This window comes from Martelella limonii (assembly GCF_013344475.1).
Lineage (GTDB): Bacteria > Pseudomonadota > Alphaproteobacteria > Rhizobiales > Rhizobiaceae > Martelella > Martelella limonii.
In genome coordinates this window covers 398,518-512,016 of sequence record NZ_JABUOU010000001.1, presented here as the reverse complement: position 1 = coordinate 512,016, position 113,499 = coordinate 398,518, and the positions used below count along the sequence as shown (strand labels likewise).

The window sequence follows — 113,499 nt, the reverse complement described above, 5'->3', positions numbered from 1 at the left end:
GCCCATTGGGTGCGCGATGGCGGATGGTTCTGCGGCCCCGTGATGCTGACGAACTCCCATTCCGTCGGGATCGTTCACCATGCCACCGTGCGCTGGATGATCGAGACCTATGGCGCGCATTGGGAAAACGCGCATCTGTGGGCCATGCCTGTTGTCGCCGAGACCTATGATGGCGTGCTGAACGACATCAACGGCCTGCACATCCGCGAGGAGCACGCGCGCGCCGCCATCGACGCCGCAAAACCGGGACCGGTCGCAGAAGGCAATACCGGCGGTGGCGCGGGCATGATCTGCTATGAGTTCAAGGGCGGCACGGGAACGGCTTCCCGCATCGTCGAGATCGACGGAAAGTCCTTCACGGTCGGCACGCTCGTTCAGGCCAATCATGGGCTCAGGCCCTGGCTCACGGTCGCGGGAAAGCGCGTCGGGCAAAGCATGAATGAAGACCGGATCCCCGACATGCAGACCGAGCGCGGCTCGATCATCGTCGTGCTCGCGACCGATCTGCCGCTCTCGCCCGGTCAACTGGAACGGTTGTCGCGCCGCGCCTCGATCGGCATCAGCAGGTCCGGCACACCGGGCGGCAACAATTCCGGCGATATCTTTCTGGCATTTTCAACCGCCAACGCCATGGCGCTGCCGCAGCTTTCGGGCCCATGGCGGACGATGACAATGCTGAACGACGAGCTTCTCGATCCGGTCTATCTCGCCGCGGTCGAAGCCGTGGACGAAGCGATCCTGAACGCACTCTGCGCCGCGACCGATGTGCCGCTCGCCCGCCCCGCCGTCGGCACCTGCCGCGCGATCGACACAGAACGGCTGATGGGACTTCTCGACGCGCCTCGCGCAAACGCCGGCGACCGACAGGCCGTCGACAAGGCAAAGGCGCATTCCTGAGAAGCGGCCTGATCGCGCTCTAATCTCGCCGCCCCGCCACGCCGCAAGCCATGCGATCGAGGCGACGGAACGTCTTGCTGATGCCCCAAGAACGCGCGCATGGAAGAAGCAGCGGGCTTGAAAAGAAAGACCGCCCCGCCTTGAAAGGGGGGCGGTCTGAAACCGGCTCGTGGGTTCCGATACAGATGGACACGGCGCATTCGCCTTTGCGCGTCACGGAAACGCCAAGACGATCTGCCTCATCGTTTCGAAGCATTTTCAAGCAGTCAGGTGTTTCCACCTGGCTGCATTGTGCTTTTTGTCGCCCCTGCCCTCGCGGCTGAACCGGTCGATCAGCCTCAGGCCGAGCGCGCCTGCCGTTCCACACGCGCCCATTCCGGGATCCAGTCATGATGGGCTGCCAGCAGGTCATCGACGAGCGACCAGATCTGGTCGAGATCGAGCTCGGCGGCCGTATGCGGATCCATCATCGCGGCATGGTAGAGATGTTCCCGATTTTCGTTGACGAGGGCCGAAACCGTCAACTCCTGGACATTGATGTTGGTGCGGATCAGCGCCGTCAACTGCGGGGGCAGATCGCCGACAAAGGTCGGCTGGATGCCCGATGCATCCACAAGGCAGGGCACTTCGGCAGCGCAGTTCTCCGGCAGCGACGTGATGCAGCCATTGTTGCGGACATTGCCGTAGATCACGGAGGGCTCTCCGGTCCAGACGGAATTCATGATCGAAGAAGCGTATTCCTTGCTCTGCTCGACCTTGATTTCATCCGCCTTCCTGTATTCCTCGGCCTGATCCTTCCATTTCGCGATCTGCTCCACGCAGCGCACCGGATATTCATCCAGCGGAATGCCGAACTTCTCGATCAGGTCCTCGCGGCCTTCCTTGATGAAATAGGGCGTATACTCGGCAAAATGCTCCGAGCTTTCGGTCACGAAATAGCCAAGCCGCGTCAGCATCTCATAGCGCACCTTGTTGGGGCAGCGCGGGTTCCAGCTGGACGGTTTCGGGAACCGACCTTCACGGTAGCCGCGCAGCAGATCGGGATAGAGATCGCGGTAGCTGCCGTCTTTCTGACGATGCTCGAATTTCAGGAAGAACGCCATGTGGTTGATGCCGGCGGAGCGGTAACGGATTTCCTCGTAAGGGATATCGAGATCGCGCGCCAGTTCGCCGGCCGTGCCCTGCACCGAATGGCAGAGACCGACCTGTTTGATCTTCGGATATTTTTCCGCAATCGCCCAGGTGTTGATCGCCATCGGGTTCACATATTGCAGCAGGATGGCATTCGGGCAAACCTGCATCATGTCCTCACAGATCGACCAGAGATGCGGCACGGTTCTAAGACCGCGCATGATGCCGCCAACGCCCAGCGTATCGGCAATGGTCTGCCGGAGGCCATATTTCTTCGGCACTTCGAAATCGGTGACGGTGCAGGGTTCGTAACCGCCGATCTGGAAGGCGACAACGACGAAATCGGCGCCGTCGAGTGCTGCGCGCTGATTGGTGTGGGTCGTGATCTTGGCCTTCGACCCGAGCGTCTTCGCAAGCTTGCCGGCGACGATTTCGCTTTCCGCCAGACGCTCTTGATTGAGGTCCATCAGTGCGATGGATGCGTCCTTCAGAGCCGGACGCTGCAACGCATCGCCGATGATATTCTTCATGAAGACGGTGGAACCGGCGCCGATGAAGGTGATTTTTGGTTGTCTTGTCATGTTTGAATTCCTCAAATTCAGGCGGCAACTTCGAAAGCGGCCTTGACCAGCCGCTTCGTATATTCTGTCTGCGGGTTTTCCAGCACATCGCGCACCGGGCCCTGTTCGACGATTTGGCCGTGCTGCATCACGCAGACACGGTGGCATAGCGCTCGCACGACCTTCAGGTCATGCGAGATGAAGAGATAGCTCAGGCCCCGTTCCCGCTGGAGCTTGCGCAGAAGCTCGATGATCTGGGCCTGGACGGAAAGATCGAGCGCCGAGGTCGGCTCATCGAGCAGGATGAATTCCGGCTCCAGCGCCACCGCGCGTGCAATGGCGATGCGCTGGCGCTGACCGCCGGAAAACTCGTGCGGAAACCGGTGGGTGATCGAGCCCGGCAGGCCGGCATCGACAAGTGCATCGCGCACCCGCTCGTTGCGGTCCTTGCCGGACGACCCGATGCCGTTGACGATCAGCCCTTCCTCGATGATCTGGCCGATCGTCATGCGCGGATTGAGCGATGAGAACGGGTCCTGGAACACCACCTGCATACGGGAACGCAGCGGCCGCATCTGGTCACGCGAATGCCCTTCGATATGCTCGCCGTCGAACAGGACCGCGCCGCCATCGGAATGGATCAGCCGCATCAGCGCCTGGCCGAACGTGGTCTTGCCGGACCCGCTTTCGCCCACCAGCCCGAGGGTCTCGTGCTTGCGCAGGGCGATCGACAGATCGTTGACGGCCAGGAGCTCGCTGTAGCTCGACTTGAAGAATGTGCCGGTCTTCAGCGTGAATGCGACGCGCACATCCCTGCCCTCCAGTATCATCGGCGATCCCTCGGGAAGCGCGTTCGCCTCGCCGGATGGCTCGGAGCCCAGAAGCTTCTGCGTGTAAGGATGGCGCGGATCGGCAAACAGCGCCTTCGTTGTATTGTGCTCGCGCACCACGCCCTTGCTCATCACATAGACATAGTCCGAGAAGTGCTTGACCACCGTCAGGTCGTGGGTGATGAGGATGACGGCCATGCCGAGCTCCAGCTGCAGCTCCCGGATGAGCCCGAGGATCTGCGCCTGAACGGTGACGTCGAGCGCGGTCGTCGGTTCATCGGCAATCAGCACGTCCGGCTTGTTGGCCAGCGCCATCGCGATCATGACGCGCTGGCGCTGGCCGCCGGAAAGCTGGTGCGGGTACTGCTTCAGCCGGGCTTCAGGTTCGGGGATCTGCACCTGCCTCAGAAGTTCCAGCGTCTCGGCCTCCGCATCCTTGCGGCTGACGCGGCGATGGGTCTGGATGGCCTCGACGATCTGCGCACCGATCGTGTAGATCGGGTTCAGCGAACTCATCGGCTCCTGGAAGATCATCGATATCCGCGCGCCGCGCATCTGGCGGCGCTGCTTCTCGGAAAACTTCAGCACATCCGCGCCGTCATAGGTGATTGTTGCGCCCTTGCCGACGCGTGCCCGCTTTGGCAACAGCCCCATGATGGTGCGGGCGGTGACGGATTTTCCGGAGCCGGATTCGCCGACGATCGCGATGGTCTCCCCGCGATAGAGCTGAAAGGAGACATCGCGCACGGCATTGACCGTGCCGTCCTCGACTTCGATATCGACGGCGACATGGCGCGCATCGATAATCGGCGCGCCCTGCTGTTCGCCATGGTCGCGCCGTGTGGCAGGCGCCGTGTCATGTCCGATTTCATCAGTCATCGCAAGCGTCTCCTTCTCAGTAGGGGTCGATGGCATCGCGCAGGCCATCGCCGAAGGCGTTGAAGGCGAAGACCGTCAGAAGTACGAAGGCGACCGGCGACAGCAGCCAGGGATAGGCGCCGATGACGGCGTAGTTGGACGTGTCGCGCAGCATCAGCCCCCAGGAAATCATCGGCGGTTTGACGGCGAAGCCGAGGAAGCCGAGAAAAGCCTCGAGCAGGACGACCGTCGGGATGGCAAGCGTGACGGCCACGATCACATGGCTCATCACATTGGGCAGGATATGGCGGAAGATGATGCGCTTGTCGGTCGCACCAACCGCGATTGCAGCCCGCACATAATCCATGCGCACCAACCCCATGGTCTTGCCGCGCACCTCCCGTGACATCTGCGCCCAGCCAAGTGCAGACATCACCGCGATGACGAAACCCAGGAACACCTTGGTGGGCGCCGTCACCGGTATGAGCGAGGCCAGCGCCAGATAGAAGGGAAGCTGCGGAAAGGCAAGCACCAGTTCCACGAACCGCTGTATCCACGCATCCACCGGCCCGCCGAAATAGCCCGACGTCATCCCGACCGATGTTCCGACGATGGTCACGACGCTGACCACTGTCAATGCGATCAGGAGCGAGATGCGCGAACCGTAGAGAATGCGCGACAACACGTCCCGGCCGAGCTTGTCAGTGCCCAAGAAGTGGATCACCGAGCCATCGGTGGCGCCGATGAAATGCCGGTTCGCCGGGATGACGCCGAAAAGCTTGTAGGGCGCCCCTTTCACGAACAGGCCGACGATCTGCGGATTGTCGTAATCCTTGCCGACGAGCGGCTGGAAGGTGATCGGATCGAGCTCGCCGGTGTCGCCCAGGGGATAGGCGCGCGGCGGGAACACGAATTCTCCGTCCTTGCCGAACACGGTCACCATCTGCGGCGGCTGGTAGGCTACGCCGGTGGCCCGCGGATCGGCAGGCGACAGGAAGTCGGCAAAGACAGCGATGACGAGCAGGAAGACCACCAGGACCAGCCCCATCATGCCGGAAAACGAGCGCTTCAGACGCCGCCAGACCAGTGCCAGATAGGTTTCGTTCTTGTTGGCGTCCGGTTCCTTGACCGCGTCGATGGTGTGAAGAATGTTATCGCTCATGCCTGCGCCCTCCCGGTCTGTCTGACACGCGGATCCAGCGCCACGAGCAGAAGGTCGGCGATGATGTTGCCGATCAGCAGCATGGCCGAGAGCAGCAGCATGAAGGTGGCCGTGACATAGACGTCACCGACCTGCATGGAACCGACAATTGCAGGGCCGACGGTCGGCAGCGCGAAGATGATGGCGACCTCGATCTCGCCGGTCAGCATGTAGGGCAGCACCACGCCCTGATACATCACCAGCGGATGCAGCGCATTGGGCACCGCATGGCGCATGATCACCTTGCGCTCCGAAAGCCCCTTGGCGCGCGCCGTCTCGACATATTGCATGTTGAGCGTGTCGAGCAGATTGCCGCGCATGACCCGCATGTTGTAGGCGAGCCCGCCAAAGGTGGCGATGGCGATCACCGGCCATATGTGTTGCAGAAGATTTGTGAACTTGCCCCAGGACCAGGGCGCACCGCCATATTGCGGCGAGAAGAAACTGCCCACTTCGCTGACATCGAAATGGAAGACAAGGACATAGACGATGATGAGGGCCATCAGGAACCGCGGCACCGTCATGCCGAGAAAGGCGACCCCCGACAGAGCGGTATCGATCCAGCTATATTGGCGGGTCGCCGCGACGATGCCGAAACCGATGCCGAGAATGGACGCGAGGATGTGGCAGGTCAGAGCCAGTGCCAGCGTGCGCGGCAGCCGTTCGGCGACGACATCAGACACCGGCTTGTTATAGTAGAGGCTCTGTCCGAAATCACCGTGGAAGATGATGCCCGTGATCCAGTTGACATACTGGACCGGCATCGGTGCATCCATGCCATGGGCTTTTCGATAGGCCTGTGCCTGAGCATCTGCCTGCTCGAAAGAGGCTCCGCCCTGGTTGATCGCCTGCGAGCGGATGTAATCGCTGTAATCGCCGGGCGGCGCCTGGATGATGGCGAAGGTGACGATGCTGAGCACGAAGAGCAGCATCAGCCCCGACACGATCCTGTTGAAGAGAAATCGAACCATTTTGTCCTTGCGTCCCTTGTCTATCCGGACCGGCAACCCGAGGAGAGAAGGTCACCGGCCCGGGAAGTTGGCGGCGGCACCCTTGCGGGAGCAGCCGCGACGCTTCCGATCGTCAGCCCTTGACCGGGCCGTCGCCGCCCAGTTCACCCGGCAGGGTTTTCGGGAACAGCTCGTAATCCTGCTGGTCGGCTGCAGGAACGAACATGCGTTCGCGGATGATTGCATCCTCAGCCCAGTTGAACATGAAGATCGGTGCACCGGCGGCAACATTGTCGAGGCGCTTGTTCACGATCAGTGCGCCTGGATATTCCGTCAGTCCGACCATATCGACATTCTGGGTGACCACGGACTGATACTGTTTCATCAGCTCGGCGCGCTCGTCGTCATCGTCAGTCGCAATGAACTTTTCGACGATATCGACCATCTCCTGTTCGTAAGGCATCAGGTCGAGCGTTCCGTCAGGGCCGGCGCGATGATGCCAGCTGGTGCGCGGACCTACGGGAGCAAGCTCGCTTGTACCTTGAACCACTGAGGCCAGCGACGTGGGGTTGCGCAGAATTTGCCAGTCAAATTCGCCGGCGGAACGCATTGCGTCATATTGATTGTTTTCGAGTGCGTTCTGAATGACCCTGAGGCCGACCTGCTGGAGCTGGCCGATCACGGCCTCCGAAAGGTTGACGTCGGTGGTGTAGTTCGACCCGACCAGCAGCACGATGCTGACGTCCTCACCATTGAGGGTGTCTGCAGGCCAGTTGACGAAACCGTTGCCGTCCGTGTCCTTGAGGCCGAGAGAAGCGAGCAGGTCCTTCGCCCCTTCCGGATCATAGGGGTAGTAATAGGTCGACTCCCGGTCATAGAAGCTGGTTCCGGAGTTGAGGCCGCCCGGGTAGATCGCCGTGAACGGACCGCGCACCAGTGAATCCCCGATCGCCTGACGGTCGAGCGCCATGGTCACGGCCTTGCGGAAATCCGGATTGCGGTTGAGTTCACGAATTGCCTGGGCGCGCTCGTCAGGATCGCCCCAGCCATTGCCGGAAAGGTTCATGCGGATGTTGTAGCCGATCAGGCGCGGACCGAAGGCAAGACGGGCGGGAGCAGTTTCTTCGGCGGCGCGACGCAGTGCGACCACGAAGTTCTCCGGCTGCTCCAGGTTGGAAAGATCGGCGGAACCGGCAATCGTCTGCACGTCGCGGTCAGCCCAGGTGGAGAGCTTGTATTGCAGCTCGTCGATATAGGGCAGCTGGCGGCCATCCTCGTCGACCTTCCAGTAATAGGGATTGCGGCGCAGAACGATGATGTCGTCGGAGCGGTATTCGACCGGCGCCCATGCGCCCATGACCGGCCAGTTCAGCATTTCGGGCGGAAACGCATTCTTGTACTGGTCATAGGTCGTATCGGCATAGCGCGGATGCTTGGTTTTCAGGATATGCGCCGGGCCGGGGCAGAAATTGCCATAGGCCATGTTGAAGAGATACTGACGCGGGAAGGCTTCGGCGAAGGTCCATTCGACGGTGTAGTCATCGATTGCCTTCAGCGCGGTATCCGATCCGAAGCTTTCCTTGCTTGCGCCGTTGAGAGGGCTGACATTCGGGTCGACAATATTGTCTTCCCACATGAAGATCACGTCTTCAGAGGTGAAAGGAGCGCCATCAGACCATTTCGCGCCTTCTATCAGGTGCATGGTCAGCGTATGGCCGTCTTCCGACCACTCCCAGCTCTTAGCAAGGTTGGGCAAGGGTTCCATGTCGCTGGCTTCGACCTGATAAAGCGGCGCGGTGCGGGTGAGGCATTCAAACATGCCGATGTCGATCCCGCCCCACCCCTGGACCTGGCCGGCCTGGTAGTTCCAGCCTTCCGGACGGCCGCCGATGACATGGCGCAACGTACCGCCGTAGTCGCCGACGCCATCGGGCATGTTCCCGGTCTTGAACACGAGCGGTTCCTTCGGCAGGCGCTCTGCGACAGGCGGCAGCTTTCCGGTCTCGACAAATTGCTCCGTCACCCATTCTGGCTCGGAGTAAGACGGTAGCGCTTTGAATTCCTCGATCGCGTCGCGCGGCACATAGGTGACCTTGGACTGGGCCGGAAAGTCCGGTTGCACCGGCACCACCGTCATGTCCGATGCAACCGCACCGGCTGCAAGTGCCATGGTCGATATGCCGGCTGCCAAGATTCCCGCCAATCGACGGGTCAAAATGCGAGATGTCATCGATTTTCCTCCCTTTTCTGATGCGTTGGTCTGAAGGCCTTCCGCCTCCCAGATGCTGTTTCGAAAGCCCGGCTCCTACCCACAGGTCTCCAAGCACAGCGATGCTACAGTCCGGCTATGCGCCGGACCGATGGATATGGACGTGATCAGGCGTTGGCCGCCGCGCGCTCGGCTTCCTTTTCCGCGCGCATCTCCTCTACCGAGCGGACCCGGCGGCGGGCGGCCCCGTCCCATTCGCGTGTCTTGACGGTCGCCTTCGAAAGACGCTCGCGCGCGCCTTCAATGGCACCGGCATATTGCGGCAGCCACGCGGCCTGGGCGACGACCATCTCATCGACCATCTGCCAGACCTCTTCGGGCGTGCAGACGGCGCCGACCAGCGGATCGTGCAGAACCGCAAGCTTCAGCAGGTCGAGATCACCGGTAACCGCGGCATGAACCGACATGCGCTGCACATTGATCGAGGACATGCAGGTTGCCGCGCATGCCTCGGGCAGCGTGATGCCAGCCACCATGTTGAGCCCGAACCGGTCCACGAAACCGGGCGATTCAATGATGCAGTCGTCCGGAAGATTGGTAATCACACCATTGTTCTTGCGGTTGAAATGACCGCGATATACCCGGCCGGTCTCCAGCCCTTCCAGAATATAGCTGGCATGTTCGTTCGAGCGCTTCTTCGGGTCGATCGGCTGTGCTGCATCCGCAAGGAAGCCGTCATACTCGGTCTCGAACCAGTTGCGGTTTTCCGCCGTGTAACGCAGATAGCCGCCGGTCTCGCCATGGATCCAATCGGACATGTCGATCCAGCGGGTGATCTCCTCAGGACGCTTGCGATACCAGGGGAGATATTCGGAAAGATGGCCGTTGCTTTCGGTCGAATAGACGCCGAAACGCTTCAGAACATCGATGCGAACCTTCTCCTGCTTGGAGAACACCGGATGGGCCTCGAAGGCGGAGATCAGCTCGTCCTTCCCGATCTTGCGGCCGTCGACGCGCAGGTCGGTGAACCAGGTCTGATGATTGATGCCGGAGCAGATATAATCGAGCGTACCGGGCTCTGCGCCGAGCACTTCGGCAATCTGCTCCGCCCCGTGCTGGACGCCGTGGCAAAGACCGATCGTGTCCACCTTGCCGTATTCCGTCGCAGCCCAGGTGTTCATCACCATGGGATTGGCATAGTTGAGCAGACGGGCCCCCGGCTCGGCGACCTCGCGGATATCCTTGCAGAAGTCCAGGATCACCGGAATGTTGCGTTGGCCGTAAAGGATGCCGCCCGCGCAGATCGTGTCGCCGACGCACTGGTCGACGCCATATTTCAAGGGAATGCGGATATCGTCCGCATAGGCTTCAAGCCCGCCGACCCGCACGCACGAGATCACATAGCGCGCACCTTCAAGCGCCTTGCGGCGGTCCGTGGTCGCGGTGACCCTCGTCGGCAGGCCGTTCGCCTCAACGATTTTCTCAAGGATGGTTTTGACCATCGTGAGATTTTTTTCGCTGATATCGGTCAGTGCGACCTCGATGCCCGCGAACTCGGGCACGCACAGGATATCCTTGAAGAGCGTCTTGGTGAAACCGACGCTGCCGGCGCCGATAATGGCTATTTTGAAAGCGCTCATGTCCGCCTCCCCGAAACAAGAACCAACATACAGGGTAAAATCCAGTGCAACAGACAATCGAAAGCCGCTGCGAAATCCCCATGAAGGGATCCCGGTCAAACGGATGGGTACTGCCTGTAGCGCTTGTGTTTCAAACTCCCGAGCTGCATTATGCAGCACTCGGCAGGACATCACAGAGAGGGATTGTGCTTTCATGGGTAATTCTGTGCTGCAGGAATTGCGCGACAGGGCGCCAATCGGGCGGCTGATTTCCTTGCCCCGCGGCCACCAGGACCTGCACGCAATGCCGGTCAGTACGGGCTACGAGATCCGCACCCAGCCGGACTACAAATGGGATGGGAGGCGACGGGGCCAGAGCCCTTTCTCGGTGATTCAACACACGATCGCGGGCGCCGGAAATCTCAGGTTCGAGAACCAGACCTTCCGCGTCAGGCCCGGTGAGACCATGCTCACGCTGGTGCCGCACAACCATTGCTACTGGCTGGAGGAAGACGGCTATTGGGAGTTCTTCTGGATCTCTCTCAATGGCGAGGAGGCCATGCGAATCCAGCGAGCGGTGCTGGCAACGACAGGGCCGGTGCTCAAGCTGAAGGAGACGACCGTCAACCAGCTTGCCGATTGTCTCCGGCGACTGATCTCGTCGGAAACCGACACCCCTGCCCGGGCCTCCGCCGTTGCCTATGAAGTCACCATGCTGCTTTATGATGACGTCTTTGGCGCCCACACCATGCCGCCGGTGGAGAGCCGCGCAATGCAGCGGGTGCTGCACCATATCGACGCCAATCTGGAGAAGCCGCTTCCGGTCGAAAGCCTTGCGGAAATATCGGGCTTCAGCCGCTCCCATTTCTCGCGGCTGTTTGCCCAGTCGGAAGGCATGCCGCCGGCCGAATATGTGCTGCTGCGCCGACTGAAACAATCGACAAGGCTTCTGGCCAGCGGCGATCACACGATCAAGGAAGTCGCCGGCATGGCCGGATTTTCAGACCCGAACTATTTCGCAAAGGCCTTTCGCCGCTACTTCCGCGTCAGTCCCACGGAATTCAGGAAGATCGGGCTCGCCGCCAGCATCATGACGATGAATACGGAGGCGGTCGCGCCCGTGCTGCAAAAGGAGCCGGTCGAATATCCCGGCAGCGATCAGCAGACGGACTAGCGTGCCGGCGGGACAAGGCCGAAGGTCTGCGGAGCAAGCCTTTTGGAGTAGCACCCGTTCGGGCGGGGGCATCTGAGTGCGGCCGCCGTGAACCGGCCGCACTCTGCTTCATTTTGGGAGTAAACCCTCATTCTCAGCCCGCCGGTCCGCACCGGCGTTCGGCGATGCGGCCTTAGAGGCGGATCATGCCGGCGTCGACGTTGACGCACTGGCCGGTCATCCAGCCAGCGTCGTCGGAGACGAGGAAGGCGACGACCTTGGCGATGTCGGCGGGCTGGCCCTTGCCGGGCATGGCCTGGAGCATCTCGACGAAGCCGAAGCTTTCGGCGTGCGGGCTGACCTTGACGCCGTCGGATTCGATCAGGCCCGGCGTCACCGCATTGACGCGGATGCCGTATTTGCCGACTTCGGTCGCCAGAGCCCGGGTGAAGCCAACCACGCCGCCCTTCGCCGCCACATAGGCGGACATGTTCGGGGTGCCGGCATAGAAGGCGTTCGAAGCGATGTTGAGCACCGTGCCCTTGCGGCCGGCGGCGCGCATCATGTCGGTCGCCTTGCGGCTGGCGATGAAGACGCTGGTCAGATTGGTGTCGATGATCTTCTGCCAGTGCGCCAGATCCACGTCGTCCCAAGCAATATAGGGGACGATGGAGGCGTTGTTGACAAGGATATCGATGGCGCCGTTCTCGGCGGCATCTTCCAGCATTTTGTTGACCTCGTCCACCTTGGTGGAATCGCAGGTGACGCCCACAGCGCCGTGGCCGATTTCGGCAGCCGCCGCCCTTGCGCCCTCGCCGTTGATGTCGGAGATCACCACTTTTGCGCCGGCTTCGGCGAGCGCCAGGGCAATCGCCTTGCCGATGCCCTGTGCTGCGCCCGTGACCACGGCCTTGCGGCCTTCAAGACTGGTACTCATTCCCTCTTTCCTTTCTTTTGTCGCCGTTTCCGGCCTTATGCGTCGATTGCTGCGTCCCAGGCGGCCTGCGCTGCGGCGAGCCCTGCCGCCACATCCACCTTTGCGCCCGATGCCTTGAGCGCGCCGCCGATCGCGGCGACCGCCAGAAGCGCGTAGGCCGGTTGCGCCGTCGGCCCCATGTGTCCGATGCGGATCAGCCTGCCGAGCGTTTCCGCCCGCCCCGCCGACATGGAGATGCCATAGCGCGCGCGGGCCTCCGCCAGCACAGGACCGGCATCAATGCCGTCGGGCATCTTCACCGCCGTCGCGGTCGGGGACGCAATGTCCTCGGATACGGGCCAGAGCTCGACGCCCATGGCCTTGATGCCTTCACGGCAGACCTTTGCTGTCACCGCATGGCGCTGCCAGACGGCTTCCGGCCCCTCATCGAGATAGCGGTCGAGCGCGGCGCTGAGGCCGTTGAGCTCGGCAACCGACGGGGTGAAGGGGAAGGGCTCGGTCTTCTTCCAGGCGTTCTTCCAGTCGGTGAAGCTCAGCATCGAGGCGAACGGCGCGTCCGGATTGGCCTCGATCTTGGCCCAAGCCGCCTCGGATACGGCGACCAGCGACAGCGCCGGCGGGCAACCGAGGCACTTGTTCGGGCCGGTGACGTAGATCGCGGCCTGGCTCGATGTCGGGCTCGTGGGCATGCCGCCCCAGGACGAGACCGCATCGACCAGCAGCAGCGCGCCGGCGTCGGCGACAACGGCGCCGATGGCATCGATGTCGTTCAGCGTGCCAGACGGCGTGTCGTGATTACAGACGCAGACGATCCTGACCTCGGGATGTTCCTCGAGAAAGGCGCGAACGTCTTCAGGATCGATCGCGGTGTTGTAGGGCACCTCGATCTCCTCGACCTTCTTGGCGTAGCGCGCGGCCCAGTAGCCGAAGCCCTTGCCGTATACGCCGGAGGCGAGGTTGAGGACCACGTCGTCCTTCGCAATCAGCGATGCGGCGGCGCCCTCGAGCGCCAGCACCGGCTCGCCCTGCAGGATCAGCGGCGGCAGGTCGCAGCCGAGCGCTTCCTGCGCCTTGAGGGTGAGATCCTCGAAGAAGGCCTGGAAGGCCGGATCATAATCGTAGAGCACCGTGGTGCCGAGCGCGCGCAGCACTTCCGGGTAGGCGTCCACGGGCCCGGCCGTCAGCGTGAACACAGGTGGTTTGGTCTCAGGATATTTCATCTGGCCCTCCTCAGCCGTAGAAATTGACGCCGGTCTTGTAGTCCTTGAAGCTCTCCGGATCGTGGCTGAACAGAACCTCGGCATCCTTCGCGGTCTCGATCTCCTTCAGGCGGCGCATGGAGTTCACGCCCGCCACGGGGTCGATGTGGAAGCCGGCATTGATGTCGTGTTCGTAGTTCTTGCGGGTATAGGCGGCATCGAGGGTCAGCAGCAGCGGGCGACGGGTGTCGAATTCGACCAGCAGCGAATAGTGGCCGATGGTATGGCCCGGCGTGTAGATCAGCGTCACGCCCGGCGCGAGCTCGACATCGCCCTCGATCAGTTCGAACTTGGTGTTGCCGGCCGTCTGTCCGGCGCCGAGCTGGTCGGTCATGCCGCGCGCTTCCGCCACCTCGGTGGAGAACGCCAGGTCGGAATAACCCAGCACCTCGAAGGGCTGGCACTTTGCGGCCTGCGGCAGTTCCTGTTTGTGGCAGATCTTCTTGGCGTCGGGGAAAAACTTGTTGCCGCCGACATGGTCGAAGTGGAAATGCGAGTTGAACACGACGTCGATGTCCTTGGGCTCGAGCCCCAGAAGCTTCAGCGCGCCGGGAATGGTCTGATCCTTCGTCTGCTGCGGCTTTTCGAACGGCAGGACCTTCTGCACGTGGTCGAAATCGTAGCCGGTATCGATCAGGAACTTGCCCTTGGGGTGATCGACGAGCACGGAATAGACCGGAAAGCGCACTTCGCCGCCCGGGCCCTTGTTCCACCAGATGTGAAAACCGTCGAGCACCAGCGAGCCGCCGTCGAGGAGGAATACTTTGGTATCTGCCATTTCACGTCTCCTATGTGTCTGTCGGGCCGCTTCGGCCCGGATGGGTGATGGCGCCGCTCAGCGGGCGCCGCGTTCGTAAGCCGCGCCGAGCGCCGCCGGCAGTTTGGCCCGGCGTCCGAACAGCACGAGAACCAGCATCACCGCCGCGAAGGGCAGCATCTGGATGACGTCGGTCGGAATGTTGGAGCCCGCGACCTGCAGGGCGGTGGTCAGCGACAGGGCCGCGCCGAAGATCAGCGAGCCGATCAGCACCCAGAGCGGCCGTCCCCGCGCCAGCATGGCCAGCACGATGCCGATGAAGCCGGCGCCGCCGGTCATGAAGGGGAGAAACAGGCCGGCGCCGATATTGGCGAGATAGGCACCGCCGAGGCCTGCCATGGCGCCGGTGAACAGGACCGCGAAAACGCGAATGCCGAGCACGTTGCCGCCGGCGACGTCGAGGGCCGCAGGTCGTTCGCCGGCCGCGCGAAGCGTCATACCGAGATTGGTGCGCCGGTAAAGGTACGCCAGCACCGCGACCGCCAGCAGCGCGAAATAGACGATCAGATGACGGCCGAAGAGCGATGGCCCGATCACCGGCAGGTCGGTCAGTCCGGGAATGTTCACCCGCTCAGGCGCGGGCAGCCGCGGATAGGTTCGCGAGAACTGGAAATGATGGAGCAGCGCCGTCAGTCCCTCCACGCCGAGCGTCAGGCCGATGCCGATCACGATCTGGTTGAGGCCGAGACGCACGCAGAGCACGGCCATGACGATGGCGACAAGCACGCCGCCGAGCATGCCGCCGAGAAAGCCGAGCCAGAGGGACTCGGTTTTGAAGGCAATGAGAAAGCCCAGATAGGCGCCCATCAGCATCATGCCTTCGATGCCGATATTGAGCACGCCCGCCTTTTCCGACATCTGCTCGCCGAGACCGGCGAGAAGCATCGGGATGGCGGCGACGATCGCGCCCGTGAACAGAGACGACAGAAACGCCTCGGTCAGCAATCCGCTCATCTCAACGCTCCTTCTTGCGTTTGTGCTGGTCGATATATTCGCCGAGCCCGAGGCAGATCAGCAGGCTCGCGACCAGGACGAGGGTGAAGTTCTGGGGCACGCCGAGACGGCGCGCGGCGCTCTCGCTGCCGATCATCAGAGCCGAGTAGAAGAACACGAGCACGATCGCGCCGATGCCGTTGAAGCGGGCGAGAAACACCAGCGGGATGACCATCAGCCCGTAGGCCGGGTTCCAGTTGGCGGGCACGTTGCCGGCAACGCCGAGAATTTCCGAGGCGCCCGCAAGCCCGGCAAGGCCCGCCGAAAGTGCGAAGGTGGCCATGGTCAGGAGCGGCACGGAGAGGCCCGCATGGGTGGCGGCGACGGGGTTCGCGCCGACCATCCGCAACCGCAGCCCGAAGGCCGTGCGGGTCATCATCAGATGGACGGCGAGCACGGCGATCAGGCCCCAGATCAGCCCGCTCGAAATCGAGGTGTCGAACAGGCGCGGCAGCCGGTCGTCGACCGGAAGCGTGCGGGTCTGCGGCACAGTGGTTGCCGGGTCCCGGAACACCAGCTTGACCAGGGTGGAGGCCAGAAGCACGCCCAGAAAGGACATCATCAGCGTGGTGATGATCTCGTTCACGCCCTGATAGGCCTTCAGCAACGCCGGGACGATCGACCACAGGGCACCGACGATGCCGGCCAGCAGGAAGCCGACCAGAAGCACGGCCCAGCCGGGCAGAACGCCGACCAGAAGCGGCGCGGTCGCAGCGGAGGCGACAGCGCCAAGCAGGAACTGCCCGTCGGTTCCCAGATTCCAGATCCCCGCGCGGAAGGCGACGATGAGGCTCGCGCAGAGAAACAGCAGCGGTGCCATGCGGGTCGCCGTCTGCTGCAGGCCGAGGCCTGAAAACAGCGAACGCTCGAGGATGTAGCCGTAATAGGTCAGCGGATTGACGCCGACCATCGTCAGGATGATCGCCGACAGCAGGAAGGCCGCGATGATCGGCCCGACCGTCAAGGTCAGGATGCGCTGGACCGCGCTGCGCTCGTTCACCGGCCGCGCCCCGGCGGGGGCGGCGGTCTCCGTGTCCGCAGATGCGATTTTGATGTCGTCTTGCATGGTCATGCCGTCGCCTGTTTGTGTTCTTCCTCGCCGGCCATCATCCGGCCGATGCGCAGGCGCAGGGCCTCGCCGCTGCCGTCGTTTTCGACGATGCCGCGGATCCGGCCGCCTTCCATCACCGCGATCCGGTCCGACAGGGCCATCAGCTCGTCGAGGTCGGTGGAGATGAGCAGCACGCCAAGGCCGCGTCCGGCGATGTCGGCGATGCGCTGGCGCGAGGCGTCGATGTTCTGGAGGTCGAGCCCATAGGTCGGCTTGTTGAACACCACCACGCGCGCCTCGCCGAAGAGTTCGCGCCCGAGCAGCACCTTCTGGATATTGCCGCCCGAAAGCCGCCCGATCGGGGTCGTCTCGCTCGGCGTGCGCACCGAGAATTTCGCGATCAGATCGCGCGCATGTTCGGCGATCCGGTTCGGACGCTCCACGCCGTTCACCCAGAAGGGCGGCTGGCCGATATCCTTCAGCACGGTGTTTTCGGCGACAGGGAAGGCGGCGACCGAACCTTCGGACAGACGGTCGTCGGTCAGGTAGCGCAGCCCCTTGCGGCGGCGTTGCGCGATCGAGACGCGGGTGATGTCCTCGCCGTCGAGCGCGACGCGACCGGACTTCAACGGCCGCTGGCCCGCGAGCGCCTCGGCGAGCTGCTTTTGCCCGTTACCGTCAATGCCGGCGACGCCGACGATCTCGCCGGCCCGCAGGCTCAATGAAATATCATGAAGGCCCATGACGTCGGCATCGCCCTCGGTCGACAGGTTCTCGACCTTGAGAGCGACATCGCCGCGGGCCGTGCTCTGCCTGTGCTCGGTGGAGGTGGCGCCGGCCTCGCGGCCGAACATCAGGCGCACGATCTCGTCGACAGCCTCGTCCTCCGACATGGATTGCAACTGTTCCGGACCCATTTCACCGGCAAGCGCGCCCTGTTTCAGCACGGAGATGCGGTTGCCATACCGATAGGCCTCGGCAAGCTTGTGGGTGATGAAGATCACCGCGAGCCCGCTCCTGACGAGTTGCTGCATCCGTTCGCCAAGCTCCTGCGCGCCCTGCGGGGTGAGCATGGACGTCGCCTCGTCGAGGATCAGCACCTTGCTGTCGCGCAGAAGCGCACGGGCGATCTCGATTTGTTGCTGCTGGCCGAGCGAAAGCTCGCCGGTAATGGCGTCAAGAGGAAGGGACAGCGCGAATTGCCGCTTCAGTTCCTCCATGCGCGCCGCGATCCGCGCACGGGGCGGACGCTCATACCACGGCGCACCCAGCGTCAGGTTTTCCAGAACCGTCAGCGTCGGCACCAGCATGGAATGCTGGAAGACCGTACTAATACCGGCACTGAGACTGGCCGAGGGACTGGTCAGCCGGGTCTTCTCGCCATTGAGCGACAAATAGCCCTCGTCCGGCTGCTGCAAACCGGAGAGAATGCCGACCAGCGTCGATTTACCGGCGCCATTCTCCCCCAGAAGGACGTGCACCTCGCCGGGATGAATTGTGAGCGAAACATTGTTGACCGCAATCACGCCGGGGAAGCGCTTGGTTACGCCGTGTACGCCGATGACGCCTGCCCCCGTTTCCGGGGACAGGTTCGTCGTGTTTGCCACTGCATTTGCCACGGACACGCTCACTCAGTCACGGTGACCAGAGCGCGGACATCAGCCGCATCGAATTTCGGCTCGACCGTTATTTCGCCCGCGATGATCTGGTCGCGCAGCGCCATCACCTCGGTCCAGGCGGCCTCATCGACCTGCGGCGTCTTGATCAGCTTGACGGAATCGTCCGCGAGGCTGATAGAGTAGCCGTGGGTGCCGAACTCGTCGGCGCGGAGATCCTCGATCATCGCGGTATAGACCGGGGTCATGTCCCACACGACCGAGGTCAACAGGTGACCCTTGTCCAGCTCGGACTTGTCGCCGATGACGTCGATGAACAGCACGTCCGATCCGTCTGTGGCCTTGTTGGATTCGACGGCCTGGATCATGCCGAAGCTCGAACCATTGCCCTGACCGAAGATGATATCGGCGCCGGCCGCGATGACCGATGTCGTCACGCGGTTGCCGCCGGCAGCGTCGGAATAGGCCGCCGGGCCGATCACCGAATAGAGGATCTTCACATCCGGATTTTCGGCATGAACGCCCTCGGCGAAGCCTGCCGACTGCGAGTTCCAGGATGGCGGTTCACCGGAGACGACGATGCCGACGGTTCCCGTGGACGTCATCTTGGCGGCCAGACGACCGGCAAGATAGGCGCCCTCATGACCTGAAAGCGTGTAGTCGGCCACAAGTCCCTTCTCCAGCGCGTCGGGGCTGTCGACGATTGCGACCGGCACGCCGGTTTCCCTGGCGATTTCCGGACCGGCGGTGTTGTAGCCGCTTGCATGGGCGATCATGAGATCGGCGCCATCTGCCGCCAGTTCACGCATCGGCGCACGAACATCGCCATATCCCAGGCCTTCGGCGACAATGAGCTCGACACCGGTTGCCGCGGCAGCGGCCTTGGCCGCTTCGACGCCCTGCTGGTTCCAGCCGTAGTCACTCCCCTGTTCCGGAGTGAGGATGGCTATGGTATCTACCTCCGCAGCAAATACGGCCGGGGCTCCTAGCACCACGCTAAGCGCAACAGATACAAGTAGGTTTTTCATCATGCTGTTCCCTGATTGGTTGTCGGTTTCCCGTCACAAGACGGAAGCGATTGGCAGACTTGTTGTTGTTCTTGCCCTGTCTGCTGGGCTTTTCTCATCTCCGGCCAGGGCCGAAAGTGGAGCCTATGTGCCCTATTCGGGCATCATTCATGGAACCGAAGGCGCCGAGCCGGTTCATATCTCAGTTGCCAATGAGACCGGGTCCTCCCTCGATTGCCGGGCGGCTCTTGCCCACTGGTATTCCGACGAACTGGGCCAGATCGAACCCGGCGACCGTTTGACGCTCACGCTTTGGCATGACCGGAAGACGGGCGTTCTCAACCTGATGAACGCCACCGACGACCGCATGCCGGTCGAGGCGATCTGGTGCGCCGGCGAAAAGGACCGCGCCCGCCTCGACCTGCCGATGACGGCGGGCGAGAAAGCATCGACGCTCCATTTCGCCTGCCAGACGGAAGACGGCTCGGGGCTGAGCTGCGTTTCGACGGACGGATAGGCCCGACCCGATTTTCCGAAGAGACACGGCGCGCTGCGTTGACGCATGAGATCCGCAGCAGCCGTCCGGTACGCCGCGAGGACTGCTCCCGCTTGGGCCTGACACCGTCACACCGTTGCCAGCGCGGGCTAACTGTGGTGCCGGGAGGGCCCATCCTGCGGTGACGCCCTGAGAGGCGGGGAGCAGGCCGTCCACGCTGTCACGGACGCCCGAAGCAGTGCGACCCGCCTCGACACGACCCCTGTGCATATCTTCGCTGGAGGCGACTGCCGCCATGTTTTCCAAGCCCTGCCCCGGTTTCAATCATCGGGGGAAGGATGACATAAACCTGAAACACGTCAAGCAGATTGTCTGTCATTCTTTCATTCTTATGAGTTGACAAGAAGGCATTCACACGATCAAATTTGCCTGTCATTGCCCAATTCGCTTCCGGTAATTCCCGGTTTCACGAGGTATCCAGAAATGCCGCCAGACCTGGATTTACGAGTCTTGCCGCGCACGGTGCAGCAGGAGACGGTCGAGAAGCTCCGGCTTGCAATTTTCTCCGGCGTTTTCGAACCGGGAAGCCGTCTGATCGAGAGCCAGCTGTGCGTGCAGCTCGGCATCAGCCGCCCTTCCCTGCGGGAAGCCTTGCGCAGCCTGGCGGCCGAACGCCTGATCGATATCGTGCCGAACCGGGGCCCTTCGGTGCCCGCCCTGACATGGGAAGAGGTTACAGCCATCTACGAGGTCCGCGAATTGCTGGAAGTCGAGGCGGCGGGACGCTGTTCGCAGAGGATTTCCGAGGCGCAATTGCAGGCGCTCAGGAACGCGCTTCATGCCTTCGAAAAGGCTGCTTCGAGCAAGGACAGCCTGGCGCGGGTCACCACAGCCGCGGACTTCTATTCAGTCATTCTCGCAAATTGCGGAAATCCGATCCTGGAGGAAATCCACCGGGGTCTGGTCGCCAGAATCAGCCTTTTCCGCTCGCGCTCGATGTCGCTGGAAGGGCGCGCTGAAAAGAGCCTCGCAGAGATGAAGGAAATCTACGAAGCCATCGTCGCAGGCGATGAAAAAGCTGCCAGGAAAGCCTCGAAAAAGCACATCCTGGAGGCGATGGCAGCGACGAAGAGATCCATGGATGGCGGGAGCTGAGGCATTTCAAGGGAAAGTGCCAACACGGTTTTCCGTCCTGAATTGCTTGAAGGCCTTCGGGGACAAGGGATGGAGGACGAAGTCTCTCCAGTCCGACGCAGGCAATAACACATAGCCAGGGCAGCTTCGGTCATCCGGTTGCGACCGGAACTGTTCGCGCCTCCGGCACCATCGCCCTGGCCCAATCAAGAGGGGATCGCCATGACATTCGAAACCAGACAGTGCGTGGGCCGCATGCCAGCGCCATCCGTCACTGGTGCGCCGCGCGCGCGCAACGACGGCTCCAGCGCAGCCAGCGCCGAAAGGGCGTGGCAATGACCGGCGATCATGCGATGGAACGGGCGTCTGCCGACGTGATCATCATCGGCGGCGGTTCCGCCGGCAGTCTGCTCGCTGCCCGGTTGAGCGAAAATCCCGCGCGCAGCGTACTGCTGGTCGAGGCCGGCGAGGAAGCCTCCGACCCCGATATCTGGGTGCCCTCGGCCTGGCCTGCGCTTCAGGGCCGCGCCTATGACTGGGACTACCTCACGGAACCGCAATCCGGAACGCATGGCAGGGTGCACCATTGGGCGCGAGGGCGTCTGATCGGCGGATCGAGCTGCCTGCATGCCATGGGCTACATGCGCGGGCATCCTGAAGACTATCAGGCATGGGTCGATGCGACCGGCGACAGCCGCTGGAGCTGGAACGCGCTTCAACCGGTCTTCGAGGCGATCGAAGACCGGCCTGACAGCGAGGATGGCGGCCCCCTCCCCATCTACATGCCGGACGAAGAGGTAAGCCCACTCACCCGCGCATTCATCGAGACCGGCGTTTCGCTCGGCCTGCCGCGGCTTCCGGACCACAATGATGGCCGGATGGTCGGTGTCACGCCCAACTCCCTGAACATCCGCGACGGACGCCGCGTCACGGTCGCGGAAGCCTGGCTGACGCCGGAGGTGCGCCAACGCGACAACCTCAGGATCATCACCGGATTGCGGGCTCGTCGGCTGGTCATGGACGGCAGCCGTGTTCACCTGATCGAATGCGCCGGACCGCAAGGCTCGGTCGCCTTATCTGCCGATCAGGTCATCCTGTGCGCTGGCGCTCTGGAAAGCCCTGCCCTGCTGATGCGCTCCGGCATCGGACCGAAGGACGTGCTCGATGCCGCGTCCGTCGATTGCCTGATCGACATGCCGGGGATCGGCCGCAACCTGCAGGATCATCTTTTGGGCGCCGGCAATCTTTATGCGACCCGTAAACACCTGCCCGCATCGCGCCTTCAACACTCCGAATCGATGGCTTATATGCGGGCCGATGACTTTGCCGCCACGGGACGGCCCGAAATCGTGGTCGGCTGCGGGGTCGCGCCGATCCTGTCCGAATGCTTTCAGGCACCCGCCCCGGGAACCGCCTATTCGTTGCTGTTCGGCGTCACCCACCCGACCAGCCGTGGCAGCCTCAGCATCAGCGGACCGGACCTCAGCGACCGGCTGATCATCGACCCGGCCTATCTGCAGACCGGCCATGACCGCGACATGTTCCGCAAGGCTCTCGCGGCGGCCCGGGCGATCGGACAATCGGACGGGCTTGCCGAATGGCGCGATCACGAATTGCTCCCCGGCCCGCTCGGAAGCAGGGAAGAGATCGACGCTTTCATTGCGAAGGCAGCCATTACCCATCACCACCCCTGCGGCACCTGCAGGATGGGCAGCGGCGACGATGCCGTCGTCGATCCGGATCTTCGGCTTAAGGCGCTCGACAACCTTCATGTGGTCGACGCCTCCGTCATACCCAGCCTGACGGCCGGTCCGATCCACGCCGCCGTCCTTGCAATTGCCGAGAGCTTTGCCCGCGCGATAACCTCAGCCGACTGAGAGAAGAAGAAGGGACAATCAGATGAGCGTTTTTGACGAAGACCTGTTCTTGAAGGGCCTTGAGCAGCGCAAAGCCACGCTCGGCGCCGATTATGTCGAGAAGAACCTTGCGGCTGCCGACGATTTCACCCGGCCATTCCAGGAGGCGATGACGGCATGGTGCTGGGGATTTGGCTGGGCGGACGATGTGATCCCCCCAAAGACACGCTCGATGATGAACCTCGCCATGATCGGCGCGCTCGGCAAGATGCATGAATGGGAGCTGCACTGCCAGGGCGCAATCAACAACGGCGTATCCAAGGAAGAAATCCGCGCCATCATTCATGTGGTCGCGATCTATTGCGGGGTGCCTCAGGCGCTTGAGTGCTTCCGTGCGGCGCGCAAGGTTCTGGAGGACCAGTGAGCAGCACTATTTTCGCCCGAAACAGGGCAAGGCGAGGCTGAAAATCAGGCAAGGCGCACGTTTTTGCGCCATGATCGGGCCGCTTCAGAAGGCCGGAAAAGTCAGGCCTCGTCCTCCATCGCATGTTTGGCGGCCGCCTTGGCGCGGTGCAGATGGTGCTTTGCCGCCTCCCGCGCACCCGCTTCGTCACCCGCCGCGATCGCCCTGTAGATGTCGCGCATCTCGTGGAGGCTGTCCAGCGCGCGACCATTGAGCGACATGGAACGACCGCGAAAAAAGCTGATCCGCGCCACAAGCCCGCGATGGACTTCCTCGAGGATCGCGTTGCCGCAATTGGCCAGAATGATCGCGTAGAATTCAGCCGCCGTGGTCACCAGTTCGAGGCTGTCACCGCTTTTCTGGGCGCGTTCGAATGCTTTCAGCGCCCTTTCCAGCTCCTTGACCTGATCGGGTTTGATCCGTTCGGCGCAACGCCCCACCGCCACGACTTCCAGCATTTCGCGCACATCGTAGATCTCGGTTGCTTCCTCCCAGGAAAGCTTGGGAACGAAGGGACCGCGGTTCGGAATGATCTCGATCAGACGCTCCGCCTGTAGGCTCCGCAACGCCTCGCGCAAGGAAGGACGGCTGATCCCGAGCTGGGCGCAGAGCTGGCTTTCAACCAGGCGGCTCCCTGGCGGGAACACCCCTGCAATGATGGCCAGCCTGAGCTTTTCAATCGTCTGCTGCTGTACGGTTCTTGGCGTGATCCGGAGATTCAGACCAGAGTTCATCGCGTTTCCTTAAGGCTCTTCAAATTCAAATCCCTTGGCTTTTTCTACACGAACGGGCGCGCAGAGGATAGCACGGGCCATGTTCCTGTCTGTAATAATTAACGGCTGAATGTCTTACAATCTTATTGACAGCTAATAACGGGCATGGTTCCCTGACGCCATACAAACAAATAAAAACGTCAAGGGAACCTCTAAATGGCGGAAAGCCCCACCCTCAGTCGCTATGAAGTGCGCCGCATCGACACAGGCCGCCTCACCCTGAACGTGCGCATCGGAGGCAGCGGCCCGCTCATGCTGTTCTTCCACGGGATCACCGCGAACTCGGCCGTTTTCGGTCCGCTGATGGCAGCCTTTTCTGACCGGTTCACGACGGTGGCGGTGGACCAGCGCGGCCATGGGCATTCGGACAAGCCGCAAACCGGCTATGACGCCGCTGACTATGCAGACGACATCGCATCGCTGATCGAGACGCTCGACATCGGCCGCGCCATCCTGGTCGGACACTCGCTCGGATCGCGCAACGCCGTCACCGCCGCCGCACGCCGTCCCGAACTGGTGCGCTCGGTCGTCGCCATCGACTTTACGCCCTTTATCGAGGATGAGGTCTTCGCCTCGCTCTCCGCACGGGTGAACGCGGGCGACCAGGCCTTCGCCGATACCGATGCCGTCGCCGCCTATCTCGCCAATCGCTATCCGAACATTCCGGCTCCCGCCATTCGCGTTCGCGCCGAAAGCGGCTACGCCCAAGCGGCAGACGGCCTGCGCCCCCTCGCCTCGCCATCCGCCATGGCGCAGACGGCCGAGGGCCTGCGCGCAGACCTCGCCCCGGCTTACCGCGATGTGGCCCGCCCGGTCCTGATCATGCGCGGCGCGAACAGCAAGCTTGTCTCCGCTGACGCGCTTAAGAAGACCCATGCCTTGCGCCCGGACCTGCCGATCGTCGTCGTGCCTGGCGCCGATCACTACGTGAACGAGACCAATGCCGAGGTCACGATTGGCGCGATCCGCAATTTCATCGACGGCTGAGCTGTCGCCGTACCGAATAAGAACCAACAGGAACAGTGAAATGGTCAGCATCAACAAAACCACCGGCAAGACACGGGTCGCGCAGGTTGCGGGCGGCGGTTTTTCCGGCCTCACGGCCGCCATCGCCCTGCGCCAGAACGGCTGGGACGTGGTCCTTCATGAACGAAGCCCGGAACTGCGCGCATTTGGCGCGGGCATCTATCTCTGGCACAATGGCCTGAGGGTTCTGGAAGGCATCGGCTGCCTGAATGAGGTTCTCGAAGACTCCTTCACGCCCCCGGCCTATGAGACCTGGATGCACAACAAGACCGTGTCGAAGGAGACGTTCAACGGTCTGCCGTGGCGCATCATGACCCGCGCCCATCTGCACGATGCGCTCGCAAACCGCGCCCGCGAGGTCGGCGTCGATATCCGCACGAATTCCGAGGCGGTCGGCGCGGAGGCTTCCGGCACGCTGAAACTCGCCTCGGGTGAGGTGCTTGAAGGCGATCTGATCGTGGGCGCCGACGGCGTCGGCTCCAAGGTCCGCGATTCCCTCGGCTTCGAGCAGGAACGCTGGGGTGCGACCGACGGCATCATCCGCCTGATCGTGCCGCGCCACAAGGACAAGCTCGGCCATGGCGAATGGGACAACACCATCGACATGTGGAACCACTGGCCGCGGGTGCAGCGCATCCTCTACTCCCCCTGCAACGACCGGGAGCTCTATCTCGGCCTGATGGCGCCTTCCGCAGATCCGCGCGGTTCGCGCGTGCCGCTCGATCTTGAGGTCTGGATGGAAATGTTCCCCTTCCTCGAACCCTGCCTGGTCGACGCCGCCAAGATCAAGGACGCGCGCTACGATACCTACCAGACCACCAAGCTCGAGACCTGGTCGCGCGGCAAGGTCGCCCTCGTCGGCGATGCCGCCCACGCCATGTGCCCGGCGCTGGCGCAGGGTGCCGGCTGCGGCATGGTCAATGCCTTCACCCTCGCGCAGGACGTCGAGAAGGGTCACACGCTCGAAGATGCGATTGTCGATTGGGAAAAATCGGTGCGTTCGATCACCGACCTCACGCAGAAGCTGTCTGCGGGTCATGCTGCCAACCGCACCATGTCCTATGGCAACGGCTTTACCCCGGAAGCCCTGACCGCCGCCCGCTTCGACCCGATCAACCGCGTCTACTCGTGGCCCCAATAAAAGCAACAGCCCCCATCATCTCTACAGGAGACATTCATGAATTACTCTAGCCAGGTCGAAAATGACTACGAGGTCCGCGGCTGGTACGGTGCGACCCAGGAAGTGCTGCACGATGGCGGCGATGCAACGGCGCCTCTGGTCAAGGCCGTGGCGGCTGTCATCATCAAGAACCCCTATGCAGGCAAGTTCGTGACAGACCTTTCCGCGTTGACCGGTCCCTCCGCATCCATCGGCTATGCGCTTGGCGAACGCGCTGTCGCCCTGCTCGGCGGTCGTCCTGTCGAAAGCTATGGCAAGGGCGGCATCGCAGGCGTTGCCGGCGAGCAGGAACATGTCGTGGCCTGTGTCACCACCGTTTTTGGCGATCCGCTGCGCGAGGCCGTCGGCGGTGGCGCTGCCTGGATATCGTCCGCCAGCAAGGTCGCCTCGGCAGGCACCGCCATCGATATTCCGCTCGCCCACAAGGACGAGCTCTATATCCGCTCCCACTATGACGCCTTCACCTTCGTCGCGCCGGACGGCCCGCGTCCTGACGAAATCCTGATATGCGTCGCAGTGGCGACCGGCGGCCGCGTGCACCAGCGCGTCGGCGGAAAAACCACTGCAGACCTCAAGGCCACAGCCTGACGCCACCAAAGTTTGAAGGAAACAACATGCCCCTGAAAATCAAAGACCTGAAGATCACCTCCTCCGATTTCGCTCCGCTTGCGCGCCTTGCCGACAAACACGCCGGCGACAAGGGCAATGTGCTGCCGAAGCTTTCGGTAAGCGGCGTGCCGGACGGCGCGAAGGAGCTGGCTGTGATCTGCCATGATCCGGATGCCCCTCTCGCACATGGTTTCACCCACTGGACGGTCTATGGCATCGATCCCGGAACCACCGACCTTTCGGATGCGCAGGAGAAATTCCGCGTGGGACCCAATGGCGCCGGAGACATGCAGTATTATGGACCGCAACCGCCGGCCGGCCACGGCGACCATCACTACTACTTCTGGGTCTATGCGCTGGATACAAATGTCGAGGGCACGCCCACGCGCGAAGAATTTCTCAACACCTATGCGGACAATATCATTGAGCAGAACCGGATCGTCGGTCTCTATTCCAACTAAACGGCGCATTCGCCGGCGTGGTCCCGCCCAGGGTCACGCGGCGACCGCTCTTCCACAGGAGACCTGAACAATGTCTGAAACAGCAACAGCGCGTGATACCGCGATCCAGGAACTGGTGATGGCCACACGGATTCTGGTGAACGAGGGCATCATGGATGTCTTTGGACATATCAGCGCCCGCGACCCGGAAAACCCGAACCAGTTCCTGCTGCCGCAAAAGCTTGCACCCAACACGATCACGACCTCCGACATCCAGACCCTGACGCTCGATGGCGAGACAACGGACAATCGGCCCTCCTATCTGGAGCGCTATATCCATAGCGAGATCTACAAGGCCCGCCCGGATGTCATGTGCGTCCTTCACACGCATTCGCCGGCCGTCCTGCCCTTCAGCTTCATCGACACGCCGCTGCGTCCGGTCACCCATATGGGCGCCTTCCTCGGAGAATCCGTGCCGGTCTACGAGATCCGCGACAAGCAGGGCGATGACACCGACCTCTTCGGCGGCAGCCCGGATGTCTGCGCCGACATCGCCGAAAGTCTCGGCAGCGCGCCCGCCGTCATCATGGCCCGTCACGGGGTCGTGAATGTCGGGACCTCGATCCGGCAGACCGTCTTCCGCGCCTTCTATCTGGAGCAGGAAGCCAAGGCCTACACGATCGGCCTTCAGATCGGAAACATCAAGCACATGACGAAGGGCGAACTCGAAGCCGCAGGCAACCTGGTCGGCGCGCAGATAAACCGCGGCTGGGACCACTGGTCCTCTGCCGTGCGCCATCTCGGCCTGGCCCAGGACCTCGCCTGAAAAATACCGGCGGAAGGCGCAGCCAAGGGCCTGATGGCCCAGCGCCTTCCGCCGACCAGCACTCGTAAAATGGATCGGGCCGGACGCTCTGGTTGCAAGGAAGATCGCCATGTCGCACGCTGAAACCTATGACTACGTCATCGTCGGAGCCGGCTCCGCGGGCTGCGTGCTGGCCAACCGCCTGAGCGAGGATCCGTCCGTGAGCGTGCTTCTGCTCGAGGCCGGCGGCTGGGACCGCGATCCGATGATCCATATCCCTCTCGGCTGGGGCAAGATATTGACCGAGCGCCGCCACGACTGGATGTATTTCTGCGAGCCGGAGGAAAATGTCGGCGGCCGCGCCGTCGAATGCGCCCGCGGCAAGGTGATCGGTGGCTCGTCCTCCACCAATGCCATGGCCTATGTCCGCGGCAACCGTGGTGACTACGATCGCTGGGCGGCATCTGGTCTCTCGGAATGGTCCTATGAGAAAACCCTGCCCTATTTCAAGAAAACCGAAAGCTGGGAAGGCGGCGAAACCGCCTATCGCGGCGGCTCGGGCCCGGTATCGACCCAGCGCTGCCGCTACCAGGATCCGCTGACGGAAGCCGTGGCCGAGGCGAGCCGGGAGGCGGGCTACCCCCAGACCGAGGATTACAATGGCGAAACCCAGGAAGGTTTCAGCCGTCTGCAGATGACCATCGGCAACGGCCGGCGCGCCTCCACCGCCAATGCCTATTTGCGTCCCGCCATGAAGCGACCGAACCTCACTGTTCTGACCCACGCCATGGCTAGGAGCATTACCTTCGAGGGCACGCGCGCCACCGGTCTCACCTTCGATCACAAGGGCAGCGAGCGCCGCGTCACAGCAAAACGCGAGGTGCTGCTTTCGGGCGGCGTCATCAACACGCCGCAGCTCATGATGCTCTCGGGCCTTGGCGCCGCCGACGAGTTGCAGGCGCAGGGGATAGAGACCCGCGTCAATCTTCCGGCCGTCGGCAAGAACCTTCAGGATCACGTCTCGGTGCTGATCATGCACCACCGCAAGACGCCCGGCCCCTTCCTCCACAAGATGCGCGCCGACAGGATCATGATCGATTTCGCGAGAACCTATCTGACCGGCAAGGGCTTTTCCGGCGATGTGCCGGGCGGCGTCGTGGCGTTTCTGAAGAGCGATGAAAACCGCCCGCTGCCCGATATACAGCTACTGTTCACCGCCGCGCCGCTTGCCGCATGGCCATGGTTCAAGCCGTTCAAGCAGCCCTTCCGCGACGGCTTTGCCACCCGCATCGTCGCGGTCCAGCCCGAAAGCCGGGGCGCGGTCAAGCTCGCCTCCGCCGATCCTCTCGCCGCACCGCTCATTCACCAGAATTTCCTTGCCGCCGAGAACGATTGGAAGTCGCTGCGCGCCGGCTTCCGGGTCGGGCGCACGCTCGCTGCCCAGCCAGCCATGGCCAACTATATCGAAACCGAGTTCTTTCCCGGCGCCAGATGCCAGAGCGACGAGGAGATCGACGAGCATATCCGCAAGACCTCGATCACCGTCCACCACCCCGCAGGCACCTGCCGGATGGGCGTGGACGAGGCGTCGGTCGTCGATCCCGAACTCAAGGTGCGCGGCATCACGGGGCTGCGCGTCGTTGACGCCTCGGTGATGCCCGACCTGCCCTGCGGCAACATCAATGCCGCCGTCATCATGATCGCCGAGAAGGCGGCAGACCTCATCAAGGCCGATCAAACATGACCCACTGAAAATAAGGACCACAGGACAAGAAGCGAAAACGCCGGTCTGGTCAAAACGCATAGAGGTGAACAAAAATGAAATTCCGGACTTCAGCAGTCATTTTGCTGCCCGAGGCGCGCTATGCGGGCTCGGCAGCGACCGCCCGCGACCTGCGCAGCCGCCCGTCCTCCACATCGATGTGATGTCGATGCTGACGCCTGCGGTGGCGCTTGCCTGGCTGAACGCAGCCAGTGCCGGCGGGAGCGATCTTTGGTGCGGCCGCGCCGAAGCGACCACGCGCGCCCCGGCCGCCGCTCCGGTCCGCTTCACCATTTCTCCGAACCGCCGCCCCGGCGGCTTAGCCGCGAAATGTTCACGCGCGCCCGGCACCGTACGCGGTCATCTGACACCGCCGGTGTTCGTTGATGAGACCGGCATACCATCCATCATCGACGCTGCCCCGCCGAGCGCCCTCGTCGCGAACGCTCCGTTTCTGAGGCGCGCCGCCAATAGCAGACAACCAGACCGGCGCTGCCGGTCCTGATCCCTCAACCAGGAAAGAGAAAACCATGAAGAAGATCGCAATCATCGGGTTGGGAACCATGGGACCGGGCATGGCGGCGCGGCTGGCGCGCGGCGGCTTGAAGGTCACCGCATATGACATCGCGCCTTCGGCGCTCGAGCGCGCCTCCGCCATGATCGCGACCGCCAACGCCGTCCTCGACACGCTCGGCATCGCCGCGACGGAGGATAACCCCGTGACGCTGACGAGCGATCTTGCCGAGGCCGTCGCCGGCGCCGACCTCGTGATCGAGAACGTGCCCGAAAAGCCCGAGATCAAGGCGAGCGTCTACCGCCAGATCGACGCCCTGATCGGCCCCGACGTCATCGTCGCCTCCGATACGTCCGGCATTCCGATCACCAGCCTTCAGGCGCACATCTCCAATCCCGCCCGCATGGTCGGCATGCACTGGTCGAACCCGCCGCACATTATTCCGATGATCGAGGTGATCGCCGGCGCCCACACCGCGCCCGAAACCAGCGCGGCGATCAAGGACCTGATCCGCTCGCTCGGCCTCCTGCCTGTGACAGTCAAGAAGGACGTGCCGGGTTTCGTCGAAAACCGCGTGCTCTACGCCCTGCTCAGGGAGGTGATCGATCTCGTCGAACAGGGCGTGGTCGATCCCGAGGACATCGACACCTGCGTTTCCTGGGGGATCGGCTACAAGCTCGCGGTGATCGGCCCGATGGCGCTGCTGGATATGGCCGGGCTCGACATCTACCATTCCGTCTCGAGCTTCCTCAACGCCGATCTTTCCAACCGCAAGGACGTGCCGGAGATGGTGAGCAACAAGATCGAGGCTGGCACGCTGGGCCTGAAATCGGGCAGCGGGATCTATGACTATACGCCCGAAAAGATCGCCGAGCTCCAGAAAAGCCGTGCTGCAAAGCTTGTCGCGATCCGCCGCATCCTGGAGGACAGGGCATGAGCGGGGAAGACCAGTCCGCCCCGGAAACGGCAAGTGCGGGCAACGGCCTTACCCGTGCGCTCCAAACCGGTCTCGGCATCATTCTTCTGGTCGTGGTCGCCATCAATGTGCTCAACGCCGGCAGCCGTTACCTGTTCGGCATCTCGCCCGTTGGCGCCGACGAATTGATGATCTACCTGATCATCTGGATCACGATGATCGCTGCGGTCCTGTCATTTTTCACCCGCACCCATATCAGCGTCGATCTGGTGCCGCTCTACACGCCGAAACATGCCCGCCATGTCTGGTACATCCTCCACGATCTGATCGCGATCTTCGCCTGCGCCTTCGCAACCCATGCATCCTGGCTCTTCATCGCCAAGATCAACCGGATCGGTGTGACCAGCATGGGGCTTGGCATTCCCATGACGATACCGCACGCAGCCCTGCTCTTCGGCTTTGCCGGATTGACCATTGCAGGTGCCGTCATGCTCGTCGTCGACCTCATGGCACTGATCCGAAAGGCCCCGGAGACCCGCCCATGATCTTCGCCTATCTCGTCCTGCCCGTCCTGATGGTCGCCATCGGCACGCCGATCTTCCTCGTCTTCCTGACGGTGGTCGCCGTCGCCATGCTGTTCTTTCTGAAAATACCGCCGGCGGCACTTCAGCAGGTCATGTTTGGCGGGCTGGACAATTTCGCCCTGCTGGCGATCCCGTTCTTCGTCTTCGCAGGGCAGCTGATGAGTTCGAGCGGCATCGCCAACCGGCTGATCGCCTGGGCGATGGCGATGGTCGGAGGGGTTCCGGGCAGTCTCGGCGTCTCCACCGTCGCCGCCTCCACTGCGCTCGGCGCAATCTCCGGCTCCTCGGTCGCGGCCGTCGCCGCGCTCGGCAAGACGCTTTATCCAAAGCTGATCGCCGCGGGCTACGGACAACGCCGGGCCGGCGGTCTCCTCGCATCCGCCGGCGCCATCGATATCGTCATCCCGCCGAGCATCGCCATGATCCTCTACGGCATGGCCGCCGAGCAATCCATTCCGCGGCTCTTTCTCGCAGGCGTGCTGCCGGCCATCCTCATGGCAGTTCTTCTGGCGCTGTTCGTGATCGCGGATGCCATCCGCCGTGACATTCCCTCCGAAACCGCGTTCTCCTTCAGCGCCGCCGCCAAGGCGACCCGGGATGCGTTCTGGGCGATCCTGATGCCGGTCTTCGTGCTCGGCGGCATCTATCTCGGCGTGTTCTCCCCCTCGGAGGCGGGCGGTTTTGCCTGCTTCTATGCCATCATCATCGGCGTCTTCGTCTACCGCACGATGACGCTGCGCGACGTCGTCAATGCAGCCGGCACGGCGGCGGTGCTTTCGGGCCAGATCCTGATCCTCGTTGCCGCCGCAAGCGTCATCACCTGGATCTTGACCACGCAGGGTGTGCCGCAGGCGATCATCGGCTGGATCACGGCCATGGAGTTGTCCCCCGTGACCTTCCTGCTGGCGGTGAACCTGCTGCTGCTCGTCATCGGCGCGTTTCTTGACCCGACCTCCGCGATCCTCGTGCTCGCGCCGCTTCTCGCACCGATCGCGATTTCGCTCGGCATCGACCCGATCCATTTCGGGATCATCATGACCGTCAATCTCGCCATCGGCATGTTCACCCCGCCCTTTGGCCTGAACATCTTCGTGGCGCAGCAGGTGACCGGCCTGCCCGCGCATACGCTCTATCGCGGGGTCGCGCCGTTCGTGGTCGTCCTCGTCATCGCGCTCCTCATCATCACCTATGCTCCCGCCCTCTCCCTGACCCTTGCCCAACCTCGCTGAAAAAGGACACAGACATGATACCGAAACGCCTCAAGACCGCAGCCTTAGCCACCGCGCTGACGCTGAGCTCACTTCTGACCGCTCAGGCCCAAAGCACGATGAAGCTCGCGACCGCGACCATCAACGATGTCCAGCATGAATGGATCAAGGTCTTCGCCGACGAGCTCGCAGAGCGCGCGCCCGGCGCGGTGACGACCGAGATCTACCCGGCCTCGCAGCTCGGCGCGATCCCGCGAATGTCCGAGGGCGTGCTTCTGGGCACGATCGAAGCCTTCACGACCCCGACCTCGTTCATGTCGAACGTCGATCCGCGCTTCCAGGCGTTCGACGTGCCGGGCCTGTTCACCTCGCCGGAAGATGTCCATGCGGTGCTTTCGAACCCGGAATACCGCGAGCATCTCGAAACCATGTTCCTCGACAAGGGGCTGCGCGTCATCGGCGCTTTCTACAACTCGCCGACCGTTCTCTTCACCATGGAGGACGTCAAGACGCTTGAAGACGTCAAGGGCCTCAAGATCCGCACCTTCGCATCGCCGCTCCAGATCAAGCCGATGGAACAGCTCGGCGCCATTCCCCTGCCGCTCGCCCTTTCCGAAGTCATCCCGCAGCTCCAGTCCGGCGGGCTCGACGGCATGCTGGTCGGCGTGCCGATCCTGACCGCATTCAAGTATTATGACGTCGGCAAATATATCCTAGACCTGCATTTTGCCGAGGTGGTCTCCTTCACCGTGGTGAACGAGGACTGGTTCCAGATGCAGAGCGAAGACACCAAGGCGGCGATCATCGCGGCCGGCCGCGCCGCCGAGGAAGCGGTCTATCCGTGGGGCGTCGAGAATGTCGGCCGCTCCTATGCCGTCTGGACCGAAAATGGCGGCGTGATTACCCAGCTTCCGCCCGAAGAACAGAAACAGATGGAAGAAGGCTTCGCGCAACTGGCGTCCGAACTGCTGGAAAGCCAGCCGGAGGTGAAGGCCGAGTATGAGACGCTTCACGGCCTGGTCGAGGCCTCCAAAGCCAACTGAACGCCTGATTGTTCGGAAAGGCCTGGACCCGCCCCGATCATGCAAGCCTTGATCGGGGCATTTTTCTGCCCCGATGGCGATCCGGACGCCCAGCCCCATCGCGCACGGGGCCGCCGAGAAAGAGATCCAGATAGGAAAAGGGGCCGCGCGATCTCTCGCACGGCCCCATGTGACGGTTGCATCAGAGGTTCAGGAGGCAGCCTGCTTGTTGACGCCGCCCTTGGTCGCGATCTCCGTCATGCGGCGGTCACCGTCATAGGTACGATCGAGGCACTTGTTCAAGATCGCCGCGTCGCTGTCCAGGCCAAGGCGGTTGGCGAAGGCGGCCAGCGTGCCGTAACCGGCCAGTGCGTAATGCACCATGCGCTGGTATTGCGGGATGATGGCGGCGTCGCGGACGTCGGCGTCCGTGATCTCATCGGACAAGCCATGCGCGCGCGCTTCCTTCACCAGGCCTTCCATACCCTTGCAATGCTCGGCATTGGGCTTGATGCCATGTTCGTTGCACAGCCTTTCTATCTCGGCGATCCCGTCGGCAATACCGTTGGAGCCGTCGATCAGCGCCTCGGACAGTTCCTTGTCCTCTGCCGCGCGGCCCAGATCGTTGACGACGGGCAGGCACTGGGTGTTGGCGCTCCAGATATCCTGCAGCTGGTCGAGGTAAATGTCTTTGAGCGAGTTCATGGCCATGTGGGTCTCCTCTGTTCTGGTTATACCCCCAACGGCCAGCGCACTGGAAAGTTCCTCTGACCGGCACGGCTCGCCCGTATCGCCCGCTTTCGCGATCCGGTCTGGATAAGGGAAAACCACCCTCCCGTTTCCTGAACACCGCGCAGGCCTTCGACACTCTGATCTTCAAAACCGGACCCCGCCACTATACAGGGCCGATGCGGCAATGAATGCGAAACTGCGCGCATTCACCATGTACGGGAAAATCGAATGCTGATGCCTTGCGACCGGCTCACCGTCCCAGCCGTGTTCGAGCCTCACTCCGGTTTCCGGTTGCGGGCAGCAGTTGCGAAGCCTTGCCCAGGCCGAAAGGCGGCATACCCGAATAAACAGTCTCGTATTGCCCAGCCTTCACCAGATAGGTTTCATGCCAGATCCCAACGTCGCCTCTGCTGGCTTTCATACGCTTGTTGAAGGCCACCCATGCCGGAAAATGCGCATGATCATTTGAGCGGGCATACCGCTCAAGATGGTCGAAACTCCGCCAATACTGGAGGGTTACGCCGAAACCGACACTGGTTGCGCCCAGAAAACCAGTCTCCGTTGCGGGCAATGCGTCGAGCTCCTTCAACATCTTCGGCATCGCCATGGCAGCGGGCACCCACTTGTGGAGCTTGAGCGGCTTGTTGATTTTCATGCCAATGAGGAAGACGATAAAATCACCCTCCAAATGGGCCGTCATTCGCTTGTCGTTCACGTCGGACATGTTCTGGCTCCAGCTGTTTCGCTGCATGTCTGCAACACTAGGCTTATCTGTGTTGGCGGGCAAACAAACCGATTGAGCGACAGCGATCAAGGACAAGCCCGACCTTTACGCAGCCGTTCGATCGTTTCAGTCCCAGATAGCATGTCTGCGCTCATCCCGCCTGCCGATGCGCTGTCGATCGGGACGACCACGCGCAGCAAGCTCAGGCGAGAAAACGCTCCGCCTTTAGGTGCCGCAGAAGGTCCGGTAGGCCGCCTCGGGCACCGGCGGAAGGCCGGCATAATCGGCGAACTCCGCCCGATCCTCGAAGGGCGCGGCGAGCGCTTCGTTCAGGCGTTCGAAGGGTGCCAGGTCGCCGGCCATCGCGGCGGCAAGCGCTTCCTCGACGAGATGATTGCGCGGAATGATCGCGGGGTTCACCGCATCCATCGCAGCGCGCCGTTCACCCGGCTCTCTCGGTTCGGCCGCGAGGCGCTGGCGCCAGCGCGCCGCCCAGCCGTCGTAGGCTGCTGGATCGGCAAAGAGACCGCGGATCGGCCCATCGGCCTGCGCGCTCTCCGCCGCTTTGCCGAGATTGCGAAAGGTCAAGGTAAAGTCCGCATTGTGCTGCGCCATGCGCAGAAGAAGATCCTCGATCAACGCGGCATCTTCCGTCTGCGGTGTCTGCAAGCCGATCTTCGCGCGAAAGCCGTCGACATAGGCCGCGTTGAACGTCTCCGCAAATCCGGAGAGGACCTCCTGTGCGGCTTCAATGGCCTTGTTTTCCTCCGGATCGAGATGGGGAAGCAGACATTCTGCCAGACGTGCGAGGTTCCAGTTCGCGATGCGGGCCTGGTTGGCATAGGCGTACCGCCCGTTGCGATCGATCGAGGAGAAGACGGTCGCGGGATCGTAGGCGTCGAGGAAGGCGCACGGGCCGTAGTCGATCGTTTCCCCGGAAACCGACATATTGTCGGTGTTCATGACGCCGTGCACGAAGCCGATCTGCATCCAGCGCGCGACAAGCTCCGCCTGGCGCGCGCAGACGCCTTCGAGAAAAGCGCGGTAGGGATTGGAAGCGCCCGCGGCCTCGGGATAATGCCTGTCAATCACATGGTCGGCGAGTTTTCGAACCGCGGCGTCGTCGCCCCGTGCCGCGAAGAACTGGAACGTGCCGACGCGTATATGGCTGGAGGCGACACGGGTCAGGACCGCGCCCGGCAGGGCCGTTTCCCGGTAGACCGGTTCTCCCGTCGCGACCGCGGCCAGCGCCCGCGTGGTCGGAATTTTGAGCGCGGCCATGGCCTCGCTTACGAGATACTCGCGCAGGACCGGGCCGAGCGCTGCCCGCCCGTCGCCATTGCGCGAGAATAGGGTCGGGCCCGCCCCCTTCAGCTGGACGTCGCGACGCAGGCCCTCTCGGTCGACGACCTCACCGAGAAGGATGGCGCGCCCATCGCCGAGTTGCGGCACGAAGTTTCCGAATTGATGTCCGGCGTAAGCGGCCGCGATCGGCTCTGCCCCTGCCGGAAGCCGGTTGCCGGCCAGGATGCCAACCCCTTCAGCAGTGCCCAACGCATCCGCGTCGAGCCCGAGCGCATCGGCCAGTCTCCGGTTCACCTTCAGGAGATGCGGCGCGGCGACGGGCGATGGCACGGTCGGCCGGTGGAAGGCGGTACCGAGACGGGCGTAGCTGTTGTCGAAGTCGAAATGTACCGTCATGTTTTCCGTATCGCTTCCTTCGTATCGCTCGGCCGCAGGCGCTCGACCATTCTCCACCTAAGTGGCGTTGCCGATGCCGGATTTCCAGAGCAGCGCCCGACCAGAGACGCCTCCACATGACAGGCTCCATGGGCACGGAGGAGCAGATCCATCCGTCCAGGACAGACTATGCCCGCCGAAAATCAGGACCGAGCCCTCTTGCAACCAGAACGAACGAGATCCCCTCGACGACCGGCAGAACATCGGCAGTTGCACGGTCAAGCGACAAGCGCGGTTTCCGCTCGCGGTATAGCCCAAAATGCATGCCGCTTGATCACCAACCCCGACGGGCAGTCAAGAACTAACCCAAATACCCGCCAACCCTTCCCGTGATAGACACTGTAGCAACCTGCAAGGATCGGCAGTTTTCAGGGAGAAGGCGCTTGAATTGGCAAAAATGGAACGCTGGCAGGCGGAATTGGGGCCGTATGCAGAATGGCAGGTCTGGTCTCACCAATTAGCGAAGCGGACGTTCGGGCTTGAGAGGCGTATAGTCGATTTCGGCCCTGAGCCGACCTTCGTGCCAGGCGCAGAGGATAACCGGACAGAGGCCTTCCGGGACAACTTGCGCAAGACGCCGGATGACACCAACTGCAGAAAGCCGTTCTTCGCTGCGCTCGACCAAATTGTCGTCGTCACTCCTCCCTTAGAGAGAGGCGTTGACACCAATTTTAGGAATCCCCTACCGTTTCAGATATGGCTTGCAGAGGTATCGCAAAACTATGGAAACGAGGAAGTCTGCAAATGAAGTCCGAAGATCAAGAGCCGCTAGAGCTAACTGCGGAAAACATCCGAAAAAGCCTGCTTCAGTTCAACTACTTCCCGTTCACACATGAAAAAAGAGAGGAGCTACCGCCAATATTCGGTAGTGAGATGTTGACGCCCGAAGTGGGAGCGAAGCTGAACGAATTTGGGTTAAGCAAGTTCAGAAGAGAATCCGGGTTTGATGCGGTTCATTTCAAGAGAACACGACACCCTGGAATCCCGAGGTCTCTAAGTATTCCGCACCCCAAGGCACACGTCGACTTGGTTGAAGAGATAGTAAAGAACTGGGATGGAAAAATATCCAAAAGATGTCAAAGCCCAAACTCAATACTTAATTTTGAGATTCAAAGCGACTATAGAATTATAGTTCACTCGTATGGATCAATCTACATAAACAACGACGCGGAAAGCACTGATCCAAGCGTAGATTTTGGTTCCATGTACAGAGTTAAAACAGACATTACAAATTTCTTTAAAAGCATTTATACGCATTCTCTCTCGTGGGCTCTTGTTGGCGCTGAGGAGTCAAAGAGAAATAGAGGATCTGACCGCTGGTACAATAATTTGGACCGTGCAGCGCGTATAAGTCAGAGAAACGAGACAAAGGGTATTTCAATTGGACCTGCCACATCGAGTATCCTGAGCGAATTAGTTCTCTTTCCCATCGACGAGCATCTCCGCAACAAGGGGTACAATTTCTATAGATATATAGACGATTACACATGCTTCGCAAAGGACCGAGACCAAGCCGATAGCTTCTTGTTTGAGTTATCAAGGAAGCTGGAGGACTACTCCCTTCACCTCAATGCCAGGAAAACTGACGTACGAGAAATGCCCGTGCCGACCTCCCAGAGATGGGTTGTTGAAATGAATCAGGTTCTCGCACTTGCTGACCGTCACAAAGATGTGAAAAAAGATGGGCTTAGCTACAAGGATGTGAGGCTAATTATTGAAAAGGCCATCATTCTGAGCGATGAGAACCCCGACGGAAGTGTTGCGAAATATGCCTTCTCATCTATTCTAGAAATGGGCTTTAGTGAGCTTGACGCTGAAAAGTACGTCGAAGACTCTTTGCTTAGATATTCATTCTATTACCCATCCCTAGTTCCGCTTATATACCGATGGATTGAGAGATACTCCGTCAAGATAGAGGCAAAAGATAGAATACTATCAATTCTTGACAGGTCATTCAAGTCCGGACATAGCGACAATGTGACATGGTGCATTTTCCTCCTAATTCGAACGGACCCCGCCTTTAGAAAAGATATTATAGAGAAGTCTCTAGCTGAGAATTCTCCATTGGTTATACTAATGTCCTACGTTTACACGAAGACTCATGGCGCTGACACTCGGGCCTTCAAAGAGTGGGCAAACAGATTGAAGGAAAAACTTACCGCCAGACAGATCGTTGAGTACGACTTAGATCAGTACTGGGTTGTTCTGTACCAAATGTTTTTGGATGGCGAGATTGATAACCCCTATGCAGCGCAGGAGGACATAAAAGTTTTCAACTGTTTGAAGAAAGAGAAGGTTTCTTTCGTGGATTATGGTCACAAAGGGTTAGATCTGATATTTAAAGATATTAGATTTTAATATAGGATTTAAATTGCGGTTGATGCAGGAAGAGTGATCCTTCTCGAGAAGGAAGTCGGGGGGGGGGGCATTTGGCGACCATGAGCGAATTGTGGACTTATTCGATGTTCGCGTTTCGTGAGACTTCACGCGGCGGCTATTTCCGATCCGTCCCGGATGTATTGTGTGCTACTTCTACACATGCCTGAAGAGCTATTGCGCATCGCTGCCGTTCGTCCGGACGCAGCGAGCGGCGGATCTCTGCCCTCTATAGACCTTCGCATACGGCTTGCTTTCAGGCCAAGACAGAGAACCGGGGAACGACCGAAATGGGACGCAAAGCTTCCGGTCCGCTATCGGGTCAAGTTGGCCGTCGGGTAACGATTGGCAATCGCAGCGGCCTTTTCCAAAGACGATTGGGAAATGGGAACGATACCCGAAGATCAGCGCAAAGCACTGATCCTTGGTTGATCCCTGCTGGTGAAATCAGGGTCCACGTAAATCCGAACCGCCTGAATAAGCTCACCGTCGAACTCGAAGACGTTGCAAAATAGGCCCTGAGAAATTTCGCCGTCAGGAAACGGCGTGCCATCCGCCATTTCGCCCCACTCCCGACCCTCGACGACAATCGTATTGCCGGTCTCTACAAAGGCCAATCCCTCGATGTCATGTTCCAGTCTCCACAGCATTGCCGACATGCGCGCACCAAAGGTGCGCATCGCATCCTTGCCGCGTTTTCGACCAAACTTCGGGAACAGCAACTCCACATCGTCCGTGTAAAGGTCAAGGATACGAGCGTCTCCGGTATCGACGTAGCGGAAGTATTGACGGATGATCTCGCGCCGTCGCGCACTCAAGTCGGTGTCTGTCATGACACCAGCCTATGTGTTGACCGGTCTAAAGAAAAGCCCGGGCCGCGCTGTCATCAGCCTTTCCAGAGCTTCTTTTATTCGAAACCTTCCCGATCGCCCCCTCAAGGGTTCGGAAGAGGGCGTGACTATTTCTACCGAGCAAGGCAGCTTCGGAGCCGCTCTGCGACGGTTGTCTTGGCGACGGGAAAGTTGAGAGGGAAGCTAATGCCTGCGCATACGGCCTTGCGCAATCCCGATATGTGGGCTGCGAGCGGGACGAAAGAACGCAAGCAAAACAAAACCTGCAAACCAGTTTTCAAACTGGTCCAGCATGCAGCAAACACATGAAGTCAAGTCATTGAAAATAATGGCGACCCCTGCAGGATTCGAACCTGCGACCGTCGGCTTAGAAGGCCGGTGCTCTATCCAGCTGAGCTAAGGGGCCGAAACGGGTTCCTTGTGGAAGAACCGGCGCATCCATGAAGCATGCGGGGCGGTAATACAAGGTATGGCCGGGCGCGAACCAGGCTTTTCCGAATCAATGGGTCCAGGGCTGGGTGCGGTTGGGGCTGAAATTCTCGGAGTAGGATACGACCTTGACCGTCTTTTCCTTCGGCTGGATGACACGGTAGGCGATGCCGTTGCGACGGGCATATTCCTCGGCATCCTGCTGCGTCTCGAAGCGCAGCTTGACCTGCTGGAGCGTATCTGAGGACGAGGTGTATCCGAACAGCGGGTCGATCGTCCGCGGCGCCTGCTGATCGAATTCCAGCACCCAGTGATGGGTCTTGGCATTGCCCTGCTGCATCGCCGATCGGGCGGGGCGGTAAATCTTCGCCGACATCGTTTTGCTCCGCTTTGCGTGTCTTCCCGGCTCTGCCGCCGGCTTTTGCTCTTCTTAACCGATTTTTGCGTGTCGGCAATAAAAATCAAGCCCCAATCCGCGCAGGAAGCGCCACCGCCCTCCGACAAACGCGGCCCGCATGTCCCATTCTGGCATTATGCCTCTCTTGCGCGCGGGTTTGGGTTGATGTGAAAGCTCTATCTCGCTATTGCTGGGGTGAGGCAGCCTTCATCCGCAGCAAAACATGCGAGAGATGGCAGCTGCCCCGCGTAAGTGAAGGCATTGCCCATCCATTTCGGGACAGAACCCTGTCGGTTTGCACCAGTATACAGGATCGATCGCACAACCCTTTCGTATTTTTCAGGTGTGCGGTTTCTGGTTGCTGCATGGTTGCGCTTGCATTCTGCCGGATTGCGCGCTGGAAATGGATTTTTGCACCGGCCTCTCAGGCGGTGACTATCTAGGAAAACGAGCGAAACATTGAACGACAGCTCCTTCGAACAGATGTTTGAACTTGCGCCCATAGCAATGTGGGTCGAAGACTTCAGCGGCGTGCAGAGCATCTTTCAGCGATGGCGTTCCGCCGGCGTCAGCGACATCGAGGCATTCCTCAGGGCCGACCGTTCCCGCGTCGCCGCTTGCACGAAGGCGATCAAGGTGGTGAAGGTCAACGCCCGGACGCTGGAGCTTTTCGAGGCGAGCGATCTGGACCATCTCGTCGCCAATATCGGCTCGGTGTTTCGCGATGACATGCTTGAAAACCACATCGACGAGCTGGTCCAGCTGTTCGAGGGCAAGCGCGCCTATTCCAGCAACACCGTCAATTACACCCTGTCCGGCCGGCGGCTCGATATCCAGCTGAGCGGCAAGGTTCTGCCGGGCTATGAGGACACGCTCGAGCGCGTCCTGCTGACGACCGAAGACGTATCGGCCCGCGAATCGGCACGCCGGCGCGAGCGGCAGCAGGCGCTCTACGCCCACGGCCTGTTCGAGCATTCCCCGGTATCCCTGTGGGTGGAGGACTTTTCACGCATCCGCAAGCTTCTGGAAGACCTGAGATCACGGCATATCGTGAACCTCAAGGTGTTCATGGATGTGCATCCCGAATTCGTGCGCCAGTGCCTGAACGAGATCAAGGTCATCGACGTCAACCAGGCGACGCTCGACATGTTTCGCGCCGCAGACCGGCAGGCGCTGCTTCAGAACCAGCACGCCATCTTCCGCGATGATGTCGAGGAACATTTCCGCCAGCAGCTCCTAGACCTCTGGGAGGGACGGCTGTTCCACACCCATGAGGTGTTGAATTACGCGCTCGACGGATCGGAGCGCTACGTGCTCTTGCAGTTTTCGGTCCTGCCCGGGCGCGAGCACGACTGGTCGCTCGTCCTCGTCTCGCTGACGGATATCACCGCACGCAAAAAGGCCGAAGCCTACCTCGAATATCTCGGCCGTCACGACGTTCTGACCAAGCTCTACAATCGCTCCTATTACACCGAGGAAATCAACCGCCTGGAGCGCAAGTCTTTCCGGCCCATCGGGATCATGATCATCGATCTGAACGGCCTGAAGGAGACCAATGATGCGCTTGGCCACGATGCGGGCGACTCTCTGCTGCGCCGGCTTGGCGAAGTGCTGAACGAGGCGATCCGTCCACCCCATTGCGCCGCCCGCATCGGCGGTGACGAGTTTGCCGTCATCATGCCCGGCGCGCGCGCGGCGGAAACAAAAGTCGCGCTCGAGGAAATCAACAAGCTGCTCGCCATCAACAATCAGTTCTATGCGGACGCACCCATCAGCATTTCCACCGGCGTGGCAATCTGCGAGCACGGCGAGGCGCTTGAATCGGCCGCGCGGCGGGCCGACGCAGAAATGTACCGGAAGAAGCGTGAATATTACGCCTCCCTCCCCGCCTCGAACCGCGTCAGCCGGGGTGATTGACGGCGGGAGAAGAGCGCAGTTCCTCCCGCGCATTCGGCGCGACGCCCGACGCCATCGTCGCCGATCGCATTCCGTTCGACGGTCGGCCGAGCCCGGGAATTGAGGCCCTTGAGGGGAAACAGGTTTGCAAAAACATGAAGGCCGGGGCAATGCCCCGGCCTTCAGTCTTTATCAGGTGTCGGCAGCGGACTTGCGCGCGGCCTTTGCGGCCTTGCCCTTGGGTCCGTCCGATTTCAGCTCGCTGGGCTTGATCGGCGTTGTCTCGGGAATCGCCTCCAGCGTCAGTTCCGGCTTGCCATCCTTCTCGGCCACATCGACGCGGACGACGCCGCCCTTCTTGAGCTTGCCGAACAGGATCTCGTTCGCCAGCGGCTTCTTGATGTATTCCTGGATGACGCGCGACAGCGGCCGGGCGCCCATCTTCTCGTCGTAACCGCGTTCGGCGAGCCATTCGACGGCCCGGTCCTCCAGCTCGAAGGTGACATTGCGTTCCGAAAGCTGGCTTTCGAGCTGCATGACGAACTTCTGGACGACCTGGTGAATGACTTCGGTCGGGAGCGGCGCGAACGGAATGATCGCGTCGAGACGGTTGCGGAACTCCGGCGTGAAGATGCGGTTGAGCGCCTCCTCGTCCTCGCCGGTCCGCTTCGAAGACCCGAAGCCGATTGCCGACTTTGACATTTCCGACGCGCCCGCATTGGTGGTCATGATCAGGATCACGTTGCGGAAGTCGATCTTCTTGCCGTTGTGGTCGGTCAGCGAGCCATGGTCCATCACCTGCAACAGGATGTTGTAGATGTCCGGATGCGCCTTCTCGATCTCGTCCAGCAGCACGACGCAATGCGGGTGCTGGTCGACGCCGTCGGTCAGAAGCCCGCCCTGATCAAAGCCGACATAGCCGGGAGGCGCACCGAGCAGACGCGAAACCGTATGCCGCTCCATGTATTCCGACATGTCGAAGCGGAGAAGCTCGACGCCAAGCGAAGAAGCAAGCTGCTTCGAGACCTCGGTCTTGCCGACGCCTGTCGGGCCGGAGAAGATGTAGGAGCCGATCGGCTTGTTCGGTTCGCGCAGGCCCGCACGGGCAAGCTTGATCGAGGTCGCAAGCGCATCGATCGCCTTGTCCTGGCCATACACCACCGAGCGAAGCTCCTGCTCCAGATTGGCAAGCACCTGCTCGTCATCCTTGGAGACGGTCTTCGGCGGGATGCGGGCCATGGTCGCGATCGTGGCCTCGATCTCCCTTTCGGTAATCATCTTGCGGCGGCGCGAGGCCGGCACCAGCATCTGCGCCGCGCCGCTCTCGTCGATCACGTCGATCGCCTTGTCGGGCAACTTCCGGTCGGTGATGTAGCGCGCGGAGAGTTCCACCGCCGCCTTGATGGCCTCGTTGGTGTAGCGGAGGTTGTGGTATTCCTCGAAATAGGGCTTCAGCCCCTTCATGATCTCGATGGCATCGTCCACGGACGGTTCGTTGACATCGATCTTCTGGAACCGGCGCACCAGCGCACGGTCCTTTTCGAAGAACTGGCGGTATTCCTTGTATGTGGTCGAACCGATGCAGCGGATCGCGCCGGAAGAGAGCGCCGGCTTGAGCAGATTCGAGGCATCCATGGCGCCACCCGACGTCGCACCCGCACCGATGACGGTGTGGATCTCGTCGATGAACAGCACGGCGCCCTCATATTCCTCGAGCTCCTTGACAACCTGCTTCAGCCGTTCCTCGAAATCGCCACGATAGCGCGTGCCCGCAAGCAGCGTGCCCATGTCGAGCGAGAAGATGGTGGCATCGATCAGCGCCTCGGGAACCTTGCCTTCGACGATCCGCTTGGCGAGACCTTCGGCGATCGCCGTCTTGCCGACACCGGGATCACCCACATAAAGCGGGTTGTTCTTGGAGCGGCGGCACAGCACCTGAATGGTGCGGTTGACCTCGGAATCGCGACCGATCAGCGGATCGATCTTGCCGTTCATCGCCTTTTCATTGAGGTTGACGCAGTAGGCCTTGAGCGCATCCGGCTGCTTGCGGTTGCCGTCCTCGCTCTCGCGCTGTGCGCTCGCATCATTGTCCTGGCTGTCGTTGACGCCACGCGGGGTGCGCGTTTCCGAAGACCCCGGCCGCTTGCCGATGCCGTGGGAGATGTAGTTCACGGCGTCATAGCGCGTCATCTCCTGCTGCTGCAGGAAATAGGCGGCATGGCTCTCGCGCTCGGCGAAAATGGCGACGAGCACGTTGGCGCCGGTGACCTCCTCGCGGCCCGAGGACTGGACGTGGATCACGGCGCGCTGGATGACGCGCTGGAAGCCGGAGGTCGGCTTGGAATCCTCGTCATAGCCCGTGATCAGGTTTGCGAGTTCGGTATCGACATATTCGGTTACGATCTTGCGCAGGGCGTCGAGATCGACATTACAGGCACCCATGACGGCGGCTGCATCGCCATCATCAATCAACGCCAGCAGGAGGTGTTCCAGCGTTGCGTATTCGTGGTGCCGGTCATTGGCATAGGTCAGAGCTTGATGCAGCGCCTTTTCAAGACTGGGAGAGAATGTTGGCACGATCAGATCCTCACTTCTTTTCCATGACACATTGCAATGGATGTTGGTGCTGGCGCGCGAAATCCATCACCTGGCTGACCTTGGTTTCGGCCACTTCAAAGGTAAAGACCCCGCATTCACCGACGCCATTGTTGTGGACGTTGAGCATGATGCGGGTCGCCGCTTCGCGATCCTTCTGGAAGAAACGCTCCAGAATGTGGATGACAAATTCCATTGGTGTGTAGTCATCATTCAACAGGAGAACCCGGTATAGGCTGGGTTTCTTTGTTTTCGGCTTGGTACGCGCGATGACCGCCGTTCCGCGGCTCGGATTGTCCCCGTTCTTGGAGGGATCGTTCTGCATCCGGATCGACATCGCGATCATTCTCACTAACTCCGTAAGTCTTTCAGGCGTGTTCACCAAGCCTCTCGTTGGTGTTCATATCTGTATCTACCGAGTCCGTTTCAAGCTCCCTTCGACTGAGCTGATCTTAAGCCCGATGTTCCGGGCTTGTCATTAACAAAATACCGTGATTTTCAACGGGGGCTGATGGCGGACGCAACCCGGCAGGCGCGCATGATTGCGCCCGCATCGGCCGAAAGGCCTGCGGTCCCTGGAGAGCAGCTTTTCAGAAGACCGGATGCTTCGCCCCTACCGGGCTACTTGCAGTAGCTTCGGCCGGAGGAGCGCTGCGAAAGATCGAAATGCAGATGGTCGTCGTGCTTGGGATAGCCCGGACCGAGCACCGTGTTGAACTTCTGGCAGCCGCTGGCGCGGACTGATTTGAGCAGGCCCTTTTCCCGGAAGGCGAAGAAGCCCTTCGCCGAGACATCGATGGTCTTTCCTGTGTTCAGCGTGAAACCGCCGACGTCGATGGCATTGCCCTTGGAGTGTTCCGACCAGGGCGTGCTCCGCTTGCCATTGTTCATGCGCCGGCAGGAATAGCCGCCCATTGTGTTGACCGATTTCAGCCCGGTAAGGTAGCGCATCCGCACCGAAGGCGCGACATCGTCCTTGACCCATTCGGAAAAGGCGAGCGCCGTCTGGCAATTGACCGTGACGCTCGGCGAGACGGCGATATTGCCGGAGAGCGACTGGAGCTTGACCGGATAGGCGATGCCGCAATTGGCGCCATTGGCGATTTCGGCGACATCGGAGAACCGGACGCCCAGTTCGGTCAGAGCGCTCCGGCACTGCCGCTCGGCAAGCGGCATCAGGCCGGGTAGCCTTCCGTTTTTCGGAGCGCTCCCCTCGCCCGGATTGCTGAGCGGCAGGAGCGAGGCGGTCTGGATCGGATCGATCCCCGGATCGTCGATATCGGAGGGCATGTCCGCGCGGATTTCCGCAGGCGTTACCGGCGGCGCAGGCATGGCTGCGTTGGCAGCGACGACGGCGTCGCTCTCGCCTGCGGTCACGCCGAGATAGCTGTCGATCGGCACGCCGGCACCGCTTTCGGTGCTGGCAATCAGTTGCTCGATCGACGCCGGGGGTTCGGGCGCGGCAACCGGCGCTGGAGCGGGAACCGCTGCGGCGATCTGGGCCGGCTTTTGGGCCTCCTCGTCCGAGCGGGTCACAACCTGTGTGCTCTTGTCGGTGGTATCGATCGAAAAGGACGTCATCAACCCGCCGATGGAACAACCTGTGAGCGTGGCCGCAAGGGCTAGCGAAGAGACGGCGCGTCGAAGGTGAAACGTCATGTCGTACCGGATCTGGGTTGAAACTCCTGCGCCCAAGTAGACCAGACAAGTGTAAACAAATGCTTTTGCCAACGCGCCTGTGTCCGGAAATCGGGTATTTGCTGCAGCGCAGCAAGCTCCGGCATTGCAAACGGCAGAAGGTGAAATATGCTGCGCCTGCACCCTAACCCGTTACCGTGCAGGAGAATGCGATGCGCGAAGCTACAACCCCCAAGGGCACTCTGACGATGCGAACGGTCGCCATGCCGGCAAATGCCAACCCTTCCGGCGATATCTTCGGCGGCTGGGTCATGTCGCAGATGGACCTTGCGGCCTATGTCGCCTCGTCGGAGCGGGCGGGCAACAGAACGGTCACGGCGGCCGTGAACTCGATGGCGTTCGAACAGCCGGTCAAGATCGGCGATACGCTGTGCGTCTACACATCGTTCGAGAGGGTCGGCCGCACCTCAATGACGATTCATGTCGAGGCCTGGGTGCACCGCCACCAGATGCCCGATCGCCAGCAGGTCACGGAAGCGCAATTCGTAATGGTCGCGATGGATGAGACCGGAAAGCCGGCAATCGTCCCCCAGCAGGTCGGCGAGGCATGACGCAGGCTGCAACGCCCGCGCGCCATCCTCGATTGTTCTGGCGGCGGTTTGCGGCATTGATCGTGGACGGGTTTCTCTTCCTGTTGCTCGCCAGTCTGGTGACGGCAGCCGTGACCCTTGCCGTTCCGTCTTTGCGCCCTGCCCTCAGCGCACCCGTTTTCTCGCTGAAAAGCTGCGAACCGGCTGAAACGGATATCGCCGTCTTCCGAGAGCTTGAGTCCGTCTGGACATCGTCCGTCGACGACCCTCCTGCGCTCGTTCTCTGCACGATAGACGGACTTTTCATGCAGCAGAAGAGAGTAGCGTTGATTGCGGGAGAAGATACGATGGCGAGCGGACAGCCATACATAAAGTCGATCGCTGTTCAGCTTGACGCTGACGGGAACCCCATTTTCCCGTCGCCGCTCATCGAGAAAGTCGTCTCGGCTGCAGAAATGCTGCTGTTTCCTCTCGCCCTCGCGCTTGCCGGCATCCTGTTCGGCGCGACACCTGGCAAGAGACTGATGCGGATCCTGGTCGCAGAAGGCCCCCTTCGCACGGCATCGTCAGCACCATCGGAAAAGACCGCAATCATGCGGGAATACCTGAAATTCTGGCCAGTCTGCATATTCGCCATCCTGAGCGTCGTGCTGGCCGCTCAGATGCCAAATCCCACCTCTATCGCCGAAGCCGCCAGCATGCTTGAGAGCTTTGACCCGGATCTGCGCATTCTCACCCACACCTTCGTGCTTGGCGGCACGACCTTGCTGCTGCTGTTCGGTTGGTGGATATGGCCATTCATGATCTGGCGGAGCCGTACGTGGTACGATGCCTTCTTGGGCACCGCCGTGATAATGCGCGACTGACGCCGCGCATGAGGCTCAGGCGCGCACAAAAACGGAGGACGGGGAAAAATCGAGGCCCGGGAAAACGCTTGTCGTGAGCGCCGCGGAACCGATACCGAACTGCCGATAGAGCATCGCGGCGGCCACTTCGCGGATATCGCCGGTCGGCATCAGGTCGCGGTTCTCGTAAAGATCGCCATCCTTGAGCCCCGGCCAGTTGCCCATCACCCTGCCGCCCGCAAAGGCGCCGCCAGCCAGGATCGCGCAGCCGCCGGTTCCGTGATCGGTGCCACCCGTACCGTTCTGCCGTGCGGTCCGTCCGAATTCGGTCATTGCCAGAACCACCGTCTTGCTCCATGCCGCAGGGCCCATTTCCGATTTCAACGTCAGGATCGCAGTGGTCAGATTGTCGGCGGATTTCGCAAACAGCGATTTCTGTTCCGCATGGGTGTCCCAGCCATTGATGGAAAAGGCGGCGACCCGGTAGTCATTCTTCAGAAAGCCGCCTGCAAGCCGCGCCACGCCTTCGGTTGAAGCGCCAAGCTGCTGCCCGTTGAAGATCATCTCGGCACTGACGTCCGCGCTGCGGGCCTCTTCGAAGGCACGCGCGAAGTCGGGGCTATCCTTGTAGAGCTTCTCGAAAAACAGCATTTCGTCTGCTGAGATCGGAATATCATCGCGCGGCGACCAGATTTCGGCCGCATTCGGCCCCTGCAGGATCAGGTCGGAATCGGACGTGACGTCGATGGCGCGCAAGGGACCATCGCCCGCAAGCCCGACCGCACGGTTCAGCCAGCCATCGCGACCGGCGCTGCCGTTGCCGCCCGTCTCCAGAATGTCTTGGCCATCGAAATGACTGCGGGCATCGCGATAGGGCGTCGAAACGGCATGGACGAAACTCAGCTCTCCGGCCTTCCAGAGCGGATAGAGGCCGCCCGCTGCCGGATGCAGCCCGAACCGGCCGTCGAGATCGTAGAGCCCGGTATCGGACGTCAGCGACAGACCAGGACGCAGGAGCCGGTAGGCCGGGTCGCCATAGGGCTGGACCAGATCGAGCCCGTCCATCGCACCTCTGAGGATGATGGCGACGAAGCGGTTGTCGCCCGCGGCTCTGGCGAGCGCGAAACTGGTCATCAGCGGCATCGCCGCCAGGCTGCAGGCACCGCCGAGAAACAGGCGCCGCGTGGGATTGAAAGCAAGCGTCATGTCATCACCTATCGCAGATTGAATTCGGGTGAAGCGAGCACAAGGGTCAGCGCCGCCATGCGGTTGGGCGCCCGCCTGACGAGCGTCTGGGTGTTCTCCGACAGAAAAGGCCCCAGCGCCTCAACGGCGAAGGCGGCAGGTTCGAGGGTCTTCCCGAACCGGCTGATGAGACGGCGTGCGATCACGATCCGCCCGGCAAGCTGGTGGCCGTTGATCCAGCTGGCAGCCCCGGTCTCGAAACCTTCGGGGCTCGGCGGATCCCAGACCGGCTGGCCGAGATTGCGCAACATCCCGTTTACCGACTGGCCAAGCTTTTCATCGGACATCAGCAGGCCTCCCTCCACGCCCATCGCCCGCATGCAGGAGACAATGTAGTCGAAAGGCTGCTTGACGTTCTGCGGCGGCAGCGTCAGCGCTTCGGGCCAGGACAGCATGGTCAGGTAAACGGCTGACAGATCGCCATCGGTTGCCGCCCAGCTTGCCGTCATCGCCTCTACCAGATCCTGCGGCGGCTCTGGTCTCATGAAATAGGCCGCAAGCTTTGTGCTGATGTAACGGGCCGTCTCCGGCCGCACCGACAGGTCATCGAGAAAAGCATCGACATCCGCCATCTGGCGCTGATCGCCGCCATAGGATTTCCCGAGAACCGAGAATGAACCGGGCTCGGCACGCTTGTCATCAAACCGGGTCGCGGCGCGCGGTCCGTCCAGCGTCAGACCGGTCAGAATGTAAGAGGCCTGGCGAACATCGGCCTGGGTATAGCCGGACCCCGCCCCGACGGTGTGCAGCTCCAGCAGCTCGCGTCCGTGATTTTCGTTGAGGCCGTTGTTCTTTCCGGCACGCGCAGAGTGCGGGCCGACAGAGCGCCACTGATCGAGGTAGATGATCATGGCCGGATGCAGTGTCGCAGCCCTTAGCAGCACGCTGTAGCGCGCCGACATATTGGGCCGGATTGCCTCGGCCTCGTAGAGCGGCGTAAACAGCTTCATGTCGTCATTCTTGCGGAACGACACCGAAAAATGGTCCGTCCAGAACGAGGCAAGCCGTTCGGCAAAACCGAAGGGAGAGTCCACGGCCTGCGCGATGCGCGCGACCGAATCCTGCACGAGACGCGCCTGCGCATCCTGGCGCAGCGTCCTCATCGCCGACTGTAGCTCGGCACCCTCGTAGGAGGCGCGGATGGACTTCCGGTCCTTGAAATAGGTAACGGCGCTCTGCCTGCGTGACGGAATGCCCTCGGCGGGAAACGCCGGGAGGACATCCATCGCTGCGGTCAGTTCATTCTCGATCCCGATCGGATCAGCCGGTGCGGTCTGGCCGGGGCGAAGGCCATAGCCGAAGCGCACCGCCGACAAGGCGGATTGCTCTGTAATCATCGTGCTCTACACTCGTTTTCTATGAAAAACCAATGGAGCGGGACGAGGACACCGGCCGCTTGGGTCGCGTTTCTCTCTGTCAGTCCGACAACTCGCAGTTACAACATAAACGCGAATTGTGGACAGATTGTCGCAGGATTTCGTCGGCGCGGTGGCAGAAGCAACAATCCGGCCTCAGCCCCGGAAGATGAAGGACGCACCCACTGCGATCAGGGCGAAGCCGATCGCGTGGTTGATGGTGAGCGCTTCCTTCAGCCAGAACACCGAAAAGCCGGAAAAGACCAGGAGCGTGATCACCTCCTGGATGGTCTTCAGCTGCGCCGTCGAATACACCGAAGCGCCCATCCTGTTGGCCGGTACCGCCAGGCAGTATTCGAAGAAGGCGATGCCCCAGGCGGTGATGATCACCAAGGTCAATGGCGCGCTCTTGAACTTGAGGTGGCCGTACCACGCAAATGTCATGAACACATTCGAGCAGACCAGCAACACAACCGGCCAGATGGCCGAGGGCGAAAGCGAAAATGGCATGAATTTTCTCCTGAAGACGGCTGATCGTTAGGCCGGCGAAGGCTCATAGCGCAGAACACGATACCGTGCATCTGCATTTTCAGCACCGCAACTTGACCGAATCATGGACGCCGTTCTACTTTTGTTCTGTTTCGTCGCCCTTTTCTTTTGCAGGCTTGCGCCCCATATTCGCCCCATGGCCAGATCACCCAAGAAGACCTCCGACAAATCCGGTTTCGAAGAAGCGCCCCAGGCGCCGTTCGAGGGCGGTGCCTATGAAGGCTCGATGACCGATTGGCTCGCGAACCTGGAGCAGGAAGCTGAAGCCGAGACAGTCGATTCCCAGCGCAAACTCGCTTCAAAGGCGGGCAAGCATCGCCGCAAGGCCGCCGAAGGCGGAAATGCAACGGCGGTGCGCACATCGCGCGGCGTCTCGATCGGCGCGTCCTCAGACCCGAAGACCCGCGCCGCGGCCGGCCTGAACCCGGTATCAGGCGTTGATGTTTCGTTGGAGGAAGCCCAGAACCTTGCCACCGGAGGCGTGACCGCCACGGTCGATGCCCTTTCCAAGCTGATCGAAAGCGGCAATCCGCTGTTCAAGAACGGCAAGATCTGGACGCCCCACCGGCCGGAACGCCCCGAAAAATCGGAGGGCGGCATCCCGATCCGCATGGTCACGGAATACAAGCCCTCCGGCGACCAGCCGACGGCCATCGCAGACCTCGTCGAAGGCCTCAAATCGGGTGACCGCAGCCAGGTTCTTCTCGGCGTCACCGGCTCGGGCAAGACCTTCACCATGGCGAAGGTGATCGCGGAAACGCAGCGCCCCGCGGTGATTCTCGCGCCCAACAAGACGCTGGCCGCGCAGCTCTATTCCGAATTCAAGAACTTCTTTCCGGAAAACGCGGTCGAGTATTTCGTTTCCTACTACGACTATTACCAGCCCGAGGCCTATGTGCCGCGCTCCGATACCTATATCGAGAAGGAGAGCTCGATCAACGAACAGATCGACCGGATGCGCCACGCCGCCACCCGCGCGATCCTGGAGCGGGACGACTGCATCATCGTAGCGTCGGTCTCCTGCATCTACGGTATCGGCTCGGTCGAGACCTATACCGCCATGACCTTCCAGATGTCGGTGGGGGATCAGCTCGACCAGCGTCAGCTTCTCGCCGACCTCGTTGCCCAGCAATACAAGCGCCGCGACATGGATTTCCAGCGCGGCTCGTTCCGGGTACGCGGCGACACCATCGAGATCTTCCCCGCCCACCTTGAGGATGCCGCCTGGCGTATCTCTATGTTCGGCGACGAGATCGACGCGATCACCGAATTCGATCCGCTCACCGGCCAGAAGACCGGCGACCTGAAATCGGTCAAGATCTACGCCAATTCGCACTACGTTACGCCGCGACCAACGCTGAACGCAGCGATCAAGTCGATCAAGGAAGAGTTGAAGGGACGTCTGCAAGAGCTTGAAAAGGCTGGCCGTCTTCTGGAAGCGCAACGCCTTGAGCAACGCACCCGCTTCGACATCGAGATGATGGAGGCAACCGGCTCCTGCCCCGGGATCGAGAACTATTCGCGCTACCTCACGGGGCGCCAGCCCGGCGAGCCGCCGCCGACCCTGTTCGAATATATTCCGGACAATGCGCTGATCTTCATCGATGAAAGTCATGTGACCGTGCCCCAGATCGGCGGCATGTATCGCGGCGACTTCCGGCGCAAGGCGACGCTTGCGGAGTATGGCTTCCGCCTGCCCTCCTGCATGGACAACCGTCCGCTGCGCTTCGAGGAATGGGATGCGATGCGTCCTGACACGATCGCGGTCTCGGCAACGCCCGGCAACTGGGAAATGGAAGAAGCCGGCGGCGTGTTCGCCGAACAGGTAATCCGCCCCACCGGACTGATCGATCCGCCGGTGGAAATCCGCTCCGCCAAGACCCAGGTCGACGACGTGCTGTCCGAGATCCGCGACGTGTCGCTGAAGGGATACAGGACGCTGGTGACGGTGCTGACCAAGCGCATGGCCGAGGACCTGACCGAATATCTGCACGAGCAGGGCATAAGAGTGCGCTACATGCACTCCGACATCGATACGCTGGAGCGGATCGAGATCATCCGCGACCTCCGTCTCGGCGCCTTCGATGTGCTGGTGGGCATCAACCTTCTGCGTGAAGGCCTCGATATCCCGGAATGCGGCTTCGTCGCCATCCTCGATGCCGACAAGGAAGGCTTTCTGCGCTCGGAAACGTCCCTTATCCAGACCATCGGGCGCGCGGCGCGAAACGTCGATGGCAAGGTCGTGCTCTATGCCGACCGGGTGACCGGTTCGATGCAGCGGGCCATGGAAGAGACCAGCCGCCGCCGCGAAAAGCAGATCGCCTACAACGAAGAGCACGGCATTACGCCGGAATCGGTCAAGGCGAGGATTTCCGACATTCTCGACTCGGTCTACGAGCGCGACCACGTCCGCGCCGATATCGGCACCAAGGGCGGCAAGGGTTTTGCCGCAGACGGCCATCTCGTCGGCAACAACCTGCAGGCCCATCTCGATGCGCTCGAAAAGCAGATGCGCGATGCCGCCGCCGATCTCGACTTCGAGACCGCCGCCCGCGTTCGCGACGAGATCAAGCGTCTGAAGGCAGCCGAGCTGCAGGGCATGGATGACAAGCTGGAGCGGCAGGAATCGCGTCAGGCCGAGCAGGCGCCGAAATCAGCTGACGGCCAGAGCTCCTACTTTGCCAAGCCCTCGCTCGACGACATGGGACCCGGCACGGACACGGCACGGCCGCTGTTCCGCAAGAACGATCTTGACGAAATGACCGTTGGGCGCACCGAGAAGCCGCTTGGCAGCGACGTCAAACCGGTCAAGCGCGGCAATATCGGCGTCGGCTCCTACGAGGATCCCGGCGAGCAGAAGCGCCGGGGCCGGCGCACCGGCAAGACCGGCAAGCCGGGCAAATGACCGCACATCGGCGGCATTCGGTTGTGCGGGCCTTCCGTTGGCGCTACGGTGAAACCGATCAATCAATTATGTGGTTTTGAAATGACAGATTACGGCAACGTTCAGGAACATGTGAAGTCGGCCTTCAAGGGCGCCAAGTCCAATCCCGAACCCTATCGGCATTGGCTCCTGTCGGACATGTTCCCGGCAGCTCTGCTGAAGGACATCCAGGCGCTGGACTTTCCGAAGCCCGATCTCGGCGGCGTTTCCGGGACGCGCGAGGTCCACAACAAGAGCCGGCATTATTTCGACCAGCCCAACATCCAGAAACATGCCTGCTGCGCGGCCGTTGCCGAAGCCTTTCAGTCGCCCGAAGTGGCGGCTGTGATTCAGGACACGTTCGGCACCAATATCGAAGGATCGAGCCTGCGCATCGAATTCGCGCAGGACATGGACGGCTTCTGGCTGGAACCGCACACCGATATCGGCGTGAAGATGTTCACCCTGCTGATCTATCTCTCGGATGGCCCCGGTCACGACAAGCTCGGAACCGACATCTACGCCTCCAAGGAAGAGCATGTCGGCCGCTCGCCGTTCGCGCCCAACCACGCGATGATCTTCGTTCCGGCCGACAATACCTGGCACGGCTTCGAAAAGCGTCCGATCGAGGGTGTACGCAAGTCGCTGATCATCAACTACGTCACGCCGGAATGGCGCGCGCGCGAACAGCTCGCCTATCCGGATCAGACGATAGAGGTCGCCTGAGGGCGAGGCGTTTCAGCCCTCAATCTCCCCCCTTGAGGGGGAGATTGTTTTTGCCACCTTCGCCAAGAAACAGAACGTTCCGTGCCCGGTTGCAGGCGCAGCCCTCACCGCCCGCGCTTGGCAAGCCCCTGGCGTATCGCTTCCGCAATCTCTTCCGTCGCATCCACCGGCACATAGTCGTAGGGCTGCAACACCCCCTGAAAGGGCCGCGTCTGACCGGCCTCCTCAAGCCGGTCGATGAAGCCCTCAAGCTTCGGATTCAACCGGTAGGGACGCATCGGAAAGACCGGCTTACCGGTGGAGAGCGCTTCGCTGACCATGTTGTGCGAATCGGCCGTCACCGCCAGCAGGTCGGAGAAGCCCAGCAGCGCGCGGTAGGGGTTCTCTTCAGCCGGTGACCAGATCCAGTGCGGAAAGCCCGCGAGACGCGCCCTGAGCGCCGCCATGACCGGCTCCGGCGTGCGGCGGGACTGGGTGACGATGATGCTGCCGACTTCGGCCTTGGCGTGGTCGATCTGGGCCATGAAATGGCCGACCGCAGCGTCCACATCACGCGTTGCTGAAACAGGGTTGCCGATCAGAAGACCGAGTCGCGGGCCCGGCAGGCTGTTCCATGCCTCAGGCCGCGTGGCCGTCGCTGCGGCGATAGCCTCGGGCGTCAGCGGATGCGGGCCCGTATCGGTCACCAGCACATTGTCGGCGCGGAAACGGTCATGGCGCGGCATCCAGATCAGATCGGCGGCCGCGCTGCCGATTCGCGGATCCTTGAGGAACACGGTAAAGGTCTTGCCGCCGGAAGCGGTCTTGATCGCCTTGAGGTAAGGCACCATCCGCCGCCCGCTCGCAATCGCGACATCGGGAAACGGCGGCGCGATCGGGCTATCCGGGCGGTCCGGGCGATGCTTGGGCGGCACCGGGCCCCGCGGCATCAGCCACTCCCACGGCTTTCCGGGTGCAATCACCTTTTCTTCGGCTTCGCCGCCGAGATGCGCAACAACGCCGAGGCATTGCACCCGATCCCCGATCTTGCCGTCGGTCAATATCCAGATATGCACGCAAACCGCCCTTTGTGCCTGAAAAAGACCAGCCCGTTCTGGTCCCTTGGAGCCAGCGCGTCAACCGGTTGCGCCTGAATAGCTTGCGCCACCGGGCAGCTTGGTTCTTGCGACCTCCAACGGTCAGCGAAAAGCAAAAAAGCCGTCGCGCACGAAGCGAACGGCTTTGACATCATCCGTCAAAAATCGGAAAGCTCGAACCTCGGTTCGAGAAGATGGTGCGGTCGAGAAGACTCGAACTTCCACGGGTTGCCCCACAGCGACCTCAACGCTGCGCGTCTACCAATTCCGCCACGACCGCATCGTGGTAGAGGCCGGTTTGTGCCGGCGCCGCAGCATTTAGCAAAAGCAAACTCGCCACACAAGCGCCCATGATCGTTTTTTTTCATTTCTTTGTCATAAGCTTCAAACCGTCCCTGGCGAAAGCGGCGGCAGGCCTTGCGGCGCTTGCCGTATGACCCCAAATCTGCAAGGACGAAGCCGAAGGACGGCCGATATGCAGAGAAGCGAAATCGAAACACTGATGCACCCCGAGCCCGGCGCACCGCCGGTGCGCTGGCGGGTGTCGGACAGGCTCACCCCCTACCCCGAAGCGCTTGCCGAAATGGAGCGCGAGGTCGACCGCATCGCAGCCGGCGAGGCCGATGAACTGGTCTGGCTTGTCGAACATCCACCGCTCTATACCGCCGGCACCAGCGCAAATCAGAGCGATCTGCTGATGGCGGACCGATTCCCGGTTTATGAGACAGGACGCGGTGGCGAATATACCTATCATGGACCCGGACAGCGCGTCGCCTATCTGATGCTCGATCTGAAGCGCCGGCGGCGCGATGTGCGCGCCTTCGTGGCGGCGATCGAGGAAACCATCATCCTGACGCTTGATTCGATGAATGTGCGCGGCGAGCGGCGCGAGGACCGGGTGGGCGTCTGGGTGCGCCGGCCGGAGCGCCCGCCCCTGCCCGACGGGTCTATGGCCGAAGACAAGATCGCGGCGATCGGCATCAGGCTCAGACGCTGGGTGAGCTTTCACGGCCTGTCGATCAATGTCGAGCCGGAACTCGACCATTTCGGCGGGATCGTGCCCTGCGGGATATCCGGCTACGGCGTGACGAGCCTCGTGGATCTCGGTCTGCCGGTCACGATGGGCGATGTCGATGTGGCGCTGCGGCGCGCATTCGAGGACGTGTTCGGAGAGACCGAGACGGAAGCGTGATTCGCTATTGCAGCGTCCGGTTCGAGGCCACGATGTCGGAAAGCCGGTCAGCGGACGACCTTTCGCCACCGTCGCGCTGGCGCGACCTGCCGACCCTGTTGATCGCCATCACCCGGTCGGTGGCGTTGCGTTCGCTTTCGGCGCAATCGCCCTCCGTGTCACCGGTAATCAGCCAGAACGGTCGCACGTTGAGAATTGCCGCAAGCCGGACAAGCCGATCGATGCTTGGCTCCGAACGATCGCATTCCCAGTTTCGAAGTGATGAGGGATCGACGCCGAGCTGCTCTGCGACCGTGACCAGACTGAGACCAGCACCTTCGCGTGCGCTCAGCAGACGACCGCCAAGCGTGTCGTCAGCGTAGATTTCCGCATCCATCAAGTGTCCTTCCCGAACGTCGCCGGTTTTCCCGGTCTTCCTCGTTCATAGCCAATTGCTCGTTGTTTCGCCAGACAAACCGATCTCTCCCCTGAAATCCGCCTGATTCGGCCGCTTCGATACTTGCCGATGCCGGAGCGCTCATGCGACAGTCGGCCGGAAAACAATGCAATGCGGGAGTATCACCGATGGATGTACGCGCGGCCGTGGCTGTTGAAGCCGGCAAGCCCCTGGAAGTCATGACGGTTCAGCTGGAAGGCCCGAAGGCGGGCGAAGTCCTGATTGAGGTCAAGGCCACGGGCATCTGCCACACCGACGATTTCACGCTCTCAGGCGCCGATCCGGAAGGCATTTTCCCGGCGATCCTCGGCCATGAGGGTGCAGGCGTCGTGGTGGATGTCGGCCCGGGCGTCACCTCGGTGAAGAAGGGCGATCACGTGATTCCGCTCTACACGCCAGAATGCCGCGAGTGCCCCTCCTGCCTGTCGCGCAAGACCAATCTCTGCACCGCGATCCGCTCCACGCAGGGCCAGGGCCTGATGCCGGACGGCACGTCGCGGTTCTCGCTCGATGGCAAGCCGCTCTACCACTACATGGGCTGCTCGACCTTTGCGAACTTCACGGTCATGCCGGAAATCGCGGTTGCCAAGATCAACCCGGACGCCCCCTTCGACAAGGTCTGCTACATCGGCTGCGGCGTGACCACAGGCGTCGGCGCGGTCATCAACACGGCCAAGGTCGAACAGGGTGCGACAGCGATCGTTTTCGGTCTCGGCGGCATCGGCCTCAATGTCATCCAGGGCCTGCGCCTTGCCGGCGCCGACATGATCATCGGCGTCGACCTCAACAACGAGAAGAAGGAATGGGGCGAGCGCTTCGGCATGACCCATTTCGTCAACCCGAAGGAAATCGGCGAGGACCTCGTCCCCTATCTCGTCAACCTGACCAAGCGCGGCGCAGACACGATCGGCGGCGCGGATTACACATTCGACTGCACGGGCAACACCACCGTGATGCGCCAGGCGCTCGAATCGTCCCATCGCGGCTGGGGCAAGTCGGTTGTCATCGGGGTCGCCGGCGCCGGCCAGGAAATCTCGACCCGCCCGTTCCAGCTCGTCACCGGCCGTTCCTGGATGGGAACCGCCTTCGGCGGCGCACGCGGGCGCACCGACGTGCCGAAGATCGTCGACTGGTACATGGACGGCAAGATCGAGATCGATCCGATGATCACGCACCTCCTGAAGCTCGAGGACATCAACAAGGGCTTCGAGCTGATGCATAGCGGCGAGAGCATCCGCTCGGTCGTCGTCTACTGATGAGCCATACTGTCGATATCGCCCGCCTTGATGCGCTCACGGCGGGCGAGCTCTACGCCATCCTGAAGCTCAGGGTGGATGTTTTTGTCGTCGAGCAGGACTGTCCGTATCCGGAACTGGACGGCAAGGATGCCGATGCGCTGCATCTGAGGCTCTTCATCGAGGGCCAGCTTGCAGCCTATGCCCGGCTCTTTCCGGCTGCGGATGGGCCTGCGCGAATCGGCCGCGTCGTCGTCGCATCCGATTTTCGGGGCCGGCGTCTCGGCGAGACGCTGATGCGCGAGGCGATGACGGCTTGCGAGAAGCTGTCGCCCGAGGCCGACATCGCCATTTCGGCGCAGGCACATCTTGCCCGGTTCTATAGCAGCCTCGGTTTCGTCATCACCTCTGACGAATATCTCGAGGACGGAATTCCCCATGTCGACATGGTCCGCGCCCGCGAGGTTGCCGCCGAATGATCTATGTCGATGCCGATGCCTGTCCGGTGAAGCCGGAGATCACGAAGGTCGCCGAACGCCATGGCCTGCCCGTGACCTTCGTTGCCAATACCGGCCTGCGCCCATCGCGCGACCCGATGATCACCAATGTCATCGTCTCCGGCGCTTTCGATGCCGCCGATGACTGGATTGCCGAGCGCGCAGGCGCTGGCGATGTCGTCGTGACCGCAGATGTGCCGCTTGCCGAGCGCTGCGTTCTGGGCGGCGCGCTTGTGACCGGGCCGACGGGACGCGTGTTCGACGACCGCAATATCGGCATGGCCCGCGCGATGCGCGACCTTGGCCAGCACCTCAGGGAAACCGGCGAGAGCAAGGGCTATAACGCGGCCTTTTCGACCCGCGACCGCTCCGCCTTTCTGCAGACGATGGAAAGGCTTTGCCGTCAGGCAAAAGCCATGGCAAAACCCGCCGAAGAATGAATGAAGGAAGCATTATGAAGATCATTTCTGAAAACACCGCCTTTGGCGGCATGCAGGGCGTTTTTGCGCATGATTCGAAAGTCTGCGGCTCGGAGATGACATTTGCGGTGTTCATTCCGCCTCAGGCCGTCGAGCGGCCCTGCCCCGTGCTCTGGTATCTCTCGGGCCTCACCTGCAGCCATGCCAATGTCATGGAAAAAGGCGAATACCGGCGGATGGCCGCCGAACTCGGCCTGATCATCGTCTGCCCCGATACCAGCCCGCGCGGCCCCGATGTTGCCGATGCGCTGACCGACTGGCAGCTCGGCAAGGGCGCCGGCTTCTATGTGGATGCCACGGAAGAGCCGTGGTCGAAACACTACAAGATGGAAAGCTATATCACCGAGGAACTGCCCGCGCTGATCGCGTCGAGCTTCCGCGTCGATATGGAGCGCCAGGGCATTTTCGGTCACTCCATGGGCGGGCATGGCGCCATGACGCTCGCGCTCAAGAATCCCGGCCGCTACAAGAGTTGCTCCGCCTTCGCCCCGATCGTCTCTCCCTCCACCTCCGGCTGGGCGCAGAAGGCGTTCAGGCAGTATCTCGGCGCGGACGAAGCCGTCTGGCGCAAGCATGACGCCTGCGCACTTGTCGAAGACGGCGCGCGCTTTCCCGAATTCCTGATCGATCAGGGTAAGGCCGACAACTTTCTTGAGGACGGGCTGAAGCCGTGGATGTTCGAAGAGGCCGTGAAGGGCACTGATATCGGCCTGACGCTTCGCATGCACGAGCGCTACGACCACTCCTACTACTTCATCTCCACCTTCATGGACGACCACCTGCGCTGGCACGCCGAGCGGGTGTGATCAAGCGCCACTCGCGCGCTCCCTCGTCTTGAAGAGCAGTGATGCAAAGCGTCCGGTGTGGTGGCCTGGATGCTCGGGTCAAGCCCGAGCATGACACAAATCAAAGGCATGCGGCGCGTCCCATGAGGCCGGTCCGTGCGGTCAGGGTGAAGGGACAGGGTTTCCTAGGGATGGCGGATCCCGAGGATATTTCCGCCAAAGCTTGCAACCCTGCCGTCTCAACCACGATCACGGGTCACCCTCGGGCTTGACCCGAGGGTCCAGGCGATATGGCTCAGAGCGCGTTGAGGCTCGCGGAGCTTGATGTCCTGGCTGACCGCCGGGTCGTGGAGCATCAGTCGCCCGCCACGCTATCCAAGCGCCACGAACAGATCGTGGGCGGCTTTCATGTCCTCGAAACGCTTGGCGCGGCGCTTGGCGGCTTCGGCATCTTCGCCCCAGTGCTCGATCGTCCAGTCTTCTTCGAGATTGGCGAGCGCCCACGCCTCATCGAGCGTCAGACGTCTGCGCGCGAGCGCAAGCGTCACCAGCGCCGAACCGGTCAGCGTCGTCATCACATGCAGGCTTCCGAGTGCGAAGGGGTCGCGGTGGCGCGCAAGCTCGACCTGAAAAGCCTCTATACTTTCAGTCGGTTGCTCTGAAAACATCACGCCTTGAATGAGCATGAATTGCGCGCCCAGCACCTGCTGCGTCCACGCAAGGACAGGGTCCCAGCGTTCGGCCTGTCGCGCAACCAGCTCTTCGGGAGCTTCGGCGCGGTAGAACAGCATGTCGTTGCCCGCATAGGCGACGATTTCGGAAAACACCGCATCCGCGTTTTCCGCAACACCGTCGATCACGGTGTTTGCGAGGCGGGTAACCGGCATCTTGGCGGGATCGATCACCTTTTCCTGGGCGTGCCACTCGGCGCGCACCATCTCGGCGGCGGTGGCCGTCGGCAACACCAACGGCTTGCGACCTGGGGTCTTGACGCCGCGACCATCAAGCTTGATGGCGAAGCCTTCGCCCTCTTCGGCGACGTCTGCGCTCTCGTAGAATTTCTTGGGCAGTTCGGCCCGCATCAGTTCCTGCGAGCGGCGGATCGGATCGAATTCGGTCATTGGGCGTTCTTCACGACAAGTTTCAGGATATTCTCCGGGCTCTCGGCAATGGCGGAGGCACCGGCAGCGGCAAGCTCTGCCGTCATGCCATAGCCCCAGGACACGCCGATCGCCTCCGCGCCGGCATTGCGGGCCATCTGCATGTCATACACAGAATCGCCGATGACGACGGCGTCGGCTGGATCAATGCCGGTGTAGCGGCAGCACTCCAGCACCATAGCCGGATGCGGTTTGGACGGACACTCATCGGCCGTGCGGCTGACGATGAAGTTCTTGGTATAGCCATGCAGGTCAAGCATGTGATCAAGCCCGCGCCGCGACTTGCCTGTCACGGCCCCGATCAGCAGGTCATCCTGCAGGAAGAGCTTTTCGAGCATCTGCGCGATACCCTCATAGAGCTTCTCCTCAAGACCCGGCACGGCGCGCACTTCGGCGAACAGCGACTTGTAATAGCGCATCATCTCCCGGCACTCATCATCGCTCTCCTCGCGACCGAGGAGTTGCGCGATGCAGATATCGAGCGTCAGGCCGACGGTGGCGCGGGTCTTCTCGATGGCCGGAACGGGGTAACCGAAATGGCTGAAGGTCCGCGCCATGGATTCCTGAATGATGGCGATCGTATCGACCAGCGTGCCATCGCAATCGAACAGTACAAGTCTCATGTCATTCCTTGTCGAGATCCACGCGGTCGGCGTCGAAGCCCAGCAGGTTCCAGCTCTGGACCATGTGCGGCGGCAACGGCGCCGTTACACGCAGCCTGCCGCCATCCGGATGGGGCACGTCGATATGGCGGGCGTGGAGATGCAGCCGCTTCTGGATACCGCCCGGGAACTCCCAGTTGGGATCATCATCGAAATATTTCGGATCGCCGATGATCGGGTGGCCGATGTGATGCGCATGAATGCGCAGCTGATGCGTGCGCCCGGTATAGGGCTCCATTTCCAGCCAGGCGAGCGTGTGCGCTGCCGTATCCACCACGCGATAATAGGAAACGGCGTGATCGGCGTCGGCCTCGCCATGCTTTGCGATCCGCATGCGGTCGCCATCCGGCGTCTGTTCCTTGACGAGCCAGGTGGATATCTTGTCGTCGCGCTTGCGCGGCACGCCCTTGACCAGCGACCAGTAGGTCTTCTTGGTGGTGCGCTCGCGAAAGGCTTCGGTGAGAGACTGCGCGGCGCGGCGTGAACGGGCGATTACCAGAACGCCCGACGTATCCCGGTCCAGGCGGTGGACCAGACGCGGCTTCTCGCCGCGCTTGTTGGTCCATGCCTCCAGCATCTTGTCGATGTGACGCACGACGCCGGAGCCGCCCTGCACGGCCAGCCCCGCCGGCTTGTTCAGCACGAATACGCGCTCATCCTCATGGAGCAGCATGCGGGCCAGAAGATCAGCGTCCGAGGCATGTTTCAGCGCCTTGCCCGGTATAGGGCCCGCCACTTTCGGATCGACATTCATCGGCGGAATGCGGATGGTCTGACCCGGTTCAACGCGGGTATCGCTTTTCACCCGGCCGCCATCGACGCGCACCTGACCGGAGCGCAGCAGCTTCTGCAGCGCGCCGAAGCCGAGACCCGGATAATGCAGCTTGAACCAGCGGTCGAGGCGCATGCCCGCCTCGTCATGGTCTACCTTGATATGTTCGATACCCGCCATATGAAAAACCTTTGCTCTCAAGCGCTGGCTTCTATCGCATCGGGCATCGTAATGAAATGGCCTAAAACACCATTCGACCGATGGCGAGGCCCGCAAAGACAGCGAGAAGGCCGAGAATGACGCTTGAGCCCACGTAAATGGCCGCCGGCGCATAGTCGCCACGCTCGATCATGTTCATGGCATCAAGCGAGAACGAGGAAAACGTCGTGAAGCCGCCCAGAAAGCCGGTGACAAGAAACATCCGCATGTCCGCCGACTGGTTCAGAAGCCGCGCCACCGCCTCAACCAGAAGCCCGATCAGCAGCGACCCCACGACATTGACGATAAATGTCCCCCACGGAAAACCGTGGCCGATGGCACGGACGGCAAAGACGCCCACAAGATAGCGACAGCTCGCTCCCAGCCCGCCGCCAATGGCGACGATCAGTGCGTGATACAGCATTTGCGGCAATATCATTTCCCCTTTTTTTAGGGCGCACCTACTCTGCGGCCACCATGGCCTTTATCTTTTTCTCACGATTTTCCCTGAGACGCGCGAAGTCGTCTCCAGCGTGGTGGGAAGAGCGCGTCAGCGGACTTGCCGAAACCATCAGGAAGCCCTTGGTATAGGCGACGGTCTCGTAGGATTTGAATTCTTCCGGCGTGACGAAGCTCACCACGCGATGATGCTTGCGTGTCGGCTGGAGATACTGACCGATGGTAAGGAAGTCGACGTCGGCGGTTCTCAGATCGTCCATCAGCTGAAGCACTTCGTTGCGCTCCTCGCCGAGGCCAACCATGATGCCCGACTTGGTGAACATCGTGGGATCGAGTTCCTTGACCCGCTGCAGAAGCCGGATCGAATGGAAATAGCGCGCGCCGGGACGCACAGTCAGATAGTTCGACGGCACTGTCTCCAGATTGTGGTTGAAGACATCGGGCTTTGCGGCCACCACGCGCTCCAGCGCGCCGGGCTTGCGCAGGAAATCGGGCGTCAGGATCTCGATCGTCGTTGACGGCGAAGCCGCGCGGATGGCGAAAATCACCTTCTCGAAATGCTCCGCGCCGCCATCGGCCAGATCGTCGCGGTCGACCGAGGTGATCACGACATGCATCAGGCCCATCTGGGCGACGGCCTTGCCGATATTTTCAGGCTCGTTGGGATCGAGCGCGCCTGGCTTGCCGGTCGTGACGTTGCAGAAGGCGCAGGCGCGCGTGCAGATTTCGCCCATGATCATGAAAGAGGCGTGCTTCTTGTCCCAGCACTCGCCGATATTCGGGCAGCCAGCCTCCTCGCAGACCGTGACGAGCTTGTTGTCCCTCACGATGCCGCGGGTTTCCTGATAGCCACGCGAGACCGGCGCCTTGACGCGGATCCAGTCCGGCTTGCGCAAAACCTCGGTATCGGGCCTGTGGGCCTTTTCGGGATGGCGCGGCCGTTTCGGCGCGTCACTTGTCGTATCGAGAAGCGTAACCATCATGTCGTCCTTAGTGCCGCCGGGCACTGGGCCCGGTCGGCTTCATTATCTCTGCCGCATCGCCGAGACGATCCGGCTGTTCGAATCAACGCTGTCTTCGGCGAAAATCCGAAGAAAACGTCAGCGCCGGATCAGACGTCCGACAAAAATCAGGATCACCGCGCCGATGAAACCGGCGATCAGGTAACCCAGCCATCCCCCAAGCGCGATGCCGAATACGCCGAGAATGGCGTTTGCAACGATGGCGCCGACGATGCCGAGAATGATATTCATGAAAATGCCCATATCGGACTTCATGAACTTCTCTGCAAGCCAGCCAGCAATGCCGCCGATAATAATTGCGGCAATCCAGCCTACACCCTGTTCATCCATAGAAACCGTCTCCCTTTTGCTAGACGTCAAGGCGGAATCTCTCGCTTCCGCCTACGTCAGCATAAAGGAATCATGCATTAAGTACACGTCCATATGCATCGAGCACGCTTTCTTTCATCATTTCGGAGAGCGTAGGATGCGGGAAGATGGTGTGCATCAATTCTTCTTCCGTGGTTTCCAGGTTCATCGCAATCACGAAGCCTTCGATCAGCTCGGTTACTTCAGCACCGACCATATGGGCGCCGAGAAGTTCGCCGGTCTTCTTGTCGAAAACCGTCTTGACCATGCCCTGATCCTCGCCCAGCGCCACAGCCTTGCCGTTGGCAACGAAGGAGAAGCGGCCAACACGCACGTCGTATCCGGCTTCCTTGGCCTTGGCTTCGGTCAGGCCGACGGAGGCGACCTGAGGATTGCAATAGGTGCAGCCCGGGACCTTGCGCTTGTCGAGGGGATGGACATTCTTCTGGCCGGCGAGCTTTTCAACGCAGATGACGGCCTCGTGCTCGGCCTTGTGGGCGAGCATGGGCGGACCGGCGACATCGCCGATCGCGTAGATTCCCTCGACATTGGTCTTGCAGTATTCATCGATGACGATGCAGCCGCGATCGGTCTTGATCCCGAGCTTTTCGAGGCCGATGTTTTCGATATTGCCCTGGACGCCGACAGCCGAAATCATCCGGTCGGCCGTGATCTTTTCGACCTTGCCGTCCTTGGTCTCGACATGGGCGGTGATGGAATCGCTGCCCTTCTCGACCTTGGCAACCTTCGCTTCGAGCATGATCTTGATGCCGCGCTTTTCCAGACGCTTCTGGGCGAAGGTGGCGATCTCATTATCCTCGACCGGCATCACCTGCTTCATCACCTCGACCACCGTCACCTCGACGCCGAGTGAGCGATAGAACGAAGCGAACTCGATTCCGATCGCGCCGGAGCCCATCACCAGAAGCGTTTTCGGCATCTTGGCGGGCTTGAGGGCCTCAAAATAGGTCCAGATCAGCTTGCCATCCGGCTCGATGCCGGGCAGAGCGCGCGGACGGGCACCAGTGGCAACGATAATGTGCTTGGCCTTGTAGGTGCCCGGGCCCTTGGCACCCTTCGGCGTCGGCGCCTGCGGCTCCACGATCTTCTTCTTGACCTCGGAGACAGTGACCTCACCCGGCTTCGACAGCGTCGCCTCGCCCCAGATGATGTCGACCTTGTTCTTCTTCATCAGGTAGATCACACCGGCATTCATGCGCTCGGCAATGCCGCGCGACCGCTTGACGATCGCTTCGAGATCGGCCTTGACCTGGCCTTCGATGACGAGCCCGTATTCCTTGGCGTGGTTGGTGTTGTCCAGCACTTCGGCGGAACGCAGCAGCGCCTTGGTCGGGATGCAGCCCCAGTTGGAGCAGATGCCGGCCATGTGCTCACGCTCGACGACGGCGGTCTTCAGGCCAAGCTGGGCGGCGCGGATGGCAGCGATATAGCCGCCGGGGCCGGCGCCGATGACGAGGACATCGTAGGTCTCAGACACGGGATACATCTCCTTTAAGGGGAGCCGGGCAATGCCGCCCGGCCCGCTTTGGGGATGCCCGCCTTCAGCGTGTCAGCATCCCGTAGATTTCATCCTTCAGAACCATCCGGCGCCTGCGCATCTCTTCCATGTGCGCATCATCGGTCGGTTCGATGTTTTCCTCCGCGCGATGGACCGCGCGGTTTACCGCATGATAGTCGTCGAAAAGCTTGGCAAAATGCGCATCTTCGACCTTCAATTCGTGAATCCGGTCGCTGAATTCCGGGAATTCCTCGGCCAGCGCGTGCGGGGTGTTCGACATGGATATCTCCTCTGTTGTGGTTGATATCCAGCCTAGCCGCGCTTCGTGTTCACTCCTTGATGTTGATCAAAAACGTTCAAAGTCCAAGCATCATCCGAACGATCGGCTCGAGACCGCGCCCGATTGCGCGGGTATTTTCGGCATCAAGGTGAACGCCGTCGAGCGGGCTCGCCTTGGCAACCGACGCCGCATCGTAGAACCCGCACCCGAATTCGTCCGCCACATCGCTGTAGAAGGTCGAGAGCATCTTAGATTGCTCGACCGTCGAGAGCAGAAAGCCCATACCGGTATCATTGGCCGTGGGCACGGCGTGCGGCGGGGACACCACCAGGATTTCCGGCGCCTCGTGGTCGAACGGATAGGGATGCGAGCGGACGATCTCGATCAACCGCTTCAATCCGTTGCGGCTCGAAAACGCGCCGCCCCCGGTCCACGGCTTCAGATCATTGGTGCCGAGCATGATGATGATCAGATCGAGCGGCGTGTGGCTGGCCAGAAGCGTGGGAAGCACCCGCGCGCCATTGCGGTCAGCCGCCGCCGTGTGATCGTCATAGGCCGTGGTGCGACCACCCAGCGCCTCGGGGAGAACATGAACGCCCTCCCCCAGCGCCTTCTGCAGCACCATCGGCCAGCGGTCCTCATGGGCATGGCGGCCCCGACCGCTCGGGTCGTGCCCGAACGTCAGCGAATCGCCATAGCAGAGAACCGTCTTCATCCGCCCGTCCTCAGACCAGCATCGACATCGGGTTTTCGATATAGCCCTTGAACGCGGCCAGCACTTCGGCTGCGAGCGCGCCATCGACGCAGCGATGGTCGGTCGACAGCGTCACCGACATCACGGTCGCGATCGCCAGTTCGTCATTCTTGACCACCGGACGCTTCTCGCCCGCGCCAACGGCGAGGATCGAGGCATGCGGCGGGTTGATGACGGCTGCGAAGTCCTTGACGCCCATCATGCCCATGTTGGAAACGGCTGTCGTTCCGCCCTGGTATTCGGCGGGCTTCAGCTTCTTCTCACGCGCCCGGTTGCCCAGATCCTTCATCTCGTTGGAGATCACGGAGAGCGGCTTCTCATCCGCCCGCCGCACGATCGGGGTAATCAGACCGCCGGGGATCGATACGGCGACGCCGACATCGACATGCTTGTGAACGACCATGTTGCTGTCCGTCCAGGAGACGTTGGCATCCGGCACGTCGCGCAGCGCCAGCGCCATGGCCTTGATGACCAGGTCATTGACGGAGAGCTTGTAGGCAGGCTTTTCGTTCTTGACGGGCGCTGCCTTGTTCAACTGGCTCCTGAGCGCCAGAAGCGCGTCGAGTTCGCAATCGACCGTCACATAGAAATGCGGGATCGTCTGCTTGGATTCGACCAGACGCTTGGCAATCGTCTTGCGCATGCCGTCATGCGGCACGAGCTCGTAGGAGCCTTCCTCGAACAGCTTGAGGATCGCCTCTTCGGAGGATGCCTTAGCCATCGGGGCGGCGGCGGCCTCTTCTTTCTGGCCAGCATCCGGCTTGGCTGCCGGCGCTGCCTTGCCAACGCCCTCGCTCTCGGCCTTTTCGATGTCGCGCTTGACGATGCGGCCATGGGGGCCGGTACCGGAAAGCTGTGCAAGATCGAGTCCGGCCTCCTTTGCGAGGCGGCGGGCCAGCGGAGACGCGAAGATGCGCTCGCCATCGGCTTTCGGAGCTGCGGGCGCCTTGGCGTCCGGAACCGGCGTATCGGAGGACGGCACACCGCCCTTGGCGACCTTCTCAGCCGTTGCGTCGGAGGACGGCTTCTCGGCCTTGGCCTCTTCCTTGGGTGCGTCCTTCGGTTTGTCTTCCTTGGACTTTTCTTCCTTGGCCGGCGCATCGCCGCCTTCGGCCGCCTTCGCGGCTTCGGCGGCATCTTCGCCGTCCTCGGCAAGGATCGCGATCAGAGCGTTGACCGCCACACCTTCGGTGCCGGCGGGCACCACGATCTTGGCGACGACACCTTCATCGACGGCTTCGACTTCCATCGTCGCCTTGTCGGTTTCGATCTCTGCAATCACATCGCCGGCCGAAACGCTGTCGCCTTCCTTGACCAGCCACTTGGAAAGATTGCCCTCTTCCATGGTCGGCGAAAGCGCCGGCATCGTAATCTTGATGGGCATCTTGACGCTCCCTTACTTGTAGCAGACGGCCTTCACCGCATCGATGACTTCACCGACGTTCGGCAGGGCGAGCTTTTCGAGGTTGGCGGCGTACGGCATCGGCACATCCTTGCCCGCGATCGTCATGATCGGCGCATCGAGATAATCGAAGGCCTGCTGCATCACGCGGGTCGCGATCTCGGTACCGACGGAGGACTGCGGGAAGCCTTCCTCGACGGTCACCAGACGGCCGGTCTTCTTCACCGATTCGATCACGGTCGGCAGGTCCATCGGACGGATGGTGCGCAGATCGATGATCTCGACGTCGATGCCGTCTTCCTCAAGCTTGGCGGCGGCTTCCACGGCATAGGTCATGCCGATGCCGAAGGACACGATCGTGACGTCCTTGCCCACCTTGTGCACGCGCGCCTTGCCGATCGGCAGGACGAAATCATCCAGCTTCGGCACTTCGAACTTGTGGCCGTAGAGGATTTCGTTTTCGAGGAAGATCACCGGATTGGGATCGCGGATCGCAGCCTTCAGAAGCCCCTTCGCATCGGCAGCCGTGTAGGGCATGACGACCTTGAGGCCCGGAATGTGGCTGTACCAGGCCGCATAGCACTGCGAGTGCTGGGCGGCGACGCGGGCTGCAGCACCGTTCGGGCCGCGGAACACGATCGAACTCTCCATCTGGCCGCCGGACATGTAGTGCGTCTTGGCGGCAGAGTTGATGATCTGGTCCATCGCCTGCATGGCGAAGTTGAAGGTCATGAACTCGACGATCGGCTTCAGGCCGGCAAGGGCCGCACCCACGGCAACGCCGGTAAAGCCGTGCTCGGTGATCGGCGTGTCGACCACGCGCTTGGCACCGAATTCCTGCAGGAGACCCTGGGTGATCTTGTAGGCGCCCTGATATTCGGCAACTTCCTCACCCATGATGAAGACATCGCCATCGGCGCGCATTTCTTCGGCCATGGCATCGCGCAGCGCCTCACGCACCGTCATCGTCACCATTTCGGTGCCTTCCGGAATGTCCGGATCGGAGGCGACCTCGACGGCCTTCGGCTCTGCGGGCGCATTCGAAGCAGATGCCTGCGGCTTTTCTTCCTGCTCGACTTCAGGCGCCTTGTCAGACTGCTTCGGCGCTTCGGCGGCATCGGCCTTGCCGATGTCATCGGCGCTTTCGCCTTCCTCGAGAAGAACGGCGATCGGCGTGTTGACCTTCACGCCCTCGGAACCCTCGGCAACCAGGATCTTGCCGATCGTGCCTTCGTCGACGGCTTCGACTTCCATCGTCGCCTTGTCGGTTTCGATTTCGGCGATCACGTCACCGGCGGCGACGCTGTCGCCTTCCTTCTTGAGCCACTTGGTAAGGTTGCCCTCTTCCATGGTCGGAGAAAGGGCAGGCATCAGAATATTGGTAGGCATGTTATCCCTCCCCGTCTCAGCGCAGAATATCGGTGTAGAGCTCGGAAACATCCGGCTCCGGATCGGTCTGGGCGAAATCGGCGGCATCGGAGATGATGGCGCGGACGTCCTTGTCCACGGCCTTCAGATCGTCCTCGCTCGCCCACTTCTTGGTGAGCAGACGCTGGCGAACCTGTTCGATCGGATCATGCTCGGAACGCATCTTCTGCACTTCGTCCTTCGAGCGGTATTTCGCCGGGTCGGACATGGAGTGACCGCGATAGCGGTAGGTCTGCATTTCGAGGATGATCGGACCATTGCCGGAGCGGGCGTGGTTTTCCGCTTCTTCGGCAGCCGCCATCACGGCACGGACATCCATACCGTCAACCTGCATGCCGGGAATGCCGAACGAGGCGCCGCGCTTGGAGAAATCGGTCTCGGCGGACGAACGCGACACCGAGGTGCCCATGGCATAACGGTTGTTCTCGACCACGAAAACGACCGGCAGTTTCCAGAGCTGCGCCATGTTGTAGGTTTCGTAAACCTGACCCTGGTTGGCAGCGCCATCGCCGAAGTAGACAACGGAGACCTTGTCGTCGCCGCGATACTTGTTGGCAAAGGCAAGACCTGCACCGAGCGGCACCTGAGCGCCGACGATGCCGTGACCGCCGTAGAACGCCTTCTCCTTGGAGAACATGTGCATCGAGCCGCCCTTGCCCTTGGAATAACCCGAGCGGCGTCCGGTAAGCTCAGCCATCACGCCGCGCGATTCCATGCCAGTTGCGAGCATGTGGCCGTGGTCGCGGTAGCTGGTGATGATCTGATCGCCATCCTTCAGCGCCATCTGCATGCCGACAACGACAGCTTCCTGGCCGATGTAAAGGTGACAGAAACCGCCGATGAAGCCCATGCCGTAAAGCTGGCCGGCCTTCTCTTCGAAGCGGCGAATCATCAGCATTTCGCGCAGGGCATGCATTTCCTGATCGCGGTCAAACTCGACGATCCGGCTGTTATCTTCTTTTTTGGGGGATTTCCGTGAAGCGGACGCTTGCGACGCCATCAAGACCTCCTTTGGAAGGAAAGACGTGGAATTGACATCACAATAGGCAGTTTTGTGCGGCACGGCAATGCTAGATTTCAGCATGTTTGCGCCGTACAATTATCTGAAATATATCACTAAAGTTCGAATTAACTAGATTTCGGTTTATTGGAGGTGACGCTCGAAAATCACGATTTCGTCCGGCCGCAGCAGGTTCAGGGCATAGCGCGCCTGCTCGTCGATCGCATCCTTCATGAGCGACCCGTCGGACAGCATCTTGACGTGGCGCTCCATTTCCTCGCGCTCGGCGACCAGCTTCTGAAGCTTGCGTTCATTGAGCGCCTTGTGCTGCTCGAAGCGCTCACCGGCGATCAGGCCGTAGTCCCCATGGATCGAATGATAGATGAAGTAGCTCATAAAGCAGGCGGCAATCGCGGGCACGACCAGACGGCCATATATCCGGGATTTATGATGTCGGGTCCACATGAAGCTGTCCGGGGGTACGCAATACACTATATGCAAATTAGCTCAGGAACCTTAACCAAGGCTAAATCCCCGGCCCGAGAACGCCGAAAGCCCGCGACGCAAGCCGCGGGCTTTCAAGGTCTCAATCAAGATGCCAACCCAGTTTGGCCCGCAATCAGCCCTTCAGGATCGAACGGCCGGCATAGACGGCCTGATCGCCGAGTTCTTCCTCGATGCGGATGAGCTGGTTGTACTTGGCAAGCCGGTCCGAACGCGACAGCGAGCCGGTCTTGATCTGTCCGCAATTGGTGGCAACCGCGAGATCGGCGATGGTCGAGTCTTCGGTTTCGCCGGAGCGGTGCGACATCACGCAGGTGTAGCCGGCCTTGTGGGCGGTCTCGACGGCGTCGAGCGTTTCCGTCAGCGAGCCGATCTGGTTGACCTTGACCAGCAGCGAGTTGGCCACACCCATCTTGATGCCGTCCTTCAGGCGCTTGGTGTTGGTGACGAACAGGTCGTCGCCGACGAGCTGGCACTTGCTGCCGATCAGCGCAGTCAGTTCCTTCCAGCCATCCCAGTCGTCTTCGGCAAGGCCGTCCTCGATCGAGAAGATCGGGTACTTGCCGATGAGGTCGGCGAGGTAATGCGCCATCTCGCCGGAGGAGAGCGTCTTGCCCTCGCCTTCCATCACATACTTGCCGTCCTTGTAGAATTCGGTCGAGGCCGCATCCATGGCAAGGTAAACATCGTCACCCGGCTTGTAGCCGGCCTTTTCGATCGACTTCATGATGATGTCGAGTGCAGACGTGGTGCTCGGAAGCGCCGGCGCGAAACCGCCCTCGTCACCGATCGCGGTGTTGTAACCGCCGGCGGAGAGTTCCTTCTTCAGCGTGTGGAAGATTTCCGACCCCATGCGCACGGCATCGCGCATCGTGTCGGCGCCGATCGGCATGATCATGAATTCCTGGAAGTCGATCGGATTGTCGGCATGCTCGCCACCATTGATGATGTTCATCATCGGAACCGGAAGCGAGTGCGCGAATGCGCCGCCGACATAGCGGTAGAGCGGCAGGCCGCAGGCGGTCGCGGCGGCCTTGGCGGTTGCCAGCGATACGCCGAGGATGGCATTGGCGCCGAGGCGACCCTTGTTGTGGGTGCCGTCAAGCTCGATCATGGTCTGATCGATTTCCATCTGGTTTTCGGCGTCGAGGCCGACGATCGCCTCGAGGATGTCGTTGTTGACGGCATCGACAGCCTTCTCGACGCCCTTGCCGAGGTAGCGTTCGCCACCGTCGCGCAGTTCAACGGCCTCGTGCGCGCCGGTGGAGGCGCCGGAGGGAACGGCGGCGCGGCCGATCGTGCCGTCTTCCAGAAACACATCGACCTCGACCGTGGGATTGCCACGGCTGTCGAGGATTTCACGGGCGAGAATGTCGGTGATTGTCGTCATGTCTGTCTACCTGTCGACCTTGCTACAAAAATTGAAACGACCACGCCTGAGCGCTGGTTCTGAGCGATCCGTTCACCCCTTGGGCGGGCGGCACAGATCGCCGGAGTTCTGCTTAATGCAGTTCGTGTTCCAGCACTATGACGAATGAAGAAATTTTGACGCCTTGCCCCTAAATATCGGCGAGCCGCCGGACCATGATTGAGCTTACCTTCCCTTTGCAACCGCGTCAAAAGCAAGAAGCTTTTCCAGAAGGCGCGGCATCTCGCCGAGCGGCACCATGTTGGGGCCGTCGGAGGGCGCATTGTCCGGATCCTCGTGGGTCTCGATGAACACGCCCGCCACGCCGACCGCGACCGCAGCCCTTGCCAGCGTCTCGACGAATTCGCGCTGACCGCCGGTCGAACCGCCCTGCCCGCCCGGTTGCTGAACGGAATGGGTGGCATCGAAGATCACCGGCGCGCCGGTTGACGCCATGATCGGCAGCGCACGCATGTCGGAGACCAGCGTATTGTAGCCGAAAGAGGCGCCGCGCTCGCAGAGCAGGACATTGTCATTGCCGCTGTCGACAAGCTTTGCCAGCACGTTTCGCATGTCCCAGGGCGCCAGGAACTGGCCCTTCTTCACATTGATGACACGGCCGGTCTTGGCGGCGGCGACCAGAAGGTCGGTCTGGCGCGACAGGAACGCCGGGATCTGGAGAACATCGACGACCGTCGCCACTTCGGCGCATTGTTCTTCCGTGTGAATGTCGGTCAGCACCGGGAAGCCGAATTCCTTCTTGAGGTCTGCAAACACCTCGAGCGACTTATCGATGCCCATGCCGCGCTCTGCCTTGAGCGAAGTGCGATTGGCCTTGTCGAAGGAGGACTTGTAAACGAGGCCGATCCCGGCATCGGCGCAGATTTCGGAAAGCTTCCCCGCCATCATGAAGGCATGATCTCGGCTTTCCATCTGGCACGGTCCGGCAATCAACGACAGTTTTCCGCTGTTGGAAAAGCTGACGGCCTTGTCGCCTTCGCCGGCTGTTACGGTTTTCTCGGTCATGCTAGTTTTCCCTGAATATGAAGGTCACGCCCTGGCCGGGCGCGGGCGGCACGACAATGCTGCCCTCCGCCTCTGTCGCGGCGATCTCATTGGCCTGAAGAATATCGGAGAGATTTGAAAGATCTGCGGTTTCGAAAATGATCGCGGCGGCGGAAAGCCCGCGCCGATGGCTCTTGCGTTCAATGCCGTAGCGCGATTGCAGATGAGCATGTGTGAAAACGGAAAGCGCGGTCGAAGGCAGGCTGGCGGTAAAGCCTTCCGGATGGATGACAGCTTCGCCGGCACCGCTCAGCATCTGCAGCAGCGGCTCGAAATCCATGGGATTGTCCTCGCAAAGCAGCAGCTCCGAAACGCCCGTGACGCCGTTCTGATGCCCGATCAGGCTTGCATCGGGGGCAAGCGGCTGAAGACGTTCGCAGGTAAAGAAGAAAAGGTCCGGCGCGCGCAGGTCGGCGGCAAAGGCAAGGCGGAAACCCGCCGTCGCCTCGCTCCCGTCGGCCTTCATGAAGGGCCGCGAAAAGCTGAAAAGATCGCCGGCGGCAAGACCAGCCCTTGCAAATTCATCATGGTCACGCGCAGCGTCCGCGCTCTTGAAGACGAAGGCCGACAATCCGTCGTCGCCGTTCAGGAAGCGGAAGGCCCGGTCGCGCCGCACGAACTCGGCCGTGGCAAGGCTCTGCTCATAGAGCTGCCGGTCGGCGATCGCGATCGGCTCGAGATAGGTCGAATCGGCGAAATAGATGCAGGCATTGGCCGTGCCGAACGGATGGCGCGCCTCCGGCGCCACGGCGAAGCCGAGCGCTGAAAGCCTGAGCCGCGCGGTCGAAAGATCAACGACCGGCAAAACGAGATGGTCGAGAGGACGGAGTGAAAGAGACATGGCCCCTCCTTTTCGGCGCTCTTGATGGCACAGAAATGTGCCCTCCTCAAGGAGGCGCTGCGATCGTGCGGCTTACCAGGTATATCTAAGCTTGGCGGACGCAATCAGCGCCGAGTAGTCCGCACCCCATTCGCCATAGGCACCGATGCTCAGATCGGCCTGGGGCGTGAGCTGGATCTTCGCCGCGACATTGGCGGCGACAGCGCTTCCCGTCGGCGCGTTGCTGGAGATCGAGAAGCCGTACCCCGGAAGCGCCAGGAAGCTTGCCCCCGCATCGCCGCCACCGCCATAGCGATAGAGGTAGGAGACCCGGCCGTTGACGGCGAAGCGCTGCGCGATTTCGCCGGCTGCCGTATCGAAGCCGATCCCGGCCTCGACCGTTCCCCGAAAGAGCCCGACATCCGAATAGGCGAGCGCCGATGTGCCGAGACCTGACGCAACCTCCTCGCTGTAATCCGGCGCATGGGTATAGACCGCGCTCGCAGCGGCGAAGGGAATGATGGCGACGTTGCCCTGGACCAGACGTCCACCGGCCTCGATGCGCCCGCCAACGCTCATTGCCGAATAGGAGCCGCGCAGCATGTCGATGGCATTGCCGAACGCCACCGTTCGCTCCGTATCGATGCTGTCGACGCCTCCGCCGACGACGCCGGTTGCGTAGAAGCCTTCCTTCGACTGGGTGACGCCATTGACTGCCGCATGGAAGCTCTGCGTGTCGGCCTTGCCGGCCTGGTCTGTCTGCTTGTAGGTGGACATCCCGCCGCCGAAGATGATGCCGATCGCGTTGGCATCGTCGAGCCGCGCCAGATAGCCGCCCTCGACCATGTTGCTGTCGATATCGGCGCCGGAATTGCCGGCCTGGGCATCGCCCTTCACGCTGGAAACGCCGCCATTATATTCGAGCCACGCAGTGCCGGCCGGATTGAACGGTCCATAAAACGGCTGACGCCTGGCCTGCGACCAGTCCCAGCGCGGATCGCCCGCCGCATTGCCATAAAGATCGCGGCCGCTTACGGCCCAATAGGCAAGCCCCGAGGTCGTGGAGGGCGCATTGCCGACGCTGTCATCGCTGGACCCTTGCTCGACCGGACGCCAGCCGGCAAGAAGCCGGTTGGGATTGGAGGAGCGCCGCAGGAAACTGTCCATGCCAAGCGTTGCGCTCATGGTGGCATTCACGCCCAGTTCGCCCCCGAGCGTCGTCATCGCCGCTTCATAGGCGGTTCCGCTCTGCAGCATGCCTGCGGCAAGCGTGCCTTGCAGCGGCACGCCGTCATTGAATGCCTTGACGAGTTGCGTGTTCACGCTCCGCCCGAGTTCCGAAAAGCTGAAATTGCCGCCCACATAAGCGAGATCGAGCTTCAGGGCATTGCCCTGTTCGCTGACGGTGCCGCGAAACTGAGACGGCAGCGTATCGACCGAGGCATCGAAGGTACCGGTGATATCGCCGGCGAGCAGCAGCGTATAGTCCTGCTTCAGCGTGCCGCCCTCATCGAACTCGAGGCCGACCGTTGTATCGTCAAAGGCAACCGTCCCGTTCACGATGGCAGGTTGTTGATCGACATTGATCACAGCCACATAGGTCGCGCCCTGATCGAAATCGAGATCGCCATCGACGGTAATGGGTCCGCTGTCATCGCCAGCGCGGAACGTACCGCCGCGGCTGACATGGGTGTCGCCGATCATGCCCGAGCCGCCGAGGGTCGCGCCGGTCCCGACCTCGGCCGTTGCGCCGCGCAGATCGGCATCGATATCCACCGAACCGCCAATGGCCTCGACCGAGCCCGTGAAATTCGGACTGTCGGCGGCAAGTCTCAGTTCTCCCGGCCCCTTCTGCGCCACAACGCCACCGCCTGCAAGCGTGCCGCGGAACGTGATGTCGTCGGAGCGGGCAAAGCTCAGCGCGCCACCGGCCTCGATTTCGGCATTGCCGCCGAGCGCGCCGCTGGTGCCGCCGGCGCCCACCTGGATTTCCGCGCCGCTGGCGATCGTGGTCAGCCCGAGATTGGTGTTGTCGGCGGTCAGGATCGTTGTGCCGTTCAAGGCCGAAATCAGGCCCGTTCCGGAGATGACGGGCGCGAAGACGTAGTCCGAACTCGTGTGATTGAAGATAAGTTGCGCATTGCCGCTGCCGAAGGCGACGGTGGGAGCCGAAAGCGTTCCCGGCGCGCGCACCGCGGTGCCGCCCGGTGCCGTGCCGATGACGAGGATGCCGACAGAGCCTGCATTTTCGGCAAGCGTCAGGCTTTCGGCCGAGAGCACGCCGCCATTGGCAAGTCCGATCAAGCCCGCTCCCGATTCGCCGGCAACCAGGTCGCCGTCGATGGTCCAGAGGCCGCCATCCACATCCGCGACACCCACCGAGCCTGCCGATTGCGCAATCACGCTGGCCGTGCTTGTGACCGATGCGCCATCGGCCACTGAAAAGGCGCCGAAACCCTGCGCGCCAACGGTTATGCCGCCGTCAACGGTCCAGGTGGAGCCGGTGCCGCTCACGGAAACAGCACCGACGGCGGTCGCAGAGGAAGCGATGACGGTGGTGTGGTTCTTGACGATGCCGCCGCTGGCGATCACCAGCGCAGCGTCGCCATCCTGTCCGACGGTCAGGTTCGATCCATTGTCCCAGACGCTTGCACCGGCAACACTGACCACACCGGCGCTATCGGCATCACGCCCGATCACGCCGCCATTGCTGGTGAGCAGACCGCCGTCAAACAGGCCGAGCAAGCCATCGCCCTTGGCGCCGACCGTCATGCGGTTGGTCAGGGTCATGCTGGAGCCGCTGCCGCCGATCCCGAGCACACCGACGCCGGCGGCATTGACGCCGACCATCGCATAATCTGCCGTCACCGTTGCGCCACCGGTCACGGCAACGACACCCGCACCCGAATTGCCGACCTTCAGGGCGCCGGTGAGCTGCAGCTGGCTGCCCGCTCCATCGATTTCGGCAGCACCCTGGCTGTCGGTCACATAGCCGACCGTCATGTTGCTCGCCGTCATGGTCGCGCCGTCGAGCACCGAAAGCTGGCCTGCGCCGCCCGAGCCGCCGCCACTCACATTGCCGCCGATGGCAACATCGTTATAGACGTTCCAGAGCGAACCGGCGCCGGTGACGAGAGCGACGCTGCCGACGGAACCGGAATTCTGCGCGATGCTCAGCGATCCGCTGATCGCATGGCCGCCATCGCTGACGTTGACGAGGCCACCGCCGGAAAGACCGACCGTCAGATCTCCGTAACCGTTCCATTCCGAGCCTGCGCCCGCGATGACAACAACGCCAGCTCCGTCCGCAGCCTTGCCGATGATGGTCTGGTTCGATTCAAACTTGGCGCCGCCCATGACGGACAGAATGCCCGCGCCCTGGTTGCCGATCACGACGCTGTTGTCGCCGGTGCCATAGGTTCTGAGCTGCGTTCCGGCACCCTGCAGCATCAGGGTGCCCTGGCCGCTTGTGGCGTTGCCGACGACGATCGCGCCTGCCTGGCCCTGGGCGCCCCCGCTCATCGTCAGCGTGCCGCTGCCGGCGCCGCCGACCGTGATCATACGGTCGAACTGGATCGCGCCGCCCGAGCCCTGGACATTCACCGTGCCATTGCCGCCGGACGCGGCGCCGATCGTGATGAATTCGCCGCTGACCGTCGCATTGGCAGTCAGCAGCCCTGACGCCGTATTCCCGACGATGAGATTGTTGGTATATTCCGTGCCGATGCCGACCTGCAGCACAGGCGCATTGTTCAGCGTGTTGATGGTGACGTTGTCGCCCGACTTCGGCGGAAGCGCCGGCGTGGCACCGTTCACGGTCCAGTTGGTGGTGGTGTACCAGTTGGTAGAGGTGGCGCCCGTCCACTGAAAATCCGCAGCGAGGACCGGCATGCCCGAGGCCATGACCAATGCAGACGAGCTCAGAAAGATCGCCCTCGCCCGCCGGAAACTCAAAACACTCATGACATTGCCCTTGCGCCAACCGATAGAAGGATTCGAGACGCGGATGACGCCGGAATCTGAGGTTGATTCTGGCCGCAGTAACTTAAGAATAGGTTGCCGCCGGACAATCTGCAGATATGGCTAATTTTTATGGTTAATGAAGCGTTAGCATGGCCTGTTGCGGGCCTTTGAGAGGCTGCGGCTTCAATTCGGTTGCATCTTCGTCTATGAAGCGTCACAAAACCGAAGGTTCGGCAAACAGGGACTGCTAGAGAATGCTTGAGACAATGCGCAAAGGCGCCCAGACCTGGGTCGCGAAACTCCTCCTGATTCTGCTGATCATCTCCTTCGGGATTTGGGGCGCCTCCAGCGCATTTCTTTCCGGCAGTTCGGATGTGGTGGTGCGCGTTGGCGACAAGACGGTTTCGGCGAACGAATACCGCCTCGCCTACCAGCGCCAGCTCGACAGCCTCAGCAACCAGTTCGGCCGCCGCCTGACCGGCGAGGAAGCCCGCATGATCGGCGTCGACCAGCAGGTCAACGCCCAGCTCGTTGCCGGCGCCTCGCTCGACCAGCTTGCCGACGACATGAATCTCGGCCTCTCCGAAGACCGCCTTGCAACGATCATCGCCAATGACCCGGCCTTCCAGAACAGCGATGGCCGATTCGACCGGCAGCGCTTCAGCGCGCTTCTGCGCAATGTCGGCCTCAACGAAGATGATTACGTCGCCGAGCGCAGCAAGGTTGCCGTCCGCTCGCAGATCGTCGATGGCATGGCAGACGGCTTTGTGCCGCCGAAGACGCTTGTCGATGCGATCAGCGAATACCGCAACCAGTCGCGCGGCGTGGATTACATCGTCATCAACAATGCTTTCATCGATCCGGTGAAGTCGCCGGCAGACGATGTGCTGGAGCCCTGGTTCGAGCAGCGCAAGACGGCTTACCGCGCGCCGGAATACCGCAAGCTCTCCTATGTGGCGCTGCACCCGGCCGACATCGCCGATCCCGCCGCCGTCACCGACGCTGAGGTGCGCGCAGACTACGACGCCCGGATTGCAAGCTTCACGACCCCCGAGGAACGCCGCATCCAGCAGCTCACCTTTGCCGATCAGGCAACGGCGGAACAGGCTGCACAGGCGCTTGCCGATGGCACAAAGACCTTCGATCAGCTGATCGCAGATCAGGGCAGAACGTCGGGCGATGTCACGCTCGGCATCTACCGCAAGGGCCAGTTCCCTGACGCCACCATCGACGAGGCTGCCTTCGCAATTGAAAATGAAGGCGGCACCAGCGAAGTGATCCAGGGCAATTTCGGCCCCGTGATCCTGCGCATAACCGCGATCCAGCCGGCCACGGTCACGCCGTTCGATCAGGTCAAGGACCGCATCCGTCAGGAGCTTGCCGAACAGCAGGCGGCCAACGACATTCTCAACGTCGAGAACCAGTATGAAGATCAGCGTGCGGGCGGCGCATCCATGGCCGATGCGGCCGCCTCGCTGAACCTGACGCCCGTCACCGTCGATGCCATCGATGCCAGCGGCAACGACCAGAACGGCAATCCCGTCCCCGATCTGCCGCTCGGCAGCGAGCTTGTAGGCGCTGCTTTCGACAGCGACACCGGCGTGGAGAACCTTCCCCTCAATCTCTCCGATGGCGGCGTCGTCTGGTACGAGGTCGAAGACATCATCCCGGCCCGCGACCGCACTTTCGACGAGGTCCGCAGCAGGGTTCAGACCGATTGGGCGGCCGAGCAGCAGCGCGTTGCGCTTGCCGACAAGGCGGACGAGCTGAAAATCCGCATCGAGGGCGGCGAAAGCATGCAGCAGATCGCCGATGATCTCGCGATCGACGTCAACAGCGTAACCTCCGTGACCCGCACGGCCCCGAACGATGCGCTCGGCGGCGAAGCCGTTGCCGCAGCCTTCAGCGGTCCGCTCGGCACCGTCGCCACCGCCCAGCGTGACAGCGGCGCCGAACAGGTCGTCCTCAAGGTTGTCGCCGTCGTCAACCCGACTGGAACGCTTGCCGCCAGCGGCGATGATCAGGCCGTGAATGCGATTGCCGCCTATGCCGGCGACGATATTCTCGACGAGATGATCAACCGTCTGCAGAGCGAGTACGGCGTTTCGATCAACCAGACGCTCGCCCAGCAAGCCGTCAACATGCGCTAGAGCGCCGCGGGCGCGCCTGGTGCAAGCCATCGGGCGCGCATGAGGTGGGCTTGAATAATGAGCGAGCATCTTCCGCCCGACCGCCGCATCCGACAGCAGGAGCAAACCATGTTCGAGTTGAAGCCCTACATTGCCAAGATCGCCGGCGGCAATTCGCTGAGCCGCGACGAGGCGCGACAGGCCTTCGATCTGCTGATGTCGGGCGAAGCGACCCCATCCCAGATCGGCGGGTTCCTGATGGCGCTGCGCGTCAAGGGCGAAACAGTGGACGAGATCGTCGGGGCGGTTTCCACCATGCGCGCCAAGATGACGCCGGTGAACGCGCCGGCAGGCGCGATCGATATCGTCGGCACCGGCGGCGATGGCGCCGGCACCTATAACATCTCCACCCTTGCGGCAATCATCACGGCGGGCGCCGGCGTGACCGTGGCAAAGCACGGCAACCGGGCGCTCAGCTCCCGCTCCGGCACCGCCGACAGCCTTTCCGAACTCGGGGTCGAACTCGACATTACGCCAGACGTCATCGAAGCCTGCCTCGAAGAAGCCGGCATCGGCTTCATGTTTGCCCAGAAACACCATGCGGCGATGCGTCATGTCGGCCCTTCCAGGGTCGAGCTCGGCACCCGCACGATCTTCAACCTGCTCGGCCCGCTTGCCAATCCGGCCGGTGTCCGCCGCCAGCTCCTTGGCGTGTTTTCACCCGAATGGGTGCGCCCGCTTGCAGAGGTGCTGCGCGATCTCGGCTCCGAAAAGGTCTGGGTCGTCCACGGCCAGGGCCTCGACGAGATCACCACCACCGGCGAGACGATGGTGGCCGAGCTTGCCGATGGCAAGGTTCGGGAATTCTCGCTGTCGCCCTCCGATTTCGGCGTTGCCAAGGTCAATCTCGACGCGTTGCGCGGCGGTGACGGCAAGGTCAATGCCGCGGCTTTGCGCAAGGTGCTTTCCGGCGAGAAGAACGCCTATCGCGACATCGCGCTGTGCAACGCAGCCGCAGCCCTCGTGGTTGCAGGCAAGGCTGACACGCTCTCCGACGGGATGGCGATCGCCACCGAGGCGCTTGAAAGCGGCAGGGCCGCCGTGGCGCTGGACAGGCTGGTCGCCGCCTCCAACCGAAAGCCAGACAACGGATCACGGGCATGAGCGACATTCTGACGAAGATCGAAGCCTATAAGCGCGAGGAAATCGCTGCGGCGAAGGCGAAGGTATCGCTCGCGGACCTGCGCGCAAGGATCGAAGACACCGACAAGCCGCGCGGCTTCGCCAAGGCGCTCTTCGACCGGAAGGATGAAGGCCGTTTCGGCCTGATTGCCGAGATCAAGAAGGCAAGCCCCTCCAAAGGCCTGATCCGGCCGGACTTCGACCCGCCGGCCTTTGCGAAGGCCTATGAAGAAGGCGGTGCTGCCTGCCTTTCCGTGCTGACCGATACGCCGAGCTTTCAGGGCGCACCGGAATATCTGGCTGAAGCCAAGGCCGCCTGCGCCCTTCCGGCGCTGCGCAAGGATTTCATGTTCGAGCCCTATCAGGTCTATGAGGCCCGGGCCTGGGGGGCAGATTGCATCCTGATCATCATGGCAAGCCTTAGCGATGACGAGGCGCGGCTGCTGGAAGATACCGCCTTCGAACTCGGCATGGATGCGCTGATCGAGGTGCATGACGAAACCGAATGCGAACGGGCGCTCAAGCTCTCCTCGCCCCTCCTCGGCATCAACAACCGCAATCTGCGCACATTCGAGGTTTCGCTGGAGAACAGCGAGCGGATTGTGCCGATGATCCCCGACGACCGGCTGATCGTCGGCGAGAGCGGCATTTTCGTGCATGAGGACTGCCTGCGGCTTCAACGCGCCGGAATTTCGACCTTCCTGGTCGGCGAAAGCCTGATGCGCAAGGACGATATCACTGCCGCCACCCGCATGCTTCTGAACGGCGAGGCAGCGGCGAACCGATGACGGACAAGCCCGATCGCCTGACCCATATCGACGAGGCCGGAGAGGCGCGGATGGTGGATGTCGGCGCCAAGGCCGAAACTGACCGCACGGCCACCGCCGAAGGCTATGTCCGCATGAAGCCGGAAACGCTGGCGCTGATCGAAAGCGGCAACGCGAAGAAAGGCGATGTGATTGCAGTGGCCCGCATTGCCGGCATCATGGGCGCCAAGCAGACGTCGAACCTCATTCCGCTCTGCCACCCCCTGATGCTGACGAAGGTCAAGGTCGACATCGCTGCAGATCACGCCCTTCCGGGCCTCAGGGTTCAGGCGACGGCTGCGCTGACCGGCAAGACCGGTGTCGAAATGGAGGCGCTGACCGCCGTGTCGGTCGCCTGCCTGACGATCTATGACATGGCGAAGGCAGCAGATCGCGATATGGAAATCGGCGCGATCCGTCTTGTCGAGAAGTCCGGCGGCAAGAGCGGCGAATTCAGGCGCAGCAAGGAAGACTGAGATGGCAACCCCGCTGCTGTCCGTGGAAGAGGCGCGCGAGATCCTCCTGTCGCATGCCCGCACGGCAAGCGCTGTCGAGAGCGCGCCGCTTGACGAGGCAGATGGCCGCGTCCTGGCCGAAGACATCGTCTCGCGCATCACCCAGCCGCCCTTCTCCGCCTCCGCCATGGATGGTTATGCGGTGCGCGCGGCCGATATCGGGCCTCATGGTGCAGAGCTTTCGCTTGTCGGCGAAGTGGCGGCAGGCGCCATGCCGGATATTGCCGTCACGCCTGGAACCGCGATGCGGATCTTCACCGGCGCGCCGGTTCCCGAAGGCGCCGACAGCGTGGTGATGCAGGAAAATACCGAGACGCGCGGCGACCGTCGGGTGTTCATCGCAACAGCGCCGGAAGCTGGGGCCAATATCCGCAAGGCGGGCCAGGACTTCAAGGCAGGCGACGTGCTTCTGAAACGCGGCAGGACGCTCGATGCGCGCGCGCTGTCCGTTGCCGCGGCCTGCGGCCATGGCCATGTCCGTGTGCTGCGCCGCCCGCGCGTCGCGATCCTTGCCACCGGCAACGAGCTGGTATCACCCGGGACGCTTCCCGGACCCGGCCAGATCTCCGCCTCCGGCAACATCGCCATTCTCGCGCTTGCCCGGGCCAATGGCGCCGAGACGATCGATCTCGGCATTGCCCGCGACCGTGAAGAAGACATCCAAGATGCCGTCGAACGGGCACGGCGCGCAGACGCCGATATTCTGATCACGATCGGCGGCGCCTCGGTCGGCGACCACGACCTGATCCAGCCCACGCTTTCGGGCTTGGGCATGGCGCTTGACTTCTGGAAGGTGGCGATGCGTCCGGGAAAGCCGCTGATGGTCGGACGTCTGGACGAGATGCAGGTCCTCGGTCTTCCCGGAAACCCTGCCTCAAGCTTCGTCTGCGCGCTGCTTTTTGCAGAACCGCTGATCCGCAGGATCGGCGGCCTCAAGGCGCGGGAAAGGCAGAGACAAGCGATTGCAGGACATGCTCTCGAGGCCAACGGACCGCGCCAGCATTACATGCGCGCCCGCCTGAGCGCCGATGGCCGCGCGGAGACCTTCGAGAGCCAGGATTCCTCTCTTCAGGTGACGCTTGCTGAAGCCGATTGCCTGATCGTTCGCCCGCCCCACGCAGAAGCTGCAGAGGCGGGCGAGCCGGTTGCGATCATGCTGCTTGGCTGAGACGGCTCAGCCTGCTTCCGGCGCCTGCGCCGCCTCAAGGTGGAACTGCTGAAGCTTTGCCCGGATGGTTGCCTCGTCCATATCGACGCCGGCCGCGCGGAAATCATCCATCAGCTTGCCGATCAAATCGGCGTCGCCTGCTTCGATGAAGTCGCTGGCCATCACTTCCCTGATGTAATCGGCATCGCCGTCACGCCCGATCAGACCCGCCGCCCAATTGGCAGCCAGGCGATTGCGCCGCGCTGTGAGGCGGAACTGCGCATCATGCCCGGCGCTGAAAGCCGCCTCGTGTGCCTTGCCGCGATCGGAAAAGATTCGGTCTGCCATTTCAACCTCCCTTTGGGTTCTACATTCCACCAAAATGGTCATTGCTTTTGCAATATGGAAGATCAGAAGGGTCGTTTCCTGCCAAAATCCACTTTCCTTATCGATTTGCGGCCAGCAAAACGTGCAAAACCGCAATTGCCTTGAAAAACGCGTGGTTTTGATTGAGAAAGCGGCGCAAACTCGCTATTCGAGCGAAAGAGAAGATATCTGCGCGCTCTCTTATTGCGCGCCAACGTATACGAGACAGTTATGAGCCGTCGCCGCCGGGTGTATGAAGGCAAGGGAAAAGTCCTTTACGAAGGCCCCGAGCCCGGAACCCTGATCCAGTTCTTCAAGGACGATGCCAGCACCGAGCCGGGTGCAGGCGCCGACGTGATCGACGGAAAAGGTGTCCTGAACAATCGCATCTCCGAGTATGTCTTTGGACATCTGAACGCGATCGGGATTCCCACGCATTTCATCCGCCGCCTCAACATGCGCGAACAGCTGGTCCGCGAAGTCGAGATGATCCCGCTGATCGTGACGGTCCGCAATGTCGCAGCCGGTTCGCTCTCGCGCCGCCTCGGGATCGAGGAAGGCGTGCCGCTGCCGCGTTCCATCGTCGAATTCAGCCTGAACTCCGACGAGCTCAACAATCCGCTGGTGACCGAAGAACACATCACCGCGTTCGGCTGGGCCTCGCCGCCCGAACTCGATGACATGATGGCGCTTGCGATCCGCATCAACGACTTCCTGTCCGGGCTTTTTCTCGGAGCGGGCATGCAGCTCGTCGATTTCAAGATCGAGTGCGGCCGCCTGTTCGAAGGCGACATGATGCGCATCATTCTTGCCGACGAGATCTCTCCCGACAGCTGCCGGTTGATGGATCTCGCAACGCGCCAGCGGCTCGACTCCCGCGTCGAGGGCGCGGATGGCACGTCGGTCAGCGCCTATTCCGAAGTCGCCCGCCGGCTCGGCATCATGAACGAAAACGAACCGACGCGTGCCGCCGGTCCCGTGCTCGTGAAATAGCAAAGACAAAGAGAAATTGAGGTTAAGCCAGTGATCAATGCCCGCGTCATCGTCACCTTGAAAAACGGCGTTCTCGATCCGCAGGGAAAGGCCATCGAAGGCGCCCTTCATGGTCTGGGCTTCGAAGGCCTTGCTGGCGCCCGTCAGGGCAAGGTGTTCGACCTCGTGCTCGATACCGACGATCGCGCCAAGGCCGAAGCCGACGTTGCCGCCATGTGCGAAAAGCTTCTGGCCAACATGGTGATCGAAAACTACGCCGTCGAACTGAACTGATCGGACCTGCCATGAAATCCGCGCTCATCCAGCTTCCGGGCCTCAATCGCGACCGCGACATGTTCGCAGCGCTCAGCCAGATTTCCGGCCACGATCCGGTCACCGTCTGGCAGACCGAAACGGAACTTCCCGATGTCGACCTGATCGTCATCCCGGGCGGTTTCTCCTATGGCGACTACCTGCGCTGCGGCGCCATCGCCGCCCGGATGCCGGTGATGCGCGCGGTGGCCGAAAAGGCGCGCCAAGGCGTTCGCGTGATCGGCGTCTGCAACGGTTTCCAGATTCTGGTCGAAGCCGGACTTCTTCCCGGCGCGCTGATGCGCAATGCCTCGTTGAAGTTCGTGTGCCGCGAAGTGCGGCTTTCTGTCGCAAACAACCGCACGGCCTTCACGAACAGCTATCGGCAGGATGAGATCATCCGCTGCCCGGTCGCCCATCACGACGGCAACTATTTTGCAGAAGCCGATGAGCTGGCGGCCATTGAAGACCGCGGCCAGGTCGTGTTCCGCTATGCGGAAGGCACCAATCCGAATGGGTCCGTCAATGATATTGCGGGTCTGGTCAACGAGGCCGGGAATGTGCTCGGCATGATGCCTCACCCGGAAAACCTCATCGAGCCGGCCCACGGCGGCACTGATGGCCGCAGGCTTTTCGAAGCCGCGCTCGGCGTGATCGAGCCTGCCTGAGTTTAAATTAGCGACGGCTTGACCTGAGATCAAAGTTGGGACGTAATGCGGCAAAAATGTGCTTTGACGCATTATGGTTACCGAATTGATTCGAACAGGCCTACCATATGAAAATGAAAGCGTTCTCGACGCCGGCTGCGGTCGCAGCAGTCTTGATGGTTTCTGCGACATCCGCCCTTGCCGCCGACGCAGACACCCCTCCCACCGCTGCACATGAGAGTATTTTCGATGAGGCCCGGTTTGAGATCGCCGCCTCTCTCGGCGCGAAATCGGACTTTGAAAGCGGCGTTTTCATCATCCCGAGCCTGTTCTTCGATCCGCTTCACAGCGAGGGACGCGAAGGCTTCGACAAGTTTTTCCACCCGCGCTTCTTCCTCAGCGCCAGCATCTCGACCGATGACGAAGCCTCGCAGTTGATGGCGGGCGCGAGCTGGAAATTTTCACTCATCGACCGGACATTCGCCGATATCGGCTTCGGCGGCGCCTTGACCAATGGCGACCTCGATGAGGGTGGCCGCGGCCCTGGCGTCGGCTCCCACCTCCTGTTCCACGAATATCTGGCGCTCGGCGTCGATCTTGACGAAAACTGGAGCCTGACGGCCACCGTCCGCCACTCCTCGAACGCCGATCTTGCCAAGCCCAACAGCGGCTTGACCTATGGCGGCCTCGGCATCAGCCGGAACTTCTGAGCCTTCGGATCATCCCTCGCTGAAAACGCCTAAGGAGCATGTTTCCTGTACACGCGGCGGCATTCCTGTGCCGCCCTGTTAACCATGCTGCACGGTCGGATTTGGCAAGGGCCTTAAAATCTACTAAAATTTAACCATATATTGGAACTAAGCGGACGTCAGCGACGTTTCGTGCTTATAAAAATGAGATGACCCCCAACGAACACCCCGGCTTTGCCCCCTGCGCCGGGGTGTTTGTCGTTCAGGCATCCTCTTCCCCCAAATCAGAATCCTCGTCAAAATCCCGGCGCGACGCGCGAATGATCTCGTGATAATCGAGCGACCATTGCACCAGCGCAGAAAACGGCACCAGAAACGAACGTCCGGTATCGGTCAGTTCGTAGACCACCTTCGGCGGCTTGCTCGGGAATACGGTCCTGGTAATGAAGCCGTCGCGCTGCAGATCCCGCAAAGTCTTCGTCAGCATCCTCTGGGAGATATCCGGTGTGACGCGCTTCAGTTCGGCAAAGCGCAAGGCGCCGCCCGACAACGCCATCATCAGGAGCGTGCTCCACTTGCCTGAAACCTGGCTCAAGACATCGCGGACCGGGCAGCCATCGGCGCCCGTCTCGGCCATCTTGCGTGCCAGTTCATCTTTTGCCCAGACCGGAAACCCAGCTTCCATTTCAAACTCCTGCGCACACGGCTGTAACCCGGTTACAAATTGGTGCCTTCTTTACACGGATATCAAAGACACTAAATGAAACATAGTCTCTTTTTGAGACTTCGACTGACCTCCCTGCAGATCGAAGTGTCATTGCGAGACGCCAAACAGATTTCCATGAAAGAAAAAAACATGAACCATAACACTGTCCTCGTCACCGGCGCATCGGGCAAGCTCGGCCGCAAGACCATCGAGTTCCTTCTCGAAGCCGGAAAGCCCGCCGCGGAGATCATTGCCACCACCCGCGACGTCTCCAGGCTCTCTGACCTTGCCGAGAAGGGCGTGATCGTCCGGCAGGCCGATTTCAACCAGCCGGACAGCCTTGCCGAAGCCTTTGCCGGCGCTGACCGTGTCGCCATCATCTCGACCGACGCGCTTGATCCCTCAACCGACCGCCTGGCCCAGCACAGCGCAGCCGTCAACGCAGCAAAAGCCGCAGGCGCCGGTCACATCGTCTATACCTCGCTTGTGGGCGCGGACGGTTCGCTGATCAGCTTTGCCGGTGATCATCTCGGCACCGAAGAGGCGATCAAGGCAAGCGGCCTGTCCTACACGATCCTGCGCAATGCCTGGTATCAGGAAAACCTGCTGCAGAGCCTGCCGGATGCACTTTCCCACGGCGTGATGATGTCGGCTGCCGGTGATGGCAAGCTCAACTACATTGCCCATGACGACTGCGCCCGCGCGCTTGCTGCAGCACTCATGGCGGACGACGCCGGCAGCAAGACCTACACGCTGGTCGGCGTGCATGGTCACACGATCGAGGATGTCGCAGCGCTTGCCCGCAAGGCTTCGGGTAAACCGCTCGCCGTCCAGCACGTCGACAGTGAAACCCTGCGGACCACGCTCGAAGGTTTCGGCCTGCCGCCCTTCCTGGTCGATATGCTGGTGAGTTCCGATGACAACGTCAGGACCGGCAGGTTCGATGTCGTCAATGACGATTTCGAGACGCTGACCGGCCGCCGGCCCAAGCCGCTCGAGACCTTCTTTAAGGAAAATCTGAACGCGTTCTGAAACGCGTCAGATCGTATCGCCACAGGCATGGCGGAACCGGCGTACGCTCTCCGCCATGCCATATTCCAGCGCGTCGGCCGTCAGGCCATGGCCGATCGAGACCTCGGCAAGGTCCGGAATCTGCGCCACGAGCGGCGGCAGGTTGGCAACCGTGAGGTCGTGCCCGGCATTGACGCCAAGACCGAGATTGCGGGCGATCGAAGCCGTCTCCCCCAGCCGCGCTGCAAGCTCGGCCTCGGCCTTGGGGTCGTCGTGACAGGCACCGTAAGGCCCGGTATAAAGCTCGATGCGGTCGGCACCGCTTTCGGCTGCCGCCCGAAGCTGCTCCTGGCTAGCATCACCGTCGGCAAACAGCGAAACCCGCATCTTCTTCTTCTTCAACCGCTCCACCGTCTTCTTGAGCAGGTCGCGATTTTGCATGAAGTTCCAGCCATGATCCGAGGTCGCCTGCGCCGGGTCGTCCGGCACCAGCGTGACCTGATGCGGCGCGCATTCAAGGCAGAGCCCGATAAAGTGATCGCTCGGATAGCCTTCGATGTTGAATTCGGCGTTCGGAAATTCATCCGCGATCAGGGCGCGCAGGACAGCCAGGTCCGAAAACCGGATATGGCGCTGGTCCGGGCGCGGATGCACGGTCAAGCCGTGGGCGCCGGCCGCAAGGGCGATCTTTCCGAAATGGCGCACGCTCGGCCATGGCAAATCGCGCCTGTTGCGCAATTGCGCGATGGCGTTCAGATTTACGGAAAGCTTGGCAGTCATGGCACACTCCGTTTCAACATTGCATCAGCGCGCTGGGGCTGATGGCCGGCTGCTCATCTCTGGATTGTAGAGATAAAATCTGCACCCTTACATCACAATCGTCAATTTCTCGGCGGCGCGCGTGATCGCGGTGTAAAGCCAGCGCTCCCGCGTGTCGCGGAATGCCCAGCTCTCGTCAAACAGCACGACATTGCTCCATTGAGAGCCCTGCGCCTTGTGAACCGTCAGCGCATAGCCGTAATCGAAATCGTCATAGCGCTTCTTCGTCGACCACGGGATTTCGGTTTCGGCATCCTCGAAGGCCGCCTTCAGCAGCTTGATACGCGCAGCCGAGCGATCGGGGTCATCCTCTTCCGGATTGACCAGCAGGTTGATGCCGGGTTTTACCGTCTCGCGCGAGGCAGACATAACCTTCCAGAGCGATCCGTTGAGCAGGCCCTTGGCGGGGTCGTTTCGCAGGCATACCAGCTTGTCGCCGGCCTGCGGATGGACCTGGGTAAAGCCCTTCAGTTCACGCAGGCGCTGGTTGTAGCGCCGCCGCGTTCGGTTGGTGCCGACCAGCACCTGATCCGCATCGAGGACGAGATCCTGCGTCACATCGTGCTTGGAGATCACCTGCGCCAGCCCGTAATCGCCGTAACCGATCGCCTCGCCCTCGCGCACCTTCATCGCAAGATCGATGATCGGGTTGTCGCGGGCCTGGCGGTGGATTTCGGTGAGCAGGAAATCGGGCTCGTGGTTGGTGAAGTAGCCGCCGCCGGAAACGGGCGGGAGCTGGCCGGGATCGCCCAGCACCAGCACCGGCGTGCCGAAGGAGACGAGGTCCTGACCGAGCTTCTCATCCACCATCGAGCACTCGTCGATGATGATCAGTGCCGCCTTGGCAAGCGGGCTTTGCCGGTTGAGGGTGAACATCGGCGACACGGACGTCTTGCCTGTGTCCTCGTCCTCGATCATCTCCTCGCCCTTCGGACGGTAGATCAGGGAGTGGATGGTGCGGGCATTGGTGGCGCCCCGCGAGCGCAGCACCTGCGCGGCCTTGCCGGTAAAGGCGGCAAAGAGCACATCGCCATCCACATGTTCGGCGAAATAGCGCGCAAGCGTCGTCTTGCCCGTTCCGGCATAGCCGAACAGCCGGAATACCGGCGCCCGGCCTTCCTTCAGCCAGCGGGCAACGGCCTGCAGTGCTTCGTCCTGTTGCGGTGAGAGTTCCATGGGCGTGAATTGGCAGGATTCGCCGGGTCTCGGCAACTAAAAATCGCCGCCACCGGGAATAAACTCGCGTCGCCGCGTGTCTATGGGGTGTCACGACCGCAATCGGCGGTCACACAACACGGAGACGACAACCATGAAGAAGACACCGATCTTCGCCGCGATCGCCCTTGCGGCATTTGCAGGCATCGCCCACGCCGGCACCACCACCTTCCAGTCCGTCAATTCGCCCGAGGGCCAGGTGCTCGCAGGCCAGAATGGCCAGACGCTCTACACCTATGCGCATGACGCAAGGGACCAATCCGCTTGCTATGGTAGCTGCGCCAGCGAATGGCCCCCATATCTCGCCAACTCTTCCGCGCAACCGTTTGCACATTACAGCTTTGTGGTGCGCAAGGACGGCCAGAGACAGTGGGCATTGAATGGCGAACCCTTGTATTTCCGCGCCGGCGACAAACAGCCCGGCGATATCAGCGGCCAGAATGCCGGCGATGGCGCCTGGCAGGTGGCACGACCTTCATGAGCGCCGGTCACCGGCGCAGCGCCATCAAAACGCTGCGCCAGCCAATCGCAATTTCGAGGCGGCAATCCTTGATGAACTGCCGCGCCTTAGACGTCTTGCAGGCGCGCTGGCAGGCTGCTGCGGCGATGACCTCGTTCAGGACTGCCTTGCCGTGGCGCTTGAACGTCAGGCCCAATGGCGCGGCGACAATCTCTCGGGCTGGCTCAATGCAATCATGCGCAGCATCGATTCCAACCGGAGGCGTCACGACCGGGTATTGCCGATGATGGTGCTTGACGAGGATATCGGGCTCGAAGACCGGGCAGCGGAGACCAGGGAAATGGACCGCATCGGCGTCGAGGCAGCGCTTGACAGGCTCGAGCCATGCTTTCGCGCGGTCGTCATCCTGCGCGACATTGAAGGCTATAACTATGAAGAGATCGCCGAGATGCTCTCGATCCCCTGCGGCACCGTGATGTCGCGCCTCGCTCGGGCGCGGCACCGCATGGCGGAAACGCTGTCAGCCGCATAAGGGCTGGACGGGCGGACTGCGGCGGTTACCCCAGCCGCGAAGCGTTTCCCGCAGAAGCGCAGACCCGTTCTGCCCTTCAGCCGGCAACCTTACCGCCGGTCATCGGCTGCGGCACGCCGGTGGTCGTCGGGAAGCTGATCGGAAGGTTGCGGAGCGAGCGCACCGCAAGGAAGGCGAAACACTCGGCCTCGATCGCATCGCCCCGCCAGCCCACCGCTTCCGCCGGATCCGCCTTCACGCCTGCCCGGCTTTCAAGCATTGCCATGATCGCCGGATTGCGCCTGCCGCCCCCGCAGACAATCAGGCGCTCAGGCCGTACCGGCAGAAGATCGAGCGCCTTGCCAACGGCGGAGGCAGTGAATGCGGTCAGTGTCGCAGCCCCGGTCTCAGGGTCCAGCCCGTCGGCCATGGAGGCGAGGAAATCAAAGCGATCGAGCGATTTCGGATAGGGCGCGGAAAGATAGGGGTGTTCCAGAAGACGGGAGAGCCGGCCTTCATCGACGGTGCCCGAAAGTGCAAGCTTTCCGTCACGGTCCATCTCGCCCAGTCCGTTCTGCTTGATGAAATCGTTGATCGGCGCATTCGCCGGGCCGGTATCGAATGCGATCAGCCGGTCTGCGCCATCCCACCAGGTGACATTCGCCACGCCGCCGAGGTTCAGCACCGCCGTCTCGCCCGATGTGTCGAGGCCCCTGAGCAGCGCCTGATGGTAGCCCGCCGAAAGCGGCGCGCCCTGCCCGCCCGCCCGCACATCGGCGGTGCGGAAATCATAGGCCACCTTGCAGCCCAGCAGGTCGCTCATCAGCGCACCGTCTCCCAGCTGGCGGGTGTCGCCGATGCGGGTCTTCGTCGGCGCGCGATGGAGCACGGACTGGCCGTGAAAGCCGACGACGCCGATCTCGTCCATGGTGAGGCCCTGCTCTTCGACAAGCGCCTTTACCGCCGCCGACTGTGCCCGTGTGAGAACCTCTTCTGCTTCAGAAAAGATCGCGGGCTCCTCGCCCTCGAAATTCCATTTGCGGGCAACCGCCAGCGTTTCCTCGAGCAGGTCGCGGGTCGATTGCGGATAGGGCGCAAGCGTGTAGGCGCCGAATTCTGAGACGCTGACGCCGTCTGTCTTCAGCATGGCGACATCGATATTGCCGTCGAGCACGGTTCCGGTCATCAGACCGACAGCCCAGACCGGCTTGAAATCCTCAGCCATTATTCCGCTCCGTTGATGAAGTCGCTGACGGCGCGGCGAAGCGCCATGATGCCGCTGTCGAAATGGCGGCTTGGATGAACCCGGTTCGTTAACAGTGTCCAGGCATGGCCGCGGTCAAAATCGATGCAAAGCGAGGTGCCGGTAAAGCCGGTATGGCCGATCGTCTCGTCCGAAGCGCGCGCGCCGCCGTGCCAGCCCCCATAGGGCCGTTCCCAGCCATGGGTGCGGCGCTCGGACAAGGGCGTGCGCATCAGCGTCACGTCAGGCGCTTCCGCGCGCTGAAGCAGGTCCCCGGCAAAGCCCAGCACCGCGTCGACCGTTCCGAAAAGGCCCGCATGGCCGGATCCCTGAAGCGCGTAACAGTTTTCGTCATGGACCTCGCCCGAGATCACCCGGCCACGCCAGAAGCAGTGCTCGGTGGCCGCCGTGTGCTGCGGATCGCCGGAAAAGGCGAAGCCCGGTCCGGGGTCCATTTCGCGGATGGTCTTTCCCGCAAGCCGCTCCAAAGCGATGCCCAGAAGTATGAAATTGATGTCGGAATAGACCGGGCTTTCAAGCCGCTTCCATTCCCGCTGAAGCACGAAGGCGCGCAGGCGATCCGGATCGCCGTCATAGGTGTAGATCGGCTCGACCGCGGGAAACGCCGTCAGATGGCCGAGGCACTGGCGGAAGGTGACCTGACGCTCCCAGCAATTCGGATCATACTGACGGAAGTCCGGGATAACCGAGGTCAGCGGCGCATCGAGGTCGATCTCGCCCGCTTGCGCATGGCCGAGGATGCGCGTGGTGGTGAAGATCACCTTGGTGAGCGAGGCAAGGTCGAACCAGGTATCGGCGCTGATCGGTCGCTCTTCCGGCACGATCGCGGCGCGACCGATGGCCCGCGTCATCCGCGCACCGTTGCGGTCAACATAGCCGAGCACGCCACCGGGGATGCGACCGGCGGAAACAGACTGTTCCAGCGCTGCAAATGCCCTGTCAAAACCGGCTGCACTCATCCTTCGGCCCTCGCCTTGTGATCCTTGCCATAGGAAACCCACGCGGCTTCGGGCGGTTCATAGCCTGCCGGGCGCACCAGAGACGGCACATCGGTGGTGTCGAGCCGGTAGTCCTGACGGCGGCGATCAATGCTCGGGACCGCCGCAATCAGCCGCTTCGTATAGGAATGTTTCGGATCTGACAGCACCGATGCGGCATCGCCGATCTCGACGATCTGCCCGGCATAGACAACGGCGATGCGGTGGGCAATGCGCTCGACCACTGCCATGTCGTGGGTGACGAACAGATAGGAAAGGTTCATGTCGCGCTGGAGCTCCGTCAAGAGTTCGAGCACCATCGCCTGCACGGAAACGTCAAGCGCGGACACCGCCTCGTCCAGCACGACGACCGACGGCTTCAGCATCAGCGCGCGGGCGATACAGAGCCGCTGGCGCTGGCCGCCGGAGAATTCGTGCGGATAGCGCGTCAGCGCGTTTTCCGGCAGGCCGACGCGTTGCAGGAGCGCTGCCATGCGCGCCCGGGTCTCGGCATCGAGCTTGCCGCCGGTGGCGATCACCGGTTCGGCGAGAATGCTGTCGACGCGAAGGCGCGGGTTCAGCGACGCATACGGGTTCTGGAACACCATCTGGATCGGATCGCCATGGGCGGCAACGCGCCCGCCCCCGCCAAGCCTGATCGTTCCGCGCGTCGGCTTGTTCAGCCCCATGACGGCGCGCGCGGTCGTCGACTTGCCGGAACCGCTCTCTCCGACAATGCCGAGCGTCTCCCCCGGCATCAGATCGAAATCGATACCATCCACGGCATGCACCGCGCCCGTCTGCTTCTTGAAAATGCCGGAGGTGACCGGAAAGCGGACCGTGAGATTTTCGACTTCGAGCGCCGGTTGATCCGCCGGTTTGCGCGCGAAATCACGGCGCACCGCGCTCCCGCCTGCAAAGTGCGGGACGGCTTTCAACAGGTGCTGCGTATAGGCATGCTGCGGGTCGTCGAGCACCGTGTCGGTTGCGCCGCTTTCAACGACCTCGCCCTGCTGCATCACCATCACCTTGTCCGCGATGCCGGCGACGAGGCCGATATCGTGGGTGATGAAGATCAGCCCCATCTCGCTTTCGCGTTTCAGTTCGGCGAGAAGCGCAAGGATCTGCGCCTGCACGGTTACGTCCAGCGCGGTGGTCGGCTCATCTGCGATCAGCAAGCGCGGATTGCAGGACAGCGCGATCGCAATCATCACCCGCTGTAGCATGCCGCCGGAAAGCTGGTGCGGATGGTATTTCAGCCGCCGCTCCGCATCGGGAATGCGCACCCGCTCCAGCGCCTCGCGCGCCGCGTCCATTGCCTGACGCCCGGTCAGGCCATGATGGAGACGAAAGCTCTCGGCAATCTGTTCGCCGATCGTGTGGACCGGGTTGAGCGAGGTCATCGGCTCCTGGAAGATCATGCCGATCTCCCGGCCACGAATGGTGGTCAGCCGCTTTTCCGAGAGCTTTGCCAGATCCACGGTGCTGCCATCCGGCAGCGTGTAGTCGATCGTGCCTGACGTGATCCTGCCGCCGCCGAAATCGACAAGACGGTTGAGGCAGAGCGAGGTGACCGATTTTCCGGAACCGCTTTCGCCGACGATGGCCAGCGTCTCGCCTGCATCGAGATCGAAGTTGACGCCGCGCACGACTTCGTTCTTCTCCGGCGACTTGCCGAAGCCGACACGGAGGTCGAAGACAGAGAGGAGCCTGCTCATGCCTCAGCCCTCCGCGAACGGGGGTCGAGAATGTCGCGCAGCGCATCGCCGAGCAGGTTGAAGCCCAGAATACCGAGCATGATGGCAAGTGCCGGGAAGATCAGCAGCCATGGGGCCATTTCCATCAGATTGCGCGCCTCGCTGAGCATCAGGCCCAATGAGGCCTGCGGCGGCTGGGTGCCGAGGCCGAGGAAGGAGAGCCCCGCCTCCGTCAGAAGCGCCCAGGCGAGCGCCAGCGTCACCTGAACGGTGAGCGGCGCCACCAGATTAAGCAGCATGTGGCGCGACAGGATATAGGTCCGCGAGGAACCGAAGGTACGCGCGGCATCAACGAAATCGCGGGTCTTCAGCGACAGCGCCGGGCCGCGCACCACGCGGGTGAAGATCGGCGTATAGACAAAGGCGATCGCCATCACGCTGGTCCAGGTGCCGGGGCCGACAATAGTGATGATCAGGAGCGCCAGCAGGATCGCCGGAAAGGCGAGCAGCACATCCATCAGCCGCATGATCGCGCCATCCCAGTTGCCGCCGCACCATGCGGCTGCAAGGCCGAGAACGATGCCGAAAATGGTCGCGAGCGCCACGGAGGAAAACGACACGATGAAGGATTGCGCGATGCCGATCATCAGCCGGCTTGCGACATCGCGGCCGAGAAGATCGGTGCCCATCCAGTAGGTGGCGGACGGCGCATGCAGGCGGTCGATGCGGAACTGCATCAGCGGGTCATGCGGGGTGATGCCCGCAAGGCCGAGGATCGCGATCACGAGATAGACCGCCACGATCGCGCCGCCGATGCGGCCGCTTGGATGGGAAAAGATGGAGCGAAGAAGGCGCATTTACTGTGCTCCAAGCCGGATGCGCGGGTCGAGCGCGGCATAGGCGAGGTCGACAAGCAGATTGACGATCATGAAGTTGAGCGCGATGAACAGGACGCTGCCCTGAACCAGCGCGTAATCACGCTGCAGGATCGCATCGAGCACGGTGCGGCCAAGGCCGGGAAGCGCGAACACCTGCTCCACGATCACCGCGCCGCCGAGAAGATAGCCGAATTCGACGCCCGAGACCGTGACGACCGGGATCAGCGCATTGGGGAGCGCATGGTGCCAGATGACCTTGCGCTGCGGCACGCCCTTGGCGCGGGCGGTGCGGACATAATCGTCGGAGAGAATGTCGAGCATCGCAGACCGGGAGATCCGGGTGACGGCGGCGGCAAAGGCAAAGCCCAGCGTCAGCGCCGGCAGGATCATCTGCGCGAGGTTCTTGAGCGGATCGACATAGATGGGCGTGAACGTGCCCATGGCCGGCAGCACCCCGAACCAGACGGACAGCGCATAGATTGCAAGCAGGGCGACCACGAAGCTCGGCGTCGACTGGCCGATCATGGCGACCACGCGGACGATGAGGTCGGACGGCCTTTCAGCGTGGGTCGCAGCATAGATGCCGGCGGGAAGGCCGATCGCGAGCGCCACGATCATCGACAGGAGCGCGAGTTCGAGCGTCAGCGGGAAGACCCGCAAGATGACATCGAGCACCGGCTTGCCATAGGTGACGGAAATGCCGAGGTCGCCGTGGAGCACGCCGCCGAGCCAGTGCCAGTACTGGCCGAACCAGCTCTGGTCCATGCCGAAATAGGTTTCCAGCGACGCCCGCTGGGCAGGCGTCAGCAGGCCGGCTTCGGTTCCGAGCATTGCCGTGATGGCATCGCCCGGAACCAGCCTGATCGAAATGAACACGAGGACGGACACCCCGAGCATGACCAGAGGAAAGGTCACCAGCCGTCGGGTCAGATAATTCATGGCGTGCAGCCCTCGTGTTTCAGCTTATTCGCCGACGGTGACGGCGGAGAGGCCGAAGAGCGACCCCGTGGGGTTGGCTTCGAAGCCCTTCACCTTGTCGCTCGACGCGGTGTAGCTGTAGCCGGTGTAAAGCCAGATCCAGGGCGATACCTCGGTGATGTGCTTGGAGAACGTCGTGAAGATCTCCTTGCGCTTTTCGAGGTCGGTTTCAACGCGCCCCTCGTTCATCAGCGTATCGAGTTCGTCATCGATGTAATGGGCGACGTGGTTCAGGTTGCCGTCCTTGGTCCAGTAGCGGTTATACATCGTGTAAGGGTCGGTACGGCCGCCGTTCAGCGCCACGGCCATGTCGAAATCGCCCTTCAGCCAGCGGTCGATATAGACGTTGAGTTCCATCATCTCGATGTCGAGATCGATGCCGATTTCGCCAAGCTGGGACTGGATCACCTGCGCCTCGGACGCGGCCGTCGGCGGCTCGCCGGTGGCGGCGATCACGGTTGCGGAAAAGCCGTCCTCGTAGCCCGCTTCCTTCATCAGCGCCTTGGCCTTGTCGAGGTCCCGGCTGTAGCAGAACAGCTCAGACGGATCAGTGGCATAGGCCGGCATGGTCAACGGCCCGGTGACTTCGCCCTCGCCCAGAAGCGCCGCGTCGAGAACATCCTGGCGGTCGATGGCGCAGGAGATCGCCTGGCGCACCTTCAGCTCCTTCATCGCGCCTTCTTCGGCGTTGAGCTGCAGCACGTGATAGGACAGCACCGGCTCGCGGTCGAGCGTCAGGCCCGGATTGCTCGGCACCAGGGTTGCCACCAGCGGATCGTTGATCAGCGCGAAATCGACCTGACCGGTGCGCAACGAGGCGAGAATGGCCGTCTCGTCCGGCAGAACCGAAATGTCGATGCCGTCAAGGCCAACCTTGCCGCCGGCCCAGTTTGCGTTCGCCTTCAGCGTTTCGCTGGCATTCGGCTCCCAGTTTTCCAGAACGAACGGTCCGGAGCCGATCGTTTCGGTGCCGAGCGTATCGGCTTCGATCGCCGATGCCGGAACGATGGCCGCATTGATCGAGGACATCGCCGTCAACAGCGGAACGTCGGGCTGCGACAGGTTGAAGACCACGGTTTCATCATCCGGCGTGTCGATGCTTTCGATCGACAGGAAGTTCGAACGTGCGGCAGCACTCGTCGCCTCGTCGAGAATGCGCTCGAACGAGGCCTTCACATCCGCCGGCATCACCTTGTCGCCATTGGAGAATTTTGCATTCGGATCAAGCTTGAACGTCAGCGTCTTGCCGTCCTCTGAGAATTCCCAGGAGGTGGCGATGGCAGGCGCTAGGTTCAGCTCGCCATCGGTGCGCAGCAGCGGTTCGTAGACCAGTTCAAGCAGGCGGATCGACGAAAACGCGGTCTGCTTATGCGGATCGAGGCCGGTGGCGTCCTGCGACCACGCCATTTTCAGTGTCTCGGCGGCGGCCGGCATAGCCGAAGCGCCAAGGGCTGCCGCAATCGCGACCGCGGATGCAATGATTTGTACTCTTCCCATGATCAATTCCCTCGTGATTGTTGCCGGCCCAAAGGGTCCGGAGTGACATCAGTCGTTGCGGCCTTGAGCCGTCTTCTCGTTGATTGCCTCGCGCAGGAAGCCGCGTGAGCGCTGTATGAGCGCACGCCCCTCCTCCAGTTCCATGCCGGTCATGGCGATCAGGATGGCAAGCTTGACATCGTTGCGCGTCATGTCGAGGAGCGCTGCCGCGTCTTCCGCCGAAACGCCTGCCGCATCCATGACGATGCGCACCGCGCGGGCGTAAAGCTTGCCGTTGCTGACCGTCACGTCGACCATCAGGTTCTGATAGACCTTGCCGATGCGCACCATGCTTGCCGTGCTCAGCATGTTGAGCACCAGCTTCTGTGCCGTGCCGGATTTCATGCGGGTGGACCCGGTGAGGATTTCAGGCCCGACGACCGGCGCAATCGCGATATCGGCAATTTCGGCTATGGCCGCCGCAGGGTTGCACGACAGCGCGACCGTGGTGGCGCCGAGCCCGCGCGCATATTCCAGTGCCCCGATGACATAAGGCGTGCGGCCGCTGACAGCGATGCCGACGACCACATCCCTTGCCTCAAGCGCGATCGCCTGCAGATCGGCTGCGCCGAGCGCCGGATCGTCTTCCGCGCCTTCGACAGCGGTTGTCAGCGCCACATTGCCGCCGGCGATCAGGCCGACCACCATGCCGGGCGGCACGGAAAATGTCGGCGGGCATTCCGAGGCATCGAGCACGCCAAGACGACCGCTGGTGCCCGCGCCGATATAGATCAGCCGGCCGCCTGCATTGAAGGCTTCGACAATCCGCTCGACGGCTGCCGTGATCGCCGGGATCTCGCGCTGGACGGCATCGGCAACGCCCCGATCCTCGGCATTGATCTTTTCGAGGATATCGCGCGCATCCAGAAGATCGAGCCCGAGACTATTCGGATTGCGCCCTTCGGACACCAGCTTGTCGAGCTCACCATTCAGCAAATGCAAATCCCCTGCCCTTGAATGCTCGCGGCGCATTCCGCCGCATCTTTGACCGGAAGGCTATAATTGCAAATTCCACCTGTCAAATGATTCCAAGAATAATTTATTCCAATTTCCGCGCCATACAGAGGGATTCGGCGTCAGTGCGAATTCCATTGTATTCCTGTTTCCGGGAATTTATTATTCGGCCGCCTGATTACCTCCGAAAGGTTGCGCCGCCGTGTCCGTACTCAAGATCATAGAAGCCCAGATCGAAAGCCTGGCGCCTGCCGACCGGCAGATCGGCCACTTCATTCTGGCCCATCCCGATGAACTGCTCCGGCTTTCCTCCGCAAGCCTTGCGGAAAAGACCGGCCGCAGCCAGTCAAGCGTGGTCAAGTTCGCGCAGAAGCTGGGGTTTTCGGGCTATCAGGACATGAAGCTCGCGGTGAGCAAGGCCCAGGCAAGAGAGTGGCGCGCGCCGGGCGCGCTGCATTCGACCATCGAACTCGGCGACAGCCACGCCACGATTGCCCAGAAGCTGCTTTCCAGCAAGATGCACGCGATGCAGGAAACGATTGCTGCCAATGACGAGGCGGTGATCGGCAGGGCGCTTGATCGGACCATGAGCGCCGAGCGCATCCATGTGGCAGGCGTCGGCGCGTCCTCGCTGGTGGCGCGCGACTTCTGCTACAAGCTGCAAAAGCTCGGCCGCTATGCGCTGCATGATTCCGACAGCCACGTTCAGATGGCCAATGTCTCCGCCGCAAGGAGCGGCGATGTGCTGTTTGCGCTTTCCTATTCCGGTGCCAGCATCGAGACCGTGCGCATTGCGGAGCTTGCCCGCGCCCGCGAGGCGACCGTGATTTCCCTGACCGGGCCGAAGCAGAACGCCGTTGCCCGTGTGGCCGACATCAACCTCTACACCATCGCGGACGAGGAAAAGGTACGCTCCTCCGCGATCACCGCGCGCGACGCCCAGCTCATGCTGACGGACTTTCTCTTCATTCTCCTGCTCCAGCGCCAGGACGATGCGGGAGACTACATCGCCAACAGCGGCGAGGCCGTAACCGCGTTGAAGCTACATGAAAAGTAAATCGCCTTAACGGTTGATAGGAATGCATATTTCAGTCAATAGATCTCTTGGCGACACTTCGCGCGGATTGTTGAGATAGACTTCCGAGGGCGGTGCATCCGCCGGCTCGTAGCGATTTTCTGGAAGGTAACTTCCGTAAAACCACCGATAAGCCTTGTGTAGTTCGGCATAAGGCCCCTTGTGACGCAGGACGGCGTATCGCCCGCCTGGCAAATGGCGCAACTCCAATTCGTCTGGCAGCGCGAACCCTTCCGGGACGACCAGCCCCGCAAAAGACTTTAGATTCTTCTCTTCCGTGAGACCGGGATCGGAGTAGTAGATGCCGATCATCGCCATTTCTGGCCGGAGCGCCCCTGCCGCCGCCATTTTGCCGACGGCATCGCCAAAGGCCTTATCGACTTCCATATAGGAACCCCGATGCGGCACGCCTGCTACGAGGCGCTCGGGAAAGTCCCGAATTTCAACATCATACATGGCATCATTCTCCTCAGTGAAGGGTTTATCGAAGATCGCGTGGCGTCCGTCTGCGCGGTACCCTGAAGGCGCCATGCCGTAAGCGGATTTGAAGCTTCGGGTGAATGCCGCGACGCTTGAATAGCCGGCATGGCGGGCGATATCCTCCAGCCTGTCATCGGTCTGCAGTAGCTGGCCGGCGGCGCGGTGCAATCTCAGGCGCGTGACGGTGGCGTGTATGGTCTCGCCATAGACGGCGCGATAGATTCTGTGCCAATGCCACGGCGACAGGCAGGCAATTTCAGCGAGCCTTGCATAGTCCAGCGAATCGTCGAGATGGGCGGCGATGTGATCACCGACCCGGTTGAGCCTTTTCTGATAGGCCTCGAAAGCCTCTGCATTCTTCATCATCACCTGCGTTCACTCCGGTTGCAGCTTCAAAGTCCTGTCGCTACGCCATGTGCACGGATCCCTTTGACAAATCTTGCGGAATTGCGCGCAGGGTGCGATGCTGCCTCCTCTTCCCTCAGGTGAAATGCCCATGCCAGCCAGCCTCATTCCCAAAACCGTCAGCGTTCTGCGCGAGGGTTATTCCGTAGACCGTCTTCGAAGCGACGCCATATCTGGTTTGACGGTTGCGATTGTCGCACTGCCGCTATCGATGGCGATTGCGATCGCCTCCGGGGTTTCGCCCGATCGCGGGCTTTACGCCGCCATTATCGGCGGCTTCTTCGTGTCGCTTCTCGGCGGCAGCCGCCACCAGATCGGCGGGCCTGCGGGCGCCTTCATCGTGCTGGTTGCAGCCTCGGTCGAACGCCACGGCATCGACGGATTGCTGCTGGCCGTGATGGTCTCCGGCCTGATCATGATCGCCGCAGGCTATCTCCGGCTCGGGGCCTATATCCGTTTCATCCCCTACCCGGTAACCGTGGGCTTCACGGCAGGCATTGCCCTCATCATCTTCGCAAGCCAGCTTTCCGCGATCTTCGGGCTCGACCTGCCCGACAAGGAGCCCGGCCCCTTTGCCGAGAAGGTTGCCTATCTTTCGCATTATGTCGGCACCACCAATCTGGCCGCCCTCGGCATTGCCGCGCTTACCATCGCCATCATCATAGCGGTGAAGCGCTTCAGGCCCGGCTGGCCCGGCATGCTGATCGCGGTGGCGGTTGCGAGCCTTGTTGCGCTGGCCCTCCCCGTCGAGACGATCGGCAGCCAATTCGGCGGATTGCCGCGCGGGCTGCAGACGCCGGCAATGCCTGCCTTCTCGCTGCAGAAACTCGTGGAAGTCCTGCCTGATGCCTTCGCCTTCGCGCTTCTGGGCTCGATCGAATCGCTGCTGTCCGCCGTCGTCGCCGACGGCATGACCGGGCGCCGCCATCGTTCCAATATGGAGCTGATCGGCCAGGGTGTCGCCAATATCGCATCCGGCCTGTTCGGCGGCATCTGCGTGACGGGAACGATCGCGCGAACGGCGACCAATGTGCGCGCCGGTGCCACCAGTCCGTTCTCCGGCATGCTGCATGCCGCATTCCTGCTGCTGTTCATGATCGTCGCCGCACCGCTGGCGCGCTACATTCCGATTCCCGCGCTTGCAGGCGTTCTGGCGGTCGTTGCCTGGTCGATGGTGGAGAAAGCGGCGATCCGGACACTGATCGGCACCTCGCGCGGCGACGCGGTGATCCTGATCGTGACCTTCCTGCTGGTGGTCTTCCGCGACCTGACGGAAGGCATTGTCGCAGGGTTTGCGCTGGGCGCCGTGCTCTTCATTGACAGGATGGGCCGCAACGTGGCCGTCAGCCCCTATGCCGACTACCACGCCCAGCCCGAAAGCCCGATCGCCAACACCGATCCGGACACGGTCGTCTACCGCATTTCCGGCGCATTCTTCTTTGGTGCAGCCGCAGCGGTCGGCTCGGTACTCGACCGCATCGCCTCAACCGCGCGCTATTTCGTGCTCGACCTTTCCGAGGTGCCGTATCTCGATTCGTCCGCGGCGAACGTGCTTGAAAGCACGCTGCGAAAAGCAGAAAACGGCAATGTGCGGGTCGTCCTCTCCGGGTCATCGGAGGAAATCCGGGCCATCCTCAAGACCCACGGCATCAGCGAACCGCGCGTGATCTATGCCCGCGATCTGGATGACGCCGCGCTGCGAATCGAGGCATTGAAAACCGAAAGCCGGTCCCCCGCCCGCTGACCTTTTTCGCGATGCGGCCCCGCCGCATCCGAAGCACGTCGGCACGCAAGACAAAAACGGAACAGAATCGCCTTTTATCAATGATTTCATCAACTTGAAAGGCACTTGCGGAATGGGAACAAATGCAGTACAAATAAGGAAATCATCAAATCGCCTAGGCGGCGGCGGCAACAAGGGATAAAGTCGATGGCACAGAATTCACTCCGACTCGTCGAGGAAAAATCGGTGAACAAAAGCAAGGCGCTGGAAGCAGCACTTTCGCAGATCGAACGCTCGTTCGGCAAGGGCTCCATCATGAAGCTCGGTGCCCAGGACAGCGTTGTTGAGATTGAAACAGTGTCGACCGGCTCGCTCGGTCTCGATATCGCGCTCGGCATTGGCGGCCTGCCCAAGGGGCGCATTATCGAGATCTACGGCCCTGAAAGCTCGGGCAAGACCACGCTCGCGCTGCAGACGATTGCAGAAGCGCAGAAGAGCGGCGGCATTTGCGGCTTCATCGACGCAGAGCATGCGCTGGACCCGATCTATGCCCGCAAGCTTGGCGTCGACCTCCACGACCTTTTGATCTCCCAGCCGGACACAGGCGAGCAGGCGCTTGAGATCGCCGACACGCTCGTGCGCTCGGGAGCGCTGGATGTGATCGTCATCGACTCGGTCGCGGCGCTGACGCCGCGTGCCGAAATCGAAGGCGAGATGGGCGACAGCCTGCCCGGTCTTCAGGCGCGCCTGATGAGCCAGGCGCTGCGCAAGCTCACCGGTTCGATCTCGCGTTCGAACTGCATGGTGATCTTCATCAACCAGATCCGCATGAAGATCGGCGTGATGTTCGGCTCGCCCGAAACCACGACAGGCGGCAATGCGCTGAAATTCTACGCCTCCGTCCGCCTCGACATCCGCCGCATCGGTTCGGTCAAGGACCGGGAAGAAGTGGTCGGGAACCAGACGCGCGTGAAGGTGGTCAAGAACAAGATGGCACCGCCCTTCAAGCAGGTCGAATTCGACATCATGTATGGCGAGGGCGTCTCCAAGACCGGAGAACTCATCGATCTGGGCGTCAAGGCCGGCATCGTCGAGAAGTCCGGCTCCTGGTTCTCCTATAACAGCCAGCGGCTTGGCCAGGGGCGTGAAAATGCCCGGACCTTCCTGAAGGAAAATCCCGCGACCGCCGATGAGATCGAACTTGCGCTGCGCCAGAATGCCGGCCTGCTCTCCGAAGGTCTGCTGGATACCGGCGAGGACGAAGGTGGCGAGGCGACCGGGACCAGCGACGATTGAGCTTGCTCCGGCAGGCATATCGCAGCAAATCTTCCATCTGATGAAACAGCGGCTTTTAGGGGCCGCTGTTTTGTCTTGTCTGGACAGTAAAGGCACCTGCCGTTAAAAGCCGGGAAAGTCTTGTCGGACACCAGAGTTTAAAGGGACGTGGCGAAGCATGAGTGGCGTGAACGAAATCCGGTCGACCTTTCTCGACTACTTCAAGCAGAACGGACACGAGGTCGTCGCATCAAGCCCGCTGGTGCCGCATAACGACCCGACGCTGATGTTCACCAATGCCGGCATGGTGCCGTTCAAGAACGTCTTCACGGGACTGGAATCGCGGCCCTATTCGACTGCCACCACCGCGCAGAAATGCGTGCGCGCCGGCGGCAAGCACAACGACCTCGACAATGTCGGTTATACCGCCCGCCACCACACCTTCTTCGAGATGATGGGCAATTTCTCGTTCGGCGACTATTTCAAGGAACAGGCCATCTCGCTTGCCTGGAACCTGATCACCGGGGAATTCGGCCTCGCGAAGGACAAGCTTCTGGTCACGGTCTACCACGAGGACGACGAGGCATTCGCGCTCTGGAAGAAGATTGCCGGCCTTTCCGACGACCGGATCATCCGCATTGCGACCAATGACAATTTCTGGTCGATGGGCGATACCGGACCCTGCGGCCCCTGCTCCGAAATCTTCTACGACCACGGCGACCATATCTGGGGCGGCCCGCCCGGCTCTCCGGAAGAGGATGGCGACCGCTTCATCGAGATCTGGAATCTCGTCTTCATGCAATACGAGCAGATTTCCGCCGATCGTCGCGAGAACCTGCCACGTCCCTCGATCGACACCGGCATGGGCCTCGAACGCGTCGCAGCCGTCCTGCAGGGCAAGCACGACAATTATGACATCGACCTGTTCCGCAACCTGATCAATGCTTCCGTCGATCTGACGGGCGTGAGGGCTGAGGGCGAACATCGCGCCAGCCACCGCGTCATCGCCGATCACCTGCGCTCTTCCGCCTTCCTGATCGCCGATGGCGTTCTGCCCTCCAATGAGGGGCGCGGCTATGTGCTGCGCCGGATCATGCGCCGCGCCATGCGCCACGCCGAACTTCTCGGCGCCCGCGAACCCGTGCTCTACAAGCTCCTTCCTGTGCTCGTCGGCGAGATGGGCCGTGCCTATCCCGAGCTGCAGCGCGCGGAAGCGCTGATCTCGGAAACGCTGAAGCTGGAGGAATCCCGCTTCCGCAAGACGCTTGATCGCGGCCTGACGCTTCTCGACGAAGCCAGCAGCAACCTCAAGAAGGGTGACAGCCTTGATGGCGAGACCGCCTTCAAGCTCTATGACACCTATGGTTTCCCGCTCGACCTGACCCAGGACGCGCTGCGTGCCCGCGGCATCCATGTTGACCTGTCAGGTTTCCAGGATGCGATGCAGCGCCAGCGCGCCGAGGCGCGCGCCAACTGGGCAGGCTCCGGCGACAAGGCCACCGAAACAATCTGGTTCGAGCTCGGCGAGAAGCACGAAGCCACCGAGTTTCTCGGCTATGACACAGAAAAGGCGGAAGGCATCGCGCTAGCACTGGTGAAGGATGGCGCTGCGGTGGAAACGGCAAGCCAGGGCGAAGAGATTGCGCTGGTGGTCAACCAGACACCGTTTTACGGCGAATCCGGCGGCCAGATGGGCGATACCGGCACGATCACCACGGACAGGGCGACGCTGCGCGTTACCGACACCCAGAAGAAGGGCCGCGGACTTTTCGTCCATTATGCGACTGTCGAAAAGGGCGAAATTTCCCGCGGCGAAGCCGTTTCGCTCGCAGTCGATCACGCCCGCCGCTCGCGCCTGCGTGCCAACCATTCGGCCACCCACCTGATCCACGAAGCGTTGCGCGAGCTGCTCGGCAACCATGTCGCGCAGAAGGGCTCGCTTGTCGCGCCCGAACGGCTGCGCTTCGACATTTCGCACCCGAAGCCGATGACGGCAGCGGAGCTTGCCACCGTCGAGGACATGGCCAACGAGATCGTCCTGCAAAACGCCCCCGTCACGACCAGGCTGATGAGCGTGGACGATGCGATTGCCGAGGGCGCGATGGCGCTCTTCGGCGAGAAATACGGCGACGAAGTGCGCGTCGTTTCCATGGGCAAGGCCGTTTCGGGCGAAAAGGCGGGCAAAACCTATTCGCTGGAACTTTGCGGCGGCACCCATGTGCGCTCGACGGGCGATATCGGCCTGATCCGGATCGTCGGCGAAAGTGCCGTCGGGGCAGGCGTGCGCCGGATCGAGGCGCTGACCGGGATCGACGCGCGGCGCTATCTCAGCGGCCAGGACGACCTGCTGAAGGCGCTTGCCACCCAGCTCAAGGTGCAGCCGGATGATGTATCAAGCCGCGTCGAAGCCCTTCTTGACGAACGCCGCCGTCTTGAGCGCGAGTTGACGGAAGCGCGCAAGCAACTGGCGCTGGGCGGTACCGGACAGACCGATGAGGCCGAAAAGATTGGTGATGTCAGCCTCGTGGCTAAGGTTCTCACCGGCGTCGCGCCGAAGGATCTGAAGGGCCTCGCCGACAGCGCCAAGAAGGACAGGGCCAAGACCGCGGTGGTCTTCATCGCGGTTGCCGAAGACGGCAAGGCGAGCATCGTCACCGCGCTGACCGAGGATCTCGTCGGCACTTATTCGGCTGTCGATCTGGTGCGCGCGGCCTCTGCCGCCGTTGGCGGCCAGGGTGGCGGCGGACGCCCCGACATGGCCCAGGCCGGCGGTCCCGACGGCGCGAATGCCGAGGCTGCGATCGATGCGGTCAGGGCAGCGCTTTCGGCATAAACAACCTAGCAGTCAGGTGTCTTCGCCTGGCTGCTTTTCTCTTCGAATATCAAATACCTGAAAAAGATACCTTAGGTTCTACCCGAAGCGAAGGCGTTCGGTTTCTCTCGCCTCAGGCTGGCTGAGCCTCCAGCTCCACGGCCTCGAATGCACGTTCGATCACCTCCGGCCCGGCACCCGGTCTTGTCGCCTCCGTGGAGAGGATCTGCCGGTAGCGCCTCGCGCCGGAATGGCCGTTGAAAAGGCCCACCATATGCCGCGTCACCTGCGAAAGGCGCGCTCCCTTCGCCAGTTCGCCTGCGGCATATTCCATCATCCGGTCGCGCAAGGCCCGCCAGTCGATCGGCTGCTCCTTGTCGCCGAAGAGACGATGGCCAACCTCGGCGAGGACGGCAGGCGTCTGGTAGGCCGCCCTTCCCATCATCACGCCGTCGACATGCTCCAGGTGCGAAACCGCCTCATCCATGGTCACGATACCGCCATTGATGCCGATGAAGACATCGGGATGGCGCGCCTTCATGTCATAGACCAGCGGATAGTCGAGCGGAGGTATGGTGCGGTTTTCCTTCGGGCTCAAGCCGTTGAGCCAGGCCTTGCGCGCATGGATCCAGACTGCGTCCGCGCCAGCGCCCACCATGCGATCGAGAAAGTCGGGAAGCACGTCGCGGGGCTCCTGATCATCGACGCCGATACGGCATTTGACCGTGACCGAGATCTTGACCGCGGTTTTCATTGCCGCGACTGCCCTTTCCACAACGTCTGGCGTGCGCATCAGGCATGCGCCGAATGTGCCGGACTGCACACGGTCCGAGGGACAGCCCACATTGAGATTGATCTCGTCATAGCCGAACGCCGCGCCAATCGCGGCGGCCTCGGCAAGCTTTTCCGCATCGGAGCCGCCAAGCTGCAGCACGACGGGATGTTCGATCGGATCAAACCCCAGAAGCCGCCCCCGGTCGCCACGCAGCACCGCATCGGCGACGATCATCTCGGTATAGACCTGCCCCGACCGCATCAACTGCCGGTGAAAATAGCGGCAATGACGATCCGTCCAGTCGATCATCGGTGCCACTGCAAAACGTCGGTCATCGCGCATTTGTCGTCATCTCTTCCAGTCCCCGGAAAAACCTGTCATTTTCGGCTTCACCGGGTCTTTTGCTAAAGATCGTTTTGACACAGACATCGAGGATATCGGACATCGCCCGCGTCATTCCATTTCCTGAACGCATAGCCTGCCGGGCCGGATCAATCCACCGGCAGAGCGACGTTTTCGGCGTGAAACGCTCCCGCCAATCCGTAGCAACCCCGCCTCTGCGAGGATAAGGCGGATGGATGCCTATAGCCACCTTCGCATTCTGGTCAGCCTCATCATCGGCCTTGCTATCACGCGGGTCCTGTCAGGCCTGTCGCGGCGCGTCCAGGAACCGGTCAAGACCAACCGCATGTATGCCCAGTTTGTCTGGTCGATCGCGCTGCTGCTCGGCACGGTGCATTTCTGGTGGTGGCAATTCGCCCTTCGCCTGATCGACCACTGGAACTTCTGGATCTACGTCTTCATCCTGTCCTATGCGTCGCTGTTTTTCCTGATGTCGACCCTGCTCTATCCCGATCACATCATGGAACACGCCGACAGGGAGGTCTTCTTCATCAGGCGGCGCAACGCATTCTTTGCGATGTTCGGGCTTTCGTTCGCCTTCGACCTGGTCGACACCGCAATCAAGGGCGAGGTCTATCTGACATCGCTCGGCCCATGGTATGGCGCACGCCTTGCAGCCGGTGCGCTTATCGCGATCGTCGCCATGCGCACGGATAGCAATCGCAAGCTCATGTGGCTCGGCATTACGTGGCTCGTGATCAACACGGTGTGGATCACCTTTCTCTACGGCGACCTGAACTGAAGATGATGCGCCCCGGGCACACCGCCTGCGGCCCGTTCAGCGCAAAGGCACCGGCCGTTGCCGACCGATGCCTTTGTGAACGCAATCCGCATTCCGAAATCCTGGGACGACCGATGACGGCCGCAAAACCTCAACGGAACGCGTCGGGAAAGCGGCGGCGGGCGGTTTCGCGCAGTTCCTGATAGTCATGAACCAGCGCGCCAAAACCACGGGCGAAACGGACAATGGCGTTGGGCCGGCTGGCACGTTCGCGGTCGGGTGTGGTGTTCATGATCGTGTTCCTCGTCAATTGCATCGATGAACACAAGATAGCCCTGCGGACGGGAAGTGCTACCGGGGCGGACGCAAGGGAGCCTTGCACGCACGCGATGGCTGCCCGGATGACTGCGGAGATGCTGCCCACCCTCAGCGCGAGATCATCCGGTCGACCTTCAGCGCATAACGATCGGTCATGCCCGATGCATAATCGGCAAGCGCATGAAGCGCGCTGTAGGCATCGGTTGCATGGCGGAGGTCAATGCCAAGGGCGCGCTGCAATTGCCTGGGATAGCCCGTCAGCCGTTCGCTCTTCCACTCTGCAGCGGCCAAGGCTTCGACAACCGGCAGAACACCATCGAGAATGCGATGAACCATGTTGCGGCCCATCACCTCCAGCTCGGTCTTGCGCGATGATGTGAAGATGCGCTCATTGGCAAGCGTTTCGATTGCCGCAAAACTTGCCGCCTGTGACGATGCGGCGATCAGACCACGATCAAACGTGCCGCTCATGATCGCGTCATAATGGGCGGCGAAGGCTGCGCTGCAGCTTTCCGTCGCCTTGTGGATCGCGACCGCGCGCAACACCGCAACCTTTTCGGCGGCGCTCTCGCCACGGTCGTCACGCGGCATGAAATCAGCGACCTGAGCCAGCAGCGGCACCACATCCTGATAGCCAAGATCGCCGGTGGTGAAGGCGTCCTCGAGATCGAGAATGTTGTAGCAGATGTCATCGGCTGCCTCGACGAGCAGCACCAGCGGGTGCCGCCGCCACCAGGTCCCGGTCGCGTCGCCGGCGATCAGCCCGGTTCTCGCGGCAATGGTCTCGAGCACGCCACGCTCGCTTTCGAACACGCCGAATTTCTTCAATCCGCCATCGCGAGCGGCAATCGATTTGCGCACGCGCGCCGTCACCGGATATTTGATGAAGGCCCCGAGCGTGCCATGGGTCAGACGCATGCCGCCCGGCCTGTTCATTTCGAGACGGGTGATGATGCGCAGCCCCTGCGCATTGCCTTCGAACGCCTCGAACTCTTCGGCAAAGCAACGCTCGCGATCCGCAAAAAGGCCTTCTCCACGAGCGAAGCGCTCCGCGAACCAGCCGCCGATCGCCGCCTCTCCCGAATGGCCGAAGGGCGGATTGCCGATGTCGTGGGCAAGACATGCCGCATGCACGAGGCCTGCAACAATCGCCTGGCCACCCTTCTCGATCTTGCCCTGCTGCTCCAGCCAGTAACCGACCTCAAGCCCCAGCGAGCGGCCAACGCTCGCCGTCTCGATGCTGTGGATCAGACGATGGTGTATGTGGTCGTGATCGTAGAGCGGATGAACCTGGGTCTTGTTGGCAAGCCTGCGGAACGGCGCTGAAAACGTGATCCGGTCCGCATCCTGATCATAGGCGGGGCGGTGCGGGGAACGGTTCTGCTCCGGGCGGTGCAGGCGTTCGAGATCCAGAAGCCGCGCCCAATCCATCTCAGCCATCATGTCCCCGATGCTGCTACTCGGCAGCTTTTTCTTCTGTCAGTTTCTCAACGGCGGTCTCGCCGTCATGCTCCATCTCGTAGGCATAGCCCTCCAGCATGGCATAGGCCTGCTCGATCGCCTCGATCTGCGCCTCGGCGTTGCGGATCGCTTCGCCAATCGATTCACTGCGCGCCCTCAGCATCGAGCCGAGCACGTCGGACGCGCTCTTGTCGCGCTTGCGCCGCGCCAGACGGTCCAGATGCTTGCGCACCCGCGCACGGTGGCGCTCAAGCTCGAGAATGTGAAAACGGCTTTTGAGGATATCATCGGAAAGCTTGCGGCGCATGGCAGCGATCGGATCGAAACTGC

The 113,499-nt window shown here is 61.7% G+C and carries 107 protein-coding genes and 2 tRNA genes (2 of these 109 cut by a window edge); 47 read left to right on the top strand and 62 right to left on the bottom strand.

What is annotated here, in order from left to right; genetic code table 11:
- Nucleotides 1-897, top strand: the 3' portion of a protein-coding gene (locus HPQ62_RS02430) for a DmpA family aminopeptidase (protein ID WP_174800905.1). The gene continues 261 nt to the left of window position 1, outside the view; only the last 897 of its 1,158 coding nucleotides appear in the window; its start codon lies beyond the left edge, outside the window; its stop codon occupies nt 895-897.
- A 338-nt stretch (nt 898-1,235) separates the two neighbouring features.
- Here the strand turns inward: HPQ62_RS02430 and melA (HPQ62_RS02425) are convergent, their stop codons facing one another.
- The 6 genes from melA (HPQ62_RS02425) to melA (HPQ62_RS02400) form a co-directional block, all read right to left on the bottom strand.
- The gene (melA, locus tag HPQ62_RS02425; protein ID WP_174800904.1) at nt 1,236-2,609 is read right to left on the bottom strand and encodes an alpha-glucosidase/alpha-galactosidase; all 1,374 of its coding nucleotides are present in this window, start codon (nt 2,607-2,609) and stop codon (nt 1,236-1,238) included.
- A gap of 17 nt (nt 2,610-2,626) precedes the next feature.
- Nucleotides 2,627-4,297 (bottom strand): ABC transporter ATP-binding protein, encoded by a 1,671-nt coding sequence (locus HPQ62_RS02420; protein ID WP_174800903.1) that lies wholly within the window; start codon nt 4,295-4,297, stop codon nt 2,627-2,629.
- A gap of 16 nt (nt 4,298-4,313) precedes the next feature.
- On the bottom strand, nt 4,314-5,438 hold the full coding sequence (locus HPQ62_RS02415; RefSeq protein ID WP_174800902.1) for an ABC transporter permease: 1,125 nt from the start codon (nt 5,436-5,438) through the stop codon (nt 4,314-4,316).
- Nucleotides 5,435-6,448: an ABC transporter permease gene (locus HPQ62_RS02410; protein ID WP_174800901.1), complete on the bottom strand. Its 1,014-nt coding sequence runs from the start codon at nt 6,446-6,448 to the stop codon at nt 5,435-5,437. Before HPQ62_RS02410 ends, HPQ62_RS02415 begins: the two co-directional genes overlap by 4 nt.
- 112 nt (nt 6,449-6,560) lie before the next feature.
- Nucleotides 6,561-8,597, bottom strand: coding sequence for an ABC transporter substrate-binding protein (locus tag HPQ62_RS02405; protein WP_244629558.1), 2,037 nt, complete (start codon nt 8,595-8,597; stop codon nt 6,561-6,563).
- Nucleotides 8,598-8,803: 206 nt separating this feature from the next.
- Nucleotides 8,804-10,276 carry an alpha-glucosidase/alpha-galactosidase gene (melA, locus tag HPQ62_RS02400; protein ID WP_174800899.1) on the bottom strand — a complete coding sequence of 491 codons (1,473 nt, stop codon included), beginning with the start codon at nt 10,274-10,276 and terminating at the stop codon, nt 8,804-8,806.
- A 193-nt stretch (nt 10,277-10,469) separates the two neighbouring features.
- On the opposite strand from melA (HPQ62_RS02400), the gene HPQ62_RS02395 reads away from it, so the two are divergent.
- The gene (locus HPQ62_RS02395; protein WP_174800898.1) at nt 10,470-11,429 is read left to right on the top strand and encodes an AraC family transcriptional regulator; all 960 of its coding nucleotides are present in this window, start codon (nt 10,470-10,472) and stop codon (nt 11,427-11,429) included.
- A gap of 172 nt (nt 11,430-11,601) precedes the next feature.
- Here the strand turns inward: HPQ62_RS02395 and pldH are convergent, their stop codons facing one another.
- The 7 genes from pldH to HPQ62_RS02360 are packed head-to-tail and all read right to left on the bottom strand — an operon-like array spanning nt 11,602 to nt 19,109.
- Nucleotides 11,602-12,345, bottom strand: coding sequence for a pyridoxal 4-dehydrogenase, SDR-type (gene pldH, locus HPQ62_RS02390; protein ID WP_174800897.1), 744 nt, complete (start codon nt 12,343-12,345; stop codon nt 11,602-11,604).
- A gap of 35 nt (nt 12,346-12,380) precedes the next feature.
- Nucleotides 12,381-13,565, bottom strand: a complete 1,185-nt coding sequence (ppaT, locus tag HPQ62_RS02385; RefSeq protein ID WP_174800896.1) for a pyridoxamine--pyruvate transaminase — start codon at nt 13,563-13,565, stop codon at nt 12,381-12,383.
- A 10-nt stretch (nt 13,566-13,575) separates the two neighbouring features.
- Nucleotides 13,576-14,382: a 4-pyridoxolactonase gene (gene pldA, locus HPQ62_RS02380; protein WP_174800895.1), complete on the bottom strand. Its 807-nt coding sequence runs from the start codon at nt 14,380-14,382 to the stop codon at nt 13,576-13,578.
- Nucleotides 14,383-14,439: 57 nt separating this feature from the next.
- Nucleotides 14,440-15,375 (bottom strand): putative B6 ABC transporter permease subunit 1, encoded by a 936-nt coding sequence (locus HPQ62_RS02375; RefSeq protein WP_174800894.1) that lies wholly within the window; start codon nt 15,373-15,375, stop codon nt 14,440-14,442.
- A 1-nt stretch (nt 15,376) separates the two neighbouring features.
- A complete protein-coding gene (locus tag HPQ62_RS02370; protein ID WP_244629522.1) occupies nt 15,377-16,486 on the bottom strand; it encodes a putative B6 ABC transporter permease subunit 2 in 1,110 nt (369 codons plus the stop codon).
- Nucleotides 16,483-18,072: a putative B6 ABC transporter ATP-binding protein gene (locus HPQ62_RS02365; protein WP_342343663.1), complete on the bottom strand. Its 1,590-nt coding sequence runs from the start codon at nt 18,070-18,072 to the stop codon at nt 16,483-16,485. Before HPQ62_RS02365 ends, HPQ62_RS02370 begins: the two co-directional genes overlap by 4 nt.
- 20 nt (nt 18,073-18,092) lie before the next feature.
- Complete coding sequence (locus HPQ62_RS02360; protein WP_244629521.1) at nt 18,093-19,109, bottom strand: putative B6 ABC transporter substrate-binding protein; 1,017 nt, start codon at nt 19,107-19,109, stop codon at nt 18,093-18,095.
- A 1-nt stretch (nt 19,110) separates the two neighbouring features.
- Between HPQ62_RS02360 and HPQ62_RS02355 the strand changes: the two genes are divergently transcribed.
- The 4 genes from HPQ62_RS02355 to HPQ62_RS02340 all read left to right on the top strand — a co-directional run bounded on the left by HPQ62_RS02355 (nt 19,111) and on the right by HPQ62_RS02340 (nt 22,998).
- Nucleotides 19,111-19,605 (top strand): hypothetical protein, encoded by a 495-nt coding sequence (locus HPQ62_RS02355; RefSeq protein WP_174800892.1) that lies wholly within the window; start codon nt 19,111-19,113, stop codon nt 19,603-19,605.
- A 489-nt stretch (nt 19,606-20,094) separates the two neighbouring features.
- Entirely contained in the window at nt 20,095-20,739 is a 645-nt protein-coding gene (locus HPQ62_RS02350; protein WP_244629520.1) for a GntR family transcriptional regulator, read from the top strand.
- Nucleotides 20,740-21,053: 314 nt separating this feature from the next.
- On the top strand, nt 21,054-22,595 hold the full coding sequence (locus HPQ62_RS02345) for a GMC family oxidoreductase (RefSeq protein ID WP_174800890.1): 1,542 nt from the start codon (nt 21,054-21,056) through the stop codon (nt 22,593-22,595).
- 22 nt (nt 22,596-22,617) lie between these two features.
- Nucleotides 22,618-22,998, top strand: a complete 381-nt coding sequence (locus HPQ62_RS02340; protein ID WP_174800889.1) for a carboxymuconolactone decarboxylase family protein — start codon at nt 22,618-22,620, stop codon at nt 22,996-22,998.
- A 101-nt stretch (nt 22,999-23,099) separates the two neighbouring features.
- Here HPQ62_RS02340 and HPQ62_RS02335 read toward each other — a convergent pair whose 3' ends face one another.
- On the bottom strand, nt 23,100-23,771 hold the full coding sequence (locus HPQ62_RS02335) for a GntR family transcriptional regulator (RefSeq protein WP_174800888.1): 672 nt from the start codon (nt 23,769-23,771) through the stop codon (nt 23,100-23,102).
- A 195-nt stretch (nt 23,772-23,966) separates the two neighbouring features.
- On the opposite strand from HPQ62_RS02335, the gene HPQ62_RS02330 reads away from it, so the two are divergent.
- The 11 genes from HPQ62_RS02330 to HPQ62_RS02280 all read left to right on the top strand — a co-directional run bounded on the left by HPQ62_RS02330 (nt 23,967) and on the right by HPQ62_RS02280 (nt 33,897).
- On the top strand, nt 23,967-24,797 hold the full coding sequence (locus tag HPQ62_RS02330) for an alpha/beta fold hydrolase (protein ID WP_174800887.1): 831 nt from the start codon (nt 23,967-23,969) through the stop codon (nt 24,795-24,797).
- A gap of 40 nt (nt 24,798-24,837) precedes the next feature.
- On the top strand, nt 24,838-25,977 hold the full coding sequence (locus HPQ62_RS02325; RefSeq protein ID WP_174800886.1) for an FAD-dependent oxidoreductase: 1,140 nt from the start codon (nt 24,838-24,840) through the stop codon (nt 25,975-25,977).
- A gap of 36 nt (nt 25,978-26,013) precedes the next feature.
- A complete protein-coding gene (locus tag HPQ62_RS02320; protein WP_174800885.1) occupies nt 26,014-26,604 on the top strand; it encodes an amino acid synthesis family protein in 591 nt (196 codons plus the stop codon).
- Nucleotides 26,605-26,630: 26 nt separating this feature from the next.
- A complete protein-coding gene (locus HPQ62_RS02315; RefSeq protein ID WP_174800884.1) occupies nt 26,631-27,086 on the top strand; it encodes a YbhB/YbcL family Raf kinase inhibitor-like protein in 456 nt (151 codons plus the stop codon).
- Nucleotides 27,087-27,156: 70 nt separating this feature from the next.
- Nucleotides 27,157-27,891 carry a class II aldolase/adducin family protein gene (locus HPQ62_RS02310; RefSeq protein ID WP_174800883.1) on the top strand — a complete coding sequence of 245 codons (735 nt, stop codon included), beginning with the start codon at nt 27,157-27,159 and terminating at the stop codon, nt 27,889-27,891.
- Nucleotides 27,892-28,000: 109 nt separating this feature from the next.
- On the top strand, nt 28,001-29,614 hold the full coding sequence (locus tag HPQ62_RS02305; protein ID WP_174800882.1) for a GMC family oxidoreductase: 1,614 nt from the start codon (nt 28,001-28,003) through the stop codon (nt 29,612-29,614).
- A 64-nt stretch (nt 29,615-29,678) separates the two neighbouring features.
- Nucleotides 29,679-30,137, top strand: a complete 459-nt coding sequence (locus HPQ62_RS02300) for a hypothetical protein (protein ID WP_174800881.1) — start codon at nt 29,679-29,681, stop codon at nt 30,135-30,137.
- Nucleotides 30,138-30,162: 25 nt separating this feature from the next.
- On the top strand, nt 30,163-31,083 hold the full coding sequence (gene fhmpcd1 / locus HPQ62_RS02295; RefSeq protein ID WP_174800880.1) for a 5-formyl-3-hydroxy-2-methylpyridine 4-carboxylate 5-dehydrogenase: 921 nt from the start codon (nt 30,163-30,165) through the stop codon (nt 31,081-31,083).
- Nucleotides 31,080-31,607, top strand: a complete 528-nt coding sequence (locus HPQ62_RS02290; protein WP_174800879.1) for a TRAP transporter small permease — start codon at nt 31,080-31,082, stop codon at nt 31,605-31,607. Before fhmpcd1 ends, HPQ62_RS02290 begins: the two co-directional genes overlap by 4 nt.
- Nucleotides 31,604-32,875 carry a TRAP transporter large permease gene (locus tag HPQ62_RS02285; protein WP_174800878.1) on the top strand — a complete coding sequence of 424 codons (1,272 nt, stop codon included), beginning with the start codon at nt 31,604-31,606 and terminating at the stop codon, nt 32,873-32,875. Before HPQ62_RS02290 ends, HPQ62_RS02285 begins: the two co-directional genes overlap by 4 nt.
- Nucleotides 32,876-32,889: 14 nt before the next feature.
- Nucleotides 32,890-33,897: a TRAP transporter substrate-binding protein gene (locus HPQ62_RS02280; protein ID WP_174800877.1), complete on the top strand. Its 1,008-nt coding sequence runs from the start codon at nt 32,890-32,892 to the stop codon at nt 33,895-33,897.
- A gap of 189 nt (nt 33,898-34,086) precedes the next feature.
- Here HPQ62_RS02280 and HPQ62_RS02275 read toward each other — a convergent pair whose 3' ends face one another.
- From HPQ62_RS02275 to HPQ62_RS02265, 3 genes are all read right to left on the bottom strand, one after another.
- Entirely contained in the window at nt 34,087-34,587 is a 501-nt protein-coding gene (locus HPQ62_RS02275; protein WP_174800876.1) for a ferritin-like domain-containing protein, read from the bottom strand.
- 271 nt (nt 34,588-34,858) lie between these two features.
- Complete coding sequence (locus HPQ62_RS02270; RefSeq protein WP_174800875.1) at nt 34,859-35,332, bottom strand: DUF4188 domain-containing protein; 474 nt, start codon at nt 35,330-35,332, stop codon at nt 34,859-34,861.
- A 225-nt stretch (nt 35,333-35,557) separates the two neighbouring features.
- On the bottom strand, nt 35,558-37,033 hold the full coding sequence (locus HPQ62_RS02265; RefSeq protein ID WP_174800874.1) for a protein adenylyltransferase SelO: 1,476 nt from the start codon (nt 37,031-37,033) through the stop codon (nt 35,558-35,560).
- Between the two features lie 427 nt (nt 37,034-37,460).
- On the opposite strand from HPQ62_RS02265, the gene HPQ62_RS02260 reads away from it, so the two are divergent.
- Complete coding sequence (locus tag HPQ62_RS02260) at nt 37,461-37,820, top strand: hypothetical protein (protein ID WP_174800873.1); 360 nt, start codon at nt 37,461-37,463, stop codon at nt 37,818-37,820.
- Nucleotides 37,817-39,430, top strand: a complete 1,614-nt coding sequence (gene drt4, locus HPQ62_RS02255; protein ID WP_174800872.1) for an antiviral reverse transcriptase Drt4 — start codon at nt 37,817-37,819, stop codon at nt 39,428-39,430. Before HPQ62_RS02260 ends, drt4 begins: the two co-directional genes overlap by 4 nt.
- 422 nt (nt 39,431-39,852) lie before the next feature.
- On the opposite strand, the gene HPQ62_RS02250 is transcribed toward drt4, so the two are convergent.
- From HPQ62_RS02250 to HPQ62_RS02240, 3 genes are all read right to left on the bottom strand, one after another.
- Nucleotides 39,853-40,281 (bottom strand): nuclear transport factor 2 family protein, encoded by a 429-nt coding sequence (locus tag HPQ62_RS02250; RefSeq protein WP_206678030.1) that lies wholly within the window; start codon nt 40,279-40,281, stop codon nt 39,853-39,855.
- Nucleotides 40,282-40,628: 347 nt separating this feature from the next.
- A tRNA-Arg gene (locus HPQ62_RS02245) sits at nt 40,629-40,705 on the bottom strand.
- A gap of 93 nt (nt 40,706-40,798) precedes the next feature.
- Nucleotides 40,799-41,104: an ETC complex I subunit gene (locus tag HPQ62_RS02240; RefSeq protein WP_174800871.1), complete on the bottom strand. Its 306-nt coding sequence runs from the start codon at nt 41,102-41,104 to the stop codon at nt 40,799-40,801.
- Between the two features lie 504 nt (nt 41,105-41,608).
- On the opposite strand from HPQ62_RS02240, the gene HPQ62_RS02235 reads away from it, so the two are divergent.
- Complete coding sequence (locus HPQ62_RS02235) at nt 41,609-43,042, top strand: sensor domain-containing diguanylate cyclase (protein ID WP_174801412.1); 1,434 nt, start codon at nt 41,609-41,611, stop codon at nt 43,040-43,042.
- A gap of 171 nt (nt 43,043-43,213) precedes the next feature.
- On the opposite strand, the gene clpA is transcribed toward HPQ62_RS02235, so the two are convergent.
- The 3 genes from clpA to HPQ62_RS02220 form a co-directional block, all read right to left on the bottom strand.
- A complete protein-coding gene (gene clpA, locus HPQ62_RS02230; protein ID WP_174800870.1) occupies nt 43,214-45,598 on the bottom strand; it encodes an ATP-dependent Clp protease ATP-binding subunit ClpA in 2,385 nt (794 codons plus the stop codon).
- A 10-nt stretch (nt 45,599-45,608) separates the two neighbouring features.
- Nucleotides 45,609-45,962 (bottom strand): ATP-dependent Clp protease adapter ClpS, encoded by a 354-nt coding sequence (gene clpS / locus HPQ62_RS02225; protein WP_174800869.1) that lies wholly within the window; start codon nt 45,960-45,962, stop codon nt 45,609-45,611.
- Between the two features lie 275 nt (nt 45,963-46,237).
- On the bottom strand, nt 46,238-47,197 hold the full coding sequence (locus tag HPQ62_RS02220; protein WP_174800868.1) for an extensin-like domain-containing protein: 960 nt from the start codon (nt 47,195-47,197) through the stop codon (nt 46,238-46,240).
- A 95-nt stretch (nt 47,198-47,292) separates the two neighbouring features.
- Between HPQ62_RS02220 and HPQ62_RS21325 the strand changes: the two genes are divergently transcribed.
- From HPQ62_RS21325 to HPQ62_RS02210, 3 genes are read left to right on the top strand one after another with little or no spacing between them, the layout of a single operon-like run.
- Nucleotides 47,293-47,442 (top strand): prepilin peptidase, encoded by a 150-nt coding sequence (locus HPQ62_RS21325; RefSeq protein ID WP_483308172.1) that lies wholly within the window; start codon nt 47,293-47,295, stop codon nt 47,440-47,442.
- Between the two features lie 24 nt (nt 47,443-47,466).
- Nucleotides 47,467-47,865 (top strand): acyl-CoA thioesterase, encoded by a 399-nt coding sequence (locus tag HPQ62_RS02215; RefSeq protein ID WP_174800867.1) that lies wholly within the window; start codon nt 47,467-47,469, stop codon nt 47,863-47,865.
- Entirely contained in the window at nt 47,862-48,710 is an 849-nt protein-coding gene (locus HPQ62_RS02210) for an RDD family protein (protein ID WP_174800866.1), read from the top strand. Before HPQ62_RS02215 ends, HPQ62_RS02210 begins: the two co-directional genes overlap by 4 nt.
- A gap of 15 nt (nt 48,711-48,725) precedes the next feature.
- Here the strand turns inward: HPQ62_RS02210 and HPQ62_RS02205 are convergent, their stop codons facing one another.
- The 3 genes from HPQ62_RS02205 to HPQ62_RS02195 form a co-directional block, all read right to left on the bottom strand.
- Nucleotides 48,726-49,895: a DUF1501 domain-containing protein gene (locus tag HPQ62_RS02205; RefSeq protein WP_174800865.1), complete on the bottom strand. Its 1,170-nt coding sequence runs from the start codon at nt 49,893-49,895 to the stop codon at nt 48,726-48,728.
- An 8-nt stretch (nt 49,896-49,903) separates the two neighbouring features.
- Nucleotides 49,904-51,271 carry a DUF1800 domain-containing protein gene (locus HPQ62_RS02200; RefSeq protein WP_174800864.1) on the bottom strand — a complete coding sequence of 456 codons (1,368 nt, stop codon included), beginning with the start codon at nt 51,269-51,271 and terminating at the stop codon, nt 49,904-49,906.
- A gap of 174 nt (nt 51,272-51,445) precedes the next feature.
- Nucleotides 51,446-51,799 (bottom strand): DMT family protein, encoded by a 354-nt coding sequence (locus tag HPQ62_RS02195; protein WP_174800863.1) that lies wholly within the window; start codon nt 51,797-51,799, stop codon nt 51,446-51,448.
- A gap of 175 nt (nt 51,800-51,974) precedes the next feature.
- On the opposite strand from HPQ62_RS02195, the gene uvrB reads away from it, so the two are divergent.
- Both uvrB and HPQ62_RS02185 read left to right on the top strand, forming a co-directional pair.
- A complete protein-coding gene (gene uvrB, locus HPQ62_RS02190; RefSeq protein WP_174800862.1) occupies nt 51,975-54,743 on the top strand; it encodes an excinuclease ABC subunit UvrB in 2,769 nt (922 codons plus the stop codon).
- Nucleotides 54,744-54,824: 81 nt separating this feature from the next.
- On the top strand, nt 54,825-55,487 hold the full coding sequence (locus HPQ62_RS02185; protein WP_174800861.1) for a 2OG-Fe(II) oxygenase: 663 nt from the start codon (nt 54,825-54,827) through the stop codon (nt 55,485-55,487).
- A 104-nt stretch (nt 55,488-55,591) separates the two neighbouring features.
- Here the strand turns inward: HPQ62_RS02185 and HPQ62_RS02180 are convergent, their stop codons facing one another.
- Nucleotides 55,592-56,542, bottom strand: a complete 951-nt coding sequence (locus HPQ62_RS02180; protein ID WP_174800860.1) for an ELM1/GtrOC1 family putative glycosyltransferase — start codon at nt 56,540-56,542, stop codon at nt 55,592-55,594.
- Nucleotides 56,543-56,758: 216 nt separating this feature from the next.
- A tRNA-Leu gene (locus tag HPQ62_RS02175) sits at nt 56,759-56,843 on the bottom strand.
- 195 nt (nt 56,844-57,038) lie between these two features.
- On the opposite strand from HPQ62_RS02175, the gene lipB reads away from it, so the two are divergent.
- A complete protein-coding gene (lipB, locus tag HPQ62_RS02170) occupies nt 57,039-57,755 on the top strand; it encodes a lipoyl(octanoyl) transferase LipB (RefSeq protein ID WP_174800859.1) in 717 nt (238 codons plus the stop codon).
- A gap of 4 nt (nt 57,756-57,759) precedes the next feature.
- Here lipB and HPQ62_RS02165 read toward each other — a convergent pair whose 3' ends face one another.
- On the bottom strand, nt 57,760-58,131 hold the full coding sequence (locus HPQ62_RS02165; protein ID WP_174800858.1) for a helix-turn-helix domain-containing protein: 372 nt from the start codon (nt 58,129-58,131) through the stop codon (nt 57,760-57,762).
- A 188-nt stretch (nt 58,132-58,319) separates the two neighbouring features.
- Here HPQ62_RS02165 and HPQ62_RS02160 point away from each other — a divergent pair, with 188 nt between their 5' ends.
- From HPQ62_RS02160 to fghA, 4 genes are read left to right on the top strand one after another with little or no spacing between them, the layout of a single operon-like run.
- Nucleotides 58,320-59,447 (top strand): S-(hydroxymethyl)glutathione dehydrogenase/class III alcohol dehydrogenase, encoded by a 1,128-nt coding sequence (locus tag HPQ62_RS02160; protein WP_174800857.1) that lies wholly within the window; start codon nt 58,320-58,322, stop codon nt 59,445-59,447.
- Nucleotides 59,447-59,905, top strand: coding sequence for a GNAT family N-acetyltransferase (locus HPQ62_RS02155; RefSeq protein WP_174800856.1), 459 nt, complete (start codon nt 59,447-59,449; stop codon nt 59,903-59,905). Before HPQ62_RS02160 ends, HPQ62_RS02155 begins: the two co-directional genes overlap by 1 nt.
- The gene (locus HPQ62_RS02150; protein WP_174800855.1) at nt 59,902-60,363 is read left to right on the top strand and encodes a YaiI/YqxD family protein; all 462 of its coding nucleotides are present in this window, start codon (nt 59,902-59,904) and stop codon (nt 60,361-60,363) included. Before HPQ62_RS02155 ends, HPQ62_RS02150 begins: the two co-directional genes overlap by 4 nt.
- Nucleotides 60,364-60,377: 14 nt before the next feature.
- Nucleotides 60,378-61,208: an S-formylglutathione hydrolase gene (gene fghA, locus HPQ62_RS02145; protein WP_174800854.1), complete on the top strand. Its 831-nt coding sequence runs from the start codon at nt 60,378-60,380 to the stop codon at nt 61,206-61,208.
- 350 nt (nt 61,209-61,558) lie between these two features.
- Here the strand turns inward: fghA and HPQ62_RS02140 are convergent, their stop codons facing one another.
- From HPQ62_RS02140 to HPQ62_RS02060, 17 genes are all read right to left on the bottom strand, one after another.
- Nucleotides 61,559-62,308, bottom strand: coding sequence for an ATP12 family chaperone protein (locus tag HPQ62_RS02140; protein ID WP_174800853.1), 750 nt, complete (start codon nt 62,306-62,308; stop codon nt 61,559-61,561).
- The gene (locus tag HPQ62_RS02135; protein ID WP_174800852.1) at nt 62,305-62,970 is read right to left on the bottom strand and encodes an HAD-IA family hydrolase; all 666 of its coding nucleotides are present in this window, start codon (nt 62,968-62,970) and stop codon (nt 62,305-62,307) included. The genes HPQ62_RS02140 and HPQ62_RS02135 overlap by 4 nt, the downstream gene beginning before the upstream one ends.
- Before the next feature lies 1 nt (nt 62,971).
- Nucleotides 62,972-63,961 carry an RluA family pseudouridine synthase gene (locus HPQ62_RS02130; protein ID WP_174800851.1) on the bottom strand — a complete coding sequence of 330 codons (990 nt, stop codon included), beginning with the start codon at nt 63,959-63,961 and terminating at the stop codon, nt 62,972-62,974.
- A 61-nt stretch (nt 63,962-64,022) separates the two neighbouring features.
- A complete protein-coding gene (crcB, locus tag HPQ62_RS02125) occupies nt 64,023-64,400 on the bottom strand; it encodes a fluoride efflux transporter CrcB (RefSeq protein WP_174801411.1) in 378 nt (125 codons plus the stop codon).
- Nucleotides 64,401-64,440: 40 nt separating this feature from the next.
- Entirely contained in the window at nt 64,441-65,418 is a 978-nt protein-coding gene (gene lipA, locus HPQ62_RS02120) for a lipoyl synthase (RefSeq protein WP_174800850.1), read from the bottom strand.
- 120 nt (nt 65,419-65,538) lie between these two features.
- Entirely contained in the window at nt 65,539-65,790 is a 252-nt protein-coding gene (locus HPQ62_RS02115) for a GlsB/YeaQ/YmgE family stress response membrane protein (RefSeq protein WP_174800849.1), read from the bottom strand.
- A 70-nt stretch (nt 65,791-65,860) separates the two neighbouring features.
- On the bottom strand, nt 65,861-67,306 hold the full coding sequence (lpdA, locus tag HPQ62_RS02110) for a dihydrolipoyl dehydrogenase (protein ID WP_174800848.1): 1,446 nt from the start codon (nt 67,304-67,306) through the stop codon (nt 65,861-65,863).
- A 64-nt stretch (nt 67,307-67,370) separates the two neighbouring features.
- A complete protein-coding gene (locus HPQ62_RS02105; protein WP_174800847.1) occupies nt 67,371-67,607 on the bottom strand; it encodes an HP1242/YdcH family protein in 237 nt (78 codons plus the stop codon).
- A gap of 76 nt (nt 67,608-67,683) precedes the next feature.
- Nucleotides 67,684-68,322, bottom strand: a complete 639-nt coding sequence (locus HPQ62_RS02100) for an SGNH/GDSL hydrolase family protein (protein WP_174800846.1) — start codon at nt 68,320-68,322, stop codon at nt 67,684-67,686.
- A gap of 10 nt (nt 68,323-68,332) precedes the next feature.
- Complete coding sequence (locus HPQ62_RS02095; protein ID WP_174800845.1) at nt 68,333-69,745, bottom strand: pyruvate dehydrogenase complex dihydrolipoamide acetyltransferase; 1,413 nt, start codon at nt 69,743-69,745, stop codon at nt 68,333-68,335.
- A gap of 12 nt (nt 69,746-69,757) precedes the next feature.
- A complete protein-coding gene (locus HPQ62_RS02090) occupies nt 69,758-71,152 on the bottom strand; it encodes a pyruvate dehydrogenase complex E1 component subunit beta (RefSeq protein ID WP_174800844.1) in 1,395 nt (464 codons plus the stop codon).
- Nucleotides 71,153-71,168: 16 nt separating this feature from the next.
- Complete coding sequence (gene pdhA, locus HPQ62_RS02085; protein ID WP_174800843.1) at nt 71,169-72,191, bottom strand: pyruvate dehydrogenase (acetyl-transferring) E1 component subunit alpha; 1,023 nt, start codon at nt 72,189-72,191, stop codon at nt 71,169-71,171.
- Between the two features lie 144 nt (nt 72,192-72,335).
- Complete coding sequence (locus tag HPQ62_RS02080; RefSeq protein ID WP_174800842.1) at nt 72,336-72,656, bottom strand: FtsB family cell division protein; 321 nt, start codon at nt 72,654-72,656, stop codon at nt 72,336-72,338.
- Nucleotides 72,657-72,810: 154 nt separating this feature from the next.
- On the bottom strand, nt 72,811-74,085 hold the full coding sequence (gene eno, locus HPQ62_RS02075; protein WP_174800841.1) for a phosphopyruvate hydratase: 1,275 nt from the start codon (nt 74,083-74,085) through the stop codon (nt 72,811-72,813).
- 204 nt (nt 74,086-74,289) lie between these two features.
- Nucleotides 74,290-75,129 (bottom strand): 3-deoxy-8-phosphooctulonate synthase, encoded by an 840-nt coding sequence (kdsA, locus tag HPQ62_RS02070; RefSeq protein ID WP_174800840.1) that lies wholly within the window; start codon nt 75,127-75,129, stop codon nt 74,290-74,292.
- A gap of 1 nt (nt 75,130) precedes the next feature.
- On the bottom strand, nt 75,131-76,009 hold the full coding sequence (locus HPQ62_RS02065) for a VOC family protein (RefSeq protein WP_174800839.1): 879 nt from the start codon (nt 76,007-76,009) through the stop codon (nt 75,131-75,133).
- 72 nt (nt 76,010-76,081) lie between these two features.
- Nucleotides 76,082-79,951, bottom strand: coding sequence for an autotransporter domain-containing protein (locus HPQ62_RS02060; RefSeq protein WP_174800838.1), 3,870 nt, complete (start codon nt 79,949-79,951; stop codon nt 76,082-76,084).
- A 254-nt stretch (nt 79,952-80,205) separates the two neighbouring features.
- On the opposite strand from HPQ62_RS02060, the gene HPQ62_RS02055 reads away from it, so the two are divergent.
- The 5 genes from HPQ62_RS02055 to HPQ62_RS02035 all read left to right on the top strand — a co-directional run bounded on the left by HPQ62_RS02055 (nt 80,206) and on the right by HPQ62_RS02035 (nt 85,751).
- Nucleotides 80,206-82,101: a SurA N-terminal domain-containing protein gene (locus HPQ62_RS02055; protein WP_174800837.1), complete on the top strand. Its 1,896-nt coding sequence runs from the start codon at nt 80,206-80,208 to the stop codon at nt 82,099-82,101.
- A 108-nt stretch (nt 82,102-82,209) separates the two neighbouring features.
- Complete coding sequence (gene trpD / locus HPQ62_RS02050; RefSeq protein ID WP_174801410.1) at nt 82,210-83,244, top strand: anthranilate phosphoribosyltransferase; 1,035 nt, start codon at nt 82,210-82,212, stop codon at nt 83,242-83,244.
- The gene (gene trpC, locus HPQ62_RS02045; protein WP_174800836.1) at nt 83,241-84,050 is read left to right on the top strand and encodes an indole-3-glycerol phosphate synthase TrpC; all 810 of its coding nucleotides are present in this window, start codon (nt 83,241-83,243) and stop codon (nt 84,048-84,050) included. The genes trpD and trpC overlap by 4 nt, the downstream gene beginning before the upstream one ends.
- Nucleotides 84,047-84,544 (top strand): cyclic pyranopterin monophosphate synthase MoaC, encoded by a 498-nt coding sequence (gene moaC / locus HPQ62_RS02040; RefSeq protein WP_174800835.1) that lies wholly within the window; start codon nt 84,047-84,049, stop codon nt 84,542-84,544. The genes trpC and moaC overlap by 4 nt, the downstream gene beginning before the upstream one ends.
- 1 nt (nt 84,545) lies before the next feature.
- Nucleotides 84,546-85,751 carry a molybdopterin molybdotransferase MoeA gene (locus HPQ62_RS02035; RefSeq protein ID WP_174800834.1) on the top strand — a complete coding sequence of 402 codons (1,206 nt, stop codon included), beginning with the start codon at nt 84,546-84,548 and terminating at the stop codon, nt 85,749-85,751.
- A gap of 6 nt (nt 85,752-85,757) precedes the next feature.
- Here the strand turns inward: HPQ62_RS02035 and HPQ62_RS02030 are convergent, their stop codons facing one another.
- A complete protein-coding gene (locus HPQ62_RS02030) occupies nt 85,758-86,078 on the bottom strand; it encodes a DUF1476 domain-containing protein (protein ID WP_174800833.1) in 321 nt (106 codons plus the stop codon).
- A 249-nt stretch (nt 86,079-86,327) separates the two neighbouring features.
- On the opposite strand from HPQ62_RS02030, the gene HPQ62_RS02025 reads away from it, so the two are divergent.
- From HPQ62_RS02025 to HPQ62_RS02010, 4 genes are all read left to right on the top strand, one after another.
- Nucleotides 86,328-87,089: a phosphoribosylaminoimidazolesuccinocarboxamide synthase gene (locus HPQ62_RS02025; protein ID WP_174800832.1), complete on the top strand. Its 762-nt coding sequence runs from the start codon at nt 86,328-86,330 to the stop codon at nt 87,087-87,089.
- A gap of 30 nt (nt 87,090-87,119) precedes the next feature.
- On the top strand, nt 87,120-87,362 hold the full coding sequence (purS, locus tag HPQ62_RS02020) for a phosphoribosylformylglycinamidine synthase subunit PurS (protein WP_174800831.1): 243 nt from the start codon (nt 87,120-87,122) through the stop codon (nt 87,360-87,362).
- An 11-nt stretch (nt 87,363-87,373) separates the two neighbouring features.
- Nucleotides 87,374-88,048 (top strand): phosphoribosylformylglycinamidine synthase subunit PurQ, encoded by a 675-nt coding sequence (purQ, locus tag HPQ62_RS02015; protein ID WP_174800830.1) that lies wholly within the window; start codon nt 87,374-87,376, stop codon nt 88,046-88,048.
- Between the two features lie 107 nt (nt 88,049-88,155).
- Nucleotides 88,156-88,737 carry an acyloxyacyl hydrolase gene (locus HPQ62_RS02010; RefSeq protein ID WP_174800829.1) on the top strand — a complete coding sequence of 194 codons (582 nt, stop codon included), beginning with the start codon at nt 88,156-88,158 and terminating at the stop codon, nt 88,735-88,737.
- 241 nt (nt 88,738-88,978) lie between these two features.
- Here the strand turns inward: HPQ62_RS02010 and HPQ62_RS02005 are convergent, their stop codons facing one another.
- Nucleotides 88,979-89,401 carry a winged helix-turn-helix transcriptional regulator gene (locus tag HPQ62_RS02005; RefSeq protein ID WP_174800828.1) on the bottom strand — a complete coding sequence of 141 codons (423 nt, stop codon included), beginning with the start codon at nt 89,399-89,401 and terminating at the stop codon, nt 88,979-88,981.
- Between the two features lie 171 nt (nt 89,402-89,572).
- Here HPQ62_RS02005 and HPQ62_RS02000 point away from each other — a divergent pair, with 171 nt between their 5' ends.
- On the top strand, nt 89,573-90,454 hold the full coding sequence (locus HPQ62_RS02000) for an NmrA family NAD(P)-binding protein (RefSeq protein WP_174800827.1): 882 nt from the start codon (nt 89,573-89,575) through the stop codon (nt 90,452-90,454).
- Between the two features lie 6 nt (nt 90,455-90,460).
- On the opposite strand, the gene HPQ62_RS01995 is transcribed toward HPQ62_RS02000, so the two are convergent.
- Nucleotides 90,461-91,213 carry a pyridoxine 5'-phosphate synthase gene (locus tag HPQ62_RS01995; RefSeq protein ID WP_174800826.1) on the bottom strand — a complete coding sequence of 251 codons (753 nt, stop codon included), beginning with the start codon at nt 91,211-91,213 and terminating at the stop codon, nt 90,461-90,463.
- Between the two features lie 87 nt (nt 91,214-91,300).
- A complete protein-coding gene (locus tag HPQ62_RS01990) occupies nt 91,301-92,428 on the bottom strand; it encodes an ATP-dependent DNA helicase (protein ID WP_174800825.1) in 1,128 nt (375 codons plus the stop codon).
- A 133-nt stretch (nt 92,429-92,561) separates the two neighbouring features.
- Between HPQ62_RS01990 and HPQ62_RS01985 the strand changes: the two genes are divergently transcribed.
- On the top strand, nt 92,562-92,948 hold the full coding sequence (locus HPQ62_RS01985; protein WP_174800824.1) for a COG4315 family predicted lipoprotein: 387 nt from the start codon (nt 92,562-92,564) through the stop codon (nt 92,946-92,948).
- A complete protein-coding gene (locus tag HPQ62_RS01980; RefSeq protein WP_174800823.1) occupies nt 92,917-93,459 on the top strand; it encodes an RNA polymerase sigma factor in 543 nt (180 codons plus the stop codon). Before HPQ62_RS01985 ends, HPQ62_RS01980 begins: the two co-directional genes overlap by 32 nt.
- Before the next feature lie 76 nt (nt 93,460-93,535).
- On the opposite strand, the gene HPQ62_RS01975 is transcribed toward HPQ62_RS01980, so the two are convergent.
- From HPQ62_RS01975 to murQ, 7 genes are read right to left on the bottom strand one after another with little or no spacing between them, the layout of a single operon-like run.
- Nucleotides 93,536-94,663 (bottom strand): anhydro-N-acetylmuramic acid kinase, encoded by a 1,128-nt coding sequence (locus HPQ62_RS01975; RefSeq protein ID WP_174800822.1) that lies wholly within the window; start codon nt 94,661-94,663, stop codon nt 93,536-93,538.
- Nucleotides 94,663-95,661, bottom strand: coding sequence for a serine hydrolase domain-containing protein (locus HPQ62_RS01970; RefSeq protein WP_174800821.1), 999 nt, complete (start codon nt 95,659-95,661; stop codon nt 94,663-94,665). Before HPQ62_RS01970 ends, HPQ62_RS01975 begins: the two co-directional genes overlap by 1 nt.
- A complete protein-coding gene (locus tag HPQ62_RS01965; RefSeq protein WP_174800820.1) occupies nt 95,658-97,397 on the bottom strand; it encodes an ABC transporter ATP-binding protein in 1,740 nt (579 codons plus the stop codon). The genes HPQ62_RS01970 and HPQ62_RS01965 overlap by 4 nt, the downstream gene beginning before the upstream one ends.
- Nucleotides 97,394-98,233: an ABC transporter permease gene (locus tag HPQ62_RS01960; RefSeq protein ID WP_174800819.1), complete on the bottom strand. Its 840-nt coding sequence runs from the start codon at nt 98,231-98,233 to the stop codon at nt 97,394-97,396. Before HPQ62_RS01960 ends, HPQ62_RS01965 begins: the two co-directional genes overlap by 4 nt.
- Nucleotides 98,234-99,193, bottom strand: a complete 960-nt coding sequence (locus HPQ62_RS01955) for an ABC transporter permease (protein WP_174800818.1) — start codon at nt 99,191-99,193, stop codon at nt 98,234-98,236. It lies immediately after the preceding gene.
- Between the two features lie 24 nt (nt 99,194-99,217).
- Nucleotides 99,218-100,729, bottom strand: coding sequence for an ABC transporter substrate-binding protein (locus tag HPQ62_RS01950; protein WP_174800817.1), 1,512 nt, complete (start codon nt 100,727-100,729; stop codon nt 99,218-99,220).
- 48 nt (nt 100,730-100,777) lie between these two features.
- Nucleotides 100,778-101,740, bottom strand: a complete 963-nt coding sequence (gene murQ, locus HPQ62_RS01945) for an N-acetylmuramic acid 6-phosphate etherase (RefSeq protein WP_174800816.1) — start codon at nt 101,738-101,740, stop codon at nt 100,778-100,780.
- A gap of 184 nt (nt 101,741-101,924) precedes the next feature.
- Between murQ and HPQ62_RS01940 the strand changes: the two genes are divergently transcribed.
- Entirely contained in the window at nt 101,925-102,779 is an 855-nt protein-coding gene (locus HPQ62_RS01940; protein WP_174800815.1) for an SIS domain-containing protein, read from the top strand.
- Between the two features lie 6 nt (nt 102,780-102,785).
- Here the strand turns inward: HPQ62_RS01940 and HPQ62_RS01935 are convergent, their stop codons facing one another.
- A complete protein-coding gene (locus tag HPQ62_RS01935) occupies nt 102,786-103,643 on the bottom strand; it encodes an AraC family transcriptional regulator (RefSeq protein ID WP_244629519.1) in 858 nt (285 codons plus the stop codon).
- A 130-nt stretch (nt 103,644-103,773) separates the two neighbouring features.
- Between HPQ62_RS01935 and HPQ62_RS01930 the strand changes: the two genes are divergently transcribed.
- The 3 genes from HPQ62_RS01930 (at nt 103,774) to alaS (ending at nt 109,513) form a co-directional block, all read left to right on the top strand.
- The gene (locus tag HPQ62_RS01930; protein WP_174800814.1) at nt 103,774-105,426 is read left to right on the top strand and encodes a SulP family inorganic anion transporter; all 1,653 of its coding nucleotides are present in this window, start codon (nt 103,774-103,776) and stop codon (nt 105,424-105,426) included.
- 186 nt (nt 105,427-105,612) lie between these two features.
- On the top strand, nt 105,613-106,701 hold the full coding sequence (recA, locus tag HPQ62_RS01925) for a recombinase RecA (protein ID WP_174800813.1): 1,089 nt from the start codon (nt 105,613-105,615) through the stop codon (nt 106,699-106,701).
- A gap of 157 nt (nt 106,702-106,858) precedes the next feature.
- Nucleotides 106,859-109,513, top strand: coding sequence for an alanine--tRNA ligase (alaS, locus tag HPQ62_RS01920; protein WP_174800812.1), 2,655 nt, complete (start codon nt 106,859-106,861; stop codon nt 109,511-109,513).
- A gap of 112 nt (nt 109,514-109,625) precedes the next feature.
- On the opposite strand, the gene dusA is transcribed toward alaS, so the two are convergent.
- A complete protein-coding gene (gene dusA, locus HPQ62_RS01915) occupies nt 109,626-110,609 on the bottom strand; it encodes a tRNA dihydrouridine(20/20a) synthase DusA (RefSeq protein ID WP_174800811.1) in 984 nt (327 codons plus the stop codon).
- Nucleotides 110,610-110,841: 232 nt separating this feature from the next.
- Here dusA and HPQ62_RS01910 point away from each other — a divergent pair, with 232 nt between their 5' ends.
- Nucleotides 110,842-111,411, top strand: a complete 570-nt coding sequence (locus HPQ62_RS01910; RefSeq protein ID WP_174800810.1) for a hypothetical protein — start codon at nt 110,842-110,844, stop codon at nt 111,409-111,411.
- A gap of 130 nt (nt 111,412-111,541) precedes the next feature.
- On the opposite strand, the gene HPQ62_RS01905 is transcribed toward HPQ62_RS01910, so the two are convergent.
- The 3 genes from HPQ62_RS01905 to HPQ62_RS01895 form a co-directional block, all read right to left on the bottom strand.
- Nucleotides 111,542-111,682, bottom strand: coding sequence for a hypothetical protein (locus tag HPQ62_RS01905; RefSeq protein WP_174800809.1), 141 nt, complete (start codon nt 111,680-111,682; stop codon nt 111,542-111,544).
- Nucleotides 111,683-111,816: 134 nt separating this feature from the next.
- Nucleotides 111,817-113,148: a dGTP triphosphohydrolase gene (dgt, locus tag HPQ62_RS01900; protein WP_206678029.1), complete on the bottom strand. Its 1,332-nt coding sequence runs from the start codon at nt 113,146-113,148 to the stop codon at nt 111,817-111,819.
- Nucleotides 113,149-113,164: 16 nt separating this feature from the next.
- On the bottom strand, nt 113,165-113,499 hold the 3' portion of the coding sequence (locus HPQ62_RS01895; protein ID WP_174800808.1) for a J domain-containing protein. It continues 286 nt past the right edge of the window; 335 of the gene's 621 nt are visible here — the last part of the coding sequence; its start codon lies beyond the right edge, outside the window; the stop codon is at nt 113,165-113,167.

Bases quoted from the DNA above. Each gene is read 5' to 3' on its own strand.
- HPQ62_RS02100 (WP_174800846.1), bottom strand. From the start codon at position 68,322: ATGAAGACGGTTCTCTGCTATGGCGATTCGCTGACGTTCGGGCACGAC.
- HPQ62_RS02080 (WP_174800842.1), bottom strand. From the start codon at position 72,656: ATGTGGACCCGACATCATAAATCCCGGATATATGGCCGTCTGGTCGTG.
- purQ (WP_174800830.1), top strand. From the start codon at position 87,374: ATGAAATCCGCGCTCATCCAGCTTCCGGGCCTCAATCGCGACCGCGAC.
- HPQ62_RS02000 (WP_174800827.1), top strand. From the start codon at position 89,573: ATGAACCATAACACTGTCCTCGTCACCGGCGCATCGGGCAAGCTCGGC.
- HPQ62_RS02185 (WP_174800861.1), top strand. From the start codon at position 54,825: ATGACAGATTACGGCAACGTTCAGGAACATGTGAAGTCGGCCTTCAAG.
- HPQ62_RS02280 (WP_174800877.1), top strand. From the start codon at position 32,890: ATGATACCGAAACGCCTCAAGACCGCAGCCTTAGCCACCGCGCTGACG.
- HPQ62_RS02010 (WP_174800829.1), top strand. From the start codon at position 88,156: ATGAAAATGAAAGCGTTCTCGACGCCGGCTGCGGTCGCAGCAGTCTTG.
- HPQ62_RS02250 (WP_206678030.1), bottom strand. From the start codon at position 40,281: ATGACAGACACCGACTTGAGTGCGCGACGGCGCGAGATCATCCGTCAA.
- HPQ62_RS01985 (WP_174800824.1), top strand. From the start codon at position 92,562: ATGAAGAAGACACCGATCTTCGCCGCGATCGCCCTTGCGGCATTTGCA.
- uvrB (WP_174800862.1), top strand. From the start codon at position 51,975: ATGGCCAGATCACCCAAGAAGACCTCCGACAAATCCGGTTTCGAAGAA.
- HPQ62_RS02330 (WP_174800887.1), top strand. From the start codon at position 23,967: ATGGCGGAAAGCCCCACCCTCAGTCGCTATGAAGTGCGCCGCATCGAC.
- dusA (WP_174800811.1), bottom strand. From the start codon at position 110,609: ATGCGCGATGACCGACGTTTTGCAGTGGCACCGATGATCGACTGGACG.
- HPQ62_RS01970 (WP_174800821.1), bottom strand. From the start codon at position 95,661: ATGAGTGCAGCCGGTTTTGACAGGGCATTTGCAGCGCTGGAACAGTCT.
- HPQ62_RS02150 (WP_174800855.1), top strand. From the start codon at position 59,902: ATGATCTATGTCGATGCCGATGCCTGTCCGGTGAAGCCGGAGATCACG.
- melA (WP_174800899.1), bottom strand. From the start codon at position 10,276: ATGAGCGCTTTCAAAATAGCCATTATCGGCGCCGGCAGCGTCGGTTTC.
- fhmpcd1 (WP_174800880.1), top strand. From the start codon at position 30,163: ATGAAGAAGATCGCAATCATCGGGTTGGGAACCATGGGACCGGGCATG.
- HPQ62_RS02305 (WP_174800882.1), top strand. From the start codon at position 28,001: ATGTCGCACGCTGAAACCTATGACTACGTCATCGTCGGAGCCGGCTCC.
- HPQ62_RS02355 (WP_174800892.1), top strand. From the start codon at position 19,111: ATGCTGTTCCCTGATTGGTTGTCGGTTTCCCGTCACAAGACGGAAGCG.
- HPQ62_RS02135 (WP_174800852.1), bottom strand. From the start codon at position 62,970: ATGAGACTTGTACTGTTCGATTGCGATGGCACGCTGGTCGATACGATC.
- HPQ62_RS02025 (WP_174800832.1), top strand. From the start codon at position 86,328: ATGAGCCGTCGCCGCCGGGTGTATGAAGGCAAGGGAAAAGTCCTTTAC.
- dgt (WP_206678029.1), bottom strand. From the start codon at position 113,148: ATGGCTGAGATGGATTGGGCGCGGCTTCTGGATCTCGAACGCCTGCAC.
- HPQ62_RS02265 (WP_174800874.1), bottom strand. From the start codon at position 37,033: ATGACGGTACATTTCGACTTCGACAACAGCTACGCCCGTCTCGGTACC.
- ppaT (WP_174800896.1), bottom strand. From the start codon at position 13,565: ATGAAATATCCTGAGACCAAACCACCTGTGTTCACGCTGACGGCCGGG.
- HPQ62_RS02155 (WP_174800856.1), top strand. From the start codon at position 59,447: ATGAGCCATACTGTCGATATCGCCCGCCTTGATGCGCTCACGGCGGGC.
- lipA (WP_174800850.1), bottom strand. From the start codon at position 65,418: ATGGTTACGCTTCTCGATACGACAAGTGACGCGCCGAAACGGCCGCGC.
- HPQ62_RS02210 (WP_174800866.1), top strand. From the start codon at position 47,862: ATGACGCAGGCTGCAACGCCCGCGCGCCATCCTCGATTGTTCTGGCGG.
- HPQ62_RS02005 (WP_174800828.1), bottom strand. From the start codon at position 89,401: ATGGAAGCTGGGTTTCCGGTCTGGGCAAAAGATGAACTGGCACGCAAG.
- lipB (WP_174800859.1), top strand. From the start codon at position 57,039: ATGCAGAGAAGCGAAATCGAAACACTGATGCACCCCGAGCCCGGCGCA.
- HPQ62_RS02345 (WP_174800890.1), top strand. From the start codon at position 21,054: ATGACCGGCGATCATGCGATGGAACGGGCGTCTGCCGACGTGATCATC.
- HPQ62_RS01930 (WP_174800814.1), top strand. From the start codon at position 103,774: ATGCCAGCCAGCCTCATTCCCAAAACCGTCAGCGTTCTGCGCGAGGGT.
- murQ (WP_174800816.1), bottom strand. From the start codon at position 101,740: ATGCGCCGCGAGCATTCAAGGGCAGGGGATTTGCATTTGCTGAATGGT.
- HPQ62_RS02395 (WP_174800898.1), top strand. From the start codon at position 10,470: ATGGGTAATTCTGTGCTGCAGGAATTGCGCGACAGGGCGCCAATCGGG.
- HPQ62_RS02335 (WP_174800888.1), bottom strand. From the start codon at position 23,771: ATGAACTCTGGTCTGAATCTCCGGATCACGCCAAGAACCGTACAGCAG.
- HPQ62_RS02215 (WP_174800867.1), top strand. From the start codon at position 47,467: ATGCGCGAAGCTACAACCCCCAAGGGCACTCTGACGATGCGAACGGTC.
- HPQ62_RS02115 (WP_174800849.1), bottom strand. From the start codon at position 65,790: ATGGATGAACAGGGTGTAGGCTGGATTGCCGCAATTATTATCGGCGGC.
- moaC (WP_174800835.1), top strand. From the start codon at position 84,047: ATGACGGACAAGCCCGATCGCCTGACCCATATCGACGAGGCCGGAGAG.
- HPQ62_RS02290 (WP_174800879.1), top strand. From the start codon at position 31,080: ATGAGCGGGGAAGACCAGTCCGCCCCGGAAACGGCAAGTGCGGGCAAC.
- HPQ62_RS02375 (WP_174800894.1), bottom strand. From the start codon at position 15,375: ATGAGCGGATTGCTGACCGAGGCGTTTCTGTCGTCTCTGTTCACGGGC.
- alaS (WP_174800812.1), top strand. From the start codon at position 106,859: ATGAGTGGCGTGAACGAAATCCGGTCGACCTTTCTCGACTACTTCAAG.
- HPQ62_RS01975 (WP_174800822.1), bottom strand. From the start codon at position 94,663: ATGGCTGAGGATTTCAAGCCGGTCTGGGCTGTCGGTCTGATGACCGGA.
- HPQ62_RS02325 (WP_174800886.1), top strand. From the start codon at position 24,838: ATGGTCAGCATCAACAAAACCACCGGCAAGACACGGGTCGCGCAGGTT.
- HPQ62_RS02405 (WP_244629558.1), bottom strand. From the start codon at position 8,597: ATGGCACTTGCAGCCGGTGCGGTTGCATCGGACATGACGGTGGTGCCG.
- clpS (WP_174800869.1), bottom strand. From the start codon at position 45,962: ATGATCGCGATGTCGATCCGGATGCAGAACGATCCCTCCAAGAACGGG.
- HPQ62_RS02200 (WP_174800864.1), bottom strand. From the start codon at position 51,271: ATGATTACAGAGCAATCCGCCTTGTCGGCGGTGCGCTTCGGCTATGGC.
- eno (WP_174800841.1), bottom strand. From the start codon at position 74,085: ATGACGACAATCACCGACATTCTCGCCCGTGAAATCCTCGACAGCCGT.
- HPQ62_RS02320 (WP_174800885.1), top strand. From the start codon at position 26,014: ATGAATTACTCTAGCCAGGTCGAAAATGACTACGAGGTCCGCGGCTGG.
- HPQ62_RS02095 (WP_174800845.1), bottom strand. From the start codon at position 69,745: ATGCCCATCAAGATTACGATGCCGGCGCTTTCGCCGACCATGGAAGAG.
- HPQ62_RS01905 (WP_174800809.1), bottom strand. From the start codon at position 111,682: ATGAACACCACACCCGACCGCGAACGTGCCAGCCGGCCCAACGCCATT.
- kdsA (WP_174800840.1), bottom strand. From the start codon at position 75,129: ATGACCGAGAAAACCGTAACAGCCGGCGAAGGCGACAAGGCCGTCAGC.
- HPQ62_RS02410 (WP_174800901.1), bottom strand. From the start codon at position 6,448: ATGGTTCGATTTCTCTTCAACAGGATCGTGTCGGGGCTGATGCTGCTC.
- HPQ62_RS02370 (WP_244629522.1), bottom strand. From the start codon at position 16,486: ATGACCATGCAAGACGACATCAAAATCGCATCTGCGGACACGGAGACC.
- HPQ62_RS01935 (WP_244629519.1), bottom strand. From the start codon at position 103,643: ATGATGAAGAATGCAGAGGCTTTCGAGGCCTATCAGAAAAGGCTCAAC.
- HPQ62_RS02315 (WP_174800884.1), top strand. From the start codon at position 26,631: ATGCCCCTGAAAATCAAAGACCTGAAGATCACCTCCTCCGATTTCGCT.
- HPQ62_RS02140 (WP_174800853.1), bottom strand. From the start codon at position 62,308: ATGACCGAATTCGATCCGATCCGCCGCTCGCAGGAACTGATGCGGGCC.
- drt4 (WP_174800872.1), top strand. From the start codon at position 37,817: ATGAAGTCCGAAGATCAAGAGCCGCTAGAGCTAACTGCGGAAAACATC.
- HPQ62_RS02220 (WP_174800868.1), bottom strand. From the start codon at position 47,197: ATGACGTCCTTTTCGATCGATACCACCGACAAGAGCACACAGGTTGTG.
- HPQ62_RS02090 (WP_174800844.1), bottom strand. From the start codon at position 71,152: ATGCCTACCAATATTCTGATGCCTGCCCTTTCTCCGACCATGGAAGAG.
- HPQ62_RS02285 (WP_174800878.1), top strand. From the start codon at position 31,604: ATGATCTTCGCCTATCTCGTCCTGCCCGTCCTGATGGTCGCCATCGGC.
- HPQ62_RS02030 (WP_174800833.1), bottom strand. From the start codon at position 86,078: ATGGCAGACCGAATCTTTTCCGATCGCGGCAAGGCACACGAGGCGGCT.
- HPQ62_RS01995 (WP_174800826.1), bottom strand. From the start codon at position 91,213: ATGACTGCCAAGCTTTCCGTAAATCTGAACGCCATCGCGCAATTGCGC.
- HPQ62_RS02130 (WP_174800851.1), bottom strand. From the start codon at position 63,961: ATGGCGGGTATCGAACATATCAAGGTAGACCATGACGAGGCGGGCATG.
- HPQ62_RS02065 (WP_174800839.1), bottom strand. From the start codon at position 76,009: ATGTCTCTTTCACTCCGTCCTCTCGACCATCTCGTTTTGCCGGTCGTT.
- HPQ62_RS02415 (WP_174800902.1), bottom strand. From the start codon at position 5,438: ATGAGCGATAACATTCTTCACACCATCGACGCGGTCAAGGAACCGGAC.
- HPQ62_RS02205 (WP_174800865.1), bottom strand. From the start codon at position 49,895: ATGACGCTTGCTTTCAATCCCACGCGGCGCCTGTTTCTCGGCGGTGCC.
- pldA (WP_174800895.1), bottom strand. From the start codon at position 14,382: ATGGCAGATACCAAAGTATTCCTCCTCGACGGCGGCTCGCTGGTGCTC.
- HPQ62_RS01990 (WP_174800825.1), bottom strand. From the start codon at position 92,428: ATGGAACTCTCACCGCAACAGGACGAAGCACTGCAGGCCGTTGCCCGC.
- HPQ62_RS02165 (WP_174800858.1), bottom strand. From the start codon at position 58,131: ATGGATGCGGAAATCTACGCTGACGACACGCTTGGCGGTCGTCTGCTG.
- HPQ62_RS02275 (WP_174800876.1), bottom strand. From the start codon at position 34,587: ATGGCCATGAACTCGCTCAAAGACATTTACCTCGACCAGCTGCAGGAT.
- HPQ62_RS02035 (WP_174800834.1), top strand. From the start codon at position 84,546: ATGGCAACCCCGCTGCTGTCCGTGGAAGAGGCGCGCGAGATCCTCCTG.
- HPQ62_RS01910 (WP_174800810.1), top strand. From the start codon at position 110,842: ATGGATGCCTATAGCCACCTTCGCATTCTGGTCAGCCTCATCATCGGC.
- fghA (WP_174800854.1), top strand. From the start codon at position 60,378: ATGAAGATCATTTCTGAAAACACCGCCTTTGGCGGCATGCAGGGCGTT.
- HPQ62_RS02240 (WP_174800871.1), bottom strand. From the start codon at position 41,104: ATGTCGGCGAAGATTTACCGCCCCGCCCGATCGGCGATGCAGCAGGGC.
- trpD (WP_174801410.1), top strand. From the start codon at position 82,210: ATGTTCGAGTTGAAGCCCTACATTGCCAAGATCGCCGGCGGCAATTCG.
- HPQ62_RS02420 (WP_174800903.1), bottom strand. From the start codon at position 4,297: ATGACTGATGAAATCGGACATGACACGGCGCCTGCCACACGGCGCGAC.
- HPQ62_RS02310 (WP_174800883.1), top strand. From the start codon at position 27,157: ATGTCTGAAACAGCAACAGCGCGTGATACCGCGATCCAGGAACTGGTG.
- HPQ62_RS02195 (WP_174800863.1), bottom strand. From the start codon at position 51,799: ATGCCATTTTCGCTTTCGCCCTCGGCCATCTGGCCGGTTGTGTTGCTG.
- HPQ62_RS01980 (WP_174800823.1), top strand. From the start codon at position 92,917: ATGGCGCCTGGCAGGTGGCACGACCTTCATGAGCGCCGGTCACCGGCG.
- HPQ62_RS02235 (WP_174801412.1), top strand. From the start codon at position 41,609: ATGTTTGAACTTGCGCCCATAGCAATGTGGGTCGAAGACTTCAGCGGC.
- HPQ62_RS02105 (WP_174800847.1), bottom strand. From the start codon at position 67,607: ATGTCGAACACCCCGCACGCGCTGGCCGAGGAATTCCCGGAATTCAGC.
- melA (WP_174800904.1), bottom strand. From the start codon at position 2,609: ATGACAAGACAACCAAAAATCACCTTCATCGGCGCCGGTTCCACCGTC.
- HPQ62_RS01960 (WP_174800819.1), bottom strand. From the start codon at position 98,233: ATGCGCCTTCTTCGCTCCATCTTTTCCCATCCAAGCGGCCGCATCGGC.
- HPQ62_RS02270 (WP_174800875.1), bottom strand. From the start codon at position 35,332: ATGTCCGACGTGAACGACAAGCGAATGACGGCCCATTTGGAGGGTGAT.
- trpC (WP_174800836.1), top strand. From the start codon at position 83,241: ATGAGCGACATTCTGACGAAGATCGAAGCCTATAAGCGCGAGGAAATC.
- HPQ62_RS01955 (WP_174800818.1), bottom strand. From the start codon at position 99,193: ATGAATTATCTGACCCGACGGCTGGTGACCTTTCCTCTGGTCATGCTC.
- HPQ62_RS01950 (WP_174800817.1), bottom strand. From the start codon at position 100,729: ATGGGAAGAGTACAAATCATTGCATCCGCGGTCGCGATTGCGGCAGCC.
- HPQ62_RS02055 (WP_174800837.1), top strand. From the start codon at position 80,206: ATGCTTGAGACAATGCGCAAAGGCGCCCAGACCTGGGTCGCGAAACTC.
- HPQ62_RS02060 (WP_174800838.1), bottom strand. From the start codon at position 79,951: ATGAGTGTTTTGAGTTTCCGGCGGGCGAGGGCGATCTTTCTGAGCTCG.
- pdhA (WP_174800843.1), bottom strand. From the start codon at position 72,191: ATGGCGTCGCAAGCGTCCGCTTCACGGAAATCCCCCAAAAAAGAAGAT.
- HPQ62_RS02340 (WP_174800889.1), top strand. From the start codon at position 22,618: ATGAGCGTTTTTGACGAAGACCTGTTCTTGAAGGGCCTTGAGCAGCGC.
- HPQ62_RS01965 (WP_174800820.1), bottom strand. From the start codon at position 97,397: ATGAGCAGGCTCCTCTCTGTCTTCGACCTCCGTGTCGGCTTCGGCAAG.
- HPQ62_RS02360 (WP_244629521.1), bottom strand. From the start codon at position 19,109: ATGAAAAACCTACTTGTATCTGTTGCGCTTAGCGTGGTGCTAGGAGCC.
- recA (WP_174800813.1), top strand. From the start codon at position 105,613: ATGGCACAGAATTCACTCCGACTCGTCGAGGAAAAATCGGTGAACAAA.
- HPQ62_RS02160 (WP_174800857.1), top strand. From the start codon at position 58,320: ATGGATGTACGCGCGGCCGTGGCTGTTGAAGCCGGCAAGCCCCTGGAA.
- pldH (WP_174800897.1), bottom strand. From the start codon at position 12,345: ATGAGTACCAGTCTTGAAGGCCGCAAGGCCGTGGTCACGGGCGCAGCA.